Source organism: Maribacter sp., assembly GCF_039974175.1.
In the GTDB taxonomy this organism is placed as follows: Bacteria; Bacteroidota; Bacteroidia; order Flavobacteriales; family Flavobacteriaceae; genus Maribacter_C.
On record NZ_JBDWJN010000010.1, the window covers coordinates 115343 to 230685 of the forward strand.

Consider the following 115343-nt stretch of genomic DNA (forward strand, 5'->3'; position numbering starts at 1 on the left):
ATTTTCCAAAAGCGACCATAATCAGGATAGGACGGAACCCCCTCAAACATCATAGTGGTTGCCCCATTCGCTAGGGGCCCGTAAACGATGTAGGAATGCCCTGTAATCCAACCAATATCGGCAGAACACCAGTAGACATCATTTTCTGTATATTGAAATGCATTTTTAAAGGTGTAAGCGGTATATACCATATATCCTCCAGTAGTATGTACCATGCCTTTAGGTTTTCCTGTAGAACCTGAGGTATATAAGATGAAAAGGGGATCTTCTGCATCCATGATTTCAGCATTACAATCGGCATACGCCTCATCAAGAAGGGGTTGTAACCATTGGTCTCTTCCTTCTTTCATGCTAATATTAGAATGAATGCGTTTGGCTACCAATACATGCTCCACGCCGCTGCAGTCTTCCAAAGCTTTATCAACAATACCCTTTAAATCAATGGTCTTGCTTCCCCGATACGAGCCATCAGAGCAAATTACCATTTTGCAATCAGAATCATTGATTCTAGTGGAAAGCGCATTTGCCGAAAACCCGGCGAAGACTACCGAATGTATGGCCCCAATTCTAGCACAGGCCAAAAGAGCAACGGCTAGTTCAGGTATCATTGGTAAATAAATGCAAACTCGATCTCCTTTTTGTACGCCATTATCTAGTAGCACGTTCGCCATTCGACAAACCCGTTCGTGCAATTGCCTATAGGTGATATGCTCTGCTTCTTCCTTTGGGTCGTTGGGTTCAAAAAGTATTGCGGTTTTTTCGCCTCGTGTGGGTAAATGCCGATCTAAACAGTTCTCTGTAATATTGAGTTGGGCCCCTTCAAACCATTTGATTTCCGGTTTTTTAAAATCCCATTCCAATACCTTATCCCATTTTTTACGCCATACGAAGTGCTCCTCAGCAATTTCTTCCCAGAACGCCTCCGGGTTACGTACGGATTTTCGATATACTTGAAAATATTCTTCTAAATGTTTTATGTGGTAATTGCTCATAAGTATTCTCGATTTCTAATAAAATTAAAGAAAAAATTAATGTCCTGTCGCCTCTTTCGCTCCACTTGGAATTCGAATATCCTCAACAATTTCCTGAACATTTTGAGGAGGTGCGGCTGTGAATTTCATCACTACAATCGATACCGCAAAGTTTACTAACATAGCAACACTGCCGAACCCTTCAGGTGAAATACCGAACCACCAATTGTTTGCCAGACCGGCAACTGCCTCCTTGCCGCCATCAAAAACGCCGAATTTAAACTTTAGCATATAGAAGAGCATTAAAGAAATACCAACCACCATACCGGCAATGGCACCTTCTTTATTCATTTTTTTGTAAAATATTCCTAAGACGATTGCCGGAAAGAAGGATGCCGCCGCAAGGCCAAATGCGAGAGCTACAACTGCGGCCACAAAACCAGGCGGATTGATACCGAAATATCCTGCAATCACTACAGCAACTGTAGCTGCTCCACGGGCTGCCCAGAGCTCTCCTTTTTCTGTGATTGTCGGTACAAATACTTTTTTTATCAAATCGTGTGAAACAGAAGAAGATATAACAAGAAGCAGGCCTGCGGCAGTGGAAAGCGCAGCGGCCAAACCGCCAGCGGCAACCAAAGCAATTACCCAAGCGGGAAGATTCGCAATCTCAGGGTTCGCCAAGACCATAATATCGCGGTCAACGGTAAGCTCGTTCACCTTGGCATCAGCTACATATTGAATTTTGCCATCTTTGTTTTTGTCTTCGAATTGCAATAAACCAGTCTCCTCCCAATTTTTGAACCATTCTGGCATAGCTGTATATTCTTTTTCGCTTACTGTATTGATCATATTGGTTCGGGCGAATACTGCCACAGCCGGTGCAGTAGTATATAAAATAGCAATTAGCAATAGCGCTAGCCCCGCCGATTTGCGAGCATCTTTTACTCTTTTAACGGTAAAAAAGCGAACAATTACGTGAGGTAGGCCAGCCGTGCCGACCATGAGCGCAAGCGTAATGGCGAAGACATCAATTCTTGATTTTGACCCAGAAGTATATTCATTGAATCCAAGTTCGGTGGAGAGTCCGTTTAATTTATCTAATAAATACATTCCCGAGCCGTCATTTAAGGTGGCACCCATACCTAGTTGCGGAACAGGGTTACCCGTCATTTGAATGGAAATAAAAATTGCCGGTACCATAAAGGCGAAAATCAAAACACAGTATTGTGCCACTTGAGTATAGGTAATCCCTTTCATTCCCCCCAATACCGCATAGAACAAAACGATTACCATCCCGATAATGACACCGGTGTTGATATCTACCTCTAAAAATCTGGAAAATACGACACCAACACCTCGCATTTGCCCCGCTACGTAAGTAAAAGAAACGAGTAAGGCACAGATTACCGCTACGATACGCGCTGTATTGGAATAGTATCTATCTCCAATAAAATCGGGTACAGTAAACTTGCCGAATTTGCGGAGGTAAGGCGCTAGTAAGAGAGCTAAAAGAACATATCCACCGGTCCATCCCATTAAATAAACCGAACCGTCATAGCCAGCAAAAGCAATAATTCCTGCCATGGAAATAAAAGAAGCGGCAGACATCCAATCGGCAGCTGTGGCCATACCATTTGCAAGGGGAGAAACACCACCCCCGGCAACGTAAAATTCTTTTGTCGAACCAGCTCTCGACCATATAGCAATACCGATATAAAGGGCAAAAGTGATTCCGACTAAAATATAGGTCCAGGTTTGAACGCTCATAAGTTTGTTTGTTAGTTGATGGTTATTAGTTGATGGTTCTATTCGTTGTAGCCGTATTTTTTATCAAGCTTATTCATAAGTCTTACGTAAGCGAATATCAAAATAACAAACACATAAATCGAACCTTGTTGAGCGAACCAAAAGCCAAGTTTGAAGCCTCCAATTTGAATCGTATCCAAAGCGTCCTTAAACAGTATACCTGCCCCGTAAGAAACCACAAACCAAATGCTTAGAAGAATACATAGATATCTCACGTTTTCTTTCCAATAAGCGGTTGCTTTTTGTTGTTTGTCACTCATAGTTGAATTGTTTTTGCATTAATTTTCTAAGATAGCGATTTCCCCTTAATCTTTAGGCCGGAAGATATACCACTCCACTTGACGAATCTCTTTTAGCACCGGTAACCGAATGAAGTACATTCATTTCTTGCCCTATACGAAGTGCTCCCATTAAGGCGAACACTACCGCTTCTTTAAATTCGATAAGTGTTTTTTCTGGAACCATGACCTCGACACTTTCTCCTAGTTTTTCTTGTAATACCTTTATCAGAAAATGATTTAAAGCACCGCCGCCAGTAACAAATAAAGTGCTCGCCTTTTTAGTACTATTGAGTTTCACTTGTTGGGCAACCTTTTCACAAATATGATGAATGGATGTGTGCAATAGGTTCTCGGTTGAATCATCTGTAAGGTCGACAATAGGAACTACTTCTTCTACAAACCATTCATATCCTATTGATTTGGGATGAGGAAGTAAATAGTATTTTAAGTCGTTCAGCCTATCAAGCATGCTCTGATTTATAGTACCTGAGCGCGCCATTTCTCCGCCTTTATCATAGGCTAAATCGATTTTTCTGGTGATGTAATTCAAAATCATATTTGCCAGGCCAATATCATAGGCAATTCGTTTTCCTTTTTGTATTAAGGATATATTGCTAATGCCTCCAAGATTCAAACAGTAATCATATTCTCCAAAAAATAATTGGTCGCCAATAGGAACCAAAGGGGCTCCCTGCCCACCAAGAGCTACATCGTTAGTTCGAAAATCACAAACTACTTTGCAACCACTCTCATTGGCAAGATGCTGCCCTGAACCCAGTTGAAATGTGAGTCCGTTTTCGGGTTGGTGATGGGTTGTATGACCGTGACTGGCAATAAAATCTACATCAAGTTTTTTTTCTGAAATGAATTGTCTTGCCTTTTGGCCAAGCCAGGTACCATAGGTATTATGGAATTGTAACAATTCATTGGCCTTTAAATAGATTGAATCTTTTAGTTCAGACTGCATATCGTCTGAATAGGGAATGCTTTTGGTTTCCACAATTTCAAAAGACCATGTATCTATGTCTTTATTAATAAAGCAATAGCAAAGGTCTAACCCGTCTAAGGAAGTTCCTGACATCAGGCCAAGTATCTTGAATGTTTTCATGCTCTCCTATTTATAGTAACCGGCAACTTTCCTTTGGCTTTCAATAGGCTAAGAAAGTGCTGAGAAGCAACATCTTGGAACTCTTGAAAGCTTTGATAAGCTACGACCACTGCGATTGTATTTTCAATATATAAATGATTCAAAACATAGGGATTTCCGAAAAGATACAATACCACATTTTTGGTACGAATCAATTCGTTTATCCAATCGATTTCTTCCTGAAGTAAACCAAAATTGCTTGCAGGTTTTACCTGCGGAGGGGTTAACAGAATCAAGATGTCTTTTTCTTGTTCTACTTCAGTTTTCATATCATTTAAGCCCGTCAGTACTTCTTCTGAATTATGGTCAAGTTTTGAACGTTTAATGGTTAAAGTACAAAAATCGGTATTTCTAAAATTGACGATATCTGCTTCACTTCCTTTTAATAAAGTCAAACTATTTTCGGCAAGTTTTCGATTTAGTTCATTGGCACTTTGAAGCGTTGAATTTGCAGTTGAATTTTGAATTTGTAATTGCAAAGCGCGCTCTTTTAATTGCCAAACACGCTGAAAACTTTCTTCAATTTGGGCGTCTGTTGCCTTCTTAAGGATAGTTTCAATTCCTTCGGTGACATGTTCTGCGAAACATAGCACATCATTTCCAGCGTCAAAAGCCAGCCATTCCAATTTTCCTTTGGTGGGATAATTTTTAGATACCGCATGCATATTTAAAGCATCGGAAATTACCACGCCATTGAAGCCCATTTCTTTTCTTAAAACTTCTTTGATAATGTTTTTAGAAATGCTTGAAGAAATGGTCTTGCCATTTGCCAAAGCGGGCACTGATAAATGTCCGATCATAACAGCATCAATTCCTTCGGCAACTAACTTTTGAAAGGGGTATAATTCATTGTCAACTAATTCTTCTTTTGACTTGTCAATCAGCGGAAGTCCTAAATGTGAATCTGTCTCGGTATCACCGTGGCCCGGAAAGTGCTTAACACTGGTCAATATACCTTCGCTTTGCGTTCCCTGAACAAAAGCCAAGGCTTTTTCGGTTACTTCGAATTTGTCTTCACCAAAAGAGCGATATCCAATAACAGGATTGTTCGGATTGTTATTGATATCAACACAAGGTGCTAAATTCCAATGTATTCCTGCTGCTTTGCAATCTTTGGCAATGTTTCTTCCAACTTCATAAATCAGATCATTGTTGCCTTGAAGGGCTCCTAAGGTAATCGCATAAGGGTACTGTGGTGTATTTTCAATGCGCATGGCCAAGCCCCATTCGGCATCAATGGCAATTAATAAGGGGAATTTCGAAGCACTTTGGTAGCGCTGTACCAGTTTTTGCAAAGTTTCAAAACTGTTAGCGTTGTACATAACCTCTTTCTTTCCTTCATAGTTCGTAGCAGCACTTGCTCGGCTATGGAAAAAACATAGCGAACCTATGTGATGACGGCGTATTAGATTTTCAAGTTTCTGAATATCCTCTTCTGAATCATTGATAAAGGCAGCCGGCATAAATAATTGCCCCACTTTTTCAACAATGCTTAATTGGTTCTTTGCGTTTTTGTAGTTCAATAGTATACTCATTTTAAGCTTTTGCTTTACCAAAATCAGCTGGGTAGTTAATAAATCGCAATAGTACAAAAGCAGGAAGGGCTGCAATAACTACCCAAATAAAGAAGCCGTCGTAGCCAAGCCATTCTTGCATAAAACCACTTATTAGCCCAGGTAACATCATACCCAGTGCCATAAAACCAGTGGCGAGGGCATAGTGCGAAGTTTTCGAATTTCCTTCAGCCAAATAAATCAAATACACCATGAAACCTGCTATACCGAAACCATAACCAAATTGCTCCACTATCACTGTTCCGGTTACGGCATATACGTTGGTAGTTTCGGTAATGGCCAGTAAAGCATATAATGCATTTGGCGCATTGAGAGATATGAGCATCGGTAGCATCCATTTTTTTAGACCCTGGCGAGAGATTAGAATACCTCCTAAAATTCCGCCAATGGTTAAAAAGATTACACCGATAGTACCATATATGGTACCCACCTCAGAAGTGGTATAGCCCAACCCTCCCGCTGAAGTTGGATCTAATAAGAAAGGAGAGGCCATTTTGACCAATTGCGATTCGCCAAGTCTGAAAAATAAAATAAAGGCCAAGGCCATGCCCATGCCAGGCTTATTGAAAAAAGAAGTGAATACTTCCCAAAAGCCTCTAGGTTTTTCTAGCTCTATTGCCTTTGAGCTTTCAAACTTTGGTGTAACGAAAAAATTCGACAGGGTTAATAACAACATAAGCAAAGCCGCACAAATCATGGTGTAGGACCAAGCTTTGGTATTATCGCCGTAGTAGTTTTCTAAAAACCCTGCTAAAACTACTAGCAGACCCTGACCCGTTACGTTCGCCAATTTGTAAAATACACTCCGCATGCCAACAAAAAACGACTGTTTGTCTTCTGTAAGGCCTATCATATAATAACCGTCGGTGGCGATGTCATTTGTGGCAGAAGCAAAAGCGACCATCCAGAAACAGGCTAAACTTGTGATAAAGAAAATGTTTGTTGGTAGCGTGAGCCCAATAGCTAAAAGCGCTAGCGAAGCAAGTAATTGCATACCCAAAAACCAATTGCGCTTGGTACTCTTTAAGTCAACAAAAGGGCTCCACAGGGGTTTTATCACCCAAGGGATGTATAGAAAACTTGTGTACAAACCAATATCAGCGTTACTGATGCCTAATTTTTTGTACATGATAACTGATACGGTAACAACCAGTGCATAAGGTAAGCCTTGAGCAAAATAGAGCGTTGGCACCCATGCCCATGCCCATTTGTTTTTTTTTATCATATTAGTTGGTTTTACTCGATAATCGAGAATTAATTATGCTATGGCTTATTTAGAAATTAAATTGTTTTTTCTTATGGCTATCGTATCACCCTTTACTGAGATAGTTTACTTAAATGTACAATTATCGGTTTAGATTCCCTTCCGTAAAAATCAATAAAGGTTACCGCAATGTACCTTCTTTTCTTTACGACTTCCAACGGAAGGATAACTTCTTTGTTACTTCGAACGGGTAGCTTGGCTATTAACTTTTTTAGGGGATATTCTTCTTTTTCGTTTTTGGTAGAGGGATATACCATGGCATACCTAACAGCATCTAAGTCATTGAATTTTATAACAATGGCATTCTTCGATTTGCTCACTGATTTTGGTTCATAAAAGTCTGGGCGCTTGTTGGATGTTACCTTAGCTACAGGTGGTAGCGCCTTGCTTTTGTAGTACTTTCTTTTCAGATATCTTGTAACATCGGCATTGTTGTTCATTAAACTTTTAGCACTAAAAAAAGCGTTTCCGAAAACTGCATTTTTTTCACGGGCATAACCGATTTGATTAGGAAGTTCTTTTTTATTATCCCATGCCTTATCACTATTGTTCCTGATTTTATATGGACCGTTTCCGATGTAAAGCTTGCTACGCTGAGTGTTGTTCGACCACCAATCGACAATCTTTTTGTGAGAAGCCACCGGAAGTTCCATGCTCCAATATACTTGCGGAATTAAGTAATCTAACCATCCTTTTTTCATCCAAAGTAAAGGGTCTGCAAACAAATTCTCATAAGTGGTTTGCCCAGCTTTGGTATCGGAGCCTTTTGGATCTGTGGATTTGTTTTTCCAAACGCCAAACGGACTTACCCCAAATTGAACCCAGGGCTTTCTTTTTTTGATAATCTCATGACTTTTTTTAACTAATGAATCGATGTTACTTCTTCGCCAATCTGCTAAAGTTTGTTTAGGTAATGCACAATTATAAAAGGAGATGGAGTCTTGAAAAACTTCACCTTCGATAGTGTAGGGATAGAAATAGTCATCAAAATGGATGGCATCTATGTCATAGTTTGCTGTAATTTCGTCAATGATAGCGATCATGTGCTGCTGCACCTCTGGAAGACCGGGATCGTAATAATATTTTTTTCCGTATTTCACCATCCATTCCTGATGAAGATTGAAATCGTGGGTCGGACTAAGTTTTGCTGTATTCAAATCAAAGGTAGCGCGATAGGGGTTGAGCCAGGCATGGAATTCCATGCCTCGTTGATGAGTCTCATGAATCATCCATTTTAAAAGTGTAGATTTTGAGGTTGACACTTCACCTTCTTTTCCGGTTAAAAATCGTGACCAAGGCGCATATTCAGAATCATAAAAGGCATCACCCGCGGTTCGAATTTGAACTATGGCAGCATTGAAATTTAGTTCTTGGTAAAAATCAAGTATTTCGAGAAAGTCCTTTTTTTGCTTTTCCGCAGCATCATTTCCATTTTTGGGCCAATCGATATTTACCACCGTGGCTACCCAAAAACCACGAAACTCACTTCTGGGTTGGGCGATGGGTTTGAAAACCGAACAAGAGCTGATCGTTACAAGCAAAATTAAAAATGGTAGTATTCGAAGCATTTATATCTTAACCCTTTCGCTAAAATACAAACCTAATCAAACTTATGTCGCACAAAAGCCTCCATCGCCGAATAATCGGAAAGCCCTAAGTCATTATATCTTTTAGCCGTGTCTCGGTTACGCTCTTCAGCCCGCATCCAAAATTCACGTGTATCATCACCTTGAAACATGACACCGTCTTTTTGTGATTGGTGGGCAAAGATTGCATTACGTTTTTTAAGAACTTGTCCCGGACTCATGGGTACGGCCATTTCAATTTCATTAATGTCCCATTCATGCCATGCACCGCGGTATAACCAAAGCCAACAATCTTTTGCAAAAGGTTCACTTTTTAGTCGTTCCATTGCCGAAAAAACGGCATCGAGACAAACTCGATGTGTACCATGTGGGTCTGCCAAGTCTCCAGCCGCATATATTTGATGCGGTTTAATTTCTTGAATGACATCGACCATGATTTCGATATCTTCCTCTGATAAGTTATTCTTTTTAATAGTGCCAGTTTCATAGAAGGGCAGATCTAAAAAATGAACATTAGTATCTTCTAGGCCTAAATAACGCGTGGCAACATAAGACTCTCCGCGACGTATATTTCCTTTCAGCTTACGTACTTCCTTAGAATCAAAGCTACTTTTTGTTTTTTCTTTTATCGAATCGATTATTTTTTGAGCCTCCTTAGAATCTGTTATCTGTTTTGCAATTTCTGCATACTTTCTAGCATCGGTATCGGATACAGCGATATTTCCTGAGGTTTGGTACACCACATGCACTTCATGTCCTTGCTCGATTAAACGGTCAAATGTACCTCCCATGGAAATTACGTCATCGTCAGGATGAGGGCTAAATATAATGACACGTTTCTTAGCCGGTTGAGCACGTTCAGGTCGATTGGAGTCGTCTGCATTGGGTTTCCCACCGGGCCATCCTGTAATGGTATGTTGTAGCCGATTAAACATCCATATGTTAAGGTCGTAAGAGTCTTTCAGGCTTAGTAAATCAGCCATTCCATTGTCATTGTAGTCCTTGTCTGTAAGACTCAAAATTGTTTTTTTGGTTTTTCCGCAAAGCCAAACCATTGCTTTTGCCGTTAATTCTTCGGTCCATTCACAACTTCTGACGAGCCATGGGGTTCGGTTACGTGTTAATTCGCTACCGGCCCCAGTGTCTAAAACAAAAGTGCAGTTCTTATGGTTTTGAAGATAGGTAGCGGGAACATGGGCTGAGATATCTCCCTCTATGGTCTTTTTGATAATATCCGCTTTGTTCTGGCCCCATCCGAGAAGGATAATCCGTTTTGCGCTTCTGACTGTTGATATCCCCATGGTAATGGCCCTACGTGGTACGTTGTCAATTCCCAAAAATGCAGGAGCGGCATCTACTCGTGTTATATGGTCTAAGGTAATCACACGCGTACCAGAATTGTAATGCGAACCGGGTTCGTTAAAGCCGATATGTCCTGTTCTTCCAATTCCAAGGAGCTGAAAATCGAGCCCTCCAAAATCTTTTATCTTTTTCTCATACGATAAGCAATATTCAACTAGCTTGTCACTTGGAACTTTTCCATCGGGAATATGAACGTTTTCTGGCAGTATATCTACATGATTAAACAAATGCTCATGCATAAAAAAGTAGTAACTCTGAGTATTTTCTTTATCCATAGGTAAATACTCATCAAGATTAAAGGTAACCACGTTTTTAAAACTTAGTCCTTCCTCTTGATGCATGCGTACCAATTCTTCATACACGCGAATGGGTGAGGAACCTGTAGCCAAGCCCAAAACACACATTTTATCTGACAATTGCTTTCTTTTGATAAGATTAGCAATCTCCTCGGCCACTTCAATAGAAGCGTCATTCGAATTATCAAAAATTACATTGTGGATTTTCTCGTAACGGGTCTCCTCGAATTGTCCGACAGGTTTGTAACGGATATCAGTTTTGCTTCTTGCTGTCATTGTGGTCATATAAAGCGTTAATTTATGAATTTGACATATTGGTTAATTATGGCAAATGTAGGCAAAAAAATCTATCAATGCAGTTTTTTGCAAGTTTTTTTGCCGTTTTATGCTTTTTTAAAATATGTTGCTTTATAAAACAGTAAAAAACGGCATTGTAATTTATTCGTTATATTTGTGATTTCAAGTTTGAATTTATGCTAAAAGAAGAGCGACAACAGACGATATTGAACGAAGTAGAGCTGCATAATCGGATATTACTCACTGATATTGCGGAGACACTTGATGTATCGATTGATACGGTACGAAGAGATGTGAAGGAATTAGATTCAGAGCAGAAGCTCCGCAAGGTGCATGGTGGCGCGATTTCTTTAGGGTTTACAACGAGTAGCACGCGAAATACAAACATATATGCCTTAGCGGAAAAAACAAGAATTGCAGAGAAAGCTTTATCACTATTGAAGGAAGGGTCTGTATTTTTTGTCGATGGTGGTACAACCTGTCTAGAACTTGCGCGATTGATTCCTGCAGATCTAGAATTGACGTGTTTTACTTTGAGTCTACCCGTGGCGATGGAATTGTCTTCAAAACCTAAGGTTACGGTTATCTTTATTGGGGGTCAGATTTCAAAAGATGCACAGATCTCCATAGGAGCAAATGCCATTCACAATCTTTCGGAAATTAAGGTCGATTTCAGCTTTATTGGAACAGGATATGTAGATTCTCAATATGGCTTAACGGAGTTCGACTGGGATATCGTTCAATTAAAAAAAGCGGTTATCAAATCCGCTAAGAAAACGGTACTTTTGTGTATCTCGGAAAAGCTGAACTCGCAGCATCGATATAAAACCTGCGATCTTAATGCGATCAATACAATGATTACGGAGTTAGAGCCAGAAAATGATTTATTAAAAAGCTTTAGGAGTCATGATATTCGCCTGCTTTGATCTAATACCTAAGTCCTGATTTGGGAAGATCATTCGGAGTATTGAGAAGCTAGCTATACTTAAGATTATCATACAAGTTCAAGACAAATTTTCTATAAACCATAAACGCTAAATGGAGTACATTAAGATCACCGAAAACCCTTCAAACCATGATAATTTGGAACAGTTAGATACTGCTTCTATCTTGTCTAAAATGAATGAAGAAGACCAAAAAGTTGCCCAAGCTGTCGCTTTGGTAATTCCGCAAATCACAAAGCTGGTAGATGCGCTAGCAGATCGCTTTGTTGGTGGTGGTCGGCTTTTTTATATTGGCGCTGGAACAAGTGGTCGGCTTGGTATCTTAGATGCTTCCGAGATTCCACCAACCTATGGAATGCCGCATGAAAGGGTAGTGGGATTAATCGCTGGGGGTGACACTGCCATACGTAGATCTGTAGAGCATGCCGAAGACGATAAACAGCAAGCTTGGCAAGATTTGTTGGCACATAATATTAATTCAAATGATGTGCTTGTAGGTATCGCCGCTTCAGGAACGACACCGTATGTGCTTGGAGGAATAGCCGATGCCAGGGCAAACGGACTGCTAACTGCGGGCATAACTAATAACCCAGGATCTCCATTAGCTAATGCATCTGATATAGCTATTGAAATCAATGTGGGACCCGAATTCGTTACTGGAAGCACACGAATGAAAAGTGGTACTTCGCAAAAGCTTGTACTGAATATGATTTCTACTGCCCTCATGATAAAAATTGGAAGGGTAAAAGGAAATAAAATGGTCAATATGCAATTGAGCAATAATAAATTGGTAGATCGGGGAACCCGATATGTTATGGAAGGTTTAGGTATTTCCTATGCTGAGGCGGCCGAACTACTTAACGAACATGGCTCTGTAAAAAAAGCTATTGCTGCTGGAAAATAGGTTTTACCCGTAACAACCAAATCTCAGCATAGTCTTACGGATTGTATCTTTGTTGTTATCCTTTTTTTGGAACCAATTTATAAATCCCTTTTCCTTCGACGGCTACATAAATCAAGCCGTCAGGTCCCTCTCTTACATCACGAACACGTCCTATACTTCCCAATAGCTTTTCACGTTTAACTACCTTTTTACCATTCAATTGAAGGCGTTCTAAATATTGAAATGCAAGAGAGCCTACAAGTAGGCTTCCCTTCCAATCGGCACCATAATTATTGGTGGTCACAAATGCCATGCCGCTAGGGGCAATTGAAGGTACCCAATAGTGAATGGGTTGTTCCATACCACTCATTTCAGTTTTGTCGGTAATTTCAGTTCCGCTATAGTTTATTCCGTAAGTAATCACGGGCCATCCGTAATTTGCTCCGGCTTTGATCACATTAATTTCGTCACCACCTCTCGGTCCGTGTTCATGATTCCAAATTTCTCCTGTTTCAGGGTGTCTCACCAAACCTTGCGGATTTCGGTGTCCGTAACTATAAATGGCAGTTTTTGCGCCAGTGGTACCCACGAACGGATTATCTTTGGGAATGCTTCCATCATCATTGAAGCGGTAAATTTTCCCTCCATCACGTTTGATGTTTTGAGGGTTTTCGTCACGTGCACCTCGGTCTCCGATGGAAAGAAAAAGATAACCGTCCTTGTCGAATTCTATGCGAGAGCCAAAATGTTGACCCTTCGTTGTATTAGGCCCAGCCTTGTATAGTAACTCGCTGTTAATGAGTTTATTATTCTTTAGTTTGGCGCGTATCAATGCGGTGTTGCCACCTTTTTCATCTCCTTCAGAAGAGGAATACGAAATGTAAATCCAACCATTAGTCGCATAATTAGGGTGAAGTTTGATATCCAAGAGTCCCCCTTGGCCCCTTTTGTAAACTTCTGGCACATTGGCAATTGAAGTCTTTTTTCCATTGAAAAAGTGGGTTATTTCTCCAGATTTTTCTGTCAGTAAAATACTCCCGTCTGGTAAATGCGCCATTCCCCACGGAATCTGCATTTCATCGATTAATAATTCCGCCGAAAACGGAACATTATCTGGGGTAGAAACTTGATTTTCAGGGTTTTGCGCGCAAGAAAAACTGCAAAGAACGGCGAAGAAGATCGAAAGAAAGACACTATTTTTCATAATTGAACGTTAGAAGTATATTATAAGGTAAACCCTTAGGGGTAAAATTAAACAGAATTTATAAGTATAAACAATTACACGAAGAGAATTTTCAGATCCCCAAGCTCTGACATTCTTGCCCAAATTCGACTTAACCTATGCTCCCAAAAAACTCAAGGCATGTTTTGTATGCCGTACTATTGATAACGCTATCAGTGGTATGTACATCAGCTGTAGCAAACACCAGAGTATTTAGTTTTATTGCCAACGTAGCTTCTAATATAGAATCTTCCGTTGCTAGCTCTACTACTGAAGATGAAGTCGTTGTTGCTACTAAAAACTCAATCTCAAACTCAAGCAAATCAATCACTCGTAGCGGAACCGCTGCACTCCCAATGTTTATGACTATCATTCAAGGGGCAGACGAAGAACTTGTCTGTGCCGATGATGGGAGTACGGTCGCAAAATTCAATCTTTGCGGTGATTCCGATGATAGGATTATATCTGTCAGTGGTGGTGGTTCTTTAGAGTGGCAACAGGTCACAGGTGGTTGCACCCCCGATTTGAACACTCCTTGCCCTGATGCTTCATGTAGTTATGCTACGGTAGGTACGGGCTCGACATTTACAATTGATGCAAGTACTATTCCAGCAGCCACAGGAGCGGAGTTTAGAGTTCGTGCTAACGGTTCTGGACCCTGGTACTACTTTGAAGTGGCCAAGAGTACCATTACCCAAACCTTTGTTAAAACCGATTTTATTTGTGGCGTAGACGGTAGAATTCAAATAACAGGACTATCAAGTGCTTATGAATTTAGCATTGATAGTGGCAGCGGTTTCGGACCCTGGCAGGGCCCAATTTTTGACAACTTGACCCCTGGATTTTACAATATTAAGGCACGCCAACAAGGCACTCCTGGCGCTTGTGAATATCCATATGCGCCTATTGAAATTGTACAACAAGATATTGCTATAGATGTAACTTTCGTAGATGCACAATGCTCTGGAGATACGGGTAGCGTAACGGTGAACGTGAACAATACGGTTCCAGGTCCTTACAAATATACCTTGTTGGATGCAAGTGGTGTCCCTCAAGAATTTACGGCCTTTTTACCGGCTGATAACTATACCTTTTCTGCAGTGGGCTTTGGTACTTATATTGTGCAAGTTGAAACACAACAATGTACGGGAGATCCTTTAAATGGTATCGACCCTCCAAGACAACCACTAGATACGAGTGGTAATCCTATCGTGATTGGTAATGGCTTATCAGCTTTAGATGCTTCGACCGAGGTAAATAGTAGTTTTGGCTGTTCTACGATTACAAGTGTTGACATTACTGTAAATACCAGTGGTGGTTCAGCACCTTATACTTTTACCGTAAATGGCGGCGCCTCGCAGCCCTCGTATACAGGATCGACAACCTTTACGGTAACGGCTCCAGGTAGTTATGACTTTTTGATCACCGACAGCAATGGCTGTACCATTCCTGCTTCAGCAAATGTAGAAGATTTAGCCCCTCCTACGGTCAATGCAGTTGGCGTTGATGGCACGTGTTCCAATGGTGGTGCTCGTATTAATTTCAATGTGGTCAACGCGAACGGATATAACCTTTCTTATCGTGTAAATGCCGTTGATCCTTTTGATACCGATCCTTCAATTTCTGTTCCCGCAGGAACGTACAACGATATCGAAGTGTTATACCAGCAAGGTGGTTTTCAATGTACTATGGCTCTTCCGCCTATTACCGTTACCAGCGTTGGGGCGATTACCGGTTCAGCGACTAAAATAGCAGATAGAACTTGCGATGGAAGCGGTGGAACTATCGGTGGTCAAATTGACTTTGGGCCAGCTGGTGGGGGAACCGGAAGCGGATATACCTTCAGTATTGATGGTGTCAATTTTAGTGCCACTACGTCATTCACTGGTTTGGTACCAGGAACGTATACGCCTATGATTGAAGATGGCGGTGGATGTCGTTTGACACTTACCTCCATAACAATTGATGATATTGATCCGCCTGCAGACATTGATTTCATTTCAACAAATAGCAACTGTACGGCCAATACGGTCGATTTACAGTTGGTGCCCACAAGCAACGCGGCCATTGTAAACTATTCGATAATTAGCCCCGCAGTTCAAAACAATGGGGGAAGTGATACCTTTATTAGCTTAGATGCTTCACAGTCTTATATTTTCCAAATAACTGATGCCAACAATTGTACCTATACAGAAGGATATTCTCCGGCAATCATTAGCTCAATTCGAGCGAGGGTTAGATCGGGTGGAGATACACAGGTATGTTCAGGAGCAAGTGATGGTTCTGGAGCCTTTCTCATTGATGGCTTTGCCAATACGTACCAGTACCAAATAAATGCTGGTGCCCCTGTTACGGGTCAAACAGCTGCAGAAGTGCCAATTACGGGCTTAGGTGCAGGAACGTATACCATAACTATTACCGACGAAGATACAGGTTGTACCGATACCGCAAGTTTTACGGTGCAGGAACCCGCTACCCCTTTGTCTTTAACGGGTACGGTAACTCCCATGTCGTGTAACAATGGTAACTTGGGTAGAGTGGTGGCCAATGCTAGTGGTGGTTGGGGTAACAACAGATATACCTTAACCTACCCGAACGGAGTTACAACGGTTGGTCCAAAGTCAGGCCCTACCTTTGGTGCGCTTTCAGCTGCTTCATCTCCTGGTAACCCATACACCCTCTTGGTTGAAGACGCTGAAGGATGTACTGCCACATTCACCTTTGATTTGACCCCGATTGATTCACCAACCATTGCGCTAGATGCTGCCTCTTCTGATCTATGTTATGTTCCTGGAACTGGAGCAACGTTAGCAGTTACTTCAACCGCTGGAACCGCTGCAATAGGAACACATCAGTACAGAATTAACGGCGGTGCCTTACAAGCGAGTGCAACCTTTACGAACTTGAGTCCGGGTAATTATTCCATTGAGGTTGTTGATGGCAATAATTGTAGTGATACTATCAATATGACCATAAACCCCCAATTGAGGGTAAATACCAGTATTGAGACGGCAATACCCTGTGGTGGGGCAGACGGTCGTATACGCGTATTGGTTACAGGTGGTTATTTGACCAATCCGACACCTAAATTCTTTGAAGTAAGTTCAGACAACGGCGGTACTTTTGCCGCTCCGGTAGCCTTTACAGCAAACAACTTTCCATATGATACGAATGTACCTGGAACCTATATCTTTAGGGTTTCAGATAATGAAGGATGTTTGGCTGAATCAACACCGATAACCCTTGATCCACCAGTATCAATTGCTGCTGCAACTGTTGCTATAAACCCTGTTAGTTGTGGGAATACAAGTAATGGAGTGGTAACTATAACGCCAGATGCGACAAGTGGTATTCCTCCATATGAAATTAGCTTTAATGGGAGTGCATTTACTGCACAGACGGTTTATTCGAACTTGCCAGTAGGTACATACCCTTTCATCGTAAGAGATTCTCGTGGTTGTGAAACGCTACCTGCTGATGCTATCGTTACCTTAGATGCCACGCCAACTCCTGATGCCACCGTGAGCGAAATACCGGCTAGCTGTAATGCAGGCAATATTGTGGCCGGTGGAATACAAATTGACAATGTAACTGATGGTACGGAGAATTTCTCTTTTATTATTGAAGATTCTTTTGGAAACCAATTGGTAAGAGTAGACGACGTTGCTCGCGCGGCTTTGCCTTTCGCGATTAATGATCCAAGTTTAGTTCCGGGAGATTATACCATCATCACATTGGACGCCAATGGCTGTCGCGATATCGATACAACGACCATTACTACGGCCGATGTTATTATTACCCCAATAAACTTTACACCTGCCGTAACTTGTGATGATACCGGATTTACCTATACAGTTCAGGTAACACCCACGATTTTCCCCACGATACCCACGTATGAGATTAGAATACAGGGCCAACCAGCCTTCTATGCATTAAATAATAATGCTGGTAACGACACGCATGAGTTTAGCAATGCCACTGATGGTATTCAATATGGAGTCGCCTATACGGTAGAAGTTCTGGCACCTAACGGATGTATATATGAACAAGAAATTCCGCCAATTGATGGTTTCTCAGATATTGATATAACGGCAACATCTGGAAGTGCATTCTGTGATGACAATGGTAATGGACAAACTGATTTTACTATTGTTGATTTTCTTGGCCCTAACTTGACCATTGAGTTTATCGATGTTGCGACAAATACTGTTATTGATACTGATTTACCTACTGGCCTAACAGGCGGTTTAGGATCCTCCTATTCTGGGTCTTTTACTGGCCAACCTGGCGCCTATCGCATTTTGGTTACTGACAGTGACGGATGTACAGATGCTATAAATATTGATGTGGTATTAAATGCACCAAGAGTTGATGTATTGTCAAATGTACCTGCGAATTGTAATGCACTTGGTCAGATTACATTTATTGGAAGCGGAGGGACCCCCTTTATTGCACCTGCCAGCCCGTATTTATACGCAGTGGTCCCACAAGGTAATCCGGTAGATGAAGATGGAACGGCCACTCCTTTAGATCCAACAGACGACTTCACCGATGCAACTACACGGGTTTTAGCGGGTAGCCTAGTTGGAGTAACCTACGATATCTGGGTACTCGATAGCCGAGGCTGTACCTTCAATGTGTCGCAAGAAGTTGTACAATTGCAACCCGATTTACCTACCCCAACTTTTGTGGTTGATAATCAATGCGCGGTAGCATCACCATCTTTCGATATTGTTGTAAGTGTTCCTTCTACTGTTGATACACCAAGATTTACTTTAGGTGGAGATGAGCAATTTGGGGTGTTGAATGGAGGAGGTACTGCCTATGAATATACGTATACCGTAGGTACGCCTGGTAACTACATTGTTGATGTAGTCGATGCCAACGGATGTACCGGTCAAGGCACGGCAGTGGTTTATGAATTTCTTTCTGCTTCCGGTGGATTTAGTACAGAATCAACTTGTAATAATGCAGATGGAGAAATTACTATTATACCACTTGGAGGTAGTGGTAATTTTGATTACCAACTTACAGGAACCGATTACCTAGGAGGTGGTGTTGGGCCGGTGGTTCAATCTGATGATCCTGTTTTTACCAATGTTACGCCGGGTGTTTATCAAGTTTTGGTAACAGATAGAGACGTGACAGATGGCATTGCTAACTGTACATTTTTGGTTGATAATATTAGCTTGGATGCTGCTATACTTCCAATAATTCTTCCCCCTGATGTTCAAAACATAACATGTAACGGCGACAATGACGGAAGTATCGATATCAGCTTACAGGCTGGGACGGATGTTGACGCCCCTATCGATTATCGTTTGGTAGACTTTGTATCAAGAGCCTTAATTACGAACAATACTTCAGGTTCGTTCCCAAATCTAGCACCAGGAAGTTATGAGGTTGAGGTGATGACAGCTCGAAACTGCCCTGCTTTATCTGGTCGTTTAGATATTACCGAACCTGCTGTTTATACTATTAGTGCAGCTGCTCCTGATTTTACTTGTGAACCAGGTGCGAATCGATTTAGCTCTACTATTCTTACCGCTACCATTACCAGTCCGGGTACAGCAGGAAACTATAGGTATAGTATCACCGGTTTTGAGAATTACCAAACGAGTCCGACTTTCGAGATAGTTGATGATGGAAGCGTTCAAAATATTACGGTTTACTCTATCGATGATAACGGTTGTCAAGCCACCGCTAGTGTGACTATTAATCCACCTATGGATGTAGTTCCTTCTATTGTTCAAATAGACCCATTGAACTGTAGAGACCCAGAACGTGTTCGTATTGAAGTTGTTGGAACCACTGATTTTACCGTTTCAACCATTTCTGCAATCGCAGTAGCTCCTGTAACAAACACCCCAGGTAATAACTTTGTGGATGTCTTCTTGCCCGCCTCAGGAGACTATCTTTTCGAAGTACAAGATAATTTACCCTTAGGATGTGCTTATCCTATGCCTATTCATACCGTTGTTGAACCTATTGAGCCCGTTGTGGTGATTGCCGAAGCTGCCCCTATCGGATGCTTTGGGGCTAGCGATGGAGAATTGTCAATAGATGTTACCAACTATACGGGCTTATATTCGTACACGGTTTATAGTGGAAGTGACCCTGGTAAGACAACACCATTGGCAACAGGTAATTTAGATACGGCGAACAATCCAGAAACCATTACAGGTCTTCCGGGTGGTAATTTCTTTGTGGAGGTAACTTCAACAGCCACTCCCTTCTGTTCTGCTGATAGTAATAATGCCACGATTCGAACACCAAACGGGGTACTCAATGTTACCGCCAATGAGGTTGGTAATGTGAGTTGTAATGATAATGCAGGTATTATAGAAGCCATCGGTGCAGGAGGGTGGGATACTTCACCATATGAATTTAGATTACTTATGGATGATGGTTCAGGAACCTATCCAAATGAAATACAGGCTTTTTCTGTCCTTGATCGATTCGAAAACTTGTCGAGCGGAGATTACCGAGTAGCGATACGTGATGTAGAGGGTTGTATGGAGACATTTGATATCAACCTGCCTATCGTTCCACAAATTGATGCTGGTATTCGTGAGCCATTGGCTTTACAATGTCCGAATGGAAACAATGCTATTTTGGAGGCTTACGACCCAACAACGGGAGACGCAATTACTGCAACAGCAGGTGCTTCAGGAGGATTTCCAGGAGCAGGCTATACCTATAGGTTGTTATACTTAAATAGCAATGACAACACAGATATAGCTTCCACTAGCGGATTGCAAAACACCCCAACCTTTATTGGAGCCAGTGGTGGATTTATTAGTGCAGGATGGTATGCTATCGAGGTTACTTCAAGTTTTGATTGTGCCTTTGTAACAGCTCCTTACGAAGTTAACCCACCGCCACCTATTGAACCAAGATTGGCTCAGACTCGTGTGCCCGGTTGTGGGGGCAATGGTCAAATACGATTGTTTATTGACAATCACGATCCGCTGTCCAATTTCGAATACGAGTACCGTCAAATTCCTACGCCAAACCCCGCAACCGATCCTTGGATCGATATGGGGGTAGGAGTCACAGAGCTATTCTTTGATGTGCCTGGCAGTATTGCTGGAATTAGTTATCAATATGAAGTTCGTAAGAAAAATGCGGCCAATACTTGTTTACCCGTTAATTCTAATGGTATTACGTTAACAGATGCTTCAGGTATTACCTTACTACCAAATGATATTACCCCTATATCATGTGCATCTGAGATAGATGGCCGGGCTGAGTCTTTCACCTTCGGCGGTGTTGGTAACAACCAATTTTACCTATATCAAGGAGATCCAGTAGATGCTTTTTCTCCAAATCCAGCGGCAACTTTAATCCGCGGCCCTCAAGATTTTGGAACCTTTGAAGGTTTACCGGCAGGAACCGATTACTACATAGCCGTAACGAGCGGTATGAACTGTAGCGATATTTCACCTCCGTTTGAAATCGTAGTGCCAGAACCTATAATATTTGTACCAACGGCGACACCAACTAGCTGTAATGGTGCTGCAGATGGTACTATTACCTTAGAAGTTACAAGTGGCGGGGTAGGTTTAATACAATTTGCAATCGCACCCAACTTCAACGAGTTCTTTAGTGAGGTAACTACTCCAGGTATGTATACGTTCGACGAGCTGGCTGCAGGTGATTATGAAGTTTTGATTCAGGATGAAAATGGCTGCTTTGAAAGAACAACTGTCAATATTCCTGAACCGGAAGTGGTATCGGCCAATCTAATCGATGTTACTCCTGAAACCTGTATCGGTTTTGCAGATGGTACGGCCCAGATAAGCGTAGTAGGCGGTACGCCTTTTGTAGACCCTTCAACTTTTGATACCTATTATGAAACAAGGTTAGTAGGGCCGAACTCTGACGGCAGTGAAGTATTTGTAAGAAACGATAATTTATATTTTGACAACCTTATTGGTGGTGAATCATATATTGTCTTTATACGAGATGCTAATGATTGCCCCACTGATATCATCATACCTATTGAAATAGGGGTTGACTTAACAGCTACTCCCGATGTAGTATACGGTTGTGAGGGGATTTTCCCGAATAGCACGGCAACAGTCACCATGTTGGATACAAGCCTATTGCCTGATTTATTGTTTGCTTTAGATCCCATCGACCCTACAGATGCGATAAGTTCCGATGCAGGAACGGAGACTTCTTGGGGAGATTTACCGGCAGGTGATCACATCGTTTACATCTATCACCAAAATGGATGTACCAATTCGGTTACCTTTACAACCGAGGCTTATGAACCGTTGACCTTGACCGCCGAGAAAACAGGCCCGAATGAAGTCACTGCGTTGGCAGAAGGCGGATATGGCAACTACGAGTATTTCTTCCAAGGAGAATCTACTGGTACTGAAACCGTTTTTACTACCAATGAAAGTGGTGTGGTTAATATACAAGTACGTGATGAGATGGGTTGTGTTGCTACAATCGCAATTCCATTTGAGTTTACGGGAATGTTGGAAATACCGAATTTCTTTACCCCAGACGGCGATAATAATAATGATTTCTGGGCGCCAAACAATCGAGATTTCTTCCCGAATATCGAGGTGAAGATCTACGATCGTTACGGTAGGGTTGTGGCCATACTAGATCAGATTGCAAAGTGGGATGGAAAATATGAAGGTACCGAACTTCCTTCTGGAGATTACTGGTATGTTGTGAATGCCAATGACAAGAGTAAAATACGCTATGTAGGTCACTTTACCCTCTATCGATAACAAATAACAATATGCATCTTAAAAGGCATCCGATAGGATGCCTTTTTTTGTATCTTGATTTTCCAAAATGATTTAGTTATACCCATGAGGAAATACTTGTATGTACTTTGTTCTGTTATGCTTTTACAAAGCTGCGCAGCACAATCAAAGCCAAATTTGGTTGACGCGGAGATGGAAACGGTGACCACTGAAAAACTAGCCTATTACCTGTATTATCCTGAAGACTACGATTCAGCTCCTGAAAAAGAATTTCCTATTCTCTTATTTCTTCATGGAGGAGGTGAATCAGGAGACAGTTTGGTTGCTATAAAACGCAACGGCCCTCCCAAGATGATCGTAGAAGGAAAGCAGTTTCCGTTCTTAATTCTTGCGCCCCAAAACCCATATCAAAGAAAATGGTGGAATACACGAGCAGTAAGCCAATTATTAGATAGTATTGTTGAAAATAATCGCGTTGATAAAAAAAGAATTTATCTAACCGGCTTAAGTCGCGGCGGTGGGGCTGCTTGGGAAATGGCGGTACACTATCCCGAAAAGTTTGCAGCGATGGCAGTTGTATGTGGAATGACCCCTGTTCCTTATGCCGCATGGATAGATAGAAATATGCCAATCTGGGTTTTTCATGGAGAAGAAGACGAATCAATTCCCATTACCGAATCGGAAGCCATGGTAAATCGGTTGAAAGCGATGGGATATGAGGTAAAATTCACCAGGTATCCCGGAGTGGGGCATGATTCATGGATAAAGGCATATCAAACGGAGGAGTTGTATGATTGGTTCATGAACCAAAAACGAACAGATTGATTTAGGTAAAGGGAAATTGCTACAAATCAAGGCTTTTGTGTTACAAATGCGCATTCCTTTTATTGGTATTTTTAGTATTTTCAACCCAAGCTAAAACCTAAAAATAAATACGCATGCATATCCTGAAAATTGCAACCCTTTTTCTCTTTTGTTCTTTCGTCGGAAAGATTTATGCCGATACCGAACCCGTAGCTGCTAAGAAAAAGAAACCCAGAAACGTAATTTTTATCCTTACCGACGATCATCGCTTTGATTATATGGGTTTTACCGGAAAGGTACCCTGGTTGGAAACCCCCAATATGGATAGGTTGGCTAGTGAAGGTGCTTATTTGCCAAATACGTTCGTTACCACCTCATTGTGTTCTCCGAGTAGGGCTTCCATTCTAACCGGGCAGTTTTCGCACGCACATACTATCGTGGATAACCAAGCCCCAGATCCGGGTAATTTGACCTATTTCCCACAATACCTCGAAAAAGCGGGGTATCAAACTGGTTTCTTTGGAAAATGGCATATGGGTGATCATGGCGATGAACCCCAACCCGGGTTTACGCATTGGGAAAGTTTTCCAGGGCAAGGGGTTTATTACAATCCTACCTTGAACATTAATGGTAAACGAGTGAAATACCAAGACTCTACCTACATAACAGATTTACTGACCGAACATGCGGTAGATTGGTTGGATTCGCGTGATAAGAAAAAACCATTTTTTATGTATTTATCACACAAAGCGGTACATGCCGGGTTTAAGCCAGCGCGACGTCATAAAGGAAAATACAAAGGAAAACGAATTGCATTGCCTGCTACCTATGATCAAACAAAAACAGGTGCCTACCGCGATTTGAAATGGCCTCAATGGGTTGCTGATCAGCGTATTAGTTGGCACGGGGTAGATTATATGTATCACGACAATCGCGATATACATGAAATGGTTGTGGATTATTGTGAGACTTTATTAGGCGTTGATGAAAGTGTGGGAACCGTAATGGAATATTTAAAAAGCGAAGGTTTAGATGAATCTACTCTGGTGATTTACATGGGCGACAATGGTTTTAGTTGGGGAGAACACGGCTTGATCGATAAACGTCATTTTTATGAAGAATCTGTGAAAGTGCCACTTTTGGTAAGATGTCCTGAGTTGTTTGAAGGAGGGATTACACCCGAGCAAATGGTACAGAATATTGATATAGGACCTACAGTTTTAGCCGAGGCTGGAGTAAAACAACCCGAAAACATGCCTGGCGTTTCTTTTATTCCCATTTTGACCGGAGATAGTGGTGCTGAGTCTAGGAAAGAAGTTTTTTACGAATATTACTGGGAATATGATTTTCCAATGACACCTACCGTATTTGGTATGCGTACCGACCAATATAAATACATGAAATTTCAAGGTATTTGGGATAGAAATGAGTTATACGACCTGAAAAACGATCCGGATGAAATGCATAATTTGATTGCAGATCCTGACAAACAAGAAATCGCTAAGTCAATGTCTGCCGCAATCTATGATTGGTTGGAAAAGACCAACGGTATGAACATCCCTTTAAAGCGAACCGTAAAATATCGCTTCGGAGATTACAAACATAAAGGGGAGCATTGATATGAAAAAGAAGGTTTGGTTTTTAGGAACTGTTTTGATGCTAGTGGGTACGCTAGTTCGGGCCGAAGTGGTTTTATCTAATATTTTTACTGATCATATGGTGTTGCAGCGAAACACAGAGGTAATGCTCTGGGGTTGGGGCGCTTTGAACGAAGAAGTAACCATAATTACCAGTTGGAACAATATGCAGTATAAGGTAACCACACCTTTGACTACCAAATGGCGGCTTCAAGTTTCAACTCCAGATGCAGGAGGACCTTATACGATACAGGTGCAGGGAAAATCGAATGAAATCGTATTGCGCAATATTCTGATAGGAGAGGTTTGGCTCTGCTCGGGGCAATCGAATATGGAATGGAGTGCCAATAACGGCATTGATAATGCCACCGAGGAAATTAAGAACGCGAACTACCCAAATATTCGGTTTTATACTGTTGCGAAAAGAACTGCTGAAACCGAACAAGATAACCTTGGAGGTACCTGGGTGGAATGTACCCCAGAATCGATGCAAGATTTTACAGCGGTTGGCTATTTCTTTGCTCGTCGTCTTCAACAAAAAATGGATATTCCAATAGGGATCATTGATACTGCTTGGGGGGCGACAAGTGCAGAAGTATGGACCCCTGCATCGGTTTTCGAAGAGCATACCTATTTAAAAGAACAAGCAAAGAAGATTAAAGAAAACCCTTGGGCACCTGTTATGCCCTCCATATTATATAATGCCATGATTCATCCGATACGGCAATTTAACATTGCAGGTACTTTATGGTATCAGGGAGAATCGAATACAGCGAACAACGAAAGCTACACGGAATTATTTTCGACCATGATTACTTCATGGCGTAAAAACTGGGGTTATGATTTTCCGTTTTATTATGTTCAAATCGCTCCTTTCAAGTATGGTGAGCCAGAACAGGGAGTTTTGGTTAGAGATGCACAGCGCAAGGCATTGAAAAGCCCGAATACTGCGATGGTGGTGGTTAGCGACATTTGTACCGTTGATGATATACACCCAACAAATAAACAAGATGTCGGACTCCGATTGGCTAATATTGCCTTAAAAGAGCAATATGACAGTTATCAAGATGAGATATATGGACCTTTGTTTAAAGAAATCAGGGTTTCAGGTCGTAAGGTCGAAGTGACTTTTGATTATGCTGAGGGTTTGAACTTTCTAGGAAAAAAAGGGACACATTTCGAAATAGCAGGAGCGGATGGTACTTTTTATACCGCAAAAGCCCAGATCAAGAATGATAAAGTTATGCTAACGGCCAAAGAGGTAAAAGAACCCCTTAAAGTTCGATTCGCATGGAACAATACCGCATTACCTAATCTTTTTAATGGGGCGCAACTGCCGGCTTCCAGTTTTATCAGTAACTGATTTTTCTAGTTTCTTTGCCGTTATTATCAAAAAATTGCACTTCCGTAGCCTTATCGTTTACAGAAATTGTTCTACTTGACTGTGATTGAAAAGTGTTTCCCCAGTAAAATTCACTCAATTGAGTGTTTTTATCCTGATACAGAATTAATGCTTTCACTTCATTGGGTTGCAGACGTAATACTTTTTCTAAATCGCTCTTTTTGGGTTCGTAAACACGTAAGGAATCATTATTTTGGGAAGCGATGATTATTGATTTATCATTTCCAAGTGATAAAGAAACTAAACTTTTACCATCTCCAGGGACATAGAAATTGCTTTCTTCAATGGGAATCGCATTAAAACTGCCATCTCCAGTGTTTTTCAAGGCCAAACCGATCAAAGCGTCTGCTCTACCTTGCTGCACTTCCATACCGTAATCATTACCCACAAGCAACAGATCAATGTTGTTATCATCATCTAAATGTTTTGGAAGAATTCCGAAAATAGGACCTATTTGTGCCGCTGTAGGCAACGCATGTGTCATAAATGTGCCATTGCCCATATTTTCAATCCATACCGATTGCATGTAATTGAAAGACAATACCTTTGCATCTTCTAACAGGCCGTCTGAGAACATTTCAGGTAGGGTGGAGGCGCCAAACGCGCCAAACGAATTGAATTTCTTGCGAATACCAACATATTGTTTGGTGACGTCTTGCCATGGGTGGTATAAATATTCTTTTCGTGTGCCGACACTGTCTCTTAAATAATAAGAAATAAGAGGATCAATGGTACCATTTTGGTCTAAGTCCTTGGCATAGACTCGAACGGGTTCTTCTTTACTTCCTTGAAAATTGATATTGCGGCCATAATTGCCCGCTATATAATCCATATCTCCATCATTATCGATATCAGCCGCTGCGAGGCTGTTCCACCATCCTAAGTTTTCAGAAATTCCGCTTTCCTCAGTAATTTCATTTAAAACGCCCTTGTTATTTTCAAAAAACCGAATGGGCGCCCATTCACTGGCAAGTATGAGATCTGGCCAGAAATCACCGTTAAAATCGGTCCAAAGAGCATCACATATCAAACCTGGAGATAGCAACTGCTTAGAGACTTCGTCGGTAGCATCTACAAAACTGATATTGTTTTCAGTACTCTCATTTCTAAGAATATAAGATCGTTCTGCCATGGGATAGGCATAGGGTTCGACCCGACTACCTACAAAAAGATCTAGATCTCCATCGTTATCAAAATCAGCCGCTTTTACAGTAGAGGAGTTAATGCGAATATCGGGAAGACCGTTAGGGGCTGGTTTGAATTTTCCTTGGCCATCATTGATGAGCAGCAGGTCTTTGTAGTACGGGTCATCTTTAGGGTATTGTCCGCAACCCCTGGCAAGGTAGAGGTCTAGGTCTCCATCATTGTCAGCGTCAAATAATAAGGTGCCCGCATCTTCTTCTTCCAGCTTTTCGTTCTTTTTATAAGCCACTTCCTGTTTTAGAAAAGCGCCATCTTTTTGTTGTAAGAACCAAGTTTCTTTAAAATTTCTACTTGCCGCTACAAAAAAGTCATCTAAACCATCATTATTTACATCGCCAACAGCAAGAGACGGTCCGAATTGAGAGAATTTATGCGGTAAGGTACGTTGGAAGTTAAAATCAATAAAATCAATATCTCTTACGTGGTGCTCTAGGCCATACGTTTTGGCAACTTCCTGCATTAGCATTGATTTACCTTTGTCGCGAATTTCATTCGCTGGGGAAACATCAGGCTCGTATGTAATTAACAGCGTGGTGTCAATTGCAATTGCGCTAAGGTTTTGTCGATTTCCATCGGGCCACGTAATTTGAACGCTGTCTACCTTAATTTGGTCACCCAGTCCGAAATGTAATGTTTGCTCTGGTTGTGAGAGATAACCCCTTCCTGAAAGAATCGATTTTTTTTGCGAGCGTTCACCCGCGTAAATTTCTACTTCTGCACCAATTGCTGAGACATTTTTTTTGGTTCCCTTTAATTTGAGTCTTACGTAATGAAGGTCATTGACAGCCGAATTATTTTCGAGCAAAAGAGCTGGGTCATTTATGTTGTTGACAACCAAATCAAGGTCTCCATCATTGTCAAGGTCGCCATAGGCTGCACCGCTAGAGAAAGTGCCAAAATTTAATCCCCATGCTGCCGTAAAATCATCGAAGGTTGCATCTCCATTGTTTCTAAAAATGAAGTTGGGTATTTTTATTTCAGGAATTGCGGCGATTAATTTTTCCTTACTTACCAATCTACTAGCTGTTATACGAAAATCGCCAAAATCACGGTCAGTGACATCTTTTGGAAATCCATTGGTGATAAAAAGATCTTGCCAGCCATCATTGTCATAATCCGCAAACAACGGCGCCCAACTCCAATCAGTCTCTTGTATACCTGCATACATTCCAATATCGGCAAATACAGGTAATTGTGTTTCTGGATTCTTGCCTTGGTTCACTTGAAGGGTGTTACGGGTATATTGGTATTCAAAATTATACTTACGTGTAAAGATCTCCTTGGAATAACTGCTTGGGCCTTGAAACAATTTTTTACGCTTGTTGTAATAGGGTTGCATCTCGGTGGTATAGATATCCATACGGCCATTATTATCAATGTCAGCAATGTCGCTTCCCATTGACGAAAGGCTGAAGTGTTTGAAAATATCACCGGCACGATTCGTGAACGTTCCGTTTTGATTGTTGATATACACTAAATCGTTGCTCAAAAAGTCATTTGCTACATAAATATCTGGCCATCCATCTTGATTAAAATCATGTACTAAGGTACTATGACTATAACCGTGATACCGAATACCAGCTTTTTCAGATACCTCCGCAAACTTGGGATGGGGAAGACTATCGCTATGCATATTTTCGTAAAGAACGTCTCGGCTTTTGGAGGTACCATCATCTTCAGATGGACGAAATTCGGTGGGACTAATACCGTCAATACGATTAACACCAACAAACAGGTCTAAGTCACCATCTCTATCGTAATCTACGAATTGGGCATGAGAAGAATACGTACTATCGTTTATTCCATATTCCGCTGCCATCTCTTTAAATGATGGTATACCTTCTTTATCATTGCCTTGGTTGATATACAAGAGGTTTTCGCGCTGGGCGGCGGCTTTTCTGAAGGTATTGCAAACATAGATGTCTAGTAGGCCATCATTATTGATATCGATCAGCGAAACACCAGATGACCACATTAGGGTGTCTGGTTTTTGAATTCGTGCTTTTTGAGAGATATCTTGAAACTTTAGTTCCCCAGCATTTAAAAATAGTTTGTTGTCGACCTGATTTCCGGCAAGAAATACATCATCAAGGCCATCACCATTCACATCGCCAAGGGCTACCCCAGCACCATTGTAAACAAATTCATTATCTAAGATATTAATGGAATCATTCTCCGTCAACTGGTTATTGAATGCTAAACCAGATAGTGCAGTGTCTACTTTTGTAAATAGGGTAGTAGGTGCTTTTTCTTTGCAGCCAACCATACAAGTTGCCATGGCCATACTAGCAATTAAAAAGCGGTAAATAAGATTTTTTTTGGTATTCATTTGGCGTATGAAATTTTCATTTTGCTTTGTTTACAAAGATGCATGAACAGTGGGAAAGAAACAAAAAAAAGCTGCTCGTAAGAGCAGCTTTTAACTATTATAAAGAATCTTTATTAATACCCAGGGTTCTGAGAAAGAATATCAGATCCTTGAATATCAATTTGTGTTTGTGGAATTGGGTAATATTCGTTTTTACCTGAGGTAAAGCTAGCACCACCAAATTTAGTAACCAGTTTTTGGCTTTCAAATGATAAATATGCATTTAATTCCTCAGCCGCAACACCCCAACGAACCAAATCGAAGAAGCGGTGACCCTCACCAGATAGTTCTAATTTACGCTCAAAACGAACAGCGTCGATAGCAAATGCCTTATCAGGAAATGCAGTATACTCAGCAATTTCGTAATTAGCTTCATCAGCACCTGTATCTACATTTTTAACCCAGAACTCAGCATTAGCTGCTCTGGCTCTGACCATGTTGACATACTCTAAAGCCTTATCCAAAGTACCTGCTTCAATTTCTGCTTCAGCAGCCATTAATAAAACATCGGCATATCGTATAATGGTATAGTTCATCAAGGCGTAACCTCTAGTCCAAGAGCTTCCATCGGTTAACGAATTTTCTTGAGATTTATAGTAGATATACTTCTTAGGCGAATAAGGTCCTGCATAAGGGAAACTACGAATCCAAGGAGAACCTGGGTGTTCAATCCAATCTAAGTATTGAATACCTTTTCTTCCGATAGAGTGATCGATACGTGGATCTAATGGCCCCGCATCTTCAACAAAAGCAGCTTCATCACCTCCATCAATTTGCGTAAAGGTGAAATTATCCGCTACGGCGTTTGCTGGGTCGTTGTACGAACCATCTAACAAAGGTAAGCCAGCACTTGTTCTGAACGAGTTACCTAATTCAATACTAGGTTGGAAGAAACCACAGCAGTTACCTGGGCCATCTGGTCCTGTATTGTATGGATAGTTCAAATCATCAAAATAATTGGCGTTTTGAGTACTTCCTGTATTATTGGCAGATTCTACATCAAAAACAGCTTCGGCATTATTGTCAAACTCTGCGTTAAATATCGCCGCATAATTGTCTAATAACGCATACTTCTCACCAGATGGAGTTACCCCATTTGCGATTACATCGTCAAACCAAGTTTTGGCTTCAGCAAATTTATTTTGATACAATTTTGCTTTACCCATTAAAGCCGCCGCGGCCCATTTGTTCACACGACCTGCATCTGTAGTAGAAGGCAAATTATCGTAGGCAAACTGCAAATCGGCTTCGATTTGTGGATATACCTCTGTTGTATTTGCAACCGTAACTACGTCAACCGCTGCAACCGTTTCGTCAAAAACAGGAACACTGTTGAAATGCTTCTTTAAGTCAAAGTAGAAATGCGCTCTTAACATTCTGGCTTCTCCAGCTATTCTTGCTGCATCATCTGGCGTTACGTCAGTTGCATTAGCCAAGGCAGCCAATACAGCATTAGCCCTAGAAACACCTTCAAATCGCCCTAACCAAAGCTGATTTATGTCACCGCTTGTTGGATCGATTTCGTAACGTTGAATAGGATTGATCGAAGAATAATCTCCCGCATCAGTTCCTTTATTGGCTTCACCGCCCATGATCGAACCTGTAACCCAGTGATTGGGTCCTTCAAATCGATTTCCAAAGACACCATTTAGAGCAGAATAAGTTCCAATTAAGAGGCCCTCGATACCATCTTTGGTACCTACCTGGGCATCAGCTAACGATCCCGTTGGTAAAACCTCTAGGAACTCGTCGCTACATGAAACCCCAAACATCAGGAGCCCCATGGTCAAGACAGTCAATTTTTTTAGATTAATCATTGTTTTCATAGTTATATTTTTGTTAAAGATATTATTTTATTTTGATACAAATATCACAGTTTTATCACGATCGATTAAAGCCCGATTTGTAAGTTAAACAGATACGACGGTGAAACAGGATAGTTACCTACATCAATACCAAAGTTGGTATCTGCACCACCACCAATTCCTGGATCTAAACCACTGTACTTAGTAATCGTCCAAATGTTGTTCGCTGAAATACCGATGCTTAACTTGCTAAAGCCCATTTTTTCTACCAAATCAGTATCAAATTTATATGCTAGCGACAATCGTTGCAATCTTAAGTAATCTCCTTTTTCAACATACCATGAGTTTCCTGCTCCACTTGTACTCAAGTTAGAAGCACTTTCCCAAATGGGCGCTTCTGCATTGTTGCCCAATTCTGGTGTCCAAGAATTAAAAGCAGCTCTACCTTTAGCTGACCCCTCAAATGTACCGAAGAAATCAGTAAACCATTTTGATTGGTTAAATAACTCATTCCCGATAGAATAAAACCAGAAGGCTTCTAATTCTAAATTCTTATACATTAGTTTCATGGTCGACCCACCAGTAATATCTGGAACAGCACTACCCAAGAATGTTCTGTCGTCTGGCGTAATCGCGCCATCACCATTCACATCCTCGTATCGGAAACGACCCAAACCTTTACCATCTTGAGCTGGCGAACTATCCACTTCTGCTTGAGAGTTAAAATAACCAATTACATTATATCCGAAGAAAGAAGAAATAGGTTGTCCAACTGCGTTTCGAGTTGCTTGAATACCACGATATCCCTGACCGTCAAAGAAATCAATTCCTGGCGCTAAAGCCGTAATTTCGTTCTTTAAGAAACTTGCAGTAAGGCTAATATCAAAAGCAAGATCTTCAGTAAAATTACCTCTACCAGCAACAAGAAGATCAAGTCCCGAGTTGGCCATACTAGCAATATTCACTGAAGGAGCCGCTGCAAAGTTACCAGTTACACCAGCCAATGGAACATTGTACAGAAGGTCTTCTGTATCTTTCTTCCACCAGTCAATTTGGAATTCTAACTTATCATTAAAGAAGGCTGCATCTAAACCTATGTTTAAGGTTGTACTGGTTTCCCACTTTGCATCAGGATTTCCAATTCTACTTTGTGCGAAACCTTCATCTGCTCCGCTATTTTGCCCGCCAATAGGATAGAATGTTCTACCTCTATTCGATGCAAACAAAGAATACTGGTTGTTTGGGTCAACATTATTAGAGTTACCCATTTCACCCCAACCAACACGGAATTTCAAATCGCTAATAAAATCTTGATCCTGCATAAAAGGCTCAGATATTACACGCCAAGCAGCAGAAGCTGCAGGGAATACACCGTAACGGTTATTTCCTCCAAAACGAGATGCACCATCACGACGTATAACACCCGTGAGGTAGTAGCGCTCGTCAAAGTTGTAGTCTAACTTACCAAAAGTTGAAAAGAAATTAACCCCTTTGAATTGACCACTATTTACGTTCGGACTTTGAACAACACTCAAACTTTGGAAGTCTAAATCGGTAGAGAATGGGTTGATACCATTACCGTTTATAAATCTTCCCGCTCCTGTATTCAGGGCTTCGACGCCACCAAAAAGTTTTACTTTGTGTTTACCGAAAAGTTTTTCGTAGGTAAAGGTGTTCGTGAATGTCCAGTTGAAACTATAATTACTTCCTTCTGAAAAACTATCACTAGCCTGAGGCTCTGAATCACCCAAGTATCTAAAACCATAGTTTACAAAATGGCTGTTACTATAACCACCTCCAATACTAGATCTTAGCGTAAGACCGTCAATTGGCTTTAAAAGTACATAAAGGTTACCAAAACCTTGAATTGCATAGGCCTGATCATCCTGATCGTTAAGTGTCAATTGTCTTACCGGGTTACGTGGGTTGTTAAAACCAGAGGCTCTTGTACTAGCAAAACTACCAAATTCATCACGCACTGGAATGATAGTTGGCATTCTATAGGCTGAAAGGATAACTGATTCATCATCAGCACCGCCGATACCACCATCGCCACCGAAACCACCGACAACCGATCTATAGGTAACTTGGAAATTCTCTCCTATGCTTAACCAAGGCGCAACATCCCACTCTGAGTTGAATCTTGCCGTATATCTAGCAAACTCATTGTTTAAAAGGATACCAGACTGGTTTTGTGCAGAGATTCCCATGAAATAGCGTCCATTTTCATTTCCGCCATCGAAACCTAAACTTACACGGCTTATTGGAGCTACTCTAGTAATTTCCTTGAACCAATTCGTACCTGCTAAATTTGGACGAATTAAGAATACATTTGCTGGATCAGCTTCATAGTTTGCACGAATTTGTGCTAAATCGATGTCTGACTCAAAAACTCCATTCTGACCATCGGCATGAAGGTAGTCAGGAAATCTTGGTGTTGCATTTGTTCCATATTGCGGATGTGAATACTGAACCGCTGTACCTGTGGCAGCTGCGTTATTCTCATAGGCTATATGTGTCCATTCTGCCATTTCTTGCGGATTCAATTGTTCTGGAGCACCACCAACGTTAGGGTCAGAAACACCTCCTGAAATATCCAATGTCATTCTCGTTTTACGTTTGCTTCGAGAACCTTGCTTCGTAGTAAAAACTACAACCCCGTTTGCTGCTCTTGCTCCATAAATGGAAGCAGCGGCGGCATCTTTAAGGATAGAAGTAGATTCAACATCAGCAGGATTCAGGAAATCAGTGTTCGAAGTAGGAACACCATCTACTATATATAAAGGTTGGTTACCCCCAAATGCTCCGAAACCACGAACACGAATTTGAGATGTCGAACCGACCTGACCATTTGTCAATACGGTCACACCCGCAACTCTACCTTGTAGCTGTTGCTCAATGTTACCTGATGGTATCGCAGCCAGTTCTTCTGCTTTTACCGTAGAAACAGCCGCGGTTGTTTCACGCTTGGTTTCCGTTGAATAACCTGTTACAATAACCTCGTCAAGCGCAGCTGCGTCTTCAGCCAAGCTTGCGTTCACAGTAGATTGACCGTTTACTGCAATCTCTTGGGTTTGAAAACCTAAATAGCTAAAGATTAAAGTCGCATCGCTTGCCGCTTCAATAGTGAAATTACCATCGAAATCGGTTTGGGTTCCGTTGGTGGTTCCTTTTACTAATACGTTCGCTCCAGGTAGCGGTGCTCCTGTTGCATCGGTAACGGTACCCGTTACAGTTGATTGAACTGCATCTGCCAGTTCGATCTTAATTAAGTTTGTTTCCGTATTTGCCATGGCTAGTTGAGTACCTAGGCAAATCACCATCGACAAAAGCCCAATTCCAAAAGAAGAAAGTTTTCCTTTAGGCCTTAACGAATTGTAATCACGTTTTTGATTCATAATCCTTGTTGTTTGTTAGTTTAAATTAATTTTGTCTTAAGAAGGTTTTTTTAGGGGTTATTATACCCTAAAACTGTTAAGAAAAACCCAATTAAGAGGTAATAATAGCAAAATTATGTGGAAAACGACAAGTATTGATTAACAATTTGTTGGTAATAAATGTTCATTATTCTAGTTAAAAATTGAACAAATGCTCCGCCAAGCCCTATGATATTTGATGATTTCGTAATTTGAGACTTTTGTTTTCGGGTTGTTAAAAAATTGTGTTCGATAACAAACCAAGCCCTATTTGTTACGTTTTACGCTAATTTTTTGGTCAAAAATCGGCTTTCTACAACGTTGGAGTTTGGTCGAGTAAGCGTTGTTTTTTCTTGGCTTTGGTCTGAATTGTTTTATGCCGAAAAAATAGAAAAATAAAAAAGACAGTTAAGCGTGTGATTTGATCTTCAAAAATTCCGATCTGTTAAACAGTTGGGTTGTCGATTTTTATGCTTTATAGCATAATGCTACTTGATATCGATTTGCGCAATTCTTGAAAAAAAACAGGAAGGAGTTACCTCCTGGTTCAATTTTGAACTTTTTTCGAATTGTAACCACGGTATCTGGAAAGTTTCTTATAGAAATATTGGCCTTTTTCAAGCCAAGCGCTTTCATACCCTTTTTATTGTAAGACACAACTTTTGCAATTTCAAAGCGTCTGCCCGGAAAATCTAAAGGTTCTTCTGAAGTGTATAGGTGGGTGTTGGGATGTAATTTTTTAAGCCCAAACTGCAAACCAAGGCATTTAAAAGCTCCTGATTTTAAAATTGCGGCATTAGGTTCATATATATAGCAAAGAGGTAGGCTGTATACGGCAGCTGCTATTTTCTCTGTAGACAACACAAAATTGAAAAGCTGCGAATCCGATTTAGTAAAGTTTATGGTTTTTATGCCCACCTCTCCAAAATAGTCCTTTTTCAGCACCCATAAGAGTTCTTTTACATCGTTATTTATAGCCACAATATGAACCTCTTTTATAGAATGCAATTGCTTAATGCCCATGGTAATGTCTAACAGAGGAGAAGTTTTAAGTAAGATATTTTCAGATTTGCTAAAAAGCAGATCTAGATTTTCAACAATATTCGGTTCACAATCGGAAAGTTGAAAAACTTTTCCCTTTATTTGATTTCTTCGTGACGGGTCAAGGTATATCCAATCAAAATCTTGAACGGAATTCCTTAAAAAGTCCAATCCATTTTCCTGGTAAGTTTGTATGTTTTTAATACCCAAACTTTTAAGATTATGAGAGGCAATTTCATGTAATTCTTGATCGATTTCACAGTGAAAAATAGCGCCTACTTTTTTGCTGAAATAATAACTATCTATTCCAAAGCCACCGGTGACATCAACAAGCGAATCTCCATTGACAATGTTACTTTTGTACTCCGCAGAAATTTCAGAAGAGGTTTGTTCGATATTGACTTTTTTTGGAAAGTATATTCCAGGTGTTTCAAACCAGGTAGGTAGTTTTTTTTGGCACTTTTTCCTGCCTTCTATCTGTTGGGCCAGTTCTTGCTGGGAGATCCCTTTAAAAACGGGTTTTTTAAGTAAAACTGACATGATGTCAGTAGATATATTTTTAGCTATAAAATCTTGTACACCAGTTTTTAATATTTCTTTATTCAAAGTAAAACTATAAATTTTTAGTCAAAGACCTTACAATCTTATTTTCAGATAAAAACTCTTTTAAAATAACCTTTATTGCGGTATAACCTGGCACGGCTATGATCATTCCCGTGACTCCAAATAATAACCCACCGATTATTATAACTAGAAAAATTTCGAGGGGATGCGACTTTACACTGTTCGAGAAAATATAGGGTTGAGAAAAGAAATTATCAACCAATTGGCCAATGACAAAACCTATCATAACATAGCTTGTTTTCGGTAAAATCACCGTGCTGAAATCGGCCCCTAGATTACTGGTCATTGACAACACCAACATTAAAACTCCACCTATAATCGGACCCACATACGGAATCAAATTTAATAGCGCACAGAGGAAGGCAATTACAATGGCATTTTCGATACCAAAAATGAATAAAACAATGGAGTATATAACGAATAAGATCAAGATTTGAAATACCAATCCAACGAAGTATCTTGATAGCAGATCTTTAATTGTATTGATTGATTTCTGTAACCTACTTTCTTTATTATCTGGTATGAAAACCATCAAACCTTCTTCAAAGAGTTGACTATCTTTCAAGAAGAAGAAGGCTATAAACAATACAGAAAACAATCCAATGCTCAAGCTTCCTAAGATACCAACAAAGGAATTAAGGAAGTTAGGAATAAAACCAAAGTCAAAGTTGGCGAGGAGCTTTGAGTTTTTGATGCTTTCTTCAATTTCTGCAGAGCTCAAATCAAAATACCCAATTATTTGACGATATAGGTTTTCAACGTTACCTTGGAGAGCTTCCATATTCAATAGTGAAAGGTTTTGTCCTTGTTTGACTAATAAGGGTATAAAGAGCGCGATAATACCCGCGATAATACCAATTAACAACAGCATGGTGAAAATAACGGCTATAGTATTATTGAATTTTAGTTTCCTTCTAAGAAATAAAACAATGGGTCTTCCTATTAGTGAAATCACCACAGCAATGGCAATATAAATCAAGACCGAACTGATTTGGTATAAAAAGTATCCGAGGAGCGCTATGCCAACGAGTACGGCTAAGGCCCTTAAAATTCCTTCTGAAATGGTTTTGGCTGTCATTTTTATAATTTGAAGTTCAAGAAACAGTTTTTATTCATGCTGCCTTTTATCAGTTCTTGAAGACATATGAAATGATATTCGCACCCATCTGTAAAGCTTTTAAACGAATTGGTTCAGGGTCATTGTGCACCGTAGGGTCTTCCCATCCATCTCCCAAATCCGATTCGAAGGTAAATAAAAGAACAAGACGATTTTCATGAAATATTCCCAGGGCTTGTGGTCTTTTTCCATCGTGTTCATGAATTTTAGGTAATCCCTCTGGAAATTGGTATTCCTCAGAAAATATAGGGTGATCGGCGCCTATTTCTTCCAGCACTTTATCCGGAAATATTTTAAGAAGTTCTTTGCGCAAATAAGGTTCCATACCGAAATTGTCGTCAATATGAAGAAATCCTCCTGAGATCAAATATGTTTTTAGATTCGCTGCCTCTTCCTGTGAGAAAACTACATTGCCATGACCGGTCATATGCAAAAAGGGATATTGAAAAATACGGGTATTATCTACTTCAACAGTTGCTGGTTTTTCACTGAGCTTCGTATTGATATGTTCGTTACAGAAACGTATCAGATTGGGCAAGGCAGTGGGGTTCGCATACCAATCACCACCTCCTTTATACTTTAGAATCGCGATTTCTTGGCTGAGTGCAATATTAAAGGTGAAAAAAATAAAAATGAAAGTGATTTGCGTAAGGTGCTTCATAACTCAACGTACTAAATAGGAGTATTTATCAAATTTAATGAATATCATGCTGAAAAATATCTTTATAGCTTTTATTGTATTTGGTAGTGTGTTGATGGTGGCTTTCACGAATGATTTTGGTAAAGCAGATAACGCTACCGCAGATGTAATCGACGCATCGATTTACCAACCCATTGTCGTTTTAGAATTATTTACCTCGCAGGGATGTTCTAGTTGCCCCTCAGCTGATTTGCTTTTACAGGAGGTCAAAAAAGAGTTTATGGAGGAGGTTTTTGCGCTGTCGTATCATGTTGATTACTGGAATTATATCGGTTGGAATGATCCTTTCAGTAAAGCTGAATATGCAGAAAAGCAACGAGAATATAACATCAAGTTTCGCAACCGAAGTAACTATACGCCGCAATTGGTGGTCAACGGGAAAGAACATTTTGTTGGTTCACGTTCCTCAAAAATGTATGATGTTATAACGAGGTATAAAAACAAGAAATCGATGAATCTTATTGGTTTAACCGAGATAACAGTTGACAAGAAAAACGTTGCTTTTTCCTATGAGGTGAAAGGCAGTATATCGAGTAAAATTATTAGAACACTTTTGGTACTTGACGAGCGTACAACACATGTGAATCGAGGTGAAAATAGAAACCGTACGCTTCAAAACAGCAATGTAGTCGTTGCAGAGAAATCGTTTTTACTTGAAGAATCGCAAGGTTCAATGGAAATTTCCATCCCACAATTGGTAGCTAACTCCGATAAATTGAACCTTATTGTTCTTGTCGAAAATACGAACTATGATATTACGGCAGCAGCTAAGCAAGCTTTGGTGCGCCCACTATGAAGAAGAAGTTGTTTGTTTTAAGCTCCGCCAGACTGTAATGGTAATGCGGAGTTTTTTTATCCGTTGTTAATCATATTTACTGTTGTACAGGCTACGATAGCGGCCGTTTCTGTACGCAAGCGATTTTCTCCCAAAGATACCGGTAAGAACCCTTTTTCATAGGCATGTTTGATTTCTTGATTTGAGAAGTCGCCTTCCGGCCCTATAAGAACAGTAACGTCTTTATCTGGGGCAACCCTTCTTTTTAAATCTAATTTTTCCTCGTTTTCACAATGTGCAATAAACAAAAGACCCTCATGTGGCTTGTTGATAAATTCTGTGTACGTTATCGGGGGGTTCAATTTGGGAAGAAATGTCTGAAGCGATTGTTTCATGGCCGACTGAATAACCTTTTCCATTCGCGCTATCTTAATAACTTTTCGTTCTGAGTTGTCGCAAATTATCGGAGTGATTTCGTGTACCCCTATTTCAGTAGCTTTTTCAAGGAACCATTCGAACCTTTCGTTCATTTTAGTAGGGGCTACCACCAAATGAAACCAGTACATCTTTCGATGTTTCTTTACGGTGCTTACTATTTGCGCTTTGCATTTTTTGGTATCCGCAACTATAATTTTTGCTTCAAAAAGATATCCTTTTCCATTGGTAATATGTAACAAGTCGCCTTCTTTTTTTCGAAGCACTTTGATAATGTGTTTACTTTCTTCTTGGCTTAAGGTAAATTGCGCGGCACTGTTATCTAACCGGGGGTTGTAGAATAATTGCATGTTTTAAAAAAATTTATTTACTCCTACAAAAAAATAGGAATCAGATTGCGTTATAAGATTGTGTATTAGGCTCCGATGACATACCTAGCCATCGCCGTGATTTCATGGCTTGTAAAACGGGCTTCCTGGTATTTTAAATAACCAACTATGCCAATCATAGCGGCATTGTCAGTACAGTATTCAAATTTGGGGATGTGAGTTGACCATCCGTAAGATTCCCTTGCTTCCTCCAATGCCTTACGTATACCAGAATTGGCCGAAACTCCACCGCCAATAGCAACTCGTTTTACACCGGTCTGTGTTACTGCTTTTTTAAGTTTGTCGATCATAATCTCAACGATAGTATGTTGAATAGAAGCACAAATATCGTTTCGATTTTTATCAATAAATGCTGCATCCTTTTTTGTTTCTCTTTGAAGGAAATACAAAATGCCCGTTTTTAATCCACTGAAACTGAAATTCAGTCCTTCAACTCTAGGTCTGGTAAAGGAGAAGGCTTTCGGGTTGCCCAGTTGTGCATACTTGTCAATCAAAGGACCACCAGGGTAGGGTAGGCCAAGAATTTTGGCGCTTTTGTCAAAAGCTTCTCCTACGGCATCATCTAAGGTTTCACCCAAAATTTCCATATCAAAATAATCGCGAACCAAAACAATTTGTGTATGCCCCCCACTAATGGTGAGTGCTAAAAAAGGGAAGCTGGGCGCATTCATGCCATCTTCTTCAATAAAATGTGCCAATATATGTGCTTGCATATGATTGACTTCAATAAGAGGGATGTTCAAACCCATTGCCAATGATTTGGCAAATGAGGTGCCCACTAACAATGAACCCATTAGTCCAGGCCCCCGTGTAAAAGCTATGGCTGATAACTGTTTTTTATCGATATTTGCCTTAGACAATGCTTGGTGTACAACCGGAACGATATTTTGCTGGTGAGCCCTTGAGGCAAGTTCGGGTACAACACCCCCATATTCCTCATGTATTTTCTGTGTTGCAACAACATTGCTCAACTTTTTTTTATTACATAAAACCGCAGCGGAAGTATCGTCGCAAGACGATTCTATAGCAAGAATATAAATTGTTTCGTTTTCCATACGGTTTGGAATAAAAATTGGGGTATAACCAAAAGCAAAGGTAAAACATAATAGTCCTATCAAAAAATTGAGAAAAATACTGCTGAGAACTGTATTGGTATTGATACTGATATGTGTTTTGGGGACTATTATTCTTTCCACACCTTTTGTTCAAACTCGATTGGCCAAGTACGCTACCGATTCAATTAATGAAGAATTTGGAACAAATATCAACATAGATAAGTTAAAAATTTCTTTAATTTCCTGGGATACTTCCTTGGAAGGAATTTATATTGAAGATTACGAAAAAGATACCCTTTTTTATATTAACGAGTTGACTACCTCCATCTTGAATGTGCGCAATTTGGCCAAAGGAAAACTTGAATTTGGCGATATTGACATTGATGAGCTTGATTTTAAGCTAAAAACCTATCAAGACTCCACAGCGACCAATTTAGAAGTCTTTATTGACAAACTCGATGACGGTAAACCACGTAAACCGGGAACACCGCCTTTCTTTTTTTCGTCTTCGAGTGTAGCGGTATCAAATAGTACTTTCAGACTTCATGATGAAAATCGTGAGACTGTTGAAATGTTGAATTTTAAGAGTTTGAACATTTCAGCAGAAGATTTTCAGATTTTAGGTCCTGAAGTTACCACTGATATTAAAGCAATGTCGTTCAATAGCCATCGTGGGCTTCAAGTAGATAAACTTTCGACAGATTTTAAGTATACGAAGCAACAAATGCGGTTTGATTCATTAGGTATTACGACTCCTGATTCTGAATTGAAAGGAAATCTTGTTTTTAATTATGAGCGAAAAGACTTTGCCGACTTTCTGAACAAGGTGAATATACAAGCCGATTTCACCGAATCGACTGTGGCTTTCGATGAAATTAATAGACTGTACAGTCAATTTGGATCTGGAAAGAAAGTGACCTTTTCATCGAGTCTTAACGGCGTTTTAAACGATTTGAACGCCGAAAAGTTATTCGCGCAATCTGACAATACCGGTATTCGTGGAGACTTCAATTTTAAAAATTTATTTAGCAAGGATCGGCCGTTCGTCATGGACGCAGAAATGAAGAATGTAACGACAAGTTACTATGAACTTCGGTCATTACTGCCCAATTTTTTGGGAACACTACCTACCTCTTTTCAAAAGCTGGGTCAGTTTACGGTTCGAGGTGATGCTGTGATTTCAGAAACGGCAATTAACGCCAAAGTCAATTTGAATACGGCCGTTGGTAGCAGTTATGCCGATTTAGAACTTACCAATATTGACAATATAGACGAGGCTGAGTACAAAGGGTTTGTTTCGCTTATTGACTTCGATTTGAGTCGTTTTACAGACCGAGAAAGTTTGGGAAAGACCTCGTTTGATTTCAATGTTGAGGGCAAGGGCTTCTTACAAGAAAATGTGAATACCGAAGTAATCGGGCAGGTGTATTCGGTTGATTTCAACGGCTATACCTATCAGAATATCAAAGTTTCAGGAATCGTAAAAGATCAGCTTTTTGATGGAACTTTGGTCGCTAATGATGAAAATTTGAAGTTCAATTTTAAAGGATTGGCTGAATTTGGTTCCGGAAATAACAATTTCAATTTCATTGCAAATGTAGACTATGCTGATCTGAAAGCATTGAACTTTATAAATGATAGTGTCTCTATTTTTAAGGGGAATGTTAATATGGATATCACAGGCAGTACCCTAGACAATATTATCGGCGATATCAGGTTTACTAAAACGAATTTTCAAAATAAGAACGATACCTACTACTTCGAAGATTTCAAAGTTTCTTCAGCTTTTGAAGCCGATTCAACGCGTACCATCGATATAAATTCGACCGATATCATTACCGGATACCTGAAGGGTAAATTCAAGGTAAGAGAACTGGGTAGGCTTGTGCAAAACTCACTTGGTTCGGTATATACCAATTATCGCCCTTTTCAGATTTCTGAGGGACAGGAGTTAGCCTTCAATTTTAAGATTTACAATAAGATTGTCGATGTATTTTTTCCGGAAGTTAAGTTTGACCCAAATACCTTTATCAAAGGTAATATTGTGGCTGATGAAGGCGACTTTAAGCTCAATTTTAAATCCCCAAGTATTTTAGCGTTTGGTAATCAAGCGGATAAAATCGAGATAAAAATCGATAACAAAAACCCGTTATTTAATACGTTTGTTTCTGTTGGAGATCTTTCCAATGCCTATTATGATGTCAAGGACTTCAATTTAATCAATACCACCTTAAAAGACACTTTGTTTTTTAGAGCAGAGTTTAGGGGTGGTAGTGAATATAATGACAGTTATAACCTAAATTTTTACCATACATTCAATCAAGAAAACAAATCTGTTATTGGGTTAAAAACATCGGATGTTAGCTTTAAAGGCAATACCTGGGTTTTGAACAAAGATGGTGATTCGAAGAACAAGGTTATTATTAACAGAACTTTGGATAGTATTTCGATTCAGGAAATTGTAATGAATAATGAAGAGCAAGAGCAAATTCGCCTTAGGGGTACCTTGGCCGATTCAACTTCAAAAGACTTGCAATTACAGTTTAAAATAGTTTCGTTAGACAAAATTGCTCCCGTAATTGACAGTTTAAACCTCGAGGGAGAGGTAAATGGTACACTCAATATTTTTCAAAAAGATGGCATATATCTGCCGTCATCAAATCTAGGAATCGATGATTTTTCGGTAAACGGAATACGGTTAGGTGATTTAACTATGGGAATTGTTGGTAATAAAGATCTCACCGATTATGTGGTCAATACACAAATAACAGATAATGGTATAGAAAAATTAGGGATAGTAGGAAATATTAACAACGAGGGAGCTATGCCCACCACCCAACTATTGGCCAATTTTCGTGATTTTGATTTGGAGCCATTCAGCCCATTGGGCGAAGGGGTAATTGACAATATTCGTGGTGATTTGAACGGAAGTGTCCGTATCAACGGTGATATCAATAATCCTGAAATAAACGGATTGCTCACCCTGAATAATGCGGGAATTGCTGTACCATATCTAAACGTAGATTACGCTTTTGCACCCAATTCTAGAGTGCGACTTACAAATCAGACCTTTGATTTTGAGCGAATCGCATTGACCGATGTCGACGAAAATACCAAGGCGACTATAGATGGTACCATAAAGCATTCTTACTTCAAAGATTGGTTACTTGACTTAAATGTAAATACTAATGATGACCGTTTGCTCATTCTAAATACGGCATACGATGAAGAGGAGTTGTATTACGGTCAGGGCTTTTTAAATGGTACAGGAAGAATTTACGGCCCAACCAAGGCCTTGACGATCAAAGTTGATGGAACGACCGCTGCGGGAACTAGTATAAACATTCCGCTAAGCGATGTAGCAACTTTAGGAGACTATTCCTTTATTAACTTTATTGACAAAAAGAACAGAATAACATTTGACGAACAACGGGTTTTAGACGATGTTGAAGGATTAGAATTGGAATTTGATTTGGCCATAACACCCGAGGCGGAAGTGTCAATTGTTACCGATACCAAAACAGGAAGCACGCTTAAAGGAACAGGGGAAGGAATTATATTAATGCAAATCAACACCAGAGGTAAGTTTTATATGTTTGGAGATTTTGTGGTGGTGACCGGAGAATACAACTATAAGTTTGGAGGTATCATTGATAAAAAGTTTAATGTAAAACCTGGTGGCACCATAAATTGGGAGCAAGATCCGTTGGCAGCCATTTTAGATATGGAAGCGGTTTACAACTTGAGTGCGAATCCAGCACCCTTATTGGATAATCAGTTTTACTCAAGAGGTATTTCGACCGATGTGGTTATTAAACTCACCGGGGAACTGGAAAGCCCCGATATTGGTTTTAACATTGAATTTCCAGGTTCAAATTCTATTATCCAGTCCGAATTGGAGTATCGGCTTCAAGATCCGACCGTAGAGGAACGCAACGCGATTTTCCTGCTAGCTCAAGGTTCATTTGTGAGTGATCAAAGCGGTATAACTGAACAGGCCATAACAGGAAACATTGCGCAATCTGTTTCAAGTTATTTGAATCAGTTGTTGAGTTCCAATGATGACAAATTTAAATTGGGTATCAATTATGAACAAAGTCAACAATTAAATACCGAAGCCGATATTGGGGCTAACAGCCGGTTAGGGGTAACCGTATCTACCCAGCTTAGCGACCGGGTTCTGATAAATGGCAAGGTAGGAGTGCCAGTTGGAGGAACCAGTGAAACTATTGTTGCAGGAGATGTAGAGGTCCAACTTCTACTAAATGACGAGGGTACCCTGAGCGCCAAGTTTTTTAGCCGACAAGGAGAAGTTCTAGAGTATTTAGCAGACCAATTGGGTTCGACTCAGGGGGTGGGACTATCCTACGAGGTTGATTTCGATAACTTTAAAGAACTCTGGCGAAAGGTATTTAAGAAAGAAAAAGAGAAGCCTAAGAAAGAAACCGAAAAGGCAAAGACTGAACCTATATCTGTTATGGGCAATGATAGTCTGGTTAGATTCTACACCAAGGCTAAAGATCGGCGTTAGCTTTAGCACAAAAAACGCCCGAAAAGTTGTATTCGAAACTCACCCCCGACAAATTCAATTCGAAAACGTTTTAGTAGGTTAATTCAAAGTAAATAAGGGGGCTAAGAGTTCTTTTATTCGAATAAGTTTGCTACTTTCGTTGGCTTAATTTTTTTTATGGCTTCAGAGATAAAAAAGATAGGTGTTTTTACTTCAGGAGGTGATTCTCCGGGGATGAACGCTGCCATTCGGGCCGTGGTTCGAACATGTGCCTTTTTGAAAATAGACTGTGTTGGTATTTACCGTGGCTACCAAGGTATGATCGAGGGCGACTTTAATCCAATGGATGCCCGAAGCGTCAATAATATTATCAACAAGGGCGGTACAATTTTAAAGTCTGCCAGATGTCAAGAATTCCGAACTGCAGCGGGAAGAAAACAAGCCTATGGGCAGTTAATAGCCGAAGGAATCGATGCGTTTGTGGTTATTGGAGGCGACGGGAGTTTTACCGGTGCGATGATTTTCAATGAGGAATATAACTTTCCGGTGATAGGAATTCCAGGTACTATTGATAATGATATTTTCGGAACATCGAACACCTTAGGTTTTGATACCGCCTGTAATACTGTTGTTGAGGTAATCGACAAGATTCGAGATACAGCAAGTTCTCACAACCGTCTATTTTTTGTGGAAGTTATGGGTAGAGACGTTGGCCATATTGCACTCAACGTTGGTGTTGGGGCAGGTGCAGAAGAAATTTTGATTCCTGAGGAAGATTTAGGGCTTGAGCGGTTGATAGAATCTCTAAAACGCAGTAAAAAGTCGGGCAAATCATCTAGTATTGTTGTGGTGGCCGAGGGTGATAAAACCGGAAAAAGTGTTTTCGAACTTAAAGAGTACGTAGAAAAGCACCTACCAGTATACGATGTTCGTGTATCTGTATTGGGTCATTTGCAACGTGGGGGCGCTCCTTCTTGTTATGATAGGGTGTTGGCCAGTAGAATGGGCGTAAAGGCGGTAGAGACCTTGTTGGAAGGTAAAACCAATCTAATGGTTGGTATACAAAATAATGAATTGACCTTAACCCCGATTAGTAAAGCAATCAAGGGGCATACAAAAATCGATAACGAACTCATTCGAGTATCAGATATAATGACAACATAACTTAATTACACTAAAAACAAAGAAAATGTCAAATTTAAAGATAGGAATTAACGGATTTGGAAGAATAGGTAGATTGGTATTCAGAACAACCGTAAAAAGAGGTGATGTAGACGTGGTAGCAATCAATGATCTTTTAGATGTTGAACACCTTGCGTACTTGTTGAAATATGATTCGGTTCATGGTAAATTTGATGGAACCGTCGAGGTAAAAGATGGCAATTTAGTGGTAAACGGAAAAACGGTTCGCATAACAGCAGAGAGAGATCCCAAGAATATAGCCTGGGATGCTGTAGGTGCAGAAATCGTTGCTGAATGCACGGGAATTTTCACCACGTTAGAAACAGCACAATATCATATTGATGGTGGTGCTAAAAAAGTGGTTATTTCCGCTCCGTCAAAAGACGCTCCTATGTTCGTTATGGGTGTTAATCACAGTGAGGTAAAAGCCTCTGATACTATAGTTTCCAATGCATCTTGTACTACCAATTGTTTGGCTCCTATGGCAAAAGTATTAAATGATACCTTCGGAATTGAGGAAGCTTTGATGACAACCGTACACGCTACTACAGCTACTCAAATGACCGTAGACGGACCTTCAAAGAAAGATTGGAGAGGTGGTAGAAGTGCCATGCTGAATATCATTCCAGCTTCAACTGGCGCTGCCGTGGCTGTTACCAAGGTGATACCTGCTTTGAAAGGAAAGCTTACAGGGATGGCCTTCAGGGTGCCAACAGCAGATGTTTCTGTTGTCGACTTAACGGTACGTCTTGAAAAAGAAACTTCCTATGAAGAAATTAAAAGTGCTTTTAAATCAGCTTCTGAAGGGAATTTAAAGGGAATCTTAGGTTATACCGAAGAAAAGTTAGTTTCTCAAGATTTTGTTTCTGACCCAAGAACCAGCATTTTTGATGCTGGAGCAGGAATTGAGTTGAATTCAAAGTTCTTCAAATTAATTTGCTGGTACGATAATGAAGCTGGATTCTCCAATAAAATGGTAGATCTTACGCAACACGTAGCGAGTTTATAAATCAAAAAAAAATTATGATATCCTGAAGATTAGTGCGTATACACTTGTTTTCAGGATACTATTTTTAAAAAAGACAGTATGATATTAATTGTTGATAGCGGCGCGACCAAAGCAGATTGGATAGCTCTTGATGAACAAGGAGAACAATTGTTTCTTACTCAGACGTTGGGGTTGAGCCCCGAAGTTCTGACCAAAGCGGTGATCGAAGATCGATTGGCTAACAATTTTGAACTGTCAAAAAATAAGGAAAAAGTAACACGCCTTCATTTTTATGGTGCAGGATGCGGAACGGATCGAATGAAAAATTTTTTAAAGAATATTTTTTCTGACTTCTTTCCGAATGCCAAAGCGGAGGTCAAAGAAGATACCTATGCGGCTATATTTTCGACAACAAAAATAGGTCATCAAGGTATTGTGTGCATTCTCGGCACTGGATCTAACTGCAGTTATTATGACGGGCATCAACTATTCCAAAAAGTTACATCCTTAGGTTATATTCCAATGGATGATGGTAGCGGTAATTTCTTTGGACGAAAATTGATTCGAGATTACTACTTCCATAAAATGCCACAAGATTTGGCAATGAAATTTGCCAAAGGATATGATTTGGACGCCGATGTAATTAAGGAAAACCTGTATAAGCAACCCAACCCGAATACCTACTTGGCTACCTTTGCCCGATTTTTAGTAGAAAATAAAGAACACCCTTATTGCAAAGGGGTAATCGATAAGGGGTTTCAGCAGTTTGTTAATAATTATATTATGCAGTTCGAACTAGCCACCAAAGTTCCGATCAACTTTGTTGGTAGTATTGCACATTATCTGAAAGACGAACTCGTAAGTGTGCTAAAACGCAATGACCTAATTGTTGGTGTTATTCGACAACGACCTATTGAAGGCTTGGTAGAGTTTCACAGAGAAACCATTTAAAAGTATAGCTCAGCTAGCCAACGCAAATACTAATCTTAAAATTATTGGTTTTTTGAAACAACTCAGTTTTGGAACATTTGTTTGTACCAATACCCAACCGAATGCTATTTTACCGCGATCATAGAAATTTCAACGTTCACAAACTTTGGTAAATTCGCAACTTCTACAGTTTCTCTAGCGGGAGCAGTTTCGGTATTAAAATAAGCTCCATACACTTCGTTTACTTGAGTGAATTGGTTCATATCCGCCAAGAAGATAGAAGACTTTACCACATTCTCAAAGGACATTTTAGCCTCGGTAAGTATTGCTTTGAGGTTTTTCATGCATTGCTCTGTTTCTCTTTTTATATCACCCGATAGTATTTCACCAGTGGCGGCATCCATAGGAATCTGCCCCGAAATATAAAGTGTGTCATTGCTCAAAACGGCTTGATTATAAGGTCCGATAGGAGCAGGAGCGTCTGTAGTGTTAATTATTTTTTTCATAGAAAATGGTTTATTAGTAATTCCACCACTCGTCTAACTCGAGATAAATGTTGGCGAAAATTCATTTCATTTAATGTTCCAAAAATTAAACAATCTAAATCATCTAATTCTTGGGGGCTGACTGCGATTCTCCCATTTTAGATCTTTCAGTATGCTAGAGCTTATTCCAATGAAGAAATCCCAACGACGATACTGTCCGAAAGGTGTCCAGTTAAATCGTAGATTAAAACTACCAAGCTTTCTTTCAAACCTTAACTGGGTCAGCGTAAATCCTTTGCCTTTGAAATCGTAGCCGGTAGACCCACCCACTTTCCATCTAGGAGATAGTTGAATATTTCCGCGTACCATTAGCGAATGGCTGCCGAACTCATTCTGGCGAGCCGAATTGTTATAGGTAGCGGAATAGGCGAGATTAAAATCCCAGGGTATTTTGGTGCTAAAAACAGGATTTTCAATATCCCGATCTTTTCGAGTATCCTCATCATAAATTGGGTTTCCAAATTCATCAACCTTTTCAAATGGGTTATTGATTTCATCTTGAGCTGAATAGTCGTATTGACCAGCTTCTTCTTCTTCTTGCTCTTCCGATTCCTCTTCTTCCTCTTTTTTTCCAAACATTTCACTATCAATGCGATAGCCTACGTTAATATTCGCCCTTGTCAAGCGTAACAAACTACCCCCATTATCTATATTGAAGGTGTTTATACGTCTACCAGTGTTGTCAATAGCATATGGGTCTAAGCCCGCTGAAAAGTTAATTGACATCTTATTGTCTAAAATATTGGTACCGCCGTTTACACTCAACGGACTTAATTTCAGGGAATCTGCTTCAAGATTATAGCCTGTAGAGATATTAAAATTACTCAATATCGGCACTTTCTTGGGTTCCGTAATCGTGGAGTCCTTATCACGTACTTTAGCTTCCAAAGTATTTGCTAACGAAAAACTGATACTGTTAGACTTTCCCAACCTGGGTGCGCCGTTCAAGGTGCCTTCAAATCTACTAAACTGTACTACCTCACCGTTTTCACCAATATATTCATCATAAAATTGATCAAAAGACGGCGCATAGCCATAGCTTAGTGAAGGTCGCATGACATGGCGAATGGCTTGAATCTTTTTGTCGTCACCAAATTGAAAAGTTCCGTAAATGGTCGTTCCAATACTGGCGTTTAGGTTGTAAGTGTTATAGCGGTCAAAGCCTGGTATGCTATCTCGTACAACAGTTCCCTGTTGCGTTGGATCTTCAGCTTCTACAAACCTTTGATTGAACGTTTCTAAGGTCCATACGTCTTCATAATTACCACCCATACTCACACTTAAATACTTGAGTAATTTGAAGTTGGTACTTATTGGAATACGGTGTCTAGCACCAAATCTTCCATTATCGAACATTGCGGCCTTTAAGAAGTCGTCATCATTAGTTGTCAATGAATAACGGGCATTCACATCGTATTGTAAATTGATGTTTTGGAAAACGCCTTTTTTAATTCCATCTCTTTTTACAAAGGGAAAAATTCGCTCCATACTGGCCTGAAAGGTGGGAAGCGTCATTTGAATATTATCCTTGCCGTCATCAGTAGATCCGGGAGAGGTATTCTGACTATGTGTGGCCGTTAAACTCATATTAATAGATGGGTAGGCCGGAAGCGTCTTGGAGTAGGAAATAGAGGAAGACAAGTTATTGCTCAGTAAATTTGCGCTACTTACCCTACCTAAGGAATTTTGAAAGAACTGACTACTACCTAAATTGACCGAGGCCGAAAATCGAGAATTCGGACTCGCCTTAGTATCTTGAGAATGCGATATTTGAATGTTGTAATTTGAACTGCGGCTGAAATCGCTGAATCCTTTTTGGCTGGTAACCAGATTTTGATAGGTGACATTAATGTTACCCCTATACTTGTAGCGCTTCACGTAGTTCGAGCGCGATCGAATACCCCAACTTCCATTCGTGTAGAAATCGCCTGTGAGTTCAATATCCAAATTATCACCAATAGGCAGGTAATAACCCCCATTCTGTAAAAAATAACCCCGGTTAGGATCATTTCCTATGGAGGGCATTAAAAGGCCTGCAGTTCTTCCGACACTCAGTGGGAAATAGGCAAAGGGTAAACCAATAGGAGTGGGTACATCGGCAATGTATAAGTTGCTCAAGCCAGCAATTACCTTTTTACCAGGAACCAATTTGGCTTTTCTAACCCGGATATAATAATCGGGGTTGATCGTATCTTCCGCAGTGGTGATTCGAGCTTCACTCATAAAATACACCGAATCATTCTCTTTTTTAGTGATTTCGGCATACACCTTCATGGCGTCGCTACCTAGCTGCCCGCCTGCTGCCTGTTGTTCTGTTCTTGAATTGAATATCAAGGCCTTCTGGGTATCGAAATTAAAACGAATAGAGTCAGGTATCACAACTTGATCTCCTTGCTTGAAATAAGGGAGTTGTGAATAAACGCCCAAAGAATCCTTCATTCTACCGGCATAGACTTCGTTATTGACATAGTCCATAATAATGATTCCGGCTTTGAGCTCCGTGTCTTGATAGTATATTTCCGCCTCGTTGTAGAGGTATATTTTTTGATTTTTTTGGCTCAAGATAATCGAGTCTTTTGCCTTATATTGAATTTTGTCGAGTAGGAGAGGAGACTGTCCATTGCTACTACCAACCTGGGTAGAGTCGCTTAAAATAGTGTCTTTTTCAACGGCTACAGGATAAAGCGGGGCAATGATTGTATCTTTCTCTACTTTGATCGGTAAACCGATTATTTGGTCTTCTTGAGCTAGCCCAGAAAGCGTACCAATCAAAAGTAGGAGGAGGAAAAGTAAATGATGTTTATTTGATTGCAAGGCTATATATCCTATTTTTGTAAAGGTTTGGCTTTACTTTAGGAGGTCAAACTTACATATATTTTTTGTTCCCGTTATAGGGTATTACAATAAATTTAACCATATTCAAAGTACCGAAACACCTTAATTCTATGAATAAAAAGCGTTTTTTTGTTCTTCCCATTTTGCTCTTGACGCTCTTGTTGACTTCATTTGTAAAAAACAATGGCCAAGAAAATAATGAAGACAAGTTTATAGTTGTTCTAGACGCGGGCCATGGGGGCCATGACCCAGGAAACTTAGGCAATGGGTATTTAGAGAAGGATATTGCCCTTAATATCGTATTGAAAGTCGGGGCAATTTTGGAGCAAGATCCAAATATGAAAGTTATCTATACCAGAAAAGATGACACCTTTATTGATTTGTTTGTACGGGGTGAGATAGCCAATAAGGCAAATGCAGACCTTTTTGTATCGGTGCACTGCGATTCACACACATCTGATGCTTATGGTGCAGGAACTTTTGTTTTAGGACTTCATGCCAACAAGCAAAATTTTGAAATTGCCAAAAAAGAGAACTCTGTAATCTATTTAGAAGATAACTATGAAACGCGCTATGCCGACTATGATATCAATTCACCTGAATCAGTAATTGGCCTTACCATTATGCAAGAGGAGTTCTTGGATCAAAGTATTTCGCTGGCGAAAGCTATTCAAGACAATTTTACAGGAAAATTGAAACGTAAGAATCGTGAGGTAAAACAGGCTGGTTTTATTGTTTTACACCAAACCTTTATGCCAAGTGTCTTAGTAGAAACAGGATTTTTGACGAATGACAGTGAAGGCGCATACCTGAATTCAAAAAAGGGTCAATCTGAGATGGGCACCGCCATTGCAGAAGCCATTTTGTCGTATAAGGGCGGCGTACAATCTAGCTTAGGTCAAGCCCCTAGAAAGGTTATTATGCCAGCTCCAGACCCTGAGAAAGAGGTTGTTGCCAATACCCCAAGTGTAGCCGAAAGTACTGCAACAATTAGTAAAAATGCTGCGGAAGAATTTGCAAAAGACCCAGCGGCAAATCCTGTGGAAGACAAAGTCGATACAAGTGGAGAGACAGAAAATGCTGTAGCAGACAAAATTCCCACTGTTGCAAAAAATACCCCTGAAGTCATTAAAACAGCCCAGGAAGCATCGAAACTTCCTGATGCCGTACCAACGGTGAAAAAGGAGGAAGTAAGTGGCACAGCATCGCCCGGGCTCAAGAAAGATATTGAACAAGCGGTAGAAAAACCCAAACCTCCTGTGGTCGAAAAGAAAGAAACTATTGCCCCACCAAAAGAAATAGAACAGCCAGTCAAGCCCTCAGTAACTATTGAGTTTAGGGTGCAGTTGATGGCAGGTTCTAAGAATTTACCTTTAGACCCAAGTAGATTCAATGGGCTCAATAAGCTTTCAAAAGAACCCTACAAAGACTTGTATCGATATATGTACGGTAGCACCAGTTCTTATAAAGATGCCAAGCTTCTAAAGAAAAATGCAGACCAAAAAGGGTATCCGACGAGCTATATTGTTGCCTATAAAGATGGTGTTCGCATTCCTACACCAGAGGCTATTAAAATGGTTTCAGAATAATAACCGTGTCCGAATATTTATTTCTAATTTTGTTTAGAATCCTAAAACCATCCTTTTGAAATTATCCCGGGAAATTAAAACAGGACTTATCGTTGTAATGGGCATATTATGTGTCATCTTTGGTTACAGCTTTCTAAAATCAACTTCAATTTTTGACAACAACCTCACGCTCAATGCTGTTTATGCCGATGTGGGAGGTTTGCAGCCAGGTACTGCTGTTTCAATTAATGGCAAAAATGTGGGCACGGTAAACAGTGTAAAATTCAAAGATACTTCCGGAAACTTATTAGTGACTTTTTCCGTAAACAGAGACTTGATGTTTACAAAAAACAGTAAGGTCGAATTGTATGACACCGGATTGATTGGAGGAAAAGGATTACGAATAAATCCGGTTTTTGAAGGCGATCCGGTTGTGAATGGCGACTTTTTGGAAACTATGACAAAAGCCAGTTTAAGCGAGGTGGCGGACAAAAAACTATCTCCAATTTTGGAAAAATTTGAATCCGCCTTGACGGATGCTGATTCTGTAATGTTAAATGTAAATGCGGTTTTAGACACCCGGGCTAAAAGAGACTTACGACAGGCCATAGCTGATTTAAGTGCTTTAATGACCGATTTAAAAGGAGCCGGAGGCACCTTAAATAGATTGTTAAAGAACAACGAAAGTAAACTAGACAAATCGCTAACTAATTTTGAAGAACTAACTTCGAATTTCGCAAAGCTTTCCGATTCTCTAAATAGTGCTGGCTTAGGACGTACTTTAGCGAGTCTTGAGGGCACTGTGGCTAATTTGAATACCTTGATGGCCCGAATAGAACAGGGCGACGGAACACTTGGCAAATTGGTAAAAGACGAGGAGTTGTATACCAATCTAAACAACGCTTCACGCGAACTTGACCTGTTACTCCAAGATTTTAGATTGAATCCGAAGCGTTATGTTAATGTCTCCGTTTTTGGTAAAAAGCAGAAGGATTATGCGGTTCCTGAAGAGGATCCTGCGGAAAAAACAGAAAATTAATATATGGAGTACCTTCCTAATATCTTATTTGCAATAATACTTGTCGCTGGCCTTGGTTTCTTTGCAAAAAATGTTGGTCGACTTCGAAGAAACATTAATCTTGGAAAGGATGTGGATGTTTCTGACAATACGCCACAACGGTGGAGGAATATGGCCAAAATTGCGCTAGGGCAGACCAAAATGGTAGTGCGGCCTATTGCGGGTTTATTGCACATCGTTGTTTATCTAGGGTTTATTATCATTAACATGGAAGTACTTGAGATTATAATCGATGGACTCCTTGGAACGCACCGAATTGGATTACAAGTCTTGAGTGAATCAGTATATGGGGTTTTAATTGGTTCCTTTGAAATTTTGGCGGTATTAGTATTAATCGCAGTATTCATTTTTTGGTTACGTAGAAATGTTATTAAACTAAAGCGTTTTCTAAGTAAAGAAATGACCGGATGGCCAAAGAACGATGGAAATATTATTCTGTATTTTGAGGTTGTGCTAATGTGTTTATTTCTTGTAATGAACGCCACAGATAGCGGCTTTCAAGATTTGGGTTCCGGTAATATTGTAAGCCAATTTATTGCTCCTTGGTTTAGTGGCCTATCTGATAATAGCCTTCTTTTGGTTGAAAGAAGTACTTGGTGGTTACACATTGTCGGGATTTTAATATTTCTGAACTACCTGTATTATTCAAAACATCTGCACATTTTGTTAGCGTTCCCAAATACGTTCTATGGAAAGCTTATTCCACAGGGGCAGTTCAAAAATAATGCTGCAGTTACCCAAGAAGTAAAACTGATGATGGATCCTTCAGCCGACCCGTATGCAGCTCCAGCTGAAGATACACCGGAGCCGGAAAAATTCGGAGCATCTGATGTTACTGACCTAAATTGGGTACAATTGTTAAATGCTTATACCTGTACGGAATGTGGCCGTTGTACTAGCGAGTGCCCAGCCAATCAAACCGGAAAAAAACTTTCCCCAAGAAAAATCATGATGGATACACGTGATCGCTTGGAAGAGGTAGGAAAGAACATTGATGCGAATAAAGGAGATTTTGTAGACGACGGTAAGCAACTTTTGGGAGATTATATATCTCATGAAGAGTTATGGGCGTGTACATCATGTAACGCCTGCGTACAAGCATGTCCTGTAAGTATCGATCCACTATCTATTATTATAGACATGCGTCAGTATTTGGTAATGGAACAATCTGCTGCCCCAGCGGATTTGAACAATATGATGGGCAATATTGAAAATAATGGAGCCCCCTGGCCCTTTAATCAGATGGATCGTCTGAATTGGGTGGAAGAATCATAAGATAATAACAAGTATATGGAGAGTGAGACATTGAAAGTTCCAACTATGGCTGAGCTATTTGCAGCAGGCCAGCAACCAGAGGTTTTGTTTTGGGTAGGTTGTGCGGGTAGTTTTGATGATAGGGCAAAAAAAATCACAAAGGCGTTTGTAAAGATTTTAAACAAGGCTAATGTTTCTTTTGCAGTTTTAGGCACTGAGGAAAGTTGTTCAGGAGATCCGGCCAAGCGAGCAGGGAACGAGTTTTTATTCCAAATGCAGGCTGTGACCAATATTGAGGTGATGAATGCTTATGAAATAAAAAAGGTAGTTACAGCCTGTCCGCATTGCTTTAATACCTTGAAAAATGAATATCCTGGTTTGGGCGGAAACTACGAAGTCGTGCATCATACGCAATTTTTGAAGCAATTGCTCTCTGATGGAAGAATTACCATGGAAGGTGGTCAATACAAAGGCAAACGTATCACTTTTCATGATCCATGTTATTTAGGAAGGGCAAATGGCGTATATGAGGCTCCTAGAGAACTGATTCAGAAATTGGATGCGGAACTGGTCGAAATGAAAAGTTGTAAATCAAGAGGACTATGTTGCGGAGCTGGTGGGGCACAAATGTTTAAAGAACCTGAGCAAGGAGACAAGGACATCAACATTGAAAGAACCGAACAGGCACTTGAAACGCAACCTGAAATTATTGCTGCGGGCTGCCCGTTTTGCAATACGATGATGACCGACGGGGTAAAGAACAAGGAAAAGGAATCTTCTGTAGCTGTGATGGATATTGCAGAACTTATCGCCAAAGCTGAAGATTTGTAAATAATACAATAGGAAATGTTAGTAGAATTTGAATCCCTTCCCGATACTTCGAGGGTATGGATATATCAGGCAAGTCGCAGTTTTAGTTCAGAAGAATTGGCTGAACTTAAAGAAGAGCTTGACGCTTTTATTACCGAATGGACAGCCCACGGTCAAGATTTGAAGGCCGGTATCGAAATTCGATATAATCGTTTTATTATTTTAGGCCTTGATCAGTCACACACTTCGGCCTCTGGTTGTAGTATTGACGCATCGGTTCATTTTATTCAGCAGTTGGAAAAGAAATACCAAGTTGAATTGTTAGATAAAATGAATGTGTCTTACAAACAAGGTGAGTTTGTTGCCTATAAACCTCTCTTGGATTTCAAAAAAATGGCCAAACAAAAAGCGGTTTCTGCCAAAACGATCGTATTCAACAATTTAGTTGCCACAAAGGGTGAATACCTTGAAAATTGGGAAGTTCCTGCTTCTGAAAGTTGGCATAGCCGTTTTATGTAGCAATTCATTGTGGTACGGGTTTTGAAAGTAGCTTTGTATCATTGTGATCATACCGTAGACGAAGTGTATGATTAGTTCGATGAAATGCAATAATTAGTAGTGTTTTCAGTTATTTTGATAGACCGATCGAATATGCGTATTTTAAGAGTTCTCCCCTTGTTTTTACTGACAGTTGTCTGTGCAAATGCCCAGCGCAATCCGTTGGTGGTTCGCGATAGTATTGCTCAGCAGCGATGGGTAGATTCCAAATACAATGCAATGTCTTTGGAAGAAAGGCTAGGTCAACTTTTTATGGTTAGTGTCGCTTCCGATCAAAACAAAGCCGCGACCGATAAGATTGCTGCACTTATTACATCAGAACATATCGGCGGAGTCATATTTTCTACCGGAGGTCCGGTACGGCAAGCCAAATTGACTAACGCCTATCAAAAGGCATCAAAAGTGCCATTATTGATTGGTATGGATGCCGAATGGGGACTTTCCATGCGATTAGATTCTACCTATGCTTTTCCGTACAATATGACTTTGGGAGCTATTTCCGATAACAGCATTGTGGAGAAAGTAGGAAAACAAATTGGTAAGCATGCCAAGCGATTGGGAGTGCATATTAATTTTGCTCCTGACGTCGATATCAATATTAATCCAAAGAATCCGATAATTGGAAGCCGATCTTTTGGTGAGGATCGTGAGAATGTTACCGAGAAAGGAGTGGCCTTTGTAAAAGGTCTGGAAAGTGCAGGGGTTCTATCAAGTGGTAAACACTTTCCAGGACATGGTGATACCGCCACAGACTCCCACAAAGCGTTGCCTATCATTGATTTTTCAAAAGCACGATTAGACAGTATTGAATTGTATCCGTACAAAAAATTAATTGATGCGGGTGTCAGCAGTGTTATGATAGCACACTTAGAAGTACCTGCCTTAGAACTTAAAGACGGATTGCCGTCATCTCTTTCTGAACAGATTATTTCAGGAATTCTGAAAGAAAGAATGGGTTTTAAAGGATTGGTTTTTACCGATGCCCTGAATATGCGTGGTGTTGCTGACACCGGAAAAAACGGCGACGTTGAAGTAAAAGCCTTTTTAGCGGGAAATGATATGCTGTTGATGCCTACCGAGGTGGCCCAGGCCAAAGAAAAGTTAGCAAAAGCCTATAAAAAAGGTAAAATAACAGAGCAACGTTTGGCTAGCTCTGTAAAGAAAATATTAATGGCCAAGTATAAGGTCGGACTACATAAATACCGTCCAATACCGATAAAAAACCTCTATGAAGATTTAAATTCTCGTGCTGATGATTTGGTTTATGAGGAAGCTATTGAAAATGCAATTACCGTAGTTAAAAACGCCTATTATTTAATGGGCATAAAAAAGCTGGAAAATAAGAAAATCGCCTATGTGAAATTTGGCGATACCAACAGCGCACCGTTTTTAAGTGAACTCAATAAATATGCTTCGGTTACACAGGTTAATGGTAAGGACATTACTACTTTAAAGAAGAAGTTGGAGGATTATAATCTCGTTATAATCGGCCTGCATAAAAGTGATGAAAGTCCTTGGAAACCCTATAATTTAAGCCAGAAAGAGAAAATTTGGTTACAAGAAATTGCCGAGGCACGTAGTTCGAATGTAATTTTTTCGGTTTTTGCTAAACCCTATGCTTTGTTGGGCGTAAGCTCGTTTAAAAATATTGATGGAGTCGTGCTTGCCTATCAAAATAGCAAGCTCGCCCAAGAAAAGACTGCACAGCTAATTTTTGGTGCCATACCTGCCAAAGGCGTTTTGCCCGTATCCGCACATAGTGAGTTTGCAGTAAATTCAACTGTGCAGTTGAAGTCGCTCTCTCGTCTGGGATATAGTTTTCCCGAGCGTGTAGGTTTTGATGTCTCAAAGCTAGCTGAAGTTGATAAACTGGTTCAAGATGGCCTTGATTCCTTAATGTATCCGGGTGCACAGGTATTGATTGCTCGTAAGGGAAAGGTGATTTATAACAAGGGCTTTGGGAAACCCACGTATAAGTCACAAGAAAAAATCACTCCAAACCACATCTATGATTTGGCTTCGATATCCAAAATACTGGGTACTTTACCTATGGTGATGAAGATGGAGGAAGAAGGAAAACTAGGACTGAACAATACTTTTTCTGATTTGGTTCCAGAATATGCAGATACAGAATTAAAAAACGTAACGGTGCTTAAGGCCTTATCGCACTATGGTAGGCTACCAGCATGGATCGCCTTTTACGTTTCTACCCTAGACAAAAAACGAAAACCTTCCTCGGAATTTTATAGAAATAAGCCTTTGGATGGTTTTTCGATACGGGTTGCCGATAATCTTTATCTAACCGATGCCTATAAAGATTCTATTTACGATCGTATCGGAAGGCAAGACTTAAAGTCAAATAGATACCGCTATAGTGACGTGGCTTATTATGTAATGAAGAAGTACATAGAAGATACCAATAAGCGGGGTCTAGACAAATTAGTAGATGAGTTTTTGTACAAACCACTGGGTGCTAGTAGCACCAGCTACAATCCATTGGAAAAATTTCCAAAGCAGCGCATTGTACCTTCTGAGGAAGATAATTACTACCGCTATCAAACCGTACAAGGGTATGTTCACGATATGGGCGCTGCAATGCAAGGTGGGGTTGGGGGTCATGCAGGCCTCTTTAGCAATGCCAACGATGTGGCGAAAATTATGCAAATGTATTTGCAAAATGGTGTTTACGGTGGCGTTCGATTTCTTGACGGCAGAACTATTAAAAAATTTAATACCTGCTACTTTTGTAACAAAAAAGTGAGAAGAGGGGTTGGTTTTGATAAACCACAATTGCGTGATAAAGGACCTACTTGTGGCTGCGTTTCAAGAAAAAGCTTTGGGCATAGTGGTTTTACAGGTACGTATACTTGGGCTGACCCTGAAAAGGAAATTGTATATGTTTTTCTGTCAAATAGAACATACCCCTCGGCTACAAACACTTTGCTGGTAAAATCTGGATTGCGTACCAGAATTCAGAAAGCTATTTATGATGCCCTAACAGAATAGTTAACTCTCTTAAAATAAATGTAAATAAAGCGCTTTAAGGGCGACTTAAATCTTGTTTTCACTAAATTTGGGTAATGAAGATAGCTATCGTATGTTACCCCACTTGGGGTGGTAGTGGTGTAGTCGCCACTGAATTAGGAATTGCACTAGCCAATAGAGGACATGAAGTTCATTTTGTAACCTATCGACAACCAGTTCGTTTGGGGCTTTTGAATAACCGGATACATTTCCACGAAGTACATGTGCCCGAATATCCGTTGTTTAAGTATCAGCCTTATGAGTTGGCCTTGTCGAGCAAATTGGTAGATACCATTAAGTTACATGGTATTGAGTTGTTGCATGTTCACTATGCCATACCACATGCCTACGCAGGCTACATGGCCAAGCAAATGTTGGCAGAGGAAAATATTAATATTCCAATGATTACCACCTTACACGGCACTGACATTACTTTGGTAGGGAAACATCCTTTTTACAAGCCTGCAGTAACTTTCAGTATTAACAATTCTGATGTGGTTACCTCTGTTTCAGAAAATTTAAAATCACGAACTTTAGAATTGTTTGATATTAAGGCAGAAATTGAGGTAATCCCCAACTTTATCGATAGAACTAAGTATAGCAATTCGTTTACAGATTGCCAACGATCGCTGATGGCGGACGACCACGAAAGAATTTTAACCCATATCAGTAATTTCAGAAAGGTAAAGCGTATACCCGATGTAATTCATATTTTTCATAGAGTGCAGGAAAAGATTCCTGCAAAATTGGTTATGGTCGGTGAGGGGCCAGAAAAAGAAGGTGCTGAACGCCTATGCGATAAACTAGGCATTTCTGACAAAGTCATTTTTCTTGGGAACAGTAATGAAATTGATAGGATCTTATGTTTCACCGATCTGTTTCTACTGCCATCAGAAACCGAGAGTTTTGGTTTGGCAGCCTTGGAGGCAATGATTAACAAGGTACCCGTAATATCGAGTAATGCGGGGGGCATTCCTGAAGTTAATGAGCAAGGCCTAACCGGATTTCTAAGCGAGGTAGGCGATGTGGAAGAAATGTCACGGAATGCGCTTAAGATTTTAAGCGATGATGAAGTTTTGAATACTTTTAAAATGAATGCGGCAAAGTCTGCGGAAAAATTCGATATTCTCAATATCCTTCCGCTATACGAAGAGGTTTATGAAAAAGCGTACAAAAGTAGGTTCGATAAAAGCTACAGTTAAGTGAAAAATTATCTAATTGGCATAGTATTACTTTTGCTATCCTGTAATGGTCAAAAGAAGGTGGGTGTAAAAAACGCCGATAATCAATTGAGTTCAGACGCACCTTTGGTCTTGCTTTTACAAGATGAATACGGCAGCTTTGATGTGGAAGAAACTATGATAATTAGAGATATGAAAAGGTTGAAAAGTTTTTATTCTAAAATAAATAAGACTAGAAAACCCGGTCTTCCAGTACCCGATATTAATTTTTCTACCGAAATAGTAATTGTTCAATGCAGTGGAGAACAAAATCATAGTGGAATACCCATACTTAGTTTTAATAAAGAGACAAGTACCCAAGTTCTTTTAGATTATAAAATTAACAAGGTACCCGGTGATGTCACCACGGCCGTAGTACGCAATCCATTCTGTGTCTATAAGATGCCTTTGACCCAAAAGGAGATACTAGTTGAAAAAGGCATAAAATAGCTATAGAAAGCTATAATAACTACCTTCTATCGAGTTTTCAAACCGTTCAAAGTACTTTATTGGAGTTGAACAGGCGTGCGAATACCTTTGCTGTTGTAAATAATCCCAAATTTTACAACTATGAAAAATTTTGCCCTACTGCTTACGGTTTTGGCTTTTTTTACTTCCAACTCGAATTTCGGCCAAAGCGAGGATATTCAACTCACCAAAAAGGACAGTGTTGTTCAAAGTTCTTGGATTTTCGGTCTCGGATATAACTTCGTGGATGATTCTGGAGATGTATTTGATGATCTTTTGGCAATTGATACACAATGGAATGCCCTCCCTTACCCAAATAGACTTAGTATAGGAAGATATTTTAAGTCAGGTGTAGGAATTGAGGCCATTGGAACCTACAATAAGTACAAGGCAGGAAAAATTATCGATAAGGTTGTTAATGATAGCGATAAGACGTATTTAGCTATTGATGCACGCTTAAGCTATGATTTGAACAAATTGATAGGACAAACAGCTTGGTTTGATCCTTATGTGGGAGTAGGTTTAGGATATACTGACGCAAATAACGAGCCTAGAAGTACGTATAATGCCATAGTTGGCTTTAGAACTTGGTTCTCTGATCGGCTTGGACTTGATTTCAATACTTCGGGAAAATGGCGAACGGGCGATGTTGGTACCAACCACATACAACATGCCGCAGGAATAGTGTACCAGTTTGGGATTGAAAAAGGCCTTTCAAAGAAGGGCAGGGAAAAATTAGCGTTGTTAGAAGCTTTACAAAAGGAAAAACAGCGTGTAAACGATTCTATCAATGCCGCAAGAGAAGCAGCGGAAGCGTCAGCTCTGGCTGAACGCTTAGCTCAGGAAAAAGAAAAAGCAAGATTGGCGGCAATTGAACAAGCTGAGGTTGATGCAGAGAAAAGTCGTAGACAAAGATTAGAAGATGAAATAGATAGGTTAGGATACGTTTATTTTGATTTAAATTCTTCATACTTGACTAATGCATCGAAGACTGTCTTAACCAAGTTGGCTGATCTGCTAAAGGAGAATCCGAATCTAGAGCTCAGAGTGGTTTCCCATACAGATTCAAGAGGACGTTCAAATTACAATAAGTGGTTGTCACAGCGACGGGTAAATCGCACGGTAGATTTTCTAATGCAGTTGGGCATAGCGTCTAACCGTTTGGCTGCAGAGGCTTACGGTGAGGAGAAACTATTAAATGAATGTGATGATCACACCTATTGCCCTGAAGAAAAGCACCAATTAAATAGGCGTTCAGAATTCATAATTATGAAGTATTGATTAAGGTTGAACTGCGGTCAATACTATGTTTTTACTACGATCTTAAAAGCTTTTTTGGAAACCATGTTTTTTTAACCCAAAAGTTGAATTTCATGTAGAAATACGCCAAGTTTACTGGCCATGAACACCAATAAAGTCCTTTGGCATATAAAAAGGGTTTAACCTTAACCAAATATCGGAACACCTTTTCTGGAGATCGCAGGAATTTGTAGATTACTGAACGTTTTGAAACTAACAGCTGCTTTGGGCTGTAGTTCAATCCTACTTTGTTTTCTCCAACGTTTTGATAAAAGCCTTTCGAAATATTGTTGATGAATCGTATGCGTTTCTTATTCGTTAGTATTCCGGTTCTCAAAGCCATACCAGTCATGTATTCTTGAACTAGATCTTGAGAATAATTGACGGATCTCAAGCTCAAAAAAAGCTTTTCAAACTCGACATACATATAGTCTTGCACCTCCTTTATATAGTTCTCGAAAACATACTTTTCGCTTTCTTCATGAAACTCAATGGTTTCTGGCTGACCCTGTCGCAATTGGTAACCCAAAGTACTACCATGAGGGGCGCCCAAAAGTTGTTCGTACAGCTGACCATTTGCCTTTAAAATGTCATATGACACCCCATGACTAGGGTAAAGAGAGAAGTTCAATCCAAATCGTTTGGTGTCGGGCTCAATATTGTAGATAGCTTTTAAACCTATATAGTAACCCGTAACAGGCACCTCTTTTTTAAGAAACTTATGAATACATTCTTGCATAGTACCTCCCCAACCTACATCGACTAAAGCGATGCCATCTTGTTCAATATCAGTTCCAAATGACCCCAAATATTTCAGGAATGCTTCTTTTTGGCAAATTCTATTCTTTTCATACTGTTGAACGAAAATCTCATTTCTTCGCAAATCAGACATCATTTCGGAAGTAAACAAATTTGGATAGGTTTGATCAGCTGCTACCCCTAACTGCGAAATAAGCTGGTCTTTTACTTCTTCAGGAAAGAAAAACCATGTGAGCAACTGGTCAACCGACATCTGATTGTACATACCTCCAAGATTGGAGAAATCCTCTTCTTCAAGTGGCCTAAGCGCTATTTGCTGGGCAGATTGTCGTGAAGCTTTTAGATAATGAGTTTGTATTTTGTTTTTGGTGTTAAACTGATTTAACTCTTGATAAAAATCAAATAACTTTTTCAAATACAAACCTTCGCGTGCCAGAAAGAATAAATCTTTCACCCCATCCCTCCTCGCTTTTTTGTACAATCGCTCGGTAAAAAAATAAAAATGGATGATATATTCACTAAACGGGTATTTACTTTTTGCGCATCTTCGCTCAAGTACGGTACATACTGCTTCAAAACTATGCTCATCATTACCCATTAAATTTCTCTTGTTTCGAAAATGGTATTTTAAATTCTTAGTATGAATGCTTTGGATTTGGTGTTTCTCTGCGTTGATAATATCACTCCTTTTATTATCTCCCACCATTATGGTTTCAGTCGGAACCGAATTTGTGGTTTCTAGAACATATGGATATATAGAACCGCTCGCCTTGCTTTTGGCAAGATCGCATGATACGAAAACATCATCAAAGGTCGATGACATACCATGATGCTGTAGTATTTTTTGAATAATTTCCTTGGAAAGAAAAAAATCGGTGATCAAGTAAATACGATACCCCTTGCTTTTAAACATTTTAATGGTATCTACGATTGCCTCGTTTTTAAATTGTACCGAAACCTCTGAAACAAAATCGGCTTGCATGAATATTTTCCTAAAATAGTCAAAGGAAATGTTGGGTAAGGACTCTGAATTTACAAGACGGCTGTAGACTTCGTTTAAAAGATCTTCATAGGATACTTCCAATGTTCTGGTGTCATACTTCTCCGATAGATACGATAGGGCGTCAATGCGTATGGCAAAGAGTTCATCTGCAGTGATAAAAAGGCCTAGTTCGCGAATTAGAAACTTACCCCACAGTTTAATTGCATAATGAGGGTGAACTATTCTGTGAACTAAAGTGTCGAAAAAATCTATAAAAATTACCTTACATGAAGATTCATTAGCAATCTTTTGAAGTAAAGTTTTCAAAGGAGGGGGGTAATTATTTTACGTGCAAAGGTAGGCAAAAGGTTGTCAAACAAACAACGTAAACAAAATTGGTGAACGATTGTACATCCAAATAATTGCTTTCTCTCTTAACTTGTCAATAAAATCTTTTAGAATTGAGGGCTTATAGGTGTTCAAAACTTCGGGGCGTTTAAAAGTTAATACTATCGGTTTGGTCAAAACTATCGATGAATTACACTTTATATACGACCAAATGTACAATACAGATTATTGCTGCACAACTTTTTTCCATAAAAAAAATGGAAAATTGTTGATAACTCTGTTTTAAATTTGGCAATCTACACTTAAAAAGTAACGAAAAGTAGTTGCAATATTCACTTTAAATTAGCGGGTATATACCAAATGAAAGGGCTCAGCGAATTCTGTGCCGACCATATTTCCAAAGTATTTTGCTGAATTTCGAATGGCTTCGGTACTTCTTGGGTGAGGGTAGTCTCTTAGCTCAGTAGTATATTTTGTCATCGCACTTAACTTATCATCAATAGACTTAGAGATATCGACAAAAACGTTAGGATCAAAAGGTTTCTTCTTAAGTAGATTTCCCCATTCTGTCGAAGAGTTCACATAATAAGATAACAAGTGTTTTACTTTTTGTCCTGGAAAGGGCCTGCAAGCTACCATGGTACTTTCATAGAGCTCGTTATGATCTTTATTTATATCGGTGCGATCTTGAACAAAGATGGTATCGTACGCTCCAGCAGTAATTATCTTACCTAAGGCTATATTCTTATCGACATGGGCAATCGTATCTAATCGCATATCAGGAAAATCAGCACGTGGAAGAACAGTTGATCCAACGATGTCGTTGGCTTCTTTCGCTTCGTGAAATTTGTCTTCCAAAATTGCCTCATTGTTAAAGTATTGTGTACTGCTGCCATCTGTAAAAATCAAAACGTCGACTTGTTTGCCCATCTTAGACAAGAGCGACATTGTACCACCCACACCGAGAATCTCATCGTCAGGATGGGCAGCTATTACAAGTACTTTATTGAACAATTCAATCATTATTTTTTTGTGTTTTTAGTTTAAAAATCTCATCCTGAACGTTGTACCCTAGTTTATCTCCAATTTTAAAAAATTTGAGATCTACCGCACGGCCATCTACCTGCGTGGGTCGCTTTAACCAAAGCGTACCATTTGCAAATTGGACCAAAATCTTATTTTCACCCTTTTTCAAGATCTGTCTTTTTGTTCCCGAATATATTTTTTCAAGGTCAAAATCCACTTCCCAAATAATGATTTTTTGATCCTTATAATAAAAATATGCCCCGGGATAGGGTTCCGATACGGCCCTAATCAACTTCTCGACAGAACTGATATCTTGATCAAACTCGATTAAACCATCCTCTGGCGTTCTCTTTCCCCTGACCGTAACTCCAGTATTACCCTGATCTGAAAGGTGAATTGTTTCCCCATTTTCGATTAATTTATAAATTTCGTAAAACCCTAGTCCAAGTTCTTTGGCCACCATATCGTAAAGGTCTTTTACATAGGTGCCTTTGGGTATTTCAAACTCTCTTTGAAAAATCAGCTTACCCGTATCGACTCCTGTATCAATTTTAAAAAAACTTACAGCGGAATTATCCAGACCTTCTAGAACTGTCCAAGGAAGTGGAGCTCTACCCCGACCATGCGGTAATTTGGATGGGTGTGTTCCTACGACGAATTTCGAGAAGCTAGCAATAAACTCTTCTTTGAAAATTTGACTCCAACCCAATGTAAATAGGTAGTCGGGCTTTAACCTATTTATGGCTTCCACCGTTTCCTTAGAATTCACGTTTCTTGTATCGATAACGTTTATGCCGTTTTGTATACAAAAATCATGAAGGTCTATATAATCTGAAACACCTTCACTTAAAGAGCTTGGAAGCGTAATTAAAGTATGAATTTTGCATTTCTTCTCCACCAAAAATTTCAAGGATTCATAGGATTCTAAATTCGAACCGATGCAAAATATTTTAAAATCACCGTTTTGGGCCATTCTTTAGAATGTAGTTTAGTTGACTAGTGCTAGTACTTTAGATAGATATTTCTTCCTTATTTCAAAAATACAAAACGTTGTGTTAGCTACTTAATTGCAGTCAAGCTGATTTAGTTTAAACAATGTTTATTTCGAAAAAAGAGGTGACAAAGTTTTGTGGGCGGTGACTATCCTCAAAATACAAGTGCCCATCGAAATGCATATTTAGTCCGTTATCAACTAGTCCTAGTGTATTCCAGCCTAACTTATTCGGACTGATAAAATCTTTACGCAAGTTGTCGGCCATATATAAATAATTGCAATTGGGAAAAGCATTTTCAATGATACGATAGTTTTGCTCGTCTGGTTTTTCAGAACCAACTTCTTCGGAAATAACAATTTTATCTACCATTTCATAAATTCCCAAGGCCGTGAGTTTTACGGTTTGTGTAGTTGTTCTACCATCGGTAATGATACCTATTTTGCCTCCTTTTTCTTTTATACGCTGAATAACCTCCATGGCTCCCTCGAACAATTGCAGCGATGGCTTATGGGTTCTATAGGTTTGCAATAGGTCAGATTTTTGAACATCAAACTGCGTAGCCAAAAATTCAAATACATCTTGCTTTGAGCGAAAAAGGGAATACATTCGAGCGAAGAGGCCCTGCCAATTCGTTGGCGATAATTCTTTGGCAATATTAATATACGCTGACTTTAAATACGCCATTTCGTTGTACAACGTATCATCAAGGTCAAAAACGATGACGGTGTCTTGATTAACCTTTATATCCATGCACTAATATTTCGTCGTCATACCTAATCATCAGTAGCTCGTCTTCCCAACAATCGAAATTGTTGGCAATCTTTTCATCAGAAAAGTACTCGGTAAGTATCCATTTTGGAAAATTCGCTCCAGCCAAATACGATAGGGGATACCCGCCCCCGAATCTGGGGTTAATCTCAATGGCATAAACGTTGGATTTCGTTTTATGAACAAAAAACTGGGCTGTTAAACAGCCTACAGCGCCTGCTATCTGGCCCAAGTGGGTTTTAATGTAGTCTACCAAATGATTTTTTACCGTAAGTGCCTTATACACCTCTCCATCTCGAACCTCAATACGCTTACGCGGTACCACACATTTTAACTTGTTCTCTTTGTCATAATACAAATCACAGGTAAATTCCTCGTGTAAGTCGTGATCGATATATTCTAAAAACATCAGTTTTTCATTTTCGAAATGATACGGAATAAGATCATCTTCATTACGTATTAAATAGGTATCAATACTTCGACTACCATCGGTTGGTTTAATGAACATGGGTAACTTATAGTCGCTTTTGCTGTATTCCTCTGCCACGGCTACTTCTTTTGCCTCTAGGAAAGTATGAATTTCGCGTTTGTCGCGACATTTTCCGACAAAGTCTTCGGTAGAAATCACTGGCATAATACCAAGTTCTAAAAGGCGCTTTTTGTTTTTGGCCAAGGGTAATAGCTCTGCATCAATGGTTGGAACCATTAGTTTAATATCATGCGCGATACAGTTTTTAATCAAGACATCGAAGTACGTAGGATCACTTTGCAGAGGTACCTTAAAATGTCCGTCTGCTACTTGGCAAGCAGCCGATAATATTGGATTGGCATCCGATGCGAAAACTTTAGCTTGTGGAAATATTTTTTTTAGTTCTTTTTGAAAGGCTCGAACTAACGAAACTCTTCTTCCGGCGGAAGATATCAGTATATTCATTTAGCTAAATTATAAAAAGTTCTGAAAAACTTTATAAAAGGATTGATCAAAGGCTTACGGTTAAAAATGAACACAAGAATTGAATAGCCTATACCGTGATAATCAGGGCCTAAAAACTTTTTAAGTGGATAGGCATCGATTTTCTCAAAACCGGAAAGCATTTCTGGAATTTTTTCTACAGAAATATCTGATTTCATCAATCGAACCATAAGGAAAAATACAAACGATTGCTGCCGGGTTTTAAGTCTTCGTATGCAACGTGCTGCATCTTTATGCTCGGAAGGAACACTTTCTATCAAATTTTTGTAGACATGTGCGGCATTTGCATTGTCGTAAATAACTTTATTGTAGTGTTCGGGAGTCTTGTTCCTCATCGCTGAAGTTGGTAAAATTCGATAACGATGAACATCTACATCGGCGTGTGCCATTCTTTTCGCCTTGAGAAAGAGCTCGGAACATAGAATAGCGTCTTCCATCCATCTTCCTTCGATAAAGCGGATTCCTGTAGAGACCATAAAATCTCGTCTGATAAAAAACCACCAAATTTCATTATGGTGTTTGATGTTTGCGATATAGGAAATTCCGTCTTGAACATCTAGTTTTTTGACCCCATGCTCGATATTAAGGGAGTTAGGAACATGTCTTTTTACCACAGGCATACTATGAAAAGTCAGAATGTCAAGGGTATTATTTTCCATTAGCCCAAGCAGTGTAGTCACCGTATTTTTGGCCAAGTAGTCATCTGGGTCTAAGAAATAGAGATATTCGCCCCTAGCAATGTCGTACCCTGAGTTTCTTGCAGCGCCAACACCCGCATTTTTCTTATCAATAATGATAATGTTAGCATGCTTTGCAGCGTAATTCTTCGCAACCTTTAGGGTAGAATCTTTAGATTCGTCATTAACGATAATAATTTCATATTCAGCTGGATTCAAGTTTTGATCCAATAGACTATCTATACACTGCGGTAGATAACGCTCCATGTTGTAACACGGAATAACAATACTTAGTTGAATCTGCATACCCTATGAATTACCTGTAAAAAACTCCATTGTGGCGCTTGTGCTTGAGGAAATGCCGTCTCGCTTTACTACTTTAAGAACGGTAAGCCAAATTATTTTTAAATCTAGAATGAAAGATACATTGTTTACATACCAAACATCGAGTTCGAATTTCTCTTTCCACGGTATAGAATTTCTACCGTTTACTTGGGCCCACCCTGTAATTCCTGGCTTTATCAAATGCCGTTTCTTTTGTTCTTCAGAATAAAGGGGCAAATAGGAAACCAATAAAGGTCTTGGTCCGATCAGACTCATATCACCTTTAAGAACGTTGATAAGTTGTGGAATTTCGTCAAGCGAAGTTTTGCGTACAAATTGACCAACTTTGGTAATTCGATCTCCATCTGGTAAAAGCTTTCCATCAGACCCTCTTTTGTCGTTCATTGACTTGAACTTGATTATTTTAAAGATCTTCTCATCTTTTCCAGGGCGTTCTTGCACAAAAAAGGCTTTCCCCTTATTCGATATGCAAAGCAAAACGAAAACTATCAAAAATACTGGACTCAGTACTGTCAACACACTAAGGGAAATTATGATATCAAAAACCCTTTTTATAAAAAATTTGTACATTTTAACAGATTGGGTGCTATACACTGCAAATTAAAAATTTATACTGATTCAAAACCTAAGATATAGACCAACAACCTGATTACTTGTTCAAAGTAATTTTCTTTCGTTCTGTTGTGATTTTTTGTGATGATAAACAGTGATCTATGTATTCTAAGCGATTGCTGTTTGCGCGACTATGGTTTGAAAAGCAATTTCAGAAGATAAATGCTTCTGCATATAGGCAAAACCGTTTTCACCCATTTCTTTTCTCAATTCAGCGTTATTATATAGCAGCATAAACTTCTCCTTCAAAGCGGGGATATTGCCGGCTTCTGCCCATACACCAACATTTAGTTCATCTAATAGGGTTCCAAAATCTGTATTTAGGTCAATAGACGCTAGCATAGGAGTTCTGGTGTTATAATAGGACAATGCCTTCGATGGTATATTTGGTATGGTAAATTTTTCACTTAATGAAATCAAACCTACATCGGCCATCTGCACCCAAAGCATATATTCTTTTTGCGGAAGACCGGCTCGCAGTTTCAGGTTATGAACATTTTTTGATGCCACAAGCTTTTCAAGGTTTTGCCGTTCGTTGCCATTGCCCATAATAAGGAAAATTACATCCTCTAGGTCTTTGCAGGCAATAGCCAGATTCACTATGTTTTCCATTTTTTGCGGCAACCCTATGTTACCACCAAAGATGACCACGAATTTGTTTTCCAGTCCTTCTTTTTTGCGAAGTGCATCAATTCTATGTTCTGCTACCGTAGGGATGATATCGCCCCAATTTGGAAGCATATGTAACTTGGAAACGTCTAAAGTTGGATTATGCCTTTTTACGAAATCCATATTGCCTTGAGACATACAGCCGATACTATCACAGGTGGCGTACAGCTTTTTTTCCTTTCTTCTAAAGTAATAATGTATAAGGCCATTCTTACCCATCATACCCAAGTCTACAGCATTCTGTGGAAATATATCTCTTAGAATTAAATAAAGCTTCGCTTTTGATTTTCTTTTCAACCAGGCAGCAACTCCATAAAGGGTAATGGGTGGAGTAGGGGTGATAATCAAGTCAAAATCTAGACCTATATTGTGTTTCTTTAGGGCACTTTTATATTGGTAAGGTAACAGTATATTGGCGATGCCTTTCTTTATCAATCCGACACCAAAAAGAGGCAATGTCTTGACCCGAATTACCTTAATGTTCTCTTCAATTTGAAGTCCGATACTCTTTTCATCGTATGATGGAGCGACAACAGTAATGTCGTGGCCATTTTCGTGAAATTGAGAAACCAACTGGGTATAGAGGTACTTCGTCTTATCCATCTTTGGAAAGGCAAGTGCGAGAAAGATAACTTTCATAGGATTTAGGGTTTGGACCAGACCACGCGGTTTACATAATCTACGTAGGATAGTATGATTCGGACTACCTTTTCGCTAACGTTTGGCATTGAATAATCTGCAACGGGTCTAAAGTTTCGGTCGGGATTTCTTTGCTGTACTTCCAAAGCGGCCAAGGCCTGCATTATGCGTTCTGGGTTCATACCGACCATCATCACCGATGCCTCCTCCATGGCTTCTGGTCTTTCGTGTGCTTCCCGTATATTTAATGCTCTAAAATTTAAAATTGAAGATTCCTCGGAAATTGTTCCGCTATCAGATAGAACCGCAAAAGAATGGTATTGCAAGGCATTATAATCGGTAAACCCTAGGGGCTTTAGAAACTGTATATTTTTATGTGTTTCTAGTTTTTTAGAATCTAACATATTTCGTGTTCGCGGATGGGTAGAAACAATTACAGGGTAATCGTATTTTTCAGCAATTTGATTTAGCGAACTAATAAGGCCTTCGAAATTCTTAGGATTGCTAATATTTTCTTCCCTATGCGAGGAGACTACAAAGTACTTCTGTTTTTCAAGATTTAAATCTTCCAATACTTTCGATTCCTCAATTTTAGGCAAGAACTGATACAATACCTCACACATGGGACTTCCAGTTTTGATGATCCGATCTGCTGGAAGCCCTTCGCGTAATAGGTATTCTCTTGCAATATCGCTATACGTAAGATTGATGTCAGCAACATGATCTACAATCTTTCTATTGGTCTCTTCCGGAACGCGTTGGTCGAAGCAACGATTTCCAGCTTCCATATGAAAAACTGGAATCTTCCTTTTCTTTGCTGGAATGGCACAAAGGCAAGAATTGGTATCCCCTAAGACCAAGAATGCATCTGGATTTATTTCCTCTAGCAGAGGGTCGATTTTAATCAAAATGTTACCAACCGTTTCGGTGGCATTTGTACCCGCAGCATTTAAGAAGTGGTCTGGCTTTCGAATACCTAAATCATCGAAGAATATTTCGTTGAGCTCATAGTCATAGTTTTGACCCGTATGTACTAGGGTATGGGCTATAGCATCATTTGCGTCTAAGGCATTTAAAACACATGCCAAACGTATGATTTCAGGTCTGGTTCCGACTACGGTAAGTACTTTCAGTTTTTTCAAAATATATGAATTGCGGTTAGTTGTTCTTTTTATACATCCTCGAAATAGGTGTCAGCATCTTCGGGGTTGTAGGGTTCGTTAATCCAAAATAAGGTAATTAATTCTTCGTCACCAATATTCTTTATGTTGTGCGTATACCAAATTGGCATATCAACATAGGCTGGTTCGTTTCCATCCAAATAATAATCAATTGTCTTGTTTGTTCCTATTTTACGCAATTGAATCAAGGCTTTGCCACTAATAACTGCAAAACGTTCGGCTTTTCTTGTATGAAAATGGTTTCCCCTTGTAATTCCAGGTACCGTGGTCGAAAAAGAAAATTGTCCGCTAGTCTGCGTTCTAGCAATCTCAACAAAACTACCTCGTGGATCGGTATGTTTGGTGAATTTTACGGGATAGTGATCTTCAGGTACATAACAACGAAATGTATTGAATAGTGCCTTTTCAAAAGGATCTTCTAGCTTCGGGAATATGCCATTGCCCATATAGTCTGCCTTATACTGATTAAGCAAGTTTAGAATGTGAGAAACTTTATGCTTACTCGTGGGTTGAATTCGGACTTCAAAACTATTTTCGTCTAATTTATCGGCTTCAAGTTTATTTTTAATTACATCGATACATACCGATACAAGCTCATTGATGTAGATTAATCCTACTTCCCCATCTTTAATAATAGTTGGCTCTTCTCCTCTCGTGACCTTGTGACAAAAGGTGGCGACCACCGAATTGTAGTTGGGTTTTCCAAAGGGGCCAAAAACATTGGGAATGGTTAATGAAGTAAACTTTCCTCCAGTTGCTAAAGCCCAGTTAACAAATTTATCTTTGCCTTCTTTTTTTGACTTTCCGTACAAATTGTCGCGGTCTTCCTGTGAAGAAGATGAGAAAATGATATGAGGCGTAACCGATTTGTTTTTGCAAGCCTGTATCAATGCATCGACCAAACCGATATTGGTGTTGTAAATGACTTGCATGTCTTCATGCCGATTCATGGCCGCCAAGTGAACTATGGTATCGCATTGAGCCACAAAGTTCTCTAAGGCGCTCGGATTGTCAAAGTATGCTCGTTCAAATGGAATCAGCTCCAGCGTTTCATCTAGTGAGAGGGTGGTATGTAGATGATTTCCAACGAAACCTGCTTGTCCTGTTATTCCTATTCTTTGCATTTCGCCTGTGTTTGTTTCAGTTTTTATTTAAAATTACCATTTCCCTGACCAGTAATCCACAGGAAATCGAAAATCATCACTTTTAGATTCTTCAAGCGAAAGGTTCGAAAACACAATAAGTTTAGAATTTTCTTCCTGTGCCTTAAATCCAGAGGCATAACCTCCTGATATTTCCAATACAGACGGGTTATGTGCCTCTAGCACGTACTTTTGTGGATGAAGACTTTTAGAGGGAGCGTCAAAATTATCCACCGGAATCAAATTCATGATGAAGCTGCCTGAATTGCAATAAAACCACTTCTTTTCCTTTTTATGCCCTTGCCATCCGCGAATGGTAGTCGTATCACTTGGAAGAATTTCATACATCCGAACGATTTCGTTCATACTAAAGGCATTAAAAAAATTAAGTCTGCCGCGTTCGTCGGTGAAGTTTGATCCTTTAATTAAATTGTGAAAGATCATCTAAAGATTTTCTTTAATATAATCTAAATTTAATAGTGTTTTTCTTAATTCTTCATCGGTAAGCTGGGTGGTATTATGTGAATGATAGTCTTCAATTGCACTAATGTCGGTTTCCCCTTCAGAGAAATACCTACTATAGTTCAAGTCTCGGTTATCTGCTGGAATTCTATAAAATTCACCCATATCTTCCGCCTTCTGCATTTCTTCTCGGGTGCACAAGGTTTCATACAACTTCTCACCATGACGCGTGCCAATAATTTTGATGTCGTTATCAGCATTAAAAATATCTTTTATGGCATCTGCTAAATCACCTATGGTACTTGCTGGTGCTTTGTTAACAAATAGGTCACCTTGATTTCCGTGCTCAAATGCAAATAGCACTAAATCTACAGCATCTTCCAAAGACATTAAGAAGCGCGTCATGTTAGGATCGGTTATCGTCAACGGGTTTTTATCTTCAATTTGTTTTACAAATAATGGAATTACTGAACCTCGTGATGCCATTACATTACCATATCTAGTCAAACAAACGATAGTATCGTCATTTGGGATATTTCTTGAAGCAGCGACCGCCACCTTTTCCATAAGTGCCTTACTAATACCCATTGCGTTAATAGGATAGGCTGCTTTATCGGTACTCAGACAAATGATGCGTTTAACCTTGTTGGCTACTGCTGCATCAATGGTATTCTGTGTGCCAAAAACATTGGTCTTAGCAGCCTCAATTGGAAAAAATTCACAAGACGGTACCTGCTTTAATGCCGCGGCATGAAAAACGTAATCCACACCACTCATAGCTCTTGAGATACTATTGTAATCGCGAACATCACCGATATAGAATTTTATTTTATTGTTTTTGAGTGTATTCCGCATGTCGTCTTGCTTCTTTTCATCGCGAGAAAAGATGCGGATTTCTTTAATGTCAGTTTCTAGAAATCGATTTAATACGGCATTTCCGAAAGATCCTGTACCACCGGTAATAAGCAGAGTTTTGTCTTTGAACATAATATTTTTTTTAATCACTCAGACTCGAACAATGATTTGTCTAGTTTTTTTATATTTTCATGATGTTTGATAATATCATCAATTTGCAAGTTATTCAAAAACCTAGAAATTGATTCATAATCGATATCTATAGCCCATCCCATTTGTTGTTTCACTACTCGCTGCCCGACATGCGTGTTAACCGCAGCTACTATGGGAACATTGAAAAAGCCAGACTCATAGAATTTATTGGGCATCGCTACCTTTTCATTTTCCAGGGTATTTTTATATACCACAAAATTCAGATTGTTTTCGGCATAAATATTCTCTAAATCGTCTGGGTTTTTAAACGCTCCATTAAAGAATATATTTTCATGCTCCGACGCATTTTTTTTCATCTCATCTACGATTGATTTGAAGCCATCGCCATAGAAATTTAGAATTAGGTTTTTATTTTCCCTTACTACCTTCAGGAGATGCTCTATGATGCTAGAATATCTGAATGCTCCAATGTATGCTATTCGAACAGCATCTTCTTTAATATGCTGTATAGGGGAGACCTTACCGTACGTCTTAAACTTATTTTCCTTTATGATTGCATTTTCTGGTTTTACATAGTTTGTATAGTGTGAGTCATAAAACCCCTTCGAGGTAAAAACAACCGAATTAGACCATTTTGCCAAAAGGGTATCAATTCTACGCAAAATTGACTTTTGAAAAGGTGGTTTATAAAGCCATAGAATGTCACTTATTTCATAGTCAATTTTGGAATTCACGATGAAGGATGATATCATTCTAGTATCTAAACCGAAAACGTACAGATGCTTTAGGCGTAATCCATATTTTGAATAAATAGACCAAAGTAACCTAAAGTAATTTGCCAATCGCTTCATGTATTTGTAATTGGCCATAGTACCTACTATGTTCAGCTTTACATTTTCGTAACCCTCGAGAATTCCAAAGTTATTTACCTCATGAATTTCTCTTTTAAAACCAAATACTTCAATATGATCATATGCTTTTGATTTTTCGATAATGCGCTTTACCACTCTGGGTTGTTCAAGTGACTGGGCAATAATCAAAAGGGTTTGATTTTTTGGGGGCATTTTCAAGAGCTTCTATTTGTTTACGCCACAAAAATCTAAAATCACTTTGTTATCATCTAAACCTAAGGTTTTGAATTCTTTGTGCGCAACCAGGTAAACAATGATATCGGCTTTTTCAAAAGCGGTCTTATAATCTGTAATTTTAAAAACATTATGCTCCTTAATGTTAGGTTCAACAATGTAGTATTCCTCATTGTTCGCATTTTGCAAAACGCGCTGTACAATATACTTCGCTGGAGACTCCCTTAAATCGTCAATATCTGGTTTAAAGGCGAGTCCCATTAAAGCGATTTTTGGTTTTCTGCCGTGTTCTAGCTCAAATTGTAACTTCGTATTTTGGACTTTTTCGGCGCACCAAAAAGATTTGTAATTGTTAACTTCTCTTGCGGTTCCGATTATTTTAGATTCCATAGGATAGTCAGAAACAATGAAATAGGGGTCAACTGCAATACAGTGGCCGCCAACTCCAGAACCTGGCTGTAGAATATTTACTCTAGGATGTTTGTTTGCCAAATTAATTAGTTCCCAAACATTAATATCAGCTTTATCACAGATTAAGGAAAGTTCGTTTGCAAATGCAATTTGCACGTCTCGCGAAGAGTTTTCAACTAATTTGCACATCTCTGCTGTTCGCGCATTGGTTTTGTGTAAATCTCCTTTGACATGTTTGGCATAAAATGCGACTGCCTTATCAGTAGAGACCTTATCTACGCCGCCAATAACTCGGTCATTGTGAACTAACTCATACATCACATTGCCAGGGAGTACCCTTTCCGGACAATAGGCAATATGCAGCTTATTTTTGAGTTCCGGGCGTTCTTCATATATATAATGCATCATCTTCTCAGTGGTTCCTATGGGAGATGTTGATTCGATGATGTACATATCTCCTTCTTTTAACAAAGGTAAAATAGCCGTGGTCGCAGATTGTACAAATGAAATATCGGGTTCGTTCTTATCTTTAAAAGGAGTCGGTACTACAATAAGGTATGTATCGGCCTGAACTGGCTTTGTAGATGCTTTTAGGAATCCTTTGCTAACTGCATTTGCCACAGATTTATCTAAAGAGGGTTCGACAATATGAATTTCTCCTCTATTTATGGTGTCTACAACGTCTTGATTGATATCTACACCATGCACATGGGTTCCACCTTCTGCTATGAGTGCAGCGGTTGGGAGGCCTATATATCCTAGGCCGATCATTACTACTTCTGGATTGGTCATTATGCTAAATTTTCTATAAATTCTACAATGCGCTCGCAAGCTTTTCCGTCTCCATACGGATTATGAAGCTTACTCATTTTTTTATACAATTCTGAATCTCCTAAAAGATTCGTTGCTTGATTAACAATTTTTTCTTTATCGGTGCCTACCAAAATAACCGTTCCGGCTTCAACGGCCTCTGGTCTTTCAGTGGTATCTCGCATTACCAAAACTGGTTTACCTAGGCTGGGAGCTTCTTCTTGAACTCCGCCACTATCGGTAATTACTAATTCGGCCTTATTCATTAACCAAACAAAAGCTGGGTAGGCCAGGGGAGCAATTAATTTGATATGATCTTGATCTCCTAGAATTTCGTAAACAGGTTTTTGTACCTTAGGGTTTAAATGCACGGGATAAATAATTTGTATATTCTCAACTGACTCACCAATTTCTTTTAGCGCTTGGCAAATGTTGATAAAACCTTGTCCGTGGTTCTCTCTTCGATGACCTGTTACCAAAACTATGCGTTTAGAAAAATCGACCTCTTTTTTAAGATGTTCAATTTCCTCATCTTGAACTGTATCGACTCTGGAAACACTTTCAAAAAGTGCGTCTATTACCGTATTTCCGGTAATAAGAATATTATGCTCAGAGATACTTTCTCTTGTCAAATTATCAAATGAGGTCTGGGTCGGAGCAAAATGATAGTCAGCAATATGTCCGGTTATTGTTCTATTAATCTCTTCTGGAAAAGGAGCTTTTTTATCAAATGTTCTTAGACCAGCTTCTACATGGCAGACCTTTGCACCCGAATAAAAAGAAGCGATACTCGCTCCCATAGTTGTTGTGGTGTCACCATGAACATAGGCATAATCAGGTTGAAAATCTTCAAGTACTGGCTGAAGTCCTGTAATGATATCAGCGGTAAGACCATAAAGATTCTGACCTGGCTTCATTAGGTTGAGGTCGTAATCTGGTGTGATTTCAAAAAAGTCGAGCACCTGATCTAACATTTCACGATGTTGAGCCGTAACGCAAACTCTAGTCTCAAAAGCCGGGTTCTTTAAAAATGCCTTCACAAGAGGAGCCATTTTGATAGCCTCAGGACGTGTTCCGAATATAATTAGGTTTTTCTTTTTCATTTTTACCCCAATCGAGTTTTATATAATTTGTTATAATAAAATTTTGGAAAAAGCACTTTTATCCATCCTGTCAAAAAAACCAAGGGAAGCCTGTAAATGAAGTTTCTTTTCATATACTGAAGATTGCTTCTAAAATCGAGACCAATGGGATTATATAGTTTTTTGACCCGTTCTTTTAAGGACAAATGATGTAGGGTTTCAAAAGGATCATTGTGGTCATTCGTACAAACCCCTAAAATATTCGGTGTGACTAAAACCGGTATCCCAGCCCTTTTTGCCTTGAGAGTATAGTCAAAATCAGCTAAGCCATGATAGAATCCTTCAGATAGTACACCAACTTTTTTCACAACATCCTTATGTACCAACTGAATATTTGCATTTCCTAATTCGCATTCCTGGGGTGTTTCTTCGTTGGGAACCACTTTAATATATTTTCCCAAAAACCGATTTGTGAACACATTTCCGCCATAAGATATTTTATTGGTGATACCATCTATGGTGGAGCCTACATAAATACCAGCTTGCTTAAAGGTTTGCAGGCAATAGGCATGGGTTTCTAACAACTCCTTAAAGAAAGACTCGTAGGTATCGGTGTCATCATTTAGCAGCAGATAAAAATCATAATTACCTTTTAAAGCTTCCTTCCAAGAATTCCGCATGCCACCAGCCCAATACAATTCGCCATTACCTTGTAAAACATGTACCTCTTGATACCGAGATTTAACCGCTTCACCTGTACCATCGGTCGAACCGTCATCGGTGAGATAGATGTGAATGGAAGCCAGGTTTTTCACCTTCTCATGGGCGCTATGTACACATGCTAAGGCTTTTAGCGTTTTCTCCTTTCGGTTAAAACAAGTAAGTAAAACGGCTATTCTATACATTTGGGGCTATAAGTCGATTATAAAACCGGAATTATAAAATTTTATTGTTTGGCAATGAAGTTTGATTTGAGTGCAAAGATAAGCAGAAGGACTACAATATGGTAAGAAATTGGATGATCTTCAAAATTTTAAGGTTGCATCGTACGATACTTATTAACTATACCCATAAAAAGGCAAAATATTGCAAATAGTGTGAAGAGTCCTTCAAAAACGGGTTCCACCATAAAAACAAGAAAGAACGCAAGGCCGTAAATTAGTAATTGACTATTGAATGCATAGTTCGTTTTAACTTGTGATAGCGCTGATTTTATTTGAATAAACGAGTTTAAAGTAAACAAAAGCAGTAGAAAAAATGGTATGACCCCAGCTACCCTGAGTACGTCTAACCACATATTATGTGAATGCCCAAATTCTTTTTCATCCCAGCCTAGTGGTTTTGCAAAAAGGTTTTCAAATGATTTGACCCATCTTTGGGTACGGCCACCTCCACTTGCAATATCACCTTCTCCATTATTTTCCATTCTACTGGCAAAAGTGGAAAGCCAATCTTGGTCTAAATCAAACGAAACATTAGAAATAATGTAAGATAGTGTTCCAAAAAAAAGCGCGAAAATGACCAGGTTACGTCTTATAGACTGCCTAGGCATTATGTATACGAGCGAGCATAACAACGTAATTAAAAATACTGCGAGCTGCGTTCTACTACCAATACGTAATACACAGGCTAAAGACAGAAGAAATACAAGTACAGCACCAGCGGTAAAAAAAATATTACGCCCTGATTTTTTAACTATTAACAATGCCGGAATACACATATTAAAGGCAAAAAATGAACCCATTATGGTAGCCGTAAGAATACGACCATCCCAAAAGAGAGGAAGACTTCTATCTATTTGCCCAAAACCTCCTTCAGCGATATTTAATAATACCGATATCAAAGGAGTTAAGGAGTAAACTGCTCCAAGAAGGAAAAGAAAATAATAGATAGACGAAGAATCTTGCTCTAGTTTGATGAAAATGTATTTGCCTAGGAGATAAAAACTGCTGGGGAATAATGCGTAAACGAAAACGTATTGAAACCCTCCCGAGGGTTTGAAGGCATAGAACATTGCGTAGGTAAATGAAAAGACAAGAAGTAATAGAAAATTCTTATCGACATTTTTGAGTAGAAATGTTTTTTTGGATATGACAATAACCACCAACAAGTAGCCAAATAGGAAGTTTATACTATAGGGATTCAATAAATATAAAAATAGTAGCAGTGATATTAAAAGACCTATATTTTTAATTTTTCCCACAAAGATTATGTTTTGAGAATAGTGCTCTATAAAATGTTATTTAAGCATCTCTTATATAACTCATTAACTAAAATAGCCACAAATATAGTTTGATTTTGTTAAGCAGAGATTCAAAATTCTTGCATTTTATTTATCAAAAAGCTAAACATCATGTTTTTTAAGGTGAGCTTTTCTGGTTCAAAGATTAAATCCAAATTGAGTGGCTAGATAGCTGGTCTGTTCGTCTGAGATTAGAAAATCATTTTTATTCGTTGCTTTAAAAGCTTAATGAAAATATACAGGGCTCTCTGATAATTAATTCCCTTGAAGGTATAAAGCAATTCGCTTAAGGTATCTTTTTTAGATACGTTTTTGTGTTCAAACTGAGTATCATATAAAAAGAAATCTTGTCCGCTTACGCCGTCAAGGATATTGGCTTCATGTGGCTTTAAGCTTCTGCCAAATGACTGTATTATTTTGTAATCTAATAGTTTTGATGTCAAGACAAACCTCCTCTTGCCAAAATCACTTTTTATCCCGTACAAATCTATAGTCAAGTCTTTGGAATCAATTTTAAGGTGTTTATGTAGGTTCTGATTTTCAAAAAAAGCGTCATAAACATTTGAGGATTCTGCAATACTGGAAAAGTTATAGGTGCTATTATTAGCATAACTAAGGGGAACTTGATACATCGAATTCCCTTTACTATGGGTGCCCGAATCTCCAAAATTAGTAGTAAAAGAAGTTTTCGGATATAAGAAATACTTGTCGTTTTCAATCATATAGGCAATGAAAAATTTCAACCAAGATTTGTCAGACCAAGAACGTACACTAAGGGGAATTTCCGGCAGTGGGCTAAGTTTTTCATTTTTAAGGTACCATTCGTGAAATCCTTTAAATTGTGCTTCACTCCATGCCTGGCCCCAGGAGGCTCCGTATTGAAAGTACCAATTGTCATAGCCATCTTCAAGGGTTGAAAAATAGCTAAAATTATGCTGGTTCATTTGGTGATTATAGAGTGAAACCCCCGCAATACGACCAGTCTGGCTTACAAATTTTAAGGCCTCAGTTGCAAAGAAGTAAAAGTGTTTCGCAACATAAAGATCATCTTCAAGGACAATAACATTGCCGTATTTTTCAGAAATTAGACCACATTTAATGATATGTCTTCTTAAGCCAAGATTTTCTTTTTGGTAGTCAATCTCCTTAGAACCATGTTCCCATTGGAAATTATTGGCAATTTCTAATACATCTTGGTTATCCGCACTATGGTCTATACTTATAATCAATTTAATATCCTTATCTGGATAATGGGCGCGAGATAAAGAATTTAGGAGTCTGTCTAGGGATGAAGCCCGGTTGTAGGCAACTACGACAATTGGAACATTTTCAGTTTTCTCCATTTTATAAATTGTTAGAGGCGAAGACGTAATGTCTTTAGTTATTTATATACCAATTGTATAATTTACTTACCCCTTCTTTGAGCGCAATCTTATGTTTCCAACCTAGGGCATTTAGTTTCGTTACGTCAGTTAATTTTTTTAAAGTACCGTCTGGTTTAGCTGAATTAAATATAAATTTTCCTGTAAACCCTATTTGATCTTTTATTAAGACTGCCAACGAAGAAATTGAAATATCCACTCCCGTGCCAATATTGATATGGGTGTTTCTAATTTCTTGACTGCTAGAAAACGTATCTTTAAATTCTCGATTTTCCATTAAAAATACGCAGGCATCTGCCATATCTTCGGACCATAAAAACTCTCTCATAGGCTTTCCACTGCCCCAGATCTCCACAGAAACCGTATTGTTTGTTTTTTGTATGCCATAGTTACTAAGCATTCGAAGAATTGAACTCTTTTCTGATTTACCAGAGACCCCTTCAATAGGCAGTTTATCCAAATCTTTTTGTAGGAGATTCCAGTTGTTGTCTTCCAGAGCCTTGCCAAGCCATATTTTTCGTATTAAAGCGGGTAATACATGAGATTTTTCCAAGTCAAAATTGTCATTAGGCCCATAAAGATTTGTTGGCATGACTGAGATAAAATTTGTACCATACTGCAAATTGTAACTCTCGCATAATTTAATTCCTGCTATTTTTGCGATAGCATATGGCTCATTGGTATACTCAAGGACATCTGTAAGAAGATAATCCTCTTTCATCGGTTGGGGACAATTTTTTGGATATATGCATGTACTCCCCAAAAACATTAATTTTTTAACCCCATTCAAGTACGCGTGATGAACCACATTATTTTGAATCATCAAGTTGGCATAAATAAAATCAGCCCGGTACGTATTATTCGCAATTATGCCACCAACTTTTGCTGCTGCAAGAAAGACGTATTCTGGTCTTTCCGCCTTAAAGAATGCAGATACTGCCGTTGAATCTGTTAAATCAAGTTCAGCGTGTGTTTTAGTAAGGAAATTGGTATACCCTTTCGCCGAAAGGTTTTTTAAGATCGCGCTACCCACTAGACCCCTATGACCGGCAATGTAAATTCTTGAACTCTTCTCCATGGCGTACTACTCGAAATAATTTAGAATTCGATAACCACCATCTTTCAGATATTGTTCTTTCTTCATTAATTTTAAATCACTCTGCATCATGTCTTTTATCAAATCACTTAATTCGTATTCCGGAATCCAGCCCAATTTATTGTTTGCCTTACTAGCATCTCCTATAAGAAGCTCTACTTCCGTGGGTCTAAAGTACTTTGGATCTACGGCCAAAATTTCTTTTCCAATTTCAATTTGGTATTCAGGATTGGAACAAGACTTGACATACGCCTTTTCATCTACACCTTTACCTCTAAATTCTATTGCTATGCCAGCTTCTTTAAAGCTCATACGAACAAATTCGCGAACTGGGGTAGTAGTGCCTGTAGCAATTACCCAGTCTTCGGCCTCATCTGCTTGTAAGATCATCCACATCATTCGAACATAATCTTTGGCGTGACCCCAGTCTCTTTGTGCGTCTAAGTTTCCTAAATACAATTTGTCTTGTAATCCCAACGCAATACGAGCAGTAGCTCTTGTTATCTTTCGAGTAACAAATGTTTCCCCGCGAATCGGAGATTCATGGTTGAATAATATTCCATTACAGGCATACATACCATAAGCTTCTCTATAATTTACAGTTATCCAATAGGCATACATTTTCGCCACAGCGTAAGGGCTTCTTGGATAAAATGGTGTAGTTTCTGTTTGTGGAACTTCTTGGACTTTCCCATATAGTTCTGATGTAGAAGCTTGATAAATTCTGGTTTTCTTCTCCAAGGCTAAAAGTCTTACAGCTTCCAATATCCTTAACGTACCCAAACCATCAGCATTACCTGTATACTCAGGTACTTCAAAAGAAACATGTACGTGACTCATGGCAGCTAGATTATAAATTTCATCTGGCTGTATCTCTTGAATCAAACGGATCAGATTGGTGCTATCTGTCATATCTCCATAGTGGAGGATGAAATTTCGATTTTCTATATGAGGATCTTGGTATAAATGATCAATACGATCTGTATTGAATAGCGAAGACCTTCTTTTTAGGCCATGCACTTCATAATTTTTTTTTAAAAGAAATTCACTTAGATAGGCGCCATCTTGACCGGTTACACCTGTGATTAATGCTACTTTTTTCATTTGAATTTTACTATTTATGACACCTTAGAATTTACTGACAAAGATGCTTATTTATTGTAAGAATTGATAAAAATGAATATAAAAATCCATTTAATTCGATTAACATTAAAATGTAAACCAAAAAGTTCTTCTTTTATTGTAATCAAATGTAAAGTGAAATAGGGTCAAACGGGCTTGTTACCCCTTATTATCTTAGAAGTGTTATCCATGATTTAGGGGTAATTGATTTATTTGTCTAGCTATTCGGTCTGATGATATACACTTTGCCGCATGAATTGACTATAGAGCATATCAAGAGCGAAGGAAATTTTGCGTGCCGTGGTACAGTTCTAAAAATAACGGTCTTAGCTGTTCAAATCTTTACCGCATCAATTATCAAAGAGGTGTAGTTAGGATTACCATCGGTATTTCGATCGTCGTATCGAATGGAACGCTTAATATAGCCATCCTCTTCATTCCAAGGATTAGCGTGAAAAGTACCATTTTCATCAAAATATTCAACCAATTCTACAGCAAAACCGTTCGCCGAAAATACTTCGCTAAAACTTTTGAAATTATACAATACCTTATGGTCATCTGCTCCAAGGCCATGTCCACCAACTTTGACATAATCTATGTATTCTGAATCGGAGTGAAATCCATCGGGTACCGCTACACGCAATCTACCGTTCTTTTTAAGGAATTTATGACAAGTTCGGGCGGCTATGTTTCCTTGTTCTAAGGTAAGATGCTCCCAAACATGTTCTGCCAAAAGGGCATCAATGCTATTTTCTTCAAAGTATTTATACCAGTCTTTCTGGTCTAATAAGTTCAAAAAATGCACCTCACTAGGTATCCAATTTTCAGTAAATTTTTGGGAACTTCCAATTACTACCTTTAAGGGTTTATTGGCATTTTTGGCCAGTAATTCTTTAAATTGGTTGAGCTGCTTTCTTCGATTGATATTTGTCTTGCTGAACGGATAAATTTCGCGTAAAATGTTCTTAACAGTTGCAATCATATTATTCCATACTTTTAAAGCGACCCAATTAGGTTGCTATTCTATAATTTTGGGGAGATACGAAGGAACTAAAATCTAACTTAGAAAATATTTAGCAATAATGCAATTAATTGAGGGGGCTATTACCGGCGTTTCGGATAAATATACTAAATGACCGAGTGATAATACGATAGGCCAGCTTATGTTATTTTTTGGATCATAAAAAGATGCTTGCCCCCCTTGGTGCGCGGGATATCAGTTACATAGGAAAATATAATATCAACATCTGTAATTTTCTGAATCTTTTCTTTAATCTCCGTTTCATCCTCAATAGAATAATTTTCACCTTTTATTATCGAGATTGTTATGACACCTGGTTCTTCTTGAACGATTTGCCACTTAGCAATATGGGCAAAGGCATTCAAATGCTGCCAAGAAGTCAATGCTGAGATGGAGATTTTGCTTTTATCCTTTGCCACAATAAAGTCTTGTGAGCGACCAATGATTTCACTAAAATGTGCAATGCCTCCGTTTTTATATGCGAGTCTGCCCAAATCTTCAGTTTTATACCTAATAAATGGCATTCCCCGGTTTAAAAACCCGGTTACCACTATATTCCCTACCTCACCTACTTTTGTCTCTGTACCGTCGTCATTCAGTACTTCAACGTAGCCATATGACGGATACGATTTATAAATATCGTCCGCTCCAGAGGTATGGCATAAGACACATACTTCAGTATGGCCATATTCAAACAACACTTTAGATGAAAATGCTTTTTCAATATTTATCTTTTGATTTCTAGAACACATTTCTGAAGTAAGGCTAATTCCTTTTATTTTGAAATCAATGTTGATTTCATTTTTAATAATATATTGGGCCATACTGTCAAAAAGAGATGGATAACCTCTGAGAATTGCAGGCTTAAGTTCCAATAATTTTTGAACGTAATATTTAACATTGGCTTCAGTTAAGTATAGAATAGATAACTTTGTGTCTCCAAAGGGTTCTCTTTTGCCCATTTCTAACCAAAAAACATTGTTATCTCGCAACGCTTTTGGAACCGTAAAAGCGGCAGCGCCCAAAATAATATCTCCTTCTTGGTAGCCCATTTTTTTATATTGATAAAAATGAAATCCATAATCTAAAAGGCCTGCTTGCGTGGTACAAAAAAGTTCTAATGGATTTCCTGTGCTACCGCCCGTATTTTTTTTCGCCAAATGCGCAATACCATATTCATCGCTTATAAGATTTTGGGTATTCCCTTTTATAATGGCTTTGGTAAGCATAGGTATGTTTTGGAATCCACTTAAATCGGAAATATCCACATTATTATCACTAATTATTTTTTTGTAGTATTTACAATGGTCATGAGCATAATTAATGAATTCAATAAGTTTTCTATTTTGAAAGTTGCGTATTTCTTCCTCAGATAAACTGTTTAAATAGTTGATTTCTTTCAAGACCTTCTTAATCGTATGTTCTTTTTTAAGATTATGAAGTTTTTTATACGGAGGTATCAAAACTCGAATTCCTGAAATTCTTTTTTTTAGTTTCCTAATTATACTTACCATATTTTCAGTCAGTTAGCATTGTTTATTTGGATAAATTCTGTTCTCTTTATAAATCGAAATTTAGTATTCAAACGATGTGGCCTACGTATTGTTGTAATCGTAGAAAGTTAATCGGATTTATTTTGTTTTTTGCTCGTACTAATCATCTTAAAGAGACGGTAAAAAGTCAAGGCTTTGATCATCATGAAAAATGAAATTCTTGTTGGCTTAAATAGTAATGGAGCGAACAATACGGAAATTGATTGGGCGATAAGTGTAGCCCATGCCGCACCGAGAATTTCAAATTTTGGAATTAGAATGAAATTCAAAGCGATATTTGCCAGCATGCCAACCCCCAAATATAAGCTGGTGTAACGCTGTAAGTTCTCATTCAGTATCCAGCCGCCTCGTGATACGCCTAAAAACACAAAAATTCCCGCCCAAATATGGATGCTTAAGACTTCGCCAGTCTGTTGAAATGCATTTCCATATAAAAAGTCGACTATTAGATCGCTCATAAACGTCATGGGTATCGCAATCGACAAAGAAATGTAGACCATAAAGTCGTATAGATTTTGAATGCGATTGTAATATAGCTTTTCGCTAATTCCCTTGGCATTTACAATAGCAGGAAATAATGAGCTGCAAATTACGGTTGGGATAAAATACCAAGCTTCGCTGAGACGCACAGCGGCAGCATATTGGCCTACAGAATTACTATCATAGAACTCCTTTATCATTACTTGATCAACTTTCATATAAATGGAGACTACGATAGTACTCAAAATCAATGGCCAGCTATCTCTTAACAGTCTTTTTGCCGTGTCTTTTGAAAAAGACCAACTACGTATAGATTCATTTTCCCTTAGATAAAAGTAAATGAGTCCAATAGCGATTAAAATAGTTTCGGAAATTATCGCGTAGACAAAATATATTAAGGGAGATTCGGTGAGAATCAGCGCAATTTTGAGAAGTGAGGTAACTGCTAAGGAAATGACGCTACCGATTACAACTACTTTGCTGTATACAATACTCTGGAAATATAGACCTATAACTTGAAAGCTTTGAAAAAAAGTGACTGAACCTAATAGTAAGATTATTTTATTCGTAAAATCATCATTGTCACTTAAGTTAATTCCAATTAAAAGAAAAGTAAGTAAAAATACAGAACCCACAGTTTGAAGCGCAAATGAGGTGCCCAACAGTTTGGACTTGTCTGTAGGTTTTTTAACAAGTTCGCGAACTAAGACCGTATTGATTCCTAAAGTTGAAAAAGCAAGAAAGATTGCTACAAAACTTTGCGCATAGCTCAGTATACCTAGATTTTTTGGGCCGAGGTACCTAGTGACCCATACTCCCACGAATAGCGCAGCGAAAATACGAAGTATTTTTTCTGCAAAAACCCAAGAAGTGTTTTCGAAATATTTTCTGAAACCAGAATTATTTTTGAGGTTTTTAAGTTTTTCAAAAATCACAAGTGAATTGGTTTTCTTTTAGAACGGAAGGGGTTCAACAACGAAGATTCTTAAATTTTTCCTTGCAAAGATGAGAAATAAAATGAAGTAAAAACTTCTTTATACGCCGTGTTGGTCGATTTATTTGATAAAGAAGAGTTTTTCAATCAAATTTACCAAGTTGACAAGTTTTGCGAACTAGGTTGACCTAGTCTATCTAAAAAACGAATAGGCCTCATGAATCAATCCTTCGAGGCGAACTAAGGCTGGGGAAATCCGATATTAGAAAAGGAGCAACTTTGAAAGGATATCGGGAACGTTCCACCATTAAACAATTTTAACATGGTAGAACTAGGAATGTTTTTAAAACTACAGCTTATAAATTTTGTGTTGTTAACGTCTTGATAGCTATAAAAAGGAACATCAGAAACATCATCGAAAGTACAATTTCTAAATTCATTATTATTAGAAAAGGCGGCTGCTCCGACAACGTCAGATGTAACTCCAACTATATTTTTCGTGTTTTTGGATTTGATGCCAATAAATTTATTGTCATGTCCTCCTTCATTTTTATCGCGATCTCCTCCAGACCCTACAAAACCATCATTTAAATCAATAAAACCAACAGCATAACGTGAATTCTCAATATTAATATTCGTGAAGGTATTGTGATGCGCACCGTTTAAGACGCGAATACTAGATGAAAACTCTCCATTATCTGAAGAAAAGCTTCCGTAAATATTTACATTTTGAAAATTATTGTAAGCTACACCAGAAAAATTCACTTCAATTCCGGTATTGTAGGCTGTAGAGTATCTTACGATATTGTTGGTAGCCTGATCTTTTAAAACATAACCATGACCTCTATGCAAGTCTGCATTTTTATCTCTGTATATCTTGCAATTTTCAATTGTATTATTGCTAGCTCCAGAACTAATTAGCATGTAGTAGCCTGTTGGATTCGTTTTGTTATCGGAATATACACTAGTATAGCGAACTTTACAATTGTTGGCCCCTTTAAGATTTATGCCCTCTGAATTCGAGTTTAAGACGAAACTGTTTTCTACCGTAGTGTAGTCTCCATAAACTTGAAACCCACGTCCTTCTTGTGTTGAATTGCTAGTTTGAGTTCCTGTATTGGTAATGATAACATTTTTTAGAAGTACCTGTCTACCTTTGGTAAACAAGCCTACCTTATAGTTTGTTATTTGAAAATTGTGTACTTCAACATAACTTCCGTTTAAATCTACACCCACACCCTGCGAGCCAGAAGACCCACTCAAGAGCGGCATCTTGCTTGAATTTAGAGACTGTCCGTGACTAAAAGTCGACCCTTGGCTACTTACCAAATCTCCTGGCGTATTGGTGTAGCCTATAAACTTGATAGGATTCGAAGAAGTTCCTGATTGATAATTTACTATTTGTTTGTTTCCATAGTTACCCGCTTTGACATAGATAATATCGCCGGGCTCTGCTACATAAAAAGCATGCTCTAGGCTCCAAGGGCTAGAGGCGGACTGTCCACTATTATATGAAGTTCCGTTTGTAGCTACATAATATCCAGGAGGTGCGTTTCCGCCGCTACTTCCACCGTCACTTCCTCCATCATCTCCGTCGTCACTTCCTCCGCTTGCTTCGTTCACCGTTATACTTACGGATTTGGTGTCTGACAATCCTTGCGCATCCTTTACGGTTAGTTCAACTGCATAAACACCAGGATTTACAAATGAATGAGAAGGATTCTGATTCGCAGCTGTCGAACCGTCTTTGAAATCCCAAAAATAGGAGGTAATGCCATCGTCATCTGTAGAAGTATTACCTGTGAATTGAACATTCAACGGAGCATTTCCTGAAGTTGGATTGGCCGTAACATTTGCCTTGGGAGCTTCATTTTCTGGCTCTGTAACGGTAATGGTTATCGATGCAGCGTCTGTTAACCCATTTTCGTCAGTTACTGTCAACTCGGCCTCATAAACTCCGGCTTCGGTATAAGTGTAAGTAAAGTCTGCTATATTAGTTCTTGATCCGTCCTTGAAATTCCAATCATATTTGGTTATCGCATTGTCATCTGAAGATTCACTACCTGTGAATGTTACTTTCAATGGGGCTTCTCCAGTAACAGGAGTGGCACTAACTTTGGCAGTAGGGGCCTGATTATCTTCTTCGGTCACTGTAATTTCTACGGTATCTGTATCTGTTAAACCATCGGCGTCGGTAACAGTTAACAATACGGCGAAGGTGCCAGTTTCTGTAAATGTATGCGATGGGTCTGCGGCGCTAGATGTTGAACCGTCTTTAAAATCCCAAGAATAGCTGCTTATTTCTTGGTCATCTGACGAGTTACTTCCAACAAATGAAACCTCAAGCGGGAGTTTGCCACTAGAGGGTGTGGCATCAGCCACGGCCATAGGTTTTTCGTTTTCTGAAGTTTCGTCTTCCTCCTCAGGTTCTTCGATTATTTCAATTTCTTGTGCCCCTTCAATAACGTCATAAGTTACGACTAATTTCGGACCAATTTTAGAGGCATGCTCTTTTGAAGCAAATGCCAAATCATTACCGTTTTTATGTTCTAAAATAAGTGTTGAAACCGCTGGTGACATTACCTCAGAATTAAGGGCAATAATTTCGGTAGCACCAATCTTATATTCTTTAATAATTTCACCTAATTGCAGTTCTATCTGGGGAATAGTAGTTTCAGATAAGCTATCCTCTGTCCAATCGCTAGAATTTCCCTTATGCACTAGTATGGTGCCACTGCCGTCATCGCCGGTTATAGTAAATTGCAAGTGGGCAGAAGTAATTGAACCTTCTATTTGGGCAATAGGATTTAAGTCGAACATCAGGTAGCTAGTGCGACTGTCTTCCTCAAGACGTATTATATTTTGATTATAGCCTTTGCCGCTTTGAAAGTGGGCATCATTGCTGGGAGAGAAACTGGTTGTTCTACTTTCTAAATTATCTTCTTGGGTGTCGGTTTCGTCAGTTGTTTCCTCTTCTTCTGATGCCTGTTCTTCCGTCGAGTCGTCATCCGTACTGCTAGCATCTCTTTCCTCCACAGAAGAAATAGTTTCGTCATTTAATACACTGTCAACCAGAATATCACTATCCTTACTGCAGCCAAGATTTAAAACAAAACTAGCAAGAATAAAACATAAAAATGTCTGATGGATTTTGGTGGGGTAAAATCTCATTATTCGCTTGGGACCGATTTAATATTGTGTCATTTCCATTTTCGGGGGTAAATCCGATTCATTTTAAGCTTAGCGGGTTGATTTCAAAGGCATTAATAGGTTTGATGTAATTTGGTTTGGAATATGCTTAACAGTTGGTGACAATTTTTTTATTGTACTCGTGTCTCTTTATTCGTTAAAATGAATGATAATAACGATGAAATACGCTAATTATTGCAAATTCCAAGTTGCAAACATATATATTCAGATTTGTTTTATCGATTACTACCGAATATTTTCGATGAAATGCACAAAAAATAGCATTTTTTTAACATTAGCAAAACCCCTAGTTGTTTGAATGACTAAAGAAGCCGTGATTAGGCTGCCCCCATCACCAAAAAAAGTCCTCAAAATAGCTTGAAGACTTTTTATATAAATTTCACGATATGATACTAGGGTAAATTTCCTTAGAAGGTGCTTTTTGCAATAAAATTAAAGGCAATTTTGATCATTGAGATGGTTCAGCAAAACCTACATTGGTAAAAGAGCAATCTTTAAACGATGCTGAAAATGATCCGCCTGCAAAGCCTTGGGTTAACGTACTACTTGCAATATTGGAAAAGCTACAATTTATGAATTGGGTATCTCTTATAGTTTGCCTACTAAATAGTGGGACTCCCGTAATATCATTAAAAGAGCAATTAACGAATTCATTGTTGTTGGAAAAAGCTGCAGCACCCACTTCCGCTGAGGTACCAGCAACACAATTCTTTGCCTTGTCAACTTGTATATTTATAAATTTGTTGTTGTGACCACCCTCCTTTTTATCTCTATCGCCACCAGCGCCTTCAAAACCATCATCGAAATCTACAAATGCAATTCCGTATGGTGAATCCACAACTGAAATATTCTGAAATAAATTATCATGAGAGCCATTTAGAACTCTGATACTCGGTGAGTACTGCCCGGGATATGTACTAAAGCTACCCACGATTTCAATATTTTCAAATGTATTATCGTAAACCCCGCTAAAATTTGCCTCTATGCCGGTGTTCGTAGCCTTACTATTTCTAACGGTGTTATTTGTAGCCCTATCCTTTAACACATAACCATGCCCTTGGTGGGGTTTTATGGTGGCATCTCCTGCCGGATTTCTATAGAGTTCACAACCTTCAATGGTATTATTTGTGGCCCCTTCCGACAGAAGGATATAATAACCGGTCATATTCTTGGTATTATCTGAAAACACTTTACAGTTTTTAACAAGGCAGTTATCGGCCCCCTTAATATTTATACCTTCAGAATTCGCATTCAGAATAAAGCAGTTTTCAATTAAAGACTGGTTACCGTATATCTGAAAACCTTTTCCAGTTTGAGAGTTATCAAATTCCTGTTCTCCTAGGTTTGTCGAGATGATGTTTTTTATGGAAACATTATTACCTCTAGCAAATACCCCAATCCAGTAATTCGATATTTGTAGGTTTTCTATTTCTATATAATTTTCAGGAATTGATAAACCAATTTTTTCCAAATTGCTATTTCCATATATCAATGGCATTTTGTTTAAATCTAGCTGGTCACCGTAGTTGAAGGTTGAACCTTCAGTACTCACTAGATCACCAGGAGAATTGGTATAACCAATAAATTTAATGGGTTTGCTGGCGGTACCTGAATTATCAACTACGAGTTCTTTACTACCGTAATTTCCAGCTTTGATGTATACTACGTCGCCTGCCACTGCTCTGTCAAAAGCTTCTTCAATATTCCAAGCGGTTGCTTCAGAAAGGCCATTGTTGGAAGACTTACCACTAGTTGTAACATAGTAAGCTCCTTCAGTAGAGGCCGTGTTGTTCTGATCTTCTTCTTGGTTTGTATCGTCTTCCTGGTTGGTATCTTCTTCTTCTTCTTCTTCTTCCTGTTGTTCAATTAGCGGCGAACCTTCGGGAGCTTTGTAAGTGACGGTCAATTTGGGCCCTTTATTATCAGGATGCTCTTTAGAAGCAAAGGCCAAGTCGTTACCGGTACTATGCACCATAACAAGCGACGTGATTTCTGCCTTAAGATTGGTGGCATCCAAGGTTACTTTTTCGGGTGACCCAACCTTATATTCTTTGTTAATACTGGCTAGTTGATTCTGAAGACCAGGTGCATTGTTTATAGTTAAATTCTCCTCCGACCATTCGGTATCTTGACCTTTATGTATGGCTATACTGCCATCTCCTTCATCACTATCAATAGAAAACTGTAAAACGGCATTCGTAATTGGGCCGTTAATTTCGCTTAAATCGAACATCAAGTAACTGGTTCGATAATCCTCTTGCAAACGAACAATTGATTTATCATGGCCTGCATCATCTTGGATGTAGGCGTCATTCGTTGCAGAAAACGTAAATGTTCTGAATACAAAGCCTTCTTCATCAGCCGGCACTTCTTGGGTGCCATTTTTCTCTTCAACAGAAACTCCAGGGTCGTTCAAAACCGAGTCAAGGAGTAAATCAGTGTCTTTGCTGCAGGAAAATAAAAAAAATATGAAAATAGAGAGCATAGCCAAATGAACGACTTTTTGGGGGATTGATTTCATAAGTAGGTAAAATGTTTAAGAGTTTTTTAAGATTTTGGGCTAAATATTGCCGTTTATCGACTAAGGGCATTTTTCATCGATAAACGGTTAAGTTTTTAATGTACTTAGGGTGTATTACGTTTCATTGTTTTCTTTTAGACGTTTAAAGGCTTATTTTTTCGATGAACTGCACTTTTTTTTGGGAAATTGATGAATCTCTTCCAATTTGAAGAGACAAACCTTCTTGATTGAATAGCTATAACTACGAATTGGATAAAAATGTTGTGAACTGCTCGTTTTTATAGATGAACTGCATGTTTTTCATCATAAAATCGACAAAATGCAACATTTGTAGGATAAAATGGAGTGCTACTATCAGTTAACCACAAGAATTTGGAACACTTCGCCAGTAACGGCAACGGTTTCTTAAACTGCGCTCCTACAAATAGGGAATATTCAAATTGAAAAGTCCCTACAGCATTCCAAGGTTTGGAATAAGCAGGGACAAAAAATGAAGAGCGTTATGCTCTTTTTATTGTTAAAGATATTATAGTCTACCGTCTACCTCGTTGGTTTTCAAAATTCCTTTTACATCGTAAAGTACACCTTGCGAGTTTAACAAACTTCTCAGGTCTAGATCTAAGAATTCATTATGTGCAACAGTAAGTACTATAGCATTATATTTATCTTTCGGAATTTTATCAGTAGTGGTAACTTGATGCTCGCGTTCTACTTCTGCTGGATCTGCCCATGGATCGTATATGGTAATGTCCGCTCCGTAGCCCTTTAAATCTCTAATTACGTCTACCACTTTGGTGTTTCGAACATCAGGGCAATTTTCTTTAAAGGTTATGCCTAGGATTAAAATTTTCGCCCCTTTGACTTTAAGGTCATTTCTCAACATTAGCTTTACTACTTCGCTGGACACATACTTACCCATACCGTCGTTCATTCGCCTTCCTTCCAAGATGATTCCTGGGTGGTAGCCAAATTCTTGAGCTTTCTGTGCTAAATAATACGGATCTACACCAATGCAATGCCCTCCAACTAAGCCTGGTTGAAATGGCAGAAAATTCCACTTGGTGCCAGCTGCTTCTAATACATCATGTGTATCAATGTCCATTAAGTTGAAAATTTTTGCAAGCTCGTTTACAAAAGCGATGTTTATATCGCGTTGCGAATTCTCAATTACTTTAGAAGCTTCTGCCACTTTTATACTTGGTGCCAAATGAGTACCTGCCGTAATTACCGATGCATATAAATCATCAACCTTTTTGCCAATTTCGGGAGTAGAACCCGCAGTAACCTTTAAGATTTTGTCAACAGTATGCTTTTTATCTCCTGGGTTGATTCTTTCCGGAGAATACCCCACAAAGAAGTCTACGTTGAATTTAAGGCCACTTACTCTTTCCAATACCGGAATACATTCATCTTCTGTGACACCAGGATAAACCGTAGATTCATAAATAACAATATCATTCTTTTTTAAAACCTTACCAACGGTTTCACTTGATTTATGTAGCGGTGTAAGATCAGGTCTATTGGTTCGATCAACTGGTGTCGGTACAGTAACTATATAGTAGTTACAATCTTTAAGGAGATCTGAGTTATCTGTACAATATAAGCCGGCTTCAGTTGGTGATTCGTTTCTTGTAACTTCTTTCAACTCAGCTTCACTCACCTCAAGTGTACTGTCGATGCCGCTTTGCAATTCAGCAACTCTATTTGAATTTATATCAAAACCTACAACAGCGAATTTGGTAGCAAATAATCGAGCCAAAGGTAAGCCGACGTAACCGAGACCTATGATGCCTATTTTAATTTTATTCATATACTTGTTATAAGTTCGTTATTGTACCTATTGCGATACGTTGAAAAAATTTGTTAATTATAAAACTGTTTGAACCAAGCGACGTATTGCTCAACTCCTGAATCAATGGAAGTAGCGGGTTTGTACTCATAATCTGCAACTAAGGTATCTATATCGGCCCAAGTCTTTTCCACATCACCTGGTTGAATAGGCAGCATTTCCTTCGTGGCCGTCTTTTTTAAGTTGTTTTCAATCTCATGAATAAAATCTAAGAGTTTGATAGCTTTGTTATTGCCGATATTATATAGCTTATACAAGTCACTATTCCTTTTTCGTTCCGCAACTGACGAGGTTAATACCTTGCAAACCCCCTCAGCGATATCGGTAACAAAGGTGAAATCTCGCTCCATCTTACCGTGATTGAATACCTTGATAGGCTGGTCTTTTGATATGGCATCTGTGAATAGAAACGGAGCCATATCTGGTCTTCCCCAGGGTCCGTACACGGTAAAAAATCGCAAACCAGTGGTCGGAATATGAAAGAGGTGACTGTAGGTGTGTGCCATTAGCTCGTTGCTTTTTTTTGTTGCAGCGTATAAGCTAATAGGGTGGTCAACATTGTCTGCTACAGAGAAAGGTATTTTTTTGTTATTGCCGTAAACGCTTGAGCTACTGGCGTAAACTAAGTGTTTTATGGCATGATGCCGGCAACACTCTAACAAGTTAAGAAACCCAACTATATTGCTATCAATATAAATATTAGGTTCTTCCAAACTATATCTCACCCCAGCTTGGGCAGCAAGATTGCATACTACATCGAATTTTTCTTCCATGAAAAACTTGGGCAATGCATCGCGATCTTCGAGATTCATTCTGACAAAAGAATATTTAGACCCGTATCTATCTCCGAAAGCTTTCACATGAAATCGTTCCGCATCTCCTTTAGCGATGCCTAATTGCTTTAGCCTACTGTATTTAAGATTGACATCATAGTAGTCATTAATGTTGTCTAATCCGACCACAGTAAAATTATCGCGCAGTAGCATTTCGCAAACATGGTAACCAATAAAACCTGCAGCTCCGGTTACCAATATCTTCATGATTGCCCTATTTTGTAATATTCAAATCCTATTGCAGTCATAGTGTCCTTCTCAAGCAGACGCCTTCCGTCAAAAACAAAAGCCGGTTTTAGCATTTTTTCATAAATTGCCTTCCAATCATATGTTTTGAATTCGTCCCATTCGGTTAAAATCGCGATAGCATGGGCGTCATTCGAAGCCTTAATAGGATCGTTAACTACTTTTAGCAATCGTCTGTTTTCTTCAGGTAATCTGGTTCCCAAATAATCCAGATCTGCATACACTTGACTTTCTGGAACTTTTGGATCATAAATTACTATCTCAGCTTTTTCATCCAATAAAGCATCTGCTACATAAATCGCCGCTGACTCTCTTGTATCATTGGTATCTTTTTTGAATGCCCACCCGTAGAAAACGATTTTCTTACCAGAAACCGTGTTGTACAATGTAGTGACTATGTTTTCGGCAAAACGTCTTTTTTGGTAGTCGTTCATAATGATTACCTGTTCCCAGTAATCTGCCACTTCTTGTAGTCCGTAACTTTGGGCTATATATACCAGGTTGAGTATATCTTTTTGAAAACACGAACCTCCAAAACCTACAGAGGAGTTTAAAAACTTAGCACCTATTCTACTATCATAGCCAATTGCTCTTGAAACTTCAGCTACATTGGCATCTGTCTTTTCACATAATGCCGAAATAGAATTTATTGAAGAAACGCGTTGCGCTAAAAACGCATTTGCAACTAATTTAGATAGTTCGGAAGACCAAACATTGGTTTGCAAAACTTTTTCTTTTGGAAGCCAATGTTCATATATACTACTTAAAGCATCTTTAGCAATCTGTCCTTCAGGTGTCTCAGCACCCCCAATAAGTACACGATCGGCATTTAATAAATCATCAATTGCAGTACCTTCAGCTAGAAACTCTGGATTAGATAGAATTTCAAAATCAACCCCATTTCCAGTATTGTCTAAAATACTTTTAATTGCACCTGCCGTTCGAACGGGCAAAGTTGATTTTTCAACAACTATTTTATTGGTTTTGGCAACTTTAGCAATATTTCGAGCGCACAACTCGATATTTTTAAGATCGGCAGCTTGACCTTTGCCCTTACCGTAGGTTTTCGTAGGCGTATTTACCGAAATGAAAATCATTTCAGCTTCATCGATCGCTTTATCAATCTCAGTTGAAAAGAAAAGGTTTTTACCCCTTGTTTTCGATACCAATTCTTTTAGACCTGGTTCATAAACCGGTAGTTTGTCTAAATCGGAATGATTCCATAGGTCAATACGTACTTTACTTATATCTACAACTGTGACCTGTATTTCAGGGCATTGACTTGCAATTACAGACATTGTAGGGCCGCCTACGTAACCAGCTCCAATACAGCATATTTTTGTTATTTTCATTTTAAGAAGTTTATTTTATCTAAAGGTTAGAGATGAAATTTCGATCGCCCTTTTTGTATCTATTGCTTTGGCCCGGTTTGGCACAATCTTATTATTTTGGTTTTGTTTTGGCGATGCAAAGATTACAAAATAACTCTACATTAGAATAAATATTGTCGATAAAAAGGCCTATTTTCCGGTTTGGAGCGTATATTAGGTAAATTACAAATAACTTCATTGTTTATGATACAGGGTCAAAGTTCCTTTAACCGATAAATATCAGGGATTAAACGAAATTAGGTCGCGTTATGGTAAACTATAGTTATTTTTGATTTCTGAAAGGAACTTAACTTAACAATTTTTAAAGTGGAGACACAAACAAAGATTTGGCTTTCCTCGCCTCATATGGGAAGCAACGAACAGCGTTATGTCGATGAAGCGTTTAAAACCAATTGGATTGCACCTCTTGGCCCGAACGTAAATTTGTTTGAAGATGCAATTCAAGATTACATCAACAATGATGTACATGTGGCGGCTCTAAGTGCTGGTACGGCCGCGATTCACCTAGCTCTTGAAATACTAGGTGTATCACAGGGTGATGAAGTGCTATGTCAAAGTCTGACTTTTTCCGCCTCAGCAAATCCGATTAAATATTTGGGAGCCAATCCGATTTTTGTCGATAGCGAAAGAGATACTTGGAATATTTCACCTGAACTTTTAGAACATGCCATATTAGATAGAATTGCTGCAGGAATAAAACCTAAGGCAATTGTCGCGGTACATTTATATGGAATGCCTTATAAGATAAATGAGGTACAGGCCATTGCCGATAAATATGAAATACCTATTATAGAAGATAGCGCCGAAGCTTTAGGTAGTACATATCACGGCGTAAAGTGTGGTAGTTTTGGAGAAATAGGTATTTTATCCTTTAATGGAAATAAGATTATAACCACCTCTGGAGGTGGGGCCCTAGTCACAAAAAATAGTGATTATAAAAAGAAAGCTGTCTTTTTAGCTACTCAGGCTAGAGATGACGCTCCGCACTATCAACATTCTCATGTTGGCTATAATTATCGTATGAGTAACGTTTTGGCCGGTATTGGTAGAGGGCAGATGGAAGTACTTGACAGTCGAGTCGCCGCCCGCAGAGCCAACTTTGATTTTTACAAATCTAGTTTGAATCATTTGGATGAAATCGAATTTTTGCTCGAACCTGATGGCTTTTTCTCAAATAGATGGCTTTCATGTATTCTAACACCCTCATACGAAATGCGGGAAAGAATTCGTTATGCCTTATTAGAAGATGACGTTGAATCACGTCCATTGTGGAAACCGATGCACATGCAACCCATTTTTGAAAACTCCCCCCATTATTCCGATGGTACTTCTGAAGACCTCTTTGAACGCGGTCTTTGTTTACCTAGTGGATCAAATTTGACGCATCAAGATTTAGAAAGAATAGTTACTTTAATACTTAAAGAACTTACCAAATGATAAAAAATTACCTTGTAAGCAACGCACATAGATATGCTTCAAAGTGGTTGGTATTGGCTATTGATGTTTTCTTGATATCAATATCTTTTATATTGGCATATGTTATTCGTTTTAATCTCACCTTAGATTTTAAAAGTGAGGATTTATTCATTCAACTTCCCATTGTCGCAGTAATCGCTGTTATATCCTTTATGTCTACCGAGTCTTATAAAGGTGTGGTTCGACATACGGGGGTACGGGATGTTTATAAGATTTTTAATGCTATCTGTTTGTCGAGTATACTTACCATTTTCTTGGTAATCATGAACAGGCAGTTTGTAGTTGTTGATAATTTTACCATTCCGCTGGGGATTATAATTATTCATAGTTTACTTGCCTTTATTGCTTTAATAGCATCGCGATATATTTTTAAGACAGCATTCTTCAACTTGGTCAAAAAGTTTAAAGCCACTAAGAATGTGATGATTTACGGGGCAGGAGAATCTGGTATTCTTACCTACAACGCCATAACCAACCAAACAAGTAGTAATGCTAGGGTAATAGCCTATCTAGATGATGACCCAAAAAAAATTGGAAAAATTATCAATGGTGTCATGGTATTGGGTAAAGATGTGCTTTCAGAGTATTTCTTAAGTTCCAAAGATGTTTCAGAAATTATTGTTTCTATTAACAATGTTGATAGCAACAAGCTTAGAGAGTTGGTTGAAAGTCTTGTTGAATATCCTGTACAGGTAAAAATAGTACCCCCTGTCGAGAATTGGATTAATGGAGAGCTGAAAGTCTCTCAGATTAAGCAGGTTCAAATTGAAGATCTATTAGATCGCTCTCCTATTGATATAAAAAAATCAAAAGTTTCAGAACAACTGAAAAATCAGGTCATTTTGGTAACCGGTGGGGCAGGCTCAATTGGGAGTGAAATTGTTCGTCAGATTGCAAATTATGATTATAAATCACTCATAATTATAGATCAGGCCGAATCTGCTCTTTATGACCTACAGCAGGAATTGAAACAAAATGGGTTCCATAATTTCGTTCCTATAGTTGGTGATATACGCGACAAGAACCGTATGAATACCTATTTTCAAGAGCATAAGCCAACAATGGTTTTCCATGCTGCGGCATATAAGCATGTGCCTTTGATGGAATACAATTACTACGAAGCTATTAAAATCAATATTGCTGGTACCAAAACGATTGTTGATTTAGCAATGAATCACAAAGTAGATAAATTTGTTTTTGTATCTACCGATAAGGCGGTCAACCCCACAAATGTAATGGGAGCAACCAAACGTATTGCCGAAATGTATATTAGTAGTGTGCAGCAGGAAAATAAAACCAAATTCATTACTACAAGGTTTGGTAACGTTTTGGGTTCCAATGGTTCTGTTATTCCATTGTTCCGTAAACAAATAGAAAAGGGTGGGCCACTCACAGTTACTCACAAGGATATTACCAGATTTTTCATGACCATTCCAGAAGCCTCACAACTGGTTTTAGAAGCCGCTGTTATGGGGGAGGGGGGAGAGATTTTTATTTTCGATATGGGGAAATCAGTTAAGATATTTGACTTGGCCAAGAACATGATTAAACTTTCTGGATTGAAGTACCCTGAGGATATAGATATTAAGATTACGGGTCTTCGCCCAGGAGAAAAACTATACGAAGAATTACTAGCGAATGGAGAAAATACGCTTCCAACATACCATAAAAAAATATTAATCGGTAAAGTCAAAGAACTAGACTACGCTCTTGTGAAATCGAAAATTGATGAACTGTGCGTTTCCAATATGTTCTTTAATGGAAATACAATGGCTCTGATGAAGGAAATCGTTCCTGAATACGTCTCCAATAATTCAGAATTTTGTAAGCTTGATGACGAGAAAGAAGTGAAATCCACAACAAATAATAAAGGTGAAAAGAAAATCTTCCAATCATAATTTTCACTAATATTGCACAAAATAACACTATATAACTATGACTAAAATTGGCAAATTTTTTGTTAAGATATTTTCATTTTTGACAATATCTGTTTTTCTTTTATCCTCTTGTGCATCAAAAAAAGAGGTGGTGTATTTTCAGAATACAGGTAGCTTTGAAACCTTAGTTGATAAAAATAGTTTTACCCCAAAATTTAAAGTTGATGACTTGATAAGTATTCATGTATCAACGCTAAATAGTGAGGCAAGTGCGCCTTTCAATCTTTTTAGAGGAGCTTCAGAAGGTGGTATTCGTCCAGAGCAAGTAGATTATTTAATCGACAAAGAAGGGGAAATAGATTTTCCGGTGATTGGGAAAATAAAAATATCAGGACTCTCGTCAGAAGAAGTTAGAGCGTTATTGCGTGATAAGCTTTCAGAGTACCTTAAGGAACCCATAATAAATATTAGGCTTAAAAATTTCACAGTTACTATTTTGGGCGAGGTGAATCGACCTGGTACATACCCAGTTAACGGAGAACGTATTACCATTCTTGAGGCCCTTGGTTTAGCTTCTGACCTTACGGTTAAGGGAATTAGAGAAAATGTTATGGTAATTCGTGATTTTGACGGTACTAAGGTCTATACAAGAATTGATCTTACCAAAAAGGAAGCCATGAGTTCGCCGGTTTACTATTTGACTCAAAATGACGTAGTATACGTTGAGCCCAATCAATCAGCAATTACAGCTTCAAGTCTTGATAACAGGGCTACCATAGCTGTTTCCATAGCCTCTATTTTAATAACTTCTACGGTGTTATTAATTACTAGAAATTAGTAGTCTAAATTTTAAGTAAAACGTGTAATGAAATCGAATCCTCAGACACCTACGAGCGATAGTAGTGAATTGAAAGAAGTTATTTCCGAGTATACAAAATATTGGAAATGGTTTGTTCTTTCCTCTATTTTTGCTTTAATCCTGGCATCTATTTATATTCGATATGCAACACCGCAGTATGCCGCTGCTGCCAAGATTCAAATTTTGGAAGAGAAAAATTCAGGAACAGGATTGGAATTATTTTCTGATGTACTTGGCGGCGGAAAAAACAAGGTAATAGATGAAATTGAATTAATTGGCTCTCGTTCGAATTTTATCGAGGTTGTCAAAGAGCTTAAGCTGAATACCAGAATCCAAGTTATGGGTAATGTTATCAGCACTGAATTGTACAATGAGCCACCGATAAATTTGAGTTTTATTGCGGAAGACTCAACTATTAATAATGCAAATTTTGATTTTTACGTAACGCTTTCCTCATCTACAACATTCGGTTATAGCGAAGAGGAAGACAAACCTGTTAAGGTATACTCCTTTGGTAAAAATATCTCCTCTGAGGTCGGCGATATTGTCATTACGCCAAATATTGGAAGTTTTGAAAAGTACAAGGATAAAAAGTTAATGGTTTCGATACGACCTGTGGAGTTCGTTGCCCTAGGCTATAAAACAGCCATGGTTATTAGCAATACTGATGAGAAATCTAATATTGTCGATATCCGCTTGGAGGATCCAATCAAGGAAAAAGCAATTAATATTGTTAATACTTTGATCCGCATTTATAATGAAAACGCCATAGAAGATAAACAGATCATTGCAGACAAAACATCCAAATTTATAAATGATAGAATCGCTGATATTTCAGGTAGCTTATCGACCGTAGACCAGTCTGCTCAAGATTTTAAAACTGAAAAGGGGGTTACCGATATTCCGGTTGAAACGAACATCAATTTAAGTGCTGGTGTGGCTAATCAACAAGAGCTTGCAGCGGCAAGAAATCAGTTGAACATGGCAGCTTCTATGAGTAGTCTCGTAGAGTCTCAAAATGGCTTTGAAGTACTTCCAGCGAACTTGGGTGACCCCGCCACCAATAGCGCGATAGCACAGTATAACCAGTTGGTTTCGGAACGAAAGCGTCTGCTGAAAAGTTCAAATGAGAAAAACCCTATTATTGTCAATTTAGACCAGCAATTAAATGGCTTGAAGAATAGTTTGTCGTCAAGCTTAAAAAGTAGCGTTGATAATTTGAGCTTAACTGTGAATTCCTTAAGCGGTCAACAAGCAAGGTTCAATTCTAAAATCTATTCCTCTCCTAAAAATGAGCGGGCATTACGAGATATTACGAGAAAACAACAAACTACAGAAGAGCTTTACTTATACTTACTTACCAAAAGGGAGGAAGCTCAAATTCAAGTGGCATCCCAGGCTCCTAAATCAAAAACCATTGATAGTGGGTATAGTATCAGTAGATTCCCAGTATCTCCTAAAAAAAATGTGGTCTATTTGGCATCTTTGATTCTTGGCTTATTAATTCCATTTTCAATAATTTATGGCAGAGATTTACTCGATAATAAGGTTCACAATATGAACAGTCTCGAGAAGATTACAACAGATACACCGGTGCTGGGTGAAATACCAAAATTAACTGGGAAAGAAGAAAAACTGGTCATTAAGGAAGACCGATCTGTTTTGGCCGAATCTTTACGAATAATACGAACAAACCTTGACTACTTGATAAAGTCCAAGACCAATAGCGGGGAAAGAAATAATGTGATATTTGTTACCTCAAGTGTACCTGGAGAGGGTAAGACGTTCTTATCCACCAATTTGTCAATGATTCTCGCAAGTACAAACAAAAAAGTTCTATTAATTGGAGCTGATATTAGAAATCCAAAGATCTATACTTTCTTTACCGGTAGCAATGTAGACAAAATGTCAAAACCCAGCAGAAATAAAGATGCTGGATTAACCGAATATTTATACGACAACACACTTACTACGAAAGATATAATCAACCCGATGTTGGTGCATCATAATACGATAGACGTGGTCTATTCAGGTAGAATACCTCCAAACCCTGCAGAATTGTTAATGAGTGATCGTATGAAAGAACTTTTTGATGAAGTCTCTGAGCGCTATGATTATGTAATTGTAGATACTGCGCCATTAATGGTAGTAACCGACACCTTATTAATAAGTCAATATGCAAATCATTTGATTTACGTAATACGGGCAGGTGTAACAGAGAACAAAGCCGTTGGATACCCCCTTAAACTACAATCGGAAGAAAAGATCAAGGGTCTTTGCTTTGTAGTAAATGATGTAAAAAATTCGGAGTTGGGTTACGGAGGAAAGTACGGGTATGGGTATGGCAAGTCACAAAAGAAATGGTGGAGATTCTGATTTGAATCAAAAAGCCGCTAAAAAGACTAGAAGCAAATTCTGATTTTTAGCTGCATTTTATTGCCTTTACCCAATTTGAAATCTTGTATATCGTCATATTTGACCGTACTGCTTATGTAAAAAAAGCTTCGTAGCCTTGGTCTGTTTTTTCGGGCATATATTTTATTAAGCTCCCTGTTATTTTCACCATTTTGAGGTTTTGTGAAAACTTATAGCGATTAGGTTTAACATCTCATAATTAATCTACATTTCCTAGTACAAAGTTTATATACTATCGACAAAATGTAGATATACCGATACGAGTTGCGTTTTATCGATTAACCCCTTGTTTTAGACGAAAAGCATTAGGGTATTTCCCCCATTAGTTGTTATTAAATTATCTTTACAGTCCAAACCGACCTGAACTGAATTGAACAAAATTTTGCCATTAACTAAGCATTGCTATGAAAAAAAACTACGATTCACTTCTTTATCCTGGTTTGAAATCTTTGAATTTACCTTTTAAAAAGACCAAATCACTTTCTTTTGTTTTTGTTCTTTTATTCTTACTAAATACAACTCTTTCGTATAGTCAATTTCCTGACTCTTTTGCCAAAGTTGAATTGGCTAGCGGGCTTTCTAATACCACATCTTTTGAATTTGCCCCCGACGGAAGAATTTTTATTTTAGATAGGTATGGTGAAATCTTGATTTATGATTCCAATTTAGGTTTCGTGCAATCTGCAGGAACGATAGATGTATTTCATGAACAGGAAGATGGTTTGTTGGCAATAGAGTTCGACCCGAATTTTGGTTCAAACAACTTCATTTATCTCTACTATTCACCAAATGGAGTGGCAGAAATAAGTAGAGTTTCTAGGTTTACCTTAACCGGTGGAGCAACCCTTGACAACTCATCTGAAGTAATCATGATGGAGTGGGGTACTGACCGTAGTTCCAAATATCATTCTGGCGGTGATATGGCTTTTGACTCTAGCGGTAATTTGTATATCTCTACCGGAGACAATACAACCTACCCAGATACCTATACGGCCATAGCTTTACAAAATACAGATACACCTACCAATAGAGATCATAGTGCCGAAAAGTCTTCCTCCAATACCAATGCTTTTATGGGGAAGATTCTTAGGATTACTCCTCAAGCAAATGGTACATACACAATACCTACTGGTAACTTATTTCCTGGTGGTGCTGGTGGACTTCCTGAAATATATGTGATGGGGGCTAGAAACCCATACCGAATCTTTGTTGACAAAGATCGTAATGATTGGCTTTTTTGGGGGGAAGTCGGACCCGATGCCTCCGTAGCTAGTGCTCGTGGCCCAATTGGGATGGACGAACTGAATTTAACAAAACAAGCTGGGAACTACGGATGGCCTTATTTTTCAGGAAAAGATAATTTACCGTACCAAGTTGTTTACAATGGCTCACCTCCATTCTATAATGATGCATTGGCACCAGTAAATACTTCTATTTTTAATACCGGAGCAACAAACCTACCTCCAGCCGAACCTGCGCTGCTGTCTTTTGGAGGCTTTTCTAAATGTTTAATGGCTGGGTTTCGATATGAGTATGACGCTGGTTTAACCGATCAGCAAAGGCTGCCCATAGAATTTGACGATGCCTATTTCTTTTTTGATTTTAATCTGAGTCGTATTTATGTAATCAACTTAGATGCCAGCGGCAATGTTGTGCAAAATATAGGTAATGAAACCTCTTTTAATAATGTTCCTCAATTTGGTCCTTCTACTTTTCCTAGTTCTACCGAAGGTTTTATTGATATGGAACTCGGTCCGGATGGTAAAATGTATATTTTAGCCTATGGGGTGCCATGTTGTAGCAGCGATGCCGGCCCGTCAGGAAAGCTATATCGCGTTGACTATACGGGTATTACTACCAATAGTCCACCAGTAATACAACTCAGTGCCACCCCAACGAATGGAGATTTGCCTTTAATGGTAAATTTTTCCACCGCGGGAACCACAGACCCTGATGGTGATTCGCCATTGACCTATGAATGGGATTTTGATAGTGATGGAAATATTGATTCTACCGATCCAAACCCAACTCATACCTATACTACGGCAGGAACGTTTAATGCGCAGGTAAGGGTTAGCGATGGTAACCCTGTCAACGGACTGAGTATAAAAAATGTCACAATTTACGCCGGAAATAACCTGGCTACTTTTACCATTAATTCTCCCGTAGTCGGTGGGCTCTTCAATTGGGGCGATGATTTAAATATTGATATTGTTACAATTGATGAGGCACTAACGGTTGACTGTAATAATGTTGTTTTAGTGCCCGGATTTGGACATTTAAACCACGTTCACCCTGAGCCTTCAACAAACGCATGTCCCCAACTGCTAAGGGTTGAGGCCGATGATAATCATGGTATTGATGGGGAACTTGATATTTTTGGTTCCATTTCGCTAGAATACACTGATGGTGGAGGTTTGGTATCAAGAGATTTAATTACACTTCATCCAAAAAGAAAAGAAGCTGAATTTTTTAGTACACAAAGTGGTACAACCGTTATACCTAACAATGACCCCTTAGAAGGTGGGTTGTCAGCTTTAAGAGTGAGCAATGGAAGCTTTATGTCGTTAGACGGGCGTAATCTACTAAATATTAATGCCGTTAAATATCGTGTTGCAGCAACCAATGGCGGTGGAAGCATAGAATTACGTGTTGGAAGTACTGTTGGTCCGGTCTTGGCAACTACAAATGTACCTGCAACTGGCGGCCCTGGATCATGGGTATATCTAGAATCACCAATCACAGATCCGGGTGGGTTAAACGATTTGTATTTTGTTTTTAATGGTTCGGGATCCGATATTTTTGATTTGGATTACATAGAATTTTTGGGAGATGGTGTTTCTATAGATAACACCCCACCAATAGTTGAACGTGTAAGTGTTGTCAATACTACCACAGTTGCGGTAAAATTTTCAGAATATTTGAACCAGTCTAGCGCTGAAACCTTGGCAAATTATGCCATAGACAATGGAATAAACATTTCGTCTGCAGATCTGCAAGTTGATGATAGAACTGTTTATCTTACCACAAATCAACTAAGCTCGGGCATTAGTTACCTATTAACCGTTCAAAATGTTGAAAACACATCTGGCTTAGGTATTAGCTCAGACACCTATCCATTCTCTATTCTTGATGGCATTCGCATCAACGCGGGAGGACCAGAATTTGTTGCTGGAGGAGAGACCTTCATTGCTGATAACTTTAACGTTGGAGGTTCAACGTTTAGTACAACGGAAGCTATAGAGGGAACGACAGATGATGCATTGTATCAAACAGAACGCTTTGGTGCAGCTGGTAGTTTTGGGTATGAAATACCTGTAGGATCGGCAGGAGAATATGATATTAGATTGCATTTTGCTGAAATATTTTATGGTTTGCCAGGAGGTGGGTCAAGCGGAGGACAGGGTTCACGTGTATTCAATGTAAGCATTGAGGGCAATCAAGTGCTTACGAATTTCGACATCCTCAGCGAAGTTGCTCCTGCAACCGCTTTAACTGAGGAATTTAATAATATTCAGATTAATGATGGGGCTGTTTCTATTCAGTTCACAGGTATTGTAGAGAGCCCGAAGGTAAGTGCTATTGAGATTTTACCTCCTAATACCTTCGATGAAACATCGAATGATGCGGACATTACGATAACTTCACCATCAAATGGATGGGATGTTAATCAGCCATTCGAAGTGGCATTTAGACTCGAAAACTGGACTATTCTAGAAGGTGATACCCATGTGCATTATTACATTGATGACATGATGATAGGTCCGCACTACAATTACGAGCCAATAACTATTGATAATTTAAGTCTTGGTAGTCATACGATTAAGATTGAGCTGTTTAACCCCGATCATACAGCAACCGGAATTTTCGATGAGGTAACGGTAAATGTTACGGGGGCTATAAGCTGTAATACAACGCCATTTCCTGATCAATGGGGAGTAAAACAATTGGAAACTTCCTCACTTTCGCAAGTATCAGTGTATACTTTTGCAGATTTTGATTTTGACGGCGATGGCTTGAAAGATATTGTTACTGGCGGCTGGTGGTATAAAAATCCAGGAACGATTCAAGGAAATTGGGTGCGTAGTACAATTGGTACCGATTTCGACAATGTTGTTTGGGTATATGATTTCGATGAAGATGGTGATCTCGATCTTTTAGGTACCACAGATGATGGCAATAGTCCGCTTGGTTATCAAGGTTCTGATCTAGTATGGGCTCAAAATAATGGTTCTGGTAATTTTACCGTGTTTACAAATATCCCTTCGGGAAATACGACCTATAATGAACCATTTCTAGCTGGTATTGCTGGCGGAGTATTTTCTATTGGAGGACCATATCAAATGGCTATCAATTGGAACGGTGCTGAATCATCTGGCTCGCCAATGCAAATGTTGACTCCGACCGCCGACCCTACAACAGGAACATGGTCTTTGGTTGATATTGCTGGGGCAGTATCTACTGGAGAGGACCTTCAAGTTGGCGATATAGATCAAGATAATGACTTAGACCTTTTTCAAGGTACCAACTGGATACGCAATAATGGCGGCACATGGGAAACGATTTCTACAGGTATCTCATACGTAACGACGGCCGATAGAGCACAATTGGCAGATTTTGATCGCGATGGTGACTTAGATGCGGTTGTTGGTCAATTAGGTTTCGGTGCAGGTTCAAATCCCGCGAGATATGAATTTGCGTGGTGGGAAGCTCCAGCAGACCCCACACAGCCGTGGACCAAAAGAATATTAGATCCAGATGTTCGAGGTAGTTTGAGCGTTTTCGCTACAGATTTTGATTTTGATGGAGATAAAGACATCGTCGTAGGAGAGTGGTTAGGTCAGTATCGACTGATCGTTTTTGAAAACGACCTTTGTGACAGTGGTGATTTTATTAAACGAGTCATTAATGATGGCATATCAGGGCAAGAACATCATGATGGCGCGAGAGTAACTGATGTAGATAACGATGGCGATTTAGACGTAGTCTCAAACGGGTGGTTCGTTGGTTCCGAAATACGTAATTTCCCAAGAATTTATGAAAATACTACAGCACCCGTGGCCGATGAAGAGCCAATAGTAGACGCTGGTCCTGATCAAAGTGTACTACCAGACACCGCTACCTTAAATGGTTCGGCCAGTGATCCTGACGGGGGTGCTATTGTTACTTATTTATGGACGCAAGAAAGTGGTCCAAATACAGCTACTTTATCTGGCGAAAATACCGCAACTTTGACTGCAAGTGGTTTGGTAGAAGGGGTGTATGTTTTTAGGTTGACAGCTACTGATGATGAGACTGATACCGGTTTTGACGAGGCTACCATTACAGTTTCGAATCAAGCTGCAGCCATACGAATTAATTCGGGCGGACCGTCGTACAATTTCAACACAATCAGTTGGTCAGAAGACCAGTATTTCAATGCTGGTACTATTGTTGAAAACCCGATTGCCATTGCCAACACTGAAAACGATCAATTGTACCAAACCGAACGTTTTCACACAGGACCCTTGGTATATGAAATACCGGTTACGAATGGTGAGCATAATGTAAATCTGCATTTTGCTGAAATTTTTTACGGAGTTCCTGGTGCTGGATCTAGCGGCGGAGTTGGGTCTCGAATTTTTAACGTTGATATAGAAGGTGGTGAAGGAACGCTCAATAATTATGATATTATTGCTGCCGCTGGAGGAAGCGCCACGGCTATTGTTGAAAACTTCACCAACATTACAGTAAATGATGGTAGTTTGACCATAACCTTAACTGGTGTTACCGAATTTCCAAAAATATCAGGTATCGAAGTGGTTGTTCCGGGAAGCAGTAATGCACCCGTGGTCTTCGCAGGCGATGATCGCACGATAACGCTACCAAACAACAGTTTGACTTTAGATGGTTCTGCTACCGACCCAGACGGGGGAGCGATTGTTTCCTATACGTGGACTCAGGTAAGCGGACCGTCTACAGCTACCTTTAGCAATATGACTGAGGCCGATCCTGATGTCAGCGACTTAGTCGAGGGAGATTATGTTTTCCGTCTTGAGGCTACTGATGATGAAATGGATACTGGTAGTGATCAGGTAACCATAACGGTTGCTAGTGAACCATCTAGTTTACTGATTAATTCAGGTGGACCTGCCTTTACTTTTAATGCTGAAGAATGGACTGCAGACCAGTACTTTTTGGGAGGGTCAACCTTTGAAAATGCAATTGCTATAGCCAATACAGAAAATGATCAATTGTATCAAACAGAGCGTTTTCACACTTCTGGCACCTTGGTGTATGAGATTCCAGTTGTAAACGGAAACTATAATGTTGATCTGCATTTTGCTGAATTGTTCTATGGTGTTGGTGGTCAAACTGGAGGAGTTGGATCTAGAGTGTTCAATATTCAGGTGGAAAATCAACCACAAATAAGCAATTATGACATTGTTGCAACTGCTGGAGGCAGTGCAACCGCTGTAATCGAAAGCTTGATGAGTGTTCCGGTCACTGATGGTATGCTTACCATTACGTTAACATCGGTTGTAGAATTTCCAAAAATATCAGGTATTGGAGTATTCGAAACAAGACCACCAGATGTAAATGCGGGCCCTGATCAGAATATTACCTTACCCATCAATATGGCTGTACTCAATGGAACAGCTACAGATCCTGATGGTGGTATGCTCACATACCAATGGACGCAGGAAAGTGGGCCAAGTACAGCTACTTTAACGGGCGCTGACACGGCTGATCTGACCGCAAGTGATCTTATTGAGGGAGAATATGTTTTCAGACTATCCGTAACGGATGACGAAGGCGAGACCGCTTTTGATGATGCAACTATTACCATTTTACCAGAAGGTGGAATGAGTGATACACCGGTTGCTGTAGCTGAAGCCACCCCGCTTTCAGGAGGAGCACCCCTATTAGTCACATTTACGGGTAGCAATTCTACAGATAATGTGGGTATCGCTTCCTATATGTGGGATTTTGGAGATGGAATGACTTCTACTGATGCAGATCCAGAGCACATCTACACGGTACCGGGTACTTATAATGTTGTACTCACCGTTACAGATGATGGTGGCTTAACAGATACCGATACGCTAACCATTACAGTCTCTGAAGACCCAACTGGTAAAATGGACATTATCTTACAAAGTAACCCTCCGAATCCTGCAGATGGTTTTGCCAATATACAGGTCATAAATCAACCAGCTGACCTTACGGTAATGAATATTACCTTACATGATGTTGGTGGAAGATATATTAGCGGTTACTTGGCCGAAGAGATAGGGCAAAATGGTATATACAGTGTACCGGTTGCAACGCTCGGTAATGGCATATACTTTATTAGAGTAGCAATGAGTCAAGGAGAAACAACGCTAATAAAATTGTTGGTACGAAATTAAGACACTTAAATAACCAATTGCATTCAGAAGGTTCATTTATTTAAATGGACCTTCTTTTTATTTGAATTGAGCTATAGTATCTGCTATGATGGGTATAAGTTGAGCTTCGGTTTTCTTTTTGATGCTCAATTCTTTAAGCGAATTCAACTGATTCATATTATGAACATCCGAACCAATAAAGTCAATCATACCTTCTTCCAGTAGCTTGAAAGCAACTTTTTGTACTTCTTTACTATAGAATTCTCCCAACGAAAGCATATTAAGTTGAAACTGTATTCCTTGCTTTTTATAGTCCCCATATTTACGGGGCCTTCCATGCAAAAAATTATAGCGTTCAGGATGCGCCAATACGGGAAAGTATCGGTTGCTAGTTATGGCAGAAATAGACTTGTCAAAGTTTATTGGTCTTTGCAAATAACTCATTTCTACAAGCAAATGTTGATCGTGCAAAGGCATGACTTTCTTTTGCTCAAGAATCGTTTCAAAGTTATCATCTATCATGTGTTCAGCTGAAGCTTTGATGTTAATACCTGTTATTTTGCTCTTTTCGAGCCCTTCGGTAAGTAGTTGCAAAGAAGCGTTTATGGTGTCGGGGGTATTGTCATGATAGTTATGCATGATGTGGGGTGTTGCAACGAAATCATGTACCCCAAAATCTGAAAATCCTTTTATTAGGCTTATCGAATCGTCTAAGGTTTGTGCCCCGTCGTCAATACCGGGAAGAATATGATTATGTATATCGATGAACCCTTCTAGAAGGTCAATTAAATACCTTTTTTTAGTAAAAAAATTTACCATTGAAATTAGCTTGGTCTGCAAAAATACTATAATGTTTACATTAATTATGCCATTTTCATGTATGAAACAAAATAAAACCGTTCACGATTGCGTGAACGGTTTAGAAAACGATGTTGGCTTAGCTAATTGCGTTGCTTAGAACGAAACAGATATTTTACCCCTAAGGAAAAAGGGCGTTCCTGGGGTTAGGTGAATTTCTTCAAAAGAAGTGAGCTCATTCAATAATCTACTTTCGGTAGCAAATTGAGTTTCATTCCACTCCTGATCAAATAAGTTCTCAACAATCAAACCAAAAGTCCAATTATTCCAGGCGTAGTTAAGATTAAGGTCAGTAATGAAGTAACCTTCGGCGACGATCGAATTATCTTCGTTTGCCGGCCGATCTTTAATAAAACGATAATTAATCCCTCCTGAAAAATTACCAAGATCTCTAAATGAAAGCCCGCCAGAAGAAGTTAGGTCAGGAGCTAATGGAATAAAGTCTTGGCCCTCTGGTTCTTCACTGCTTCTGGCATAAGTATAGTTGATATCTCCATTGGCATATAACCAATCGGTCAGTTGATAGCGCAGTCCGAAATCAACGCCATAGCGTTGCGTTTTGCCACTAGGTTCTACAATGGCGGCGTCTCCTACATAGACAAATTCTTGCTCCAGAAAAAGACTCCAAAGCGCAGCGTTGACGACCAACTTTTTTGACGGCTTGATAATTGCCCCTAAATCTGCAGAATAGGCAGCAGGGAGAATATCTTCGCCGCTATTGGCCACAACAACCCTAGTATCATTTGAGTGATACCCAATTCCTGTTTTTCCAAAGATTTGTAAATTCGGTGAAGCGGCATAAATAACATTCAACTTCGGCCCAACAAACACTTTGTTCTCGCTTTTACTATCATAAGTTTCCGAGAGTAGATTTACATAATCAAATTTGAAATAATCCAATCGAAGGCCAGGGTTGATAGTCCATTTGTTCTTCTTATAGGTAAGATTAAAGAATCCGTAGCCATTCAGTTCATCGACATTGCCATAGGCGAGTCTTTCTAACAATTCTTGCCTATTTCTGGTTCGAGATAACTGTACATCGTTAATATCATCGTATCTAAAACCTAGTCCGGTTTCATAACGCAATTGAGAATCGTGATCGCCTACATGAATAGAATGCTCATAAACTGTTTCAGCACCAATTATAGTACGATCTTCTTTTTGCCGTATTTGATCAGCATTGACAGGGTCTTCCAAGAAGAATGTGAAATTGGAAAACAATTCAA

General features: G+C 39.1%; 73 protein-coding genes and 1 pseudogene (2 of these 74 running past the window's edge). 25 read left to right on the top strand and 49 right to left on the bottom strand.

Annotated features, from left to right (window positions below):
* From acs to nagB, 8 genes are all read right to left on the bottom strand, one after another.
* Nucleotides 1-992: the 5' portion of an acetate--CoA ligase gene (gene acs, locus ABJN95_RS09685; protein WP_348370192.1), read on the bottom strand. The gene continues 916 nt to the left of window position 1, outside the view; only the first 992 of its 1908 coding nucleotides appear in the window; its start codon is at nucleotides 990-992; its stop codon lies off the left edge, out of view.
* A gap of 36 nt (nucleotides 993-1028) precedes the next feature.
* Nucleotides 1029-2741, bottom strand: a complete 1713-nt coding sequence (locus ABJN95_RS09690) for a sodium:solute symporter family protein (RefSeq protein WP_348370193.1) — start codon at nucleotides 2739-2741, stop codon at nucleotides 1029-1031.
* 38 nt (nucleotides 2742-2779) lie between these two features.
* Complete coding sequence (locus ABJN95_RS09695; RefSeq protein ID WP_348370194.1) at nucleotides 2780-3040, bottom strand: DUF4212 domain-containing protein; 261 nt, start codon at nucleotides 3038-3040, stop codon at nucleotides 2780-2782.
* Nucleotides 3041-3092: 52 nt separating this feature from the next.
* Nucleotides 3093-4169 (bottom strand): anhydro-N-acetylmuramic acid kinase, encoded by a 1077-nt coding sequence (locus ABJN95_RS09700; protein WP_348370195.1) that lies wholly within the window; start codon nucleotides 4167-4169, stop codon nucleotides 3093-3095.
* Nucleotides 4166-5743 carry a glycoside hydrolase family 3 N-terminal domain-containing protein gene (locus tag ABJN95_RS09705; RefSeq protein WP_348370196.1) on the bottom strand — a complete coding sequence of 526 codons (1578 nt, stop codon included), beginning with the start codon at nucleotides 5741-5743 and terminating at the stop codon, nucleotides 4166-4168. The genes ABJN95_RS09700 and ABJN95_RS09705 overlap by 4 nt, the downstream gene beginning before the upstream one ends.
* A gap of 1 nt (nucleotide 5744) precedes the next feature.
* The gene (locus ABJN95_RS09710) at nucleotides 5745-7007 is read right to left on the bottom strand and encodes an MFS transporter (RefSeq protein ID WP_348370197.1); all 1263 of its coding nucleotides are present in this window, start codon (nucleotides 7005-7007) and stop codon (nucleotides 5745-5747) included.
* 92 nt (nucleotides 7008-7099) lie between these two features.
* Nucleotides 7100-8614, bottom strand: a complete 1515-nt coding sequence (locus tag ABJN95_RS09715) for a family 10 glycosylhydrolase (protein WP_348370198.1) — start codon at nucleotides 8612-8614, stop codon at nucleotides 7100-7102.
* Between the two features lie 32 nt (nucleotides 8615-8646).
* Nucleotides 8647-10575, bottom strand: coding sequence for a glucosamine-6-phosphate deaminase (gene nagB, locus ABJN95_RS09720; protein WP_348370199.1), 1929 nt, complete (start codon nucleotides 10573-10575; stop codon nucleotides 8647-8649).
* A gap of 188 nt (nucleotides 10576-10763) precedes the next feature.
* Here nagB and ABJN95_RS09725 point away from each other — a divergent pair, with 188 nt between their 5' ends.
* Entirely contained in the window at nucleotides 10764-11513 is a 750-nt protein-coding gene (locus ABJN95_RS09725) for a DeoR/GlpR family DNA-binding transcription regulator (protein ID WP_348370200.1), read from the top strand.
* Between the two features lie 112 nt (nucleotides 11514-11625).
* A complete protein-coding gene (gene murQ / locus ABJN95_RS09730; protein ID WP_348370201.1) occupies nucleotides 11626-12435 on the top strand; it encodes an N-acetylmuramic acid 6-phosphate etherase in 810 nt (269 codons plus the stop codon).
* A 55-nt stretch (nucleotides 12436-12490) separates the two neighbouring features.
* Here murQ and ABJN95_RS09735 read toward each other — a convergent pair whose 3' ends face one another.
* On the bottom strand, nucleotides 12491-13618 hold the full coding sequence (locus ABJN95_RS09735; protein WP_348370202.1) for a PQQ-dependent sugar dehydrogenase: 1128 nt from the start codon (nucleotides 13616-13618) through the stop codon (nucleotides 12491-12493).
* Nucleotides 13619-13755: 137 nt separating this feature from the next.
* On the opposite strand from ABJN95_RS09735, the gene ABJN95_RS09740 reads away from it, so the two are divergent.
* The 4 genes from ABJN95_RS09740 to ABJN95_RS09755 all read left to right on the top strand — a co-directional run bounded on the left by ABJN95_RS09740 (nucleotide 13756) and on the right by ABJN95_RS09755 (nucleotide 26172).
* Nucleotides 13756-22389, top strand: a complete 8634-nt coding sequence (locus ABJN95_RS09740) for a T9SS type B sorting domain-containing protein (protein ID WP_348370203.1) — start codon at nucleotides 13756-13758, stop codon at nucleotides 22387-22389.
* An 84-nt stretch (nucleotides 22390-22473) separates the two neighbouring features.
* Nucleotides 22474-23193 (top strand): PHB depolymerase family esterase, encoded by a 720-nt coding sequence (locus tag ABJN95_RS09745; RefSeq protein WP_348370204.1) that lies wholly within the window; start codon nucleotides 22474-22476, stop codon nucleotides 23191-23193.
* Between the two features lie 113 nt (nucleotides 23194-23306).
* A complete protein-coding gene (locus ABJN95_RS09750; protein ID WP_348370205.1) occupies nucleotides 23307-24791 on the top strand; it encodes a sulfatase in 1485 nt (494 codons plus the stop codon).
* Between the two features lies 1 nt (nucleotide 24792).
* Nucleotides 24793-26172 carry a sialate O-acetylesterase gene (locus ABJN95_RS09755; RefSeq protein WP_348370206.1) on the top strand — a complete coding sequence of 460 codons (1380 nt, stop codon included), beginning with the start codon at nucleotides 24793-24795 and terminating at the stop codon, nucleotides 26170-26172.
* Here ABJN95_RS09755 and ABJN95_RS09760 read toward each other — a convergent pair.
* The 6 genes from ABJN95_RS09760 to ABJN95_RS09785 all read right to left on the bottom strand — a co-directional run bounded on the left by ABJN95_RS09760 (nucleotide 26162) and on the right by ABJN95_RS09785 (nucleotide 38446).
* Nucleotides 26162-29743 carry a VCBS repeat-containing protein gene (locus ABJN95_RS09760; RefSeq protein ID WP_348370207.1) on the bottom strand — a complete coding sequence of 1194 codons (3582 nt, stop codon included), beginning with the start codon at nucleotides 29741-29743 and terminating at the stop codon, nucleotides 26162-26164. The genes ABJN95_RS09755 and ABJN95_RS09760 overlap by 11 nt on opposite strands.
* Before the next feature lie 113 nt (nucleotides 29744-29856).
* The gene (locus ABJN95_RS09765; protein ID WP_348370208.1) at nucleotides 29857-31608 is read right to left on the bottom strand and encodes a RagB/SusD family nutrient uptake outer membrane protein; all 1752 of its coding nucleotides are present in this window, start codon (nucleotides 31606-31608) and stop codon (nucleotides 29857-29859) included.
* A gap of 65 nt (nucleotides 31609-31673) precedes the next feature.
* Entirely contained in the window at nucleotides 31674-34985 is a 3312-nt protein-coding gene (locus ABJN95_RS09770) for a TonB-dependent receptor (RefSeq protein WP_348370209.1), read from the bottom strand.
* Between the two features lie 486 nt (nucleotides 34986-35471).
* Nucleotides 35472-36584, bottom strand: coding sequence for a class I SAM-dependent methyltransferase (locus ABJN95_RS09775; protein WP_348370210.1), 1113 nt, complete (start codon nucleotides 36582-36584; stop codon nucleotides 35472-35474).
* A 73-nt stretch (nucleotides 36585-36657) separates the two neighbouring features.
* On the bottom strand, nucleotides 36658-37746 hold the full coding sequence (locus ABJN95_RS09780; protein WP_348370211.1) for an AI-2E family transporter: 1089 nt from the start codon (nucleotides 37744-37746) through the stop codon (nucleotides 36658-36660).
* A gap of 49 nt (nucleotides 37747-37795) precedes the next feature.
* Complete coding sequence (locus ABJN95_RS09785; protein ID WP_348370212.1) at nucleotides 37796-38446, bottom strand: DUF4159 domain-containing protein; 651 nt, start codon at nucleotides 38444-38446, stop codon at nucleotides 37796-37798.
* Nucleotides 38447-38492: 46 nt separating this feature from the next.
* Between ABJN95_RS09785 and ABJN95_RS09790 the strand changes: the two genes are divergently transcribed.
* Nucleotides 38493-39281: a DUF1223 domain-containing protein gene (locus ABJN95_RS09790; protein WP_348370213.1), complete on the top strand. Its 789-nt coding sequence runs from the start codon at nucleotides 38493-38495 to the stop codon at nucleotides 39279-39281.
* Nucleotides 39282-39337: 56 nt separating this feature from the next.
* On the opposite strand, the gene ABJN95_RS09795 is transcribed toward ABJN95_RS09790, so the two are convergent.
* Together ABJN95_RS09795 and tsaD are read right to left on the bottom strand one after the other, a co-directional pair.
* A complete protein-coding gene (locus ABJN95_RS09795) occupies nucleotides 39338-40045 on the bottom strand; it encodes a 16S rRNA (uracil(1498)-N(3))-methyltransferase (RefSeq protein ID WP_348370214.1) in 708 nt (235 codons plus the stop codon).
* Between the two features lie 65 nt (nucleotides 40046-40110).
* Nucleotides 40111-41139: a tRNA (adenosine(37)-N6)-threonylcarbamoyltransferase complex transferase subunit TsaD gene (gene tsaD / locus ABJN95_RS09800; protein ID WP_348370215.1), complete on the bottom strand. Its 1029-nt coding sequence runs from the start codon at nucleotides 41137-41139 to the stop codon at nucleotides 40111-40113.
* A gap of 67 nt (nucleotides 41140-41206) precedes the next feature.
* On the opposite strand from tsaD, the gene ABJN95_RS09805 reads away from it, so the two are divergent.
* The 4 genes from ABJN95_RS09805 (at nucleotide 41207) to ABJN95_RS09820 (ending at nucleotide 48770) form a co-directional block, all read left to right on the top strand.
* Complete coding sequence (locus ABJN95_RS09805; protein WP_348370216.1) at nucleotides 41207-45670, top strand: translocation/assembly module TamB domain-containing protein; 4464 nt, start codon at nucleotides 41207-41209, stop codon at nucleotides 45668-45670.
* A gap of 156 nt (nucleotides 45671-45826) precedes the next feature.
* Nucleotides 45827-46813: a 6-phosphofructokinase gene (pfkA, locus tag ABJN95_RS09810; RefSeq protein ID WP_348370217.1), complete on the top strand. Its 987-nt coding sequence runs from the start codon at nucleotides 45827-45829 to the stop codon at nucleotides 46811-46813.
* Between the two features lie 25 nt (nucleotides 46814-46838).
* A complete protein-coding gene (gap, locus tag ABJN95_RS09815; RefSeq protein WP_348370218.1) occupies nucleotides 46839-47840 on the top strand; it encodes a type I glyceraldehyde-3-phosphate dehydrogenase in 1002 nt (333 codons plus the stop codon).
* A gap of 78 nt (nucleotides 47841-47918) precedes the next feature.
* Nucleotides 47919-48770: an N-acetylglucosamine kinase gene (locus ABJN95_RS09820; RefSeq protein ID WP_348370219.1), complete on the top strand. Its 852-nt coding sequence runs from the start codon at nucleotides 47919-47921 to the stop codon at nucleotides 48768-48770.
* Between the two features lie 104 nt (nucleotides 48771-48874).
* Here ABJN95_RS09820 and ABJN95_RS09825 read toward each other — a convergent pair whose 3' ends face one another.
* Nucleotides 48875-49255: a RidA family protein gene (locus tag ABJN95_RS09825; protein WP_348370220.1), complete on the bottom strand. Its 381-nt coding sequence runs from the start codon at nucleotides 49253-49255 to the stop codon at nucleotides 48875-48877.
* Nucleotides 49256-49354: 99 nt separating this feature from the next.
* Complete coding sequence (locus ABJN95_RS09830; RefSeq protein ID WP_348370221.1) at nucleotides 49355-52108, bottom strand: putative LPS assembly protein LptD; 2754 nt, start codon at nucleotides 52106-52108, stop codon at nucleotides 49355-49357.
* Nucleotides 52109-52239: 131 nt separating this feature from the next.
* Here ABJN95_RS09830 and ABJN95_RS09835 point away from each other — a divergent pair.
* From ABJN95_RS09835 to ABJN95_RS09875, 9 genes and pseudogenes are all read left to right on the top strand, one after another.
* Nucleotides 52240-53025 (top strand): annotated as a pseudogene (locus tag ABJN95_RS09835) (N-acetylmuramoyl-L-alanine amidase); the annotation flags it as partial.
* 748 nt (nucleotides 53026-53773) lie between these two features.
* Nucleotides 53774-54736: an MlaD family protein gene (locus tag ABJN95_RS09840; RefSeq protein ID WP_348370222.1), complete on the top strand. Its 963-nt coding sequence runs from the start codon at nucleotides 53774-53776 to the stop codon at nucleotides 54734-54736.
* 3 nt (nucleotides 54737-54739) lie between these two features.
* Nucleotides 54740-56050 (top strand): (Fe-S)-binding protein, encoded by a 1311-nt coding sequence (locus tag ABJN95_RS09845; RefSeq protein ID WP_348370223.1) that lies wholly within the window; start codon nucleotides 54740-54742, stop codon nucleotides 56048-56050.
* Nucleotides 56051-56065: 15 nt separating this feature from the next.
* Nucleotides 56066-56860: a (Fe-S)-binding protein gene (locus tag ABJN95_RS09850; RefSeq protein WP_348370224.1), complete on the top strand. Its 795-nt coding sequence runs from the start codon at nucleotides 56066-56068 to the stop codon at nucleotides 56858-56860.
* Between the two features lie 15 nt (nucleotides 56861-56875).
* Nucleotides 56876-57358 (top strand): ABC transporter ATPase, encoded by a 483-nt coding sequence (locus tag ABJN95_RS09855; protein ID WP_348370225.1) that lies wholly within the window; start codon nucleotides 56876-56878, stop codon nucleotides 57356-57358.
* Nucleotides 57359-57490: 132 nt separating this feature from the next.
* A complete protein-coding gene (locus ABJN95_RS09860) occupies nucleotides 57491-60403 on the top strand; it encodes a glycoside hydrolase family 3 N-terminal domain-containing protein (RefSeq protein WP_348370226.1) in 2913 nt (970 codons plus the stop codon).
* A 74-nt stretch (nucleotides 60404-60477) separates the two neighbouring features.
* A complete protein-coding gene (gene bshA / locus ABJN95_RS09865) occupies nucleotides 60478-61623 on the top strand; it encodes an N-acetyl-alpha-D-glucosaminyl L-malate synthase BshA (protein WP_348370227.1) in 1146 nt (381 codons plus the stop codon).
* On the top strand, nucleotides 61624-62091 hold the full coding sequence (locus ABJN95_RS09870; protein ID WP_348370228.1) for a hypothetical protein: 468 nt from the start codon (nucleotides 61624-61626) through the stop codon (nucleotides 62089-62091).
* Nucleotides 62092-62211: 120 nt separating this feature from the next.
* Nucleotides 62212-63390, top strand: coding sequence for an OmpA family protein (locus ABJN95_RS09875; protein ID WP_348370229.1), 1179 nt, complete (start codon nucleotides 62212-62214; stop codon nucleotides 63388-63390).
* 34 nt (nucleotides 63391-63424) lie between these two features.
* Here the strand turns inward: ABJN95_RS09875 and ABJN95_RS09880 are convergent, their stop codons facing one another.
* The 28 genes from ABJN95_RS09880 to ABJN95_RS10015 all read right to left on the bottom strand — a co-directional run bounded on the left by ABJN95_RS09880 (nucleotide 63425) and on the right by ABJN95_RS10015 (nucleotide 99223).
* Nucleotides 63425-65476: an HAD family hydrolase gene (locus ABJN95_RS09880; RefSeq protein WP_348370230.1), complete on the bottom strand. Its 2052-nt coding sequence runs from the start codon at nucleotides 65474-65476 to the stop codon at nucleotides 63425-63427.
* A gap of 363 nt (nucleotides 65477-65839) precedes the next feature.
* Entirely contained in the window at nucleotides 65840-66520 is a 681-nt protein-coding gene (locus ABJN95_RS09885) for a PIG-L deacetylase family protein (RefSeq protein ID WP_348370231.1), read from the bottom strand.
* Nucleotides 66513-67496: a formyltransferase family protein gene (locus ABJN95_RS09890; protein WP_348370232.1), complete on the bottom strand. Its 984-nt coding sequence runs from the start codon at nucleotides 67494-67496 to the stop codon at nucleotides 66513-66515. Before ABJN95_RS09890 ends, ABJN95_RS09885 begins: the two co-directional genes overlap by 8 nt.
* Nucleotides 67497-67611: 115 nt before the next feature.
* Nucleotides 67612-68268, bottom strand: a complete 657-nt coding sequence (locus ABJN95_RS09895) for an HAD family hydrolase (RefSeq protein WP_348370233.1) — start codon at nucleotides 68266-68268, stop codon at nucleotides 67612-67614.
* Complete coding sequence (locus tag ABJN95_RS09900) at nucleotides 68252-69220, bottom strand: ATP-grasp domain-containing protein (RefSeq protein WP_348370234.1); 969 nt, start codon at nucleotides 69218-69220, stop codon at nucleotides 68252-68254. The genes ABJN95_RS09895 and ABJN95_RS09900 overlap by 17 nt, the downstream gene beginning before the upstream one ends.
* Nucleotides 69217-70242 (bottom strand): glycosyltransferase, encoded by a 1026-nt coding sequence (locus tag ABJN95_RS09905; RefSeq protein ID WP_348370235.1) that lies wholly within the window; start codon nucleotides 70240-70242, stop codon nucleotides 69217-69219. Before ABJN95_RS09905 ends, ABJN95_RS09900 begins: the two co-directional genes overlap by 4 nt.
* A 3-nt stretch (nucleotides 70243-70245) precedes the next feature.
* Nucleotides 70246-70851: a sugar transferase gene (locus ABJN95_RS09910; protein WP_348370236.1), complete on the bottom strand. Its 606-nt coding sequence runs from the start codon at nucleotides 70849-70851 to the stop codon at nucleotides 70246-70248.
* Between the two features lie 150 nt (nucleotides 70852-71001).
* The gene (locus ABJN95_RS09915; RefSeq protein WP_348370237.1) at nucleotides 71002-72201 is read right to left on the bottom strand and encodes a glycosyltransferase family 4 protein; all 1200 of its coding nucleotides are present in this window, start codon (nucleotides 72199-72201) and stop codon (nucleotides 71002-71004) included.
* Nucleotides 72202-72206: 5 nt separating this feature from the next.
* A complete protein-coding gene (wecB, locus tag ABJN95_RS09920) occupies nucleotides 72207-73343 on the bottom strand; it encodes a UDP-N-acetylglucosamine 2-epimerase (non-hydrolyzing) (protein ID WP_348370238.1) in 1137 nt (378 codons plus the stop codon).
* Between the two features lie 29 nt (nucleotides 73344-73372).
* Entirely contained in the window at nucleotides 73373-74506 is a 1134-nt protein-coding gene (locus ABJN95_RS09925; RefSeq protein ID WP_348370239.1) for an NAD-dependent epimerase/dehydratase family protein, read from the bottom strand.
* A 33-nt stretch (nucleotides 74507-74539) separates the two neighbouring features.
* Nucleotides 74540-74890 carry a sugar epimerase gene (locus ABJN95_RS09930; protein ID WP_348370240.1) on the bottom strand — a complete coding sequence of 117 codons (351 nt, stop codon included), beginning with the start codon at nucleotides 74888-74890 and terminating at the stop codon, nucleotides 74540-74542.
* Nucleotides 74891-74968: 78 nt separating this feature from the next.
* Nucleotides 74969-75973, bottom strand: coding sequence for a polysaccharide biosynthesis protein (locus ABJN95_RS09935; RefSeq protein ID WP_348370241.1), 1005 nt, complete (start codon nucleotides 75971-75973; stop codon nucleotides 74969-74971).
* Between the two features lie 14 nt (nucleotides 75974-75987).
* Nucleotides 75988-77058, bottom strand: a complete 1071-nt coding sequence (locus ABJN95_RS09940) for a hypothetical protein (RefSeq protein ID WP_348370242.1) — start codon at nucleotides 77056-77058, stop codon at nucleotides 75988-75990.
* A gap of 12 nt (nucleotides 77059-77070) precedes the next feature.
* Nucleotides 77071-78282: a UDP-N-acetyl-D-mannosamine dehydrogenase gene (gene wecC, locus ABJN95_RS09945; RefSeq protein WP_348370243.1), complete on the bottom strand. Its 1212-nt coding sequence runs from the start codon at nucleotides 78280-78282 to the stop codon at nucleotides 77071-77073.
* Nucleotides 78282-79403, bottom strand: coding sequence for a UDP-N-acetylglucosamine 2-epimerase (non-hydrolyzing) (wecB, locus tag ABJN95_RS09950; protein ID WP_348370244.1), 1122 nt, complete (start codon nucleotides 79401-79403; stop codon nucleotides 78282-78284). Before wecB (ABJN95_RS09950) ends, wecC begins: the two co-directional genes overlap by 1 nt.
* Before the next feature lie 2 nt (nucleotides 79404-79405).
* On the bottom strand, nucleotides 79406-80287 hold the full coding sequence (locus ABJN95_RS09955) for a glycosyltransferase family 2 protein (RefSeq protein WP_348370245.1): 882 nt from the start codon (nucleotides 80285-80287) through the stop codon (nucleotides 79406-79408).
* Between the two features lie 128 nt (nucleotides 80288-80415).
* Nucleotides 80416-81585, bottom strand: coding sequence for a hypothetical protein (locus ABJN95_RS09960; protein ID WP_348370246.1), 1170 nt, complete (start codon nucleotides 81583-81585; stop codon nucleotides 80416-80418).
* Between the two features lie 230 nt (nucleotides 81586-81815).
* Nucleotides 81816-82967, bottom strand: a complete 1152-nt coding sequence (locus ABJN95_RS09965; protein WP_348370247.1) for a glycosyltransferase family A protein — start codon at nucleotides 82965-82967, stop codon at nucleotides 81816-81818.
* 34 nt (nucleotides 82968-83001) lie between these two features.
* Complete coding sequence (locus ABJN95_RS09970; protein WP_348370248.1) at nucleotides 83002-84084, bottom strand: GDP-L-fucose synthase; 1083 nt, start codon at nucleotides 84082-84084, stop codon at nucleotides 83002-83004.
* Between the two features lie 6 nt (nucleotides 84085-84090).
* On the bottom strand, nucleotides 84091-85206 hold the full coding sequence (gene gmd, locus ABJN95_RS09975; RefSeq protein ID WP_348370249.1) for a GDP-mannose 4,6-dehydratase: 1116 nt from the start codon (nucleotides 85204-85206) through the stop codon (nucleotides 84091-84093).
* Between the two features lie 352 nt (nucleotides 85207-85558).
* Complete coding sequence (locus ABJN95_RS09980; RefSeq protein ID WP_348370250.1) at nucleotides 85559-86206, bottom strand: hypothetical protein; 648 nt, start codon at nucleotides 86204-86206, stop codon at nucleotides 85559-85561.
* Nucleotides 86207-86385: 179 nt separating this feature from the next.
* Nucleotides 86386-87759, bottom strand: a complete 1374-nt coding sequence (locus ABJN95_RS09985) for a hypothetical protein (RefSeq protein ID WP_348370251.1) — start codon at nucleotides 87757-87759, stop codon at nucleotides 86386-86388.
* Nucleotides 87760-87866: 107 nt separating this feature from the next.
* Nucleotides 87867-89213, bottom strand: coding sequence for a flippase (locus ABJN95_RS09990; protein ID WP_348370252.1), 1347 nt, complete (start codon nucleotides 89211-89213; stop codon nucleotides 87867-87869).
* Between the two features lie 239 nt (nucleotides 89214-89452).
* Nucleotides 89453-92383, bottom strand: coding sequence for a PKD domain-containing protein (locus ABJN95_RS09995; protein WP_348370253.1), 2931 nt, complete (start codon nucleotides 92381-92383; stop codon nucleotides 89453-89455).
* 487 nt (nucleotides 92384-92870) lie between these two features.
* Nucleotides 92871-94943 carry a DNRLRE domain-containing protein gene (locus ABJN95_RS10000; protein ID WP_348370254.1) on the bottom strand — a complete coding sequence of 691 codons (2073 nt, stop codon included), beginning with the start codon at nucleotides 94941-94943 and terminating at the stop codon, nucleotides 92871-92873.
* Between the two features lie 526 nt (nucleotides 94944-95469).
* Entirely contained in the window at nucleotides 95470-96753 is a 1284-nt protein-coding gene (locus ABJN95_RS10005) for a nucleotide sugar dehydrogenase (RefSeq protein ID WP_348370255.1), read from the bottom strand.
* Nucleotides 96754-96806: 53 nt separating this feature from the next.
* Nucleotides 96807-97832 (bottom strand): NAD-dependent epimerase, encoded by a 1026-nt coding sequence (locus tag ABJN95_RS10010; protein ID WP_348370256.1) that lies wholly within the window; start codon nucleotides 97830-97832, stop codon nucleotides 96807-96809.
* On the bottom strand, nucleotides 97829-99223 hold the full coding sequence (locus tag ABJN95_RS10015; RefSeq protein ID WP_348370257.1) for a nucleotide sugar dehydrogenase: 1395 nt from the start codon (nucleotides 99221-99223) through the stop codon (nucleotides 97829-97831). Before ABJN95_RS10015 ends, ABJN95_RS10010 begins: the two co-directional genes overlap by 4 nt.
* A 384-nt stretch (nucleotides 99224-99607) precedes the next feature.
* Between ABJN95_RS10015 and ABJN95_RS10020 the strand changes: the two genes are divergently transcribed.
* From ABJN95_RS10020 to ABJN95_RS10040, 5 genes are all read left to right on the top strand, one after another.
* Nucleotides 99608-100699 (top strand): aminotransferase class I/II-fold pyridoxal phosphate-dependent enzyme, encoded by a 1092-nt coding sequence (locus ABJN95_RS10020; protein ID WP_348371712.1) that lies wholly within the window; start codon nucleotides 99608-99610, stop codon nucleotides 100697-100699.
* A complete protein-coding gene (locus ABJN95_RS10025; RefSeq protein WP_348370258.1) occupies nucleotides 100696-102636 on the top strand; it encodes a nucleoside-diphosphate sugar epimerase/dehydratase in 1941 nt (646 codons plus the stop codon). The genes ABJN95_RS10020 and ABJN95_RS10025 overlap by 4 nt, the downstream gene beginning before the upstream one ends.
* A gap of 37 nt (nucleotides 102637-102673) precedes the next feature.
* The gene (locus ABJN95_RS10030) at nucleotides 102674-103453 is read left to right on the top strand and encodes a polysaccharide biosynthesis/export family protein (RefSeq protein WP_348370259.1); all 780 of its coding nucleotides are present in this window, start codon (nucleotides 102674-102676) and stop codon (nucleotides 103451-103453) included.
* A gap of 27 nt (nucleotides 103454-103480) precedes the next feature.
* Nucleotides 103481-105850, top strand: a complete 2370-nt coding sequence (locus ABJN95_RS10035) for a polysaccharide biosynthesis tyrosine autokinase (protein WP_348370260.1) — start codon at nucleotides 103481-103483, stop codon at nucleotides 105848-105850.
* A gap of 443 nt (nucleotides 105851-106293) precedes the next feature.
* The gene (locus tag ABJN95_RS10040) at nucleotides 106294-113280 is read left to right on the top strand and encodes a malectin domain-containing carbohydrate-binding protein (protein ID WP_348370261.1); all 6987 of its coding nucleotides are present in this window, start codon (nucleotides 106294-106296) and stop codon (nucleotides 113278-113280) included.
* A gap of 57 nt (nucleotides 113281-113337) precedes the next feature.
* Here the strand turns inward: ABJN95_RS10040 and ABJN95_RS10045 are convergent, their stop codons facing one another.
* Together ABJN95_RS10045 and ABJN95_RS10050 are read right to left on the bottom strand one after the other, a co-directional pair.
* Complete coding sequence (locus ABJN95_RS10045; protein WP_348370262.1) at nucleotides 113338-114078, bottom strand: CpsB/CapC family capsule biosynthesis tyrosine phosphatase; 741 nt, start codon at nucleotides 114076-114078, stop codon at nucleotides 113338-113340.
* A gap of 135 nt (nucleotides 114079-114213) precedes the next feature.
* Nucleotides 114214-115343, bottom strand: partial view of a TonB-dependent receptor gene (locus ABJN95_RS10050; protein WP_348370263.1) — the 3' portion only. 1102 nt of this gene lie beyond the right edge of the window; only the last 1130 of its 2232 coding nucleotides appear in the window; the start codon falls outside the window, past its right edge; its stop codon occupies nucleotides 114214-114216.

Bases quoted from the DNA above. Each gene is read 5' to 3' on its own strand.
- ABJN95_RS09690 (WP_348370193.1), bottom strand. From the start codon at position 2,741: ATGAGCGTTCAAACCTGGACCTATATTTTAGTCGGAATCACTTTTGCC.
- ABJN95_RS09695 (WP_348370194.1), bottom strand. From the start codon at position 3,040: ATGAGTGACAAACAACAAAAAGCAACCGCTTATTGGAAAGAAAACGTG.
- ABJN95_RS09700 (WP_348370195.1), bottom strand. From the start codon at position 4,169: ATGAAAACATTCAAGATACTTGGCCTGATGTCAGGAACTTCCTTAGAC.
- ABJN95_RS09705 (WP_348370196.1), bottom strand. From the start codon at position 5,743: ATGAGTATACTATTGAACTACAAAAACGCAAAGAACCAATTAAGCATT.
- ABJN95_RS09710 (WP_348370197.1), bottom strand. From the start codon at position 7,007: ATGATAAAAAAAAACAAATGGGCATGGGCATGGGTGCCAACGCTCTAT.
- ABJN95_RS09715 (WP_348370198.1), bottom strand. From the start codon at position 8,614: ATGCTTCGAATACTACCATTTTTAATTTTGCTTGTAACGATCAGCTCT.
- nagB (WP_348370199.1), bottom strand. From the start codon at position 10,575: ATGACCACAATGACAGCAAGAAGCAAAACTGATATCCGTTACAAACCT.
- ABJN95_RS09725 (WP_348370200.1), top strand. From the start codon at position 10,764: ATGCTAAAAGAAGAGCGACAACAGACGATATTGAACGAAGTAGAGCTG.
- murQ (WP_348370201.1), top strand. From the start codon at position 11,626: ATGGAGTACATTAAGATCACCGAAAACCCTTCAAACCATGATAATTTG.
- ABJN95_RS09735 (WP_348370202.1), bottom strand. From the start codon at position 13,618: ATGAAAAATAGTGTCTTTCTTTCGATCTTCTTCGCCGTTCTTTGCAGT.
- ABJN95_RS09740 (WP_348370203.1), top strand. From the start codon at position 13,756: ATGCTCCCAAAAAACTCAAGGCATGTTTTGTATGCCGTACTATTGATA.
- ABJN95_RS09745 (WP_348370204.1), top strand. From the start codon at position 22,474: ATGAGGAAATACTTGTATGTACTTTGTTCTGTTATGCTTTTACAAAGC.
- ABJN95_RS09750 (WP_348370205.1), top strand. From the start codon at position 23,307: ATGCATATCCTGAAAATTGCAACCCTTTTTCTCTTTTGTTCTTTCGTC.
- ABJN95_RS09755 (WP_348370206.1), top strand. From the start codon at position 24,793: ATGAAAAAGAAGGTTTGGTTTTTAGGAACTGTTTTGATGCTAGTGGGT.
- ABJN95_RS09760 (WP_348370207.1), bottom strand. From the start codon at position 29,743: ATGAATACCAAAAAAAATCTTATTTACCGCTTTTTAATTGCTAGTATG.
- ABJN95_RS09765 (WP_348370208.1), bottom strand. From the start codon at position 31,608: ATGAAAACAATGATTAATCTAAAAAAATTGACTGTCTTGACCATGGGG.
- ABJN95_RS09770 (WP_348370209.1), bottom strand. From the start codon at position 34,985: ATGAATCAAAAACGTGATTACAATTCGTTAAGGCCTAAAGGAAAACTT.
- ABJN95_RS09775 (WP_348370210.1), bottom strand. From the start codon at position 36,584: ATGTCAGTTTTACTTAAAAAACCCGTTTTTAAAGGGATCTCCCAGCAA.
- ABJN95_RS09780 (WP_348370211.1), bottom strand. From the start codon at position 37,746: ATGACAGCCAAAACCATTTCAGAAGGAATTTTAAGGGCCTTAGCCGTA.
- ABJN95_RS09785 (WP_348370212.1), bottom strand. From the start codon at position 38,446: ATGAAGCACCTTACGCAAATCACTTTCATTTTTATTTTTTTCACCTTT.
- ABJN95_RS09790 (WP_348370213.1), top strand. From the start codon at position 38,493: ATGCTGAAAAATATCTTTATAGCTTTTATTGTATTTGGTAGTGTGTTG.
- ABJN95_RS09795 (WP_348370214.1), bottom strand. From the start codon at position 40,045: ATGCAATTATTCTACAACCCCCGGTTAGATAACAGTGCCGCGCAATTT.
- tsaD (WP_348370215.1), bottom strand. From the start codon at position 41,139: ATGGAAAACGAAACAATTTATATTCTTGCTATAGAATCGTCTTGCGAC.
- pfkA (WP_348370217.1), top strand. From the start codon at position 45,827: ATGGCTTCAGAGATAAAAAAGATAGGTGTTTTTACTTCAGGAGGTGAT.
- gap (WP_348370218.1), top strand. From the start codon at position 46,839: ATGTCAAATTTAAAGATAGGAATTAACGGATTTGGAAGAATAGGTAGA.
- ABJN95_RS09820 (WP_348370219.1), top strand. From the start codon at position 47,919: ATGATATTAATTGTTGATAGCGGCGCGACCAAAGCAGATTGGATAGCT.
- ABJN95_RS09825 (WP_348370220.1), bottom strand. From the start codon at position 49,255: ATGAAAAAAATAATTAACACTACAGACGCTCCTGCTCCTATCGGACCT.
- ABJN95_RS09845 (WP_348370223.1), top strand. From the start codon at position 54,740: ATGGAGTACCTTCCTAATATCTTATTTGCAATAATACTTGTCGCTGGC.
- ABJN95_RS09850 (WP_348370224.1), top strand. From the start codon at position 56,066: ATGGAGAGTGAGACATTGAAAGTTCCAACTATGGCTGAGCTATTTGCA.
- ABJN95_RS09855 (WP_348370225.1), top strand. From the start codon at position 56,876: ATGTTAGTAGAATTTGAATCCCTTCCCGATACTTCGAGGGTATGGATA.
- ABJN95_RS09860 (WP_348370226.1), top strand. From the start codon at position 57,491: ATGCGTATTTTAAGAGTTCTCCCCTTGTTTTTACTGACAGTTGTCTGT.
- bshA (WP_348370227.1), top strand. From the start codon at position 60,478: ATGAAGATAGCTATCGTATGTTACCCCACTTGGGGTGGTAGTGGTGTA.
- ABJN95_RS09875 (WP_348370229.1), top strand. From the start codon at position 62,212: ATGAAAAATTTTGCCCTACTGCTTACGGTTTTGGCTTTTTTTACTTCC.
- ABJN95_RS09885 (WP_348370231.1), bottom strand. From the start codon at position 66,520: ATGATTGAATTGTTCAATAAAGTACTTGTAATAGCTGCCCATCCTGAC.
- ABJN95_RS09890 (WP_348370232.1), bottom strand. From the start codon at position 67,496: ATGGCCCAAAACGGTGATTTTAAAATATTTTGCATCGGTTCGAATTTA.
- ABJN95_RS09895 (WP_348370233.1), bottom strand. From the start codon at position 68,268: ATGGATATAAAGGTTAATCAAGACACCGTCATCGTTTTTGACCTTGAT.
- ABJN95_RS09900 (WP_348370234.1), bottom strand. From the start codon at position 69,220: ATGAATATACTGATATCTTCCGCCGGAAGAAGAGTTTCGTTAGTTCGA.
- ABJN95_RS09905 (WP_348370235.1), bottom strand. From the start codon at position 70,242: ATGCAGATTCAACTAAGTATTGTTATTCCGTGTTACAACATGGAGCGT.
- ABJN95_RS09910 (WP_348370236.1), bottom strand. From the start codon at position 70,851: ATGTACAAATTTTTTATAAAAAGGGTTTTTGATATCATAATTTCCCTT.
- ABJN95_RS09915 (WP_348370237.1), bottom strand. From the start codon at position 72,201: ATGAAAGTTATCTTTCTCGCACTTGCCTTTCCAAAGATGGATAAGACG.
- ABJN95_RS09925 (WP_348370239.1), bottom strand. From the start codon at position 74,506: ATGCAAAGAATAGGAATAACAGGACAAGCAGGTTTCGTTGGAAATCAT.
- ABJN95_RS09930 (WP_348370240.1), bottom strand. From the start codon at position 74,890: ATGAACGAAATCGTTCGGATGTATGAAATTCTTCCAAGTGATACGACT.
- ABJN95_RS09935 (WP_348370241.1), bottom strand. From the start codon at position 75,973: ATGTTCAAAGACAAAACTCTGCTTATTACCGGTGGTACAGGATCTTTC.
- ABJN95_RS09940 (WP_348370242.1), bottom strand. From the start codon at position 77,058: ATGCCCCCAAAAAATCAAACCCTTTTGATTATTGCCCAGTCACTTGAA.
- wecC (WP_348370243.1), bottom strand. From the start codon at position 78,282: ATGACCAATCCAGAAGTAGTAATGATCGGCCTAGGATATATAGGCCTC.
- wecB (WP_348370244.1), bottom strand. From the start codon at position 79,403: ATGAAAAAGAAAAACCTAATTATATTCGGAACACGTCCTGAGGCTATC.
- ABJN95_RS09955 (WP_348370245.1), bottom strand. From the start codon at position 80,287: ATGTATAGAATAGCCGTTTTACTTACTTGTTTTAACCGAAAGGAGAAA.
- ABJN95_RS09965 (WP_348370247.1), bottom strand. From the start codon at position 82,967: ATGGAGAAAACTGAAAATGTTCCAATTGTCGTAGTTGCCTACAACCGG.
- ABJN95_RS09970 (WP_348370248.1), bottom strand. From the start codon at position 84,084: ATGGAGAAGAGTTCAAGAATTTACATTGCCGGTCATAGGGGTCTAGTG.
- gmd (WP_348370249.1), bottom strand. From the start codon at position 85,206: ATGAAAAAAGTAGCATTAATCACAGGTGTAACCGGTCAAGATGGCGCC.
- ABJN95_RS09980 (WP_348370250.1), bottom strand. From the start codon at position 86,206: ATGATTGCAACTGTTAAGAACATTTTACGCGAAATTTATCCGTTCAGC.
- ABJN95_RS09985 (WP_348370251.1), bottom strand. From the start codon at position 87,759: ATGGTAAGTATAATTAGGAAACTAAAAAAAAGAATTTCAGGAATTCGA.
- ABJN95_RS09995 (WP_348370253.1), bottom strand. From the start codon at position 92,383: ATGAGATTTTACCCCACCAAAATCCATCAGACATTTTTATGTTTTATT.
- ABJN95_RS10000 (WP_348370254.1), bottom strand. From the start codon at position 94,943: ATGAAATCAATCCCCCAAAAAGTCGTTCATTTGGCTATGCTCTCTATT.
- ABJN95_RS10005 (WP_348370255.1), bottom strand. From the start codon at position 96,753: ATGAATAAAATTAAAATAGGCATCATAGGTCTCGGTTACGTCGGCTTA.
- ABJN95_RS10010 (WP_348370256.1), bottom strand. From the start codon at position 97,832: ATGAAGATATTGGTAACCGGAGCTGCAGGTTTTATTGGTTACCATGTT.
- ABJN95_RS10015 (WP_348370257.1), bottom strand. From the start codon at position 99,223: ATGAAAATAACAAAAATATGCTGTATTGGAGCTGGTTACGTAGGCGGC.
- ABJN95_RS10020 (WP_348371712.1), top strand. From the start codon at position 99,608: ATGGGAAGCAACGAACAGCGTTATGTCGATGAAGCGTTTAAAACCAAT.
- ABJN95_RS10025 (WP_348370258.1), top strand. From the start codon at position 100,696: ATGATAAAAAATTACCTTGTAAGCAACGCACATAGATATGCTTCAAAG.
- ABJN95_RS10030 (WP_348370259.1), top strand. From the start codon at position 102,674: ATGACTAAAATTGGCAAATTTTTTGTTAAGATATTTTCATTTTTGACA.
- ABJN95_RS10035 (WP_348370260.1), top strand. From the start codon at position 103,481: ATGAAATCGAATCCTCAGACACCTACGAGCGATAGTAGTGAATTGAAA.
- ABJN95_RS10040 (WP_348370261.1), top strand. From the start codon at position 106,294: ATGAAAAAAAACTACGATTCACTTCTTTATCCTGGTTTGAAATCTTTG.
- ABJN95_RS10045 (WP_348370262.1), bottom strand. From the start codon at position 114,078: ATGGTAAATTTTTTTACTAAAAAAAGGTATTTAATTGACCTTCTAGAA.